Origin of the sequence: Litorisediminicola beolgyonensis, from assembly GCF_042679605.1 — a bacterium.
In the GTDB taxonomy this organism is placed as follows: domain Bacteria; phylum Pseudomonadota; class Alphaproteobacteria; order Rhodobacterales; family Rhodobacteraceae; genus Litorisediminicola; species Litorisediminicola beolgyonensis.
The window spans coordinates 30,001-145,343 of the sequence record NZ_JBHTMU010000002.1 but is presented as its reverse complement, the minus strand read 5'-3'; the positions used below and the strand labels follow the sequence as shown (position 1 = coordinate 145,343).

Annotated in this window: 79 protein-coding genes (1 of these 79 running past the window's edge); 61 read left to right on the top strand and 18 right to left on the bottom strand. The window is 65.8% G+C overall.

The features are described from left to right. The 3 genes in view from coaE to ACFQ4E_RS02080 are tightly spaced (each overlapping or abutting the next) and all read right to left on the bottom strand, a layout consistent with a single transcriptional unit that may run on beyond the window. Window positions 1-370 carry the 5' portion of a dephospho-CoA kinase gene (gene coaE / locus ACFQ4E_RS02090; RefSeq protein ID WP_386801259.1) on the bottom strand. It extends 218 nt beyond the left edge of the window, so only the first 370 of its 588 coding nucleotides appear in the window; the start codon lies at window positions 368-370; its stop codon lies beyond the left edge, outside the window. Further along, window positions 367-1,194 carry a shikimate dehydrogenase gene (locus ACFQ4E_RS02085; RefSeq protein WP_386801258.1) on the bottom strand — a complete coding sequence of 276 codons (828 nt, stop codon included), beginning with the start codon at window positions 1,192-1,194 and terminating at the stop codon, window positions 367-369. Before ACFQ4E_RS02085 ends, coaE begins: the two co-directional genes overlap by 4 nt. After that, window positions 1,191-1,790, bottom strand: coding sequence for a Maf family protein (locus ACFQ4E_RS02080; protein WP_386801257.1), 600 nt, complete (start codon window positions 1,788-1,790; stop codon window positions 1,191-1,193). Before ACFQ4E_RS02080 ends, ACFQ4E_RS02085 begins: the two co-directional genes overlap by 4 nt. A gap of 533 nt (window positions 1,791-2,323) precedes the next feature. Here ACFQ4E_RS02080 and rho point away from each other — a divergent pair. From rho to ACFQ4E_RS02050, 6 genes are read left to right on the top strand one after another with little or no spacing between them, the layout of a single operon-like run. Then, window positions 2,324-3,595 carry a transcription termination factor Rho gene (rho, locus tag ACFQ4E_RS02075; protein WP_386801256.1) on the top strand — a complete coding sequence of 424 codons (1,272 nt, stop codon included), beginning with the start codon at window positions 2,324-2,326 and terminating at the stop codon, window positions 3,593-3,595. Window positions 3,596-3,613: 18 nt separating this feature from the next. Further along, window positions 3,614-4,897, top strand: a complete 1,284-nt coding sequence (gene mnmE / locus ACFQ4E_RS02070) for a tRNA uridine-5-carboxymethylaminomethyl(34) synthesis GTPase MnmE (protein ID WP_386801255.1) — start codon at window positions 3,614-3,616, stop codon at window positions 4,895-4,897. Window positions 4,898-4,909: 12 nt separating this feature from the next. Beyond that, window positions 4,910-6,775 carry a tRNA uridine-5-carboxymethylaminomethyl(34) synthesis enzyme MnmG gene (gene mnmG, locus ACFQ4E_RS02065; protein ID WP_386801254.1) on the top strand — a complete coding sequence of 622 codons (1,866 nt, stop codon included), beginning with the start codon at window positions 4,910-4,912 and terminating at the stop codon, window positions 6,773-6,775. A gap of 22 nt (window positions 6,776-6,797) precedes the next feature. Continuing rightward, the gene (gene rsmG, locus ACFQ4E_RS02060; RefSeq protein ID WP_386801253.1) at window positions 6,798-7,391 is read left to right on the top strand and encodes a 16S rRNA (guanine(527)-N(7))-methyltransferase RsmG; all 594 of its coding nucleotides are present in this window, start codon (window positions 6,798-6,800) and stop codon (window positions 7,389-7,391) included. Beyond that, window positions 7,384-8,193, top strand: coding sequence for a ParA family protein (locus tag ACFQ4E_RS02055; protein ID WP_386801252.1), 810 nt, complete (start codon window positions 7,384-7,386; stop codon window positions 8,191-8,193). The genes rsmG and ACFQ4E_RS02055 overlap by 8 nt, the downstream gene beginning before the upstream one ends. A 40-nt stretch (window positions 8,194-8,233) precedes the next feature. Beyond that, window positions 8,234-9,142, top strand: coding sequence for a ParB/RepB/Spo0J family partition protein (locus ACFQ4E_RS02050; RefSeq protein WP_386801251.1), 909 nt, complete (start codon window positions 8,234-8,236; stop codon window positions 9,140-9,142). Between the two features lie 3 nt (window positions 9,143-9,145). Here the strand turns inward: ACFQ4E_RS02050 and hemW are convergent, their stop codons facing one another. The 3 genes from hemW to rph are packed head-to-tail and all read right to left on the bottom strand — an operon-like array spanning window position 9,146 to window position 11,614. Beyond that, window positions 9,146-10,300: a radical SAM family heme chaperone HemW gene (hemW, locus tag ACFQ4E_RS02045; protein ID WP_386801250.1), complete on the bottom strand. Its 1,155-nt coding sequence runs from the start codon at window positions 10,298-10,300 to the stop codon at window positions 9,146-9,148. Beyond that, complete coding sequence (gene rdgB, locus ACFQ4E_RS02040) at window positions 10,293-10,904, bottom strand: RdgB/HAM1 family non-canonical purine NTP pyrophosphatase (protein ID WP_386801249.1); 612 nt, start codon at window positions 10,902-10,904, stop codon at window positions 10,293-10,295. Before rdgB ends, hemW begins: the two co-directional genes overlap by 8 nt. Then, on the bottom strand, window positions 10,901-11,614 hold the full coding sequence (gene rph, locus ACFQ4E_RS02035; RefSeq protein WP_386801248.1) for a ribonuclease PH: 714 nt from the start codon (window positions 11,612-11,614) through the stop codon (window positions 10,901-10,903). Before rph ends, rdgB begins: the two co-directional genes overlap by 4 nt. Before the next feature lie 120 nt (window positions 11,615-11,734). On the opposite strand from rph, the gene hrcA reads away from it, so the two are divergent. Together hrcA and ACFQ4E_RS02025 are read left to right on the top strand one after the other, a co-directional pair. After that, entirely contained in the window at window positions 11,735-12,799 is a 1,065-nt protein-coding gene (gene hrcA / locus ACFQ4E_RS02030; protein WP_386801247.1) for a heat-inducible transcriptional repressor HrcA, read from the top strand. A 9-nt stretch (window positions 12,800-12,808) separates the two neighbouring features. Continuing rightward, complete coding sequence (locus ACFQ4E_RS02025) at window positions 12,809-13,372, top strand: nucleotide exchange factor GrpE (protein ID WP_386801246.1); 564 nt, start codon at window positions 12,809-12,811, stop codon at window positions 13,370-13,372. A gap of 72 nt (window positions 13,373-13,444) precedes the next feature. Here ACFQ4E_RS02025 and mutS read toward each other — a convergent pair whose 3' ends face one another. Further along, window positions 13,445-16,087: a DNA mismatch repair protein MutS gene (mutS, locus tag ACFQ4E_RS02020; RefSeq protein WP_449280313.1), complete on the bottom strand. Its 2,643-nt coding sequence runs from the start codon at window positions 16,085-16,087 to the stop codon at window positions 13,445-13,447. 95 nt (window positions 16,088-16,182) lie between these two features. Between mutS and ACFQ4E_RS02015 the strand changes: the two genes are divergently transcribed. The 3 genes from ACFQ4E_RS02015 (at window position 16,183) to ACFQ4E_RS02005 (ending at window position 20,448) form a co-directional block, all read left to right on the top strand. Next, window positions 16,183-17,172, top strand: a complete 990-nt coding sequence (locus ACFQ4E_RS02015) for a hypothetical protein (protein WP_386801245.1) — start codon at window positions 16,183-16,185, stop codon at window positions 17,170-17,172. Between the two features lie 85 nt (window positions 17,173-17,257). Then, entirely contained in the window at window positions 17,258-19,513 is a 2,256-nt protein-coding gene (locus tag ACFQ4E_RS02010) for an NADP-dependent malic enzyme (protein ID WP_386801244.1), read from the top strand. 62 nt (window positions 19,514-19,575) lie between these two features. Further along, on the top strand, window positions 19,576-20,448 hold the full coding sequence (locus ACFQ4E_RS02005; protein ID WP_386801243.1) for a ribokinase: 873 nt from the start codon (window positions 19,576-19,578) through the stop codon (window positions 20,446-20,448). On the opposite strand, the gene msrA is transcribed toward ACFQ4E_RS02005, so the two are convergent. Next, window positions 20,449-21,102, bottom strand: a complete 654-nt coding sequence (gene msrA / locus ACFQ4E_RS02000) for a peptide-methionine (S)-S-oxide reductase MsrA (RefSeq protein WP_386801242.1) — start codon at window positions 21,100-21,102, stop codon at window positions 20,449-20,451. Window positions 21,103-21,377: 275 nt separating this feature from the next. Here msrA and ACFQ4E_RS01995 point away from each other — a divergent pair, with 275 nt between their 5' ends. From ACFQ4E_RS01995 to ACFQ4E_RS01865, 27 genes are all read left to right on the top strand, one after another. Beyond that, window positions 21,378-21,899, top strand: coding sequence for a hypothetical protein (locus ACFQ4E_RS01995; RefSeq protein WP_386801241.1), 522 nt, complete (start codon window positions 21,378-21,380; stop codon window positions 21,897-21,899). A gap of 12 nt (window positions 21,900-21,911) precedes the next feature. Next, window positions 21,912-22,400, top strand: coding sequence for a prepilin peptidase (locus ACFQ4E_RS01990; RefSeq protein WP_386801240.1), 489 nt, complete (start codon window positions 21,912-21,914; stop codon window positions 22,398-22,400). Window positions 22,401-22,529: 129 nt separating this feature from the next. Then, a complete protein-coding gene (locus ACFQ4E_RS01985; protein ID WP_386801239.1) occupies window positions 22,530-24,329 on the top strand; it encodes a TadE/TadG family type IV pilus assembly protein in 1,800 nt (599 codons plus the stop codon). A gap of 358 nt (window positions 24,330-24,687) precedes the next feature. Further along, complete coding sequence (locus ACFQ4E_RS01980) at window positions 24,688-24,894, top strand: Flp family type IVb pilin (protein ID WP_386801238.1); 207 nt, start codon at window positions 24,688-24,690, stop codon at window positions 24,892-24,894. A 294-nt stretch (window positions 24,895-25,188) separates the two neighbouring features. After that, window positions 25,189-26,325, top strand: coding sequence for a Flp pilus assembly protein CpaB (cpaB, locus tag ACFQ4E_RS01975; RefSeq protein ID WP_386801237.1), 1,137 nt, complete (start codon window positions 25,189-25,191; stop codon window positions 26,323-26,325). Window positions 26,326-26,378: 53 nt separating this feature from the next. Continuing rightward, the gene (locus ACFQ4E_RS01970; protein ID WP_386801236.1) at window positions 26,379-27,827 is read left to right on the top strand and encodes a type II and III secretion system protein family protein; all 1,449 of its coding nucleotides are present in this window, start codon (window positions 26,379-26,381) and stop codon (window positions 27,825-27,827) included. Beyond that, complete coding sequence (locus ACFQ4E_RS01965; protein ID WP_386801235.1) at window positions 27,805-28,008, top strand: hypothetical protein; 204 nt, start codon at window positions 27,805-27,807, stop codon at window positions 28,006-28,008. The genes ACFQ4E_RS01970 and ACFQ4E_RS01965 overlap by 23 nt, the downstream gene beginning before the upstream one ends. Window positions 28,009-28,102: 94 nt before the next feature. After that, window positions 28,103-28,600 (top strand): TadE/TadG family type IV pilus assembly protein, encoded by a 498-nt coding sequence (locus tag ACFQ4E_RS01960; protein ID WP_386801234.1) that lies wholly within the window; start codon window positions 28,103-28,105, stop codon window positions 28,598-28,600. Between the two features lie 20 nt (window positions 28,601-28,620). After that, a complete protein-coding gene (locus ACFQ4E_RS01955; protein WP_386801233.1) occupies window positions 28,621-29,283 on the top strand; it encodes a TadE/TadG family type IV pilus assembly protein in 663 nt (220 codons plus the stop codon). Window positions 29,284-29,316: 33 nt separating this feature from the next. After that, on the top strand, window positions 29,317-30,459 hold the full coding sequence (locus ACFQ4E_RS01950; protein WP_386801232.1) for an AAA family ATPase: 1,143 nt from the start codon (window positions 29,317-29,319) through the stop codon (window positions 30,457-30,459). Then, window positions 30,456-31,016, top strand: coding sequence for a L,D-transpeptidase (locus tag ACFQ4E_RS01945; RefSeq protein ID WP_386801231.1), 561 nt, complete (start codon window positions 30,456-30,458; stop codon window positions 31,014-31,016). The genes ACFQ4E_RS01950 and ACFQ4E_RS01945 overlap by 4 nt, the downstream gene beginning before the upstream one ends. A gap of 17 nt (window positions 31,017-31,033) precedes the next feature. Continuing rightward, window positions 31,034-32,440: a CpaF family protein gene (locus ACFQ4E_RS01940; RefSeq protein WP_386801230.1), complete on the top strand. Its 1,407-nt coding sequence runs from the start codon at window positions 31,034-31,036 to the stop codon at window positions 32,438-32,440. Between the two features lie 3 nt (window positions 32,441-32,443). Next, window positions 32,444-33,403, top strand: a complete 960-nt coding sequence (locus ACFQ4E_RS01935; protein ID WP_386801229.1) for a type II secretion system F family protein — start codon at window positions 32,444-32,446, stop codon at window positions 33,401-33,403. 28 nt (window positions 33,404-33,431) lie between these two features. Continuing rightward, complete coding sequence (locus ACFQ4E_RS01930) at window positions 33,432-34,361, top strand: type II secretion system F family protein (protein ID WP_386801228.1); 930 nt, start codon at window positions 33,432-33,434, stop codon at window positions 34,359-34,361. A 10-nt stretch (window positions 34,362-34,371) separates the two neighbouring features. Continuing rightward, complete coding sequence (locus ACFQ4E_RS01925) at window positions 34,372-35,826, top strand: ATPase (RefSeq protein ID WP_386801227.1); 1,455 nt, start codon at window positions 34,372-34,374, stop codon at window positions 35,824-35,826. A gap of 111 nt (window positions 35,827-35,937) precedes the next feature. Continuing rightward, the gene (locus ACFQ4E_RS01920) at window positions 35,938-36,285 is read left to right on the top strand and encodes a helix-turn-helix transcriptional regulator (protein WP_386801226.1); all 348 of its coding nucleotides are present in this window, start codon (window positions 35,938-35,940) and stop codon (window positions 36,283-36,285) included. Between the two features lie 43 nt (window positions 36,286-36,328). After that, window positions 36,329-37,030 (top strand): LuxR family transcriptional regulator, encoded by a 702-nt coding sequence (locus tag ACFQ4E_RS01915; RefSeq protein ID WP_386801225.1) that lies wholly within the window; start codon window positions 36,329-36,331, stop codon window positions 37,028-37,030. A gap of 120 nt (window positions 37,031-37,150) precedes the next feature. Next, window positions 37,151-37,969 (top strand): acyl-homoserine-lactone synthase, encoded by an 819-nt coding sequence (locus tag ACFQ4E_RS01910; RefSeq protein WP_386801224.1) that lies wholly within the window; start codon window positions 37,151-37,153, stop codon window positions 37,967-37,969. Between the two features lie 81 nt (window positions 37,970-38,050). Next, window positions 38,051-38,509, top strand: a complete 459-nt coding sequence (locus tag ACFQ4E_RS01905; protein ID WP_386801223.1) for a GNAT family N-acetyltransferase — start codon at window positions 38,051-38,053, stop codon at window positions 38,507-38,509. Window positions 38,510-38,723: 214 nt separating this feature from the next. Beyond that, window positions 38,724-41,483, top strand: a complete 2,760-nt coding sequence (locus ACFQ4E_RS01900; protein WP_386801222.1) for a phosphoenolpyruvate carboxylase — start codon at window positions 38,724-38,726, stop codon at window positions 41,481-41,483. Between the two features lie 35 nt (window positions 41,484-41,518). Next, a complete protein-coding gene (glyA, locus tag ACFQ4E_RS01895) occupies window positions 41,519-42,814 on the top strand; it encodes a serine hydroxymethyltransferase (protein WP_386801298.1) in 1,296 nt (431 codons plus the stop codon). A gap of 177 nt (window positions 42,815-42,991) precedes the next feature. Beyond that, the gene (locus tag ACFQ4E_RS01890) at window positions 42,992-43,711 is read left to right on the top strand and encodes a SapC family protein (protein ID WP_386801221.1); all 720 of its coding nucleotides are present in this window, start codon (window positions 42,992-42,994) and stop codon (window positions 43,709-43,711) included. Between the two features lie 469 nt (window positions 43,712-44,180). After that, window positions 44,181-70,526, top strand: a complete 26,346-nt coding sequence (locus tag ACFQ4E_RS01885) for an LEPR-XLL domain-containing protein (protein WP_386801220.1) — start codon at window positions 44,181-44,183, stop codon at window positions 70,524-70,526. A gap of 22 nt (window positions 70,527-70,548) precedes the next feature. Continuing rightward, window positions 70,549-72,420: an HlyD family efflux transporter periplasmic adaptor subunit gene (locus ACFQ4E_RS01880; RefSeq protein ID WP_386801219.1), complete on the top strand. Its 1,872-nt coding sequence runs from the start codon at window positions 70,549-70,551 to the stop codon at window positions 72,418-72,420. Then, window positions 72,417-74,564 carry a peptidase M50 gene (locus ACFQ4E_RS01875; protein ID WP_386801218.1) on the top strand — a complete coding sequence of 716 codons (2,148 nt, stop codon included), beginning with the start codon at window positions 72,417-72,419 and terminating at the stop codon, window positions 74,562-74,564. The genes ACFQ4E_RS01880 and ACFQ4E_RS01875 overlap by 4 nt, the downstream gene beginning before the upstream one ends. Beyond that, the gene (locus tag ACFQ4E_RS01870; RefSeq protein WP_386801217.1) at window positions 74,557-76,545 is read left to right on the top strand and encodes a preprotein translocase subunit SecA; all 1,989 of its coding nucleotides are present in this window, start codon (window positions 74,557-74,559) and stop codon (window positions 76,543-76,545) included. The genes ACFQ4E_RS01875 and ACFQ4E_RS01870 overlap by 8 nt, the downstream gene beginning before the upstream one ends. Continuing rightward, complete coding sequence (locus ACFQ4E_RS01865) at window positions 76,542-77,402, top strand: efflux RND transporter periplasmic adaptor subunit (RefSeq protein WP_386801216.1); 861 nt, start codon at window positions 76,542-76,544, stop codon at window positions 77,400-77,402. Before ACFQ4E_RS01870 ends, ACFQ4E_RS01865 begins: the two co-directional genes overlap by 4 nt. Window positions 77,403-77,488: 86 nt before the next feature. Here ACFQ4E_RS01865 and folD read toward each other — a convergent pair whose 3' ends face one another. Together folD and ACFQ4E_RS01855 are read right to left on the bottom strand one after the other, a co-directional pair. Further along, a complete protein-coding gene (gene folD, locus ACFQ4E_RS01860) occupies window positions 77,489-78,388 on the bottom strand; it encodes a bifunctional methylenetetrahydrofolate dehydrogenase/methenyltetrahydrofolate cyclohydrolase FolD (protein ID WP_386801215.1) in 900 nt (299 codons plus the stop codon). 44 nt (window positions 78,389-78,432) lie between these two features. Continuing rightward, on the bottom strand, window positions 78,433-80,109 hold the full coding sequence (locus ACFQ4E_RS01855) for a formate--tetrahydrofolate ligase (RefSeq protein ID WP_386801214.1): 1,677 nt from the start codon (window positions 80,107-80,109) through the stop codon (window positions 78,433-78,435). A gap of 273 nt (window positions 80,110-80,382) precedes the next feature. Between ACFQ4E_RS01855 and ACFQ4E_RS01850 the strand changes: the two genes are divergently transcribed. From ACFQ4E_RS01850 to ACFQ4E_RS01825, 6 genes are all read left to right on the top strand, one after another. Continuing rightward, complete coding sequence (locus ACFQ4E_RS01850) at window positions 80,383-81,045, top strand: LuxR C-terminal-related transcriptional regulator (protein ID WP_386801213.1); 663 nt, start codon at window positions 80,383-80,385, stop codon at window positions 81,043-81,045. A 254-nt stretch (window positions 81,046-81,299) separates the two neighbouring features. After that, window positions 81,300-82,490, top strand: coding sequence for an aminotransferase class V-fold PLP-dependent enzyme (locus ACFQ4E_RS01845; RefSeq protein ID WP_386801212.1), 1,191 nt, complete (start codon window positions 81,300-81,302; stop codon window positions 82,488-82,490). A gap of 49 nt (window positions 82,491-82,539) precedes the next feature. Next, on the top strand, window positions 82,540-83,484 hold the full coding sequence (locus ACFQ4E_RS01840) for an HpcH/HpaI aldolase/citrate lyase family protein (protein WP_386801211.1): 945 nt from the start codon (window positions 82,540-82,542) through the stop codon (window positions 83,482-83,484). An 11-nt stretch (window positions 83,485-83,495) separates the two neighbouring features. Next, window positions 83,496-84,674, top strand: coding sequence for a malate--CoA ligase subunit beta (locus tag ACFQ4E_RS01835; protein ID WP_386801210.1), 1,179 nt, complete (start codon window positions 83,496-83,498; stop codon window positions 84,672-84,674). A 14-nt stretch (window positions 84,675-84,688) separates the two neighbouring features. After that, window positions 84,689-85,588, top strand: a complete 900-nt coding sequence (sucD, locus tag ACFQ4E_RS01830; protein WP_386801209.1) for a succinate--CoA ligase subunit alpha — start codon at window positions 84,689-84,691, stop codon at window positions 85,586-85,588. Between the two features lies 1 nt (window position 85,589). Then, a complete protein-coding gene (locus tag ACFQ4E_RS01825; RefSeq protein WP_386801208.1) occupies window positions 85,590-86,558 on the top strand; it encodes a 2-hydroxyacid dehydrogenase in 969 nt (322 codons plus the stop codon). Window positions 86,559-86,630: 72 nt separating this feature from the next. On the opposite strand, the gene ACFQ4E_RS01820 is transcribed toward ACFQ4E_RS01825, so the two are convergent. The 3 genes from ACFQ4E_RS01820 to ACFQ4E_RS01810 all read right to left on the bottom strand — a co-directional run bounded on the left by ACFQ4E_RS01820 (window position 86,631) and on the right by ACFQ4E_RS01810 (window position 88,900). Next, complete coding sequence (locus ACFQ4E_RS01820; protein ID WP_386801297.1) at window positions 86,631-87,410, bottom strand: class I SAM-dependent methyltransferase; 780 nt, start codon at window positions 87,408-87,410, stop codon at window positions 86,631-86,633. A 204-nt stretch (window positions 87,411-87,614) separates the two neighbouring features. After that, the gene (locus tag ACFQ4E_RS01815) at window positions 87,615-87,992 is read right to left on the bottom strand and encodes a rhodanese-like domain-containing protein (protein WP_386801207.1); all 378 of its coding nucleotides are present in this window, start codon (window positions 87,990-87,992) and stop codon (window positions 87,615-87,617) included. 11 nt (window positions 87,993-88,003) lie between these two features. Beyond that, window positions 88,004-88,900 carry an MBL fold metallo-hydrolase gene (locus ACFQ4E_RS01810; RefSeq protein WP_386801206.1) on the bottom strand — a complete coding sequence of 299 codons (897 nt, stop codon included), beginning with the start codon at window positions 88,898-88,900 and terminating at the stop codon, window positions 88,004-88,006. A gap of 147 nt (window positions 88,901-89,047) precedes the next feature. Here ACFQ4E_RS01810 and mutL point away from each other — a divergent pair, with 147 nt between their 5' ends. The 12 genes from mutL (at window position 89,048) to ACFQ4E_RS01750 (ending at window position 104,145) form a co-directional block, all read left to right on the top strand. Continuing rightward, window positions 89,048-90,898, top strand: a complete 1,851-nt coding sequence (mutL, locus tag ACFQ4E_RS01805; protein WP_386801205.1) for a DNA mismatch repair endonuclease MutL — start codon at window positions 89,048-89,050, stop codon at window positions 90,896-90,898. Then, window positions 90,895-92,295, top strand: coding sequence for a DNA recombination protein RmuC (gene rmuC / locus ACFQ4E_RS01800; RefSeq protein WP_386801204.1), 1,401 nt, complete (start codon window positions 90,895-90,897; stop codon window positions 92,293-92,295). The genes mutL and rmuC overlap by 4 nt, the downstream gene beginning before the upstream one ends. Before the next feature lie 365 nt (window positions 92,296-92,660). After that, entirely contained in the window at window positions 92,661-95,315 is a 2,655-nt protein-coding gene (aceE, locus tag ACFQ4E_RS01795; RefSeq protein ID WP_386801203.1) for a pyruvate dehydrogenase (acetyl-transferring), homodimeric type, read from the top strand. 26 nt (window positions 95,316-95,341) lie between these two features. After that, window positions 95,342-96,631 carry a dihydrolipoyllysine-residue acetyltransferase gene (gene aceF, locus ACFQ4E_RS01790; protein WP_386801202.1) on the top strand — a complete coding sequence of 430 codons (1,290 nt, stop codon included), beginning with the start codon at window positions 95,342-95,344 and terminating at the stop codon, window positions 96,629-96,631. 13 nt (window positions 96,632-96,644) lie between these two features. Next, a complete protein-coding gene (gene lpdA / locus ACFQ4E_RS01785) occupies window positions 96,645-98,390 on the top strand; it encodes a dihydrolipoyl dehydrogenase (protein WP_386801201.1) in 1,746 nt (581 codons plus the stop codon). A gap of 145 nt (window positions 98,391-98,535) precedes the next feature. Continuing rightward, entirely contained in the window at window positions 98,536-99,003 is a 468-nt protein-coding gene (locus tag ACFQ4E_RS01780; protein ID WP_386801200.1) for a pyridoxamine 5'-phosphate oxidase family protein, read from the top strand. Window positions 99,004-99,173: 170 nt separating this feature from the next. Beyond that, window positions 99,174-100,472 (top strand): NAD(P)/FAD-dependent oxidoreductase, encoded by a 1,299-nt coding sequence (locus ACFQ4E_RS01775; protein ID WP_386801199.1) that lies wholly within the window; start codon window positions 99,174-99,176, stop codon window positions 100,470-100,472. Then, on the top strand, window positions 100,469-101,221 hold the full coding sequence (locus tag ACFQ4E_RS01770) for a DUF1365 domain-containing protein (RefSeq protein ID WP_386801198.1): 753 nt from the start codon (window positions 100,469-100,471) through the stop codon (window positions 101,219-101,221). Before ACFQ4E_RS01775 ends, ACFQ4E_RS01770 begins: the two co-directional genes overlap by 4 nt. After that, window positions 101,218-102,447, top strand: a complete 1,230-nt coding sequence (locus ACFQ4E_RS01765; protein ID WP_386801197.1) for an MFS transporter — start codon at window positions 101,218-101,220, stop codon at window positions 102,445-102,447. Before ACFQ4E_RS01770 ends, ACFQ4E_RS01765 begins: the two co-directional genes overlap by 4 nt. A gap of 40 nt (window positions 102,448-102,487) precedes the next feature. Then, the gene (locus ACFQ4E_RS01760; protein WP_386801196.1) at window positions 102,488-103,012 is read left to right on the top strand and encodes a DUF3833 family protein; all 525 of its coding nucleotides are present in this window, start codon (window positions 102,488-102,490) and stop codon (window positions 103,010-103,012) included. After that, window positions 103,009-103,740, top strand: coding sequence for an SDR family NAD(P)-dependent oxidoreductase (locus ACFQ4E_RS01755; protein WP_386801195.1), 732 nt, complete (start codon window positions 103,009-103,011; stop codon window positions 103,738-103,740). Before ACFQ4E_RS01760 ends, ACFQ4E_RS01755 begins: the two co-directional genes overlap by 4 nt. Before the next feature lie 87 nt (window positions 103,741-103,827). Next, complete coding sequence (locus tag ACFQ4E_RS01750) at window positions 103,828-104,145, top strand: DUF3775 domain-containing protein (protein WP_386801194.1); 318 nt, start codon at window positions 103,828-103,830, stop codon at window positions 104,143-104,145. Here the strand turns inward: ACFQ4E_RS01750 and ACFQ4E_RS01745 are convergent, their stop codons facing one another. After that, the gene (locus tag ACFQ4E_RS01745; RefSeq protein WP_386801193.1) at window positions 104,146-105,399 is read right to left on the bottom strand and encodes a DNA polymerase IV; all 1,254 of its coding nucleotides are present in this window, start codon (window positions 105,397-105,399) and stop codon (window positions 104,146-104,148) included. It abuts the gene before it with no gap. Window positions 105,400-105,464: 65 nt separating this feature from the next. Between ACFQ4E_RS01745 and ACFQ4E_RS01740 the strand changes: the two genes are divergently transcribed. Beyond that, window positions 105,465-105,881, top strand: a complete 417-nt coding sequence (locus ACFQ4E_RS01740) for an NUDIX domain-containing protein (protein WP_386801192.1) — start codon at window positions 105,465-105,467, stop codon at window positions 105,879-105,881. A gap of 98 nt (window positions 105,882-105,979) precedes the next feature. Here ACFQ4E_RS01740 and ACFQ4E_RS01735 read toward each other — a convergent pair whose 3' ends face one another. Then, window positions 105,980-106,273, bottom strand: a complete 294-nt coding sequence (locus tag ACFQ4E_RS01735) for a hypothetical protein (RefSeq protein ID WP_386801191.1) — start codon at window positions 106,271-106,273, stop codon at window positions 105,980-105,982. Window positions 106,274-106,368: 95 nt separating this feature from the next. Continuing rightward, window positions 106,369-107,058 (bottom strand): orotidine-5'-phosphate decarboxylase, encoded by a 690-nt coding sequence (gene pyrF, locus ACFQ4E_RS01730; protein ID WP_386801190.1) that lies wholly within the window; start codon window positions 107,056-107,058, stop codon window positions 106,369-106,371. A gap of 143 nt (window positions 107,059-107,201) precedes the next feature. Here pyrF and ACFQ4E_RS01725 point away from each other — a divergent pair, with 143 nt between their 5' ends. The 3 genes from ACFQ4E_RS01725 to ACFQ4E_RS01715 all read left to right on the top strand — a co-directional run bounded on the left by ACFQ4E_RS01725 (window position 107,202) and on the right by ACFQ4E_RS01715 (window position 112,458). After that, window positions 107,202-109,085 carry a hypothetical protein gene (locus ACFQ4E_RS01725; RefSeq protein WP_386801189.1) on the top strand — a complete coding sequence of 628 codons (1,884 nt, stop codon included), beginning with the start codon at window positions 107,202-107,204 and terminating at the stop codon, window positions 109,083-109,085. A 174-nt stretch (window positions 109,086-109,259) separates the two neighbouring features. Further along, window positions 109,260-111,875, top strand: a complete 2,616-nt coding sequence (clpB, locus tag ACFQ4E_RS01720) for an ATP-dependent chaperone ClpB (protein WP_386801188.1) — start codon at window positions 109,260-109,262, stop codon at window positions 111,873-111,875. A 118-nt stretch (window positions 111,876-111,993) separates the two neighbouring features. Then, window positions 111,994-112,458 carry an MAPEG family protein gene (locus tag ACFQ4E_RS01715; protein ID WP_386801187.1) on the top strand — a complete coding sequence of 155 codons (465 nt, stop codon included), beginning with the start codon at window positions 111,994-111,996 and terminating at the stop codon, window positions 112,456-112,458. A 51-nt stretch (window positions 112,459-112,509) separates the two neighbouring features. Here ACFQ4E_RS01715 and ACFQ4E_RS01710 read toward each other — a convergent pair whose 3' ends face one another. Continuing rightward, entirely contained in the window at window positions 112,510-113,013 is a 504-nt protein-coding gene (locus ACFQ4E_RS01710) for a fasciclin domain-containing protein (RefSeq protein WP_386801186.1), read from the bottom strand. Between the two features lie 179 nt (window positions 113,014-113,192). Continuing rightward, window positions 113,193-113,657 carry a DUF302 domain-containing protein gene (locus ACFQ4E_RS01705; RefSeq protein WP_386801185.1) on the bottom strand — a complete coding sequence of 155 codons (465 nt, stop codon included), beginning with the start codon at window positions 113,655-113,657 and terminating at the stop codon, window positions 113,193-113,195. Between the two features lie 157 nt (window positions 113,658-113,814). On the opposite strand from ACFQ4E_RS01705, the gene ACFQ4E_RS01700 reads away from it, so the two are divergent. Beyond that, window positions 113,815-114,678: a hypothetical protein gene (locus ACFQ4E_RS01700; RefSeq protein ID WP_386801184.1), complete on the top strand. Its 864-nt coding sequence runs from the start codon at window positions 113,815-113,817 to the stop codon at window positions 114,676-114,678. Window positions 114,679-115,343 lie beyond the last annotated feature (665 nt).

Sequence of the window (115,343 nt, the reverse complement as noted above, 5' to 3'; positions counted from 1 at the left end):
CATCCATCTCATCCTCGGCGCCCGTCTCGAAAAGTAGCGGGATGTCGAAGACGGCGATCCGGGCCTCGGTCTCGCGCGCGAAACGGGCACGATCCTCGCGGACGAGCGGATGCACGACCCCTTCGATCCGGGCAAGGGCCTGGGGATCGGCGTCGATGATGCGCCGAAGGGCAGGGCGGGAGACCGCTCCGTCCTCGATCGCGTCGGGAAAAAGAGCGCGCAGAGGCTCCACGGCGGCCCCTCCGGCGGAATAGAGCCGATGCACGGCGGCATCCGCATCCCAGACAGCACATCCCGCATCCGCGAACATCGCCGCGCTGGTCGATTTGCCCATGCCGATGGAGCCAGTGAGACCGAGCCGGATCGTCACTTGAGAACCGCCTCGCGGAGCGCATCGTCAACCTCGGGCGTCAGGTTGAACCAGCGCGCGAAGCCGGGCACGGCCTGGTGCAGCAGCATCCCCAGACCATCGACCGTGCGCGCGCCTTTTTCAGCTGCGGCGACGAGAAGCGGTGTTTGCAGCGGATTGTAGACGATATCCGTCACCACGGTGTCCGGGCTCAGCCGATCCAGCGACAGATCGAGCGATGCCTGTCCGACCATGCCGAGCGCGGTGGTGTTGACCAAGGTCGCGGCACCCGAGATCGCGTCCTCCGCATCCGCCCAGTCGATGACCTCGACGGCCGGGAACAGACGGGCCAGCGCGTCGGCCTTTTCCCGCGTCCGGTTCGCCAACCGGATCGCCGGCGCGCCGTTCTGTGCCAGCGCATAGATCACCGCCCGCGCGGCGCCGCCCGCGCCCAGCACAAGCGCCGGTCCATCCGAAGCCGACCAGTAGGGCAAGGTCTGCCGCAGGTTCTCGTAGAACCCGAGCGCATCCGTATTGTCCGCCTCGAACCCGCCCTCGGGCAGGAAGGTCAGGGTATTGGCCGCACCGATCGCGGCGGCCCGATCCGTCACTCGCGTCGCCAGGGCCAGCGCCCGTTCCTTATGCGGAATCGTCACGTTCACACCCCGAAACCCCATTTTGGGCAGAGCGAAAAGCGCGGTGTCCAGATCGCCCGATGCCACGTGAAGCGGCACGTAATGTCCGCTGATCCCGTAGCGCGCCAGCCAGTGACCGTGGAGCTGCGGCGACCGGGAATGGGCGATCGGATCGCCGATCACACCGGCGAGGGGGATGTCGTGGCTCATGTGTCGAGATCTCCACGAAGAGTAAGGTAGTTGATCAGCTCAAGAAGCGGCAGGCCGAGAATGGTGAAATAGTCGCCCTCGACCCGGGTGAAGAGCCGGACGCCTTCTTCCTCGAGCTTGTAGCCGCCGACGGAGTGGCGAATGCTCTCCCAGTTTCGCGCGACGTAGGTTTCGATGAAACGGTCCGAGAGCGCGCGCATCGTCAGCCGCGCGACGCCGACATGGCGCCAGATCGGCTTTCCGCCTTCGCAGATCACCGCCGCGGAGAGAAGCTGGTGCCGCTGACCCGACAGGGCATGGAGGTGATCCTGCGCATCGGCTTCGGTCTCGGGCTTGCCGAAGACCCGGCGGTCGAGCGCCAGGACCTGATCGCAGCCGAGCAAAAGGGCGTCCGGGTTTCGCTCGGAGATCTTGCGCGCCTTCATCTCGGCCAGGGCGTCGGCGATGTCGCGGGGCGGAGCGGCCTCGGCCTCGAGCGCTGCACGGACCGACTCCTCGTCGAGCCGCGCGGGATCGATTCGATGCTTGAGCCCGGCCCGGGTCAGCAGATCCGAGCGGATCCGGGACTGGGAGGCGAGGACCAGCGCCGATTTCATGGGGATATCTCCGGTGACAAGCCTGAGGAATTGCGTGGGGGACGTTCTGGGGACAGTCGCGACGGGATGCAAGACGGGGAAAACCCCGGCTCTTTTTCCGCCGCTTTGGATCGGTTGCCCGACCGTGGAAGGGATAAGTTTCGGAAGCCGATCTCTCGTCCTGAGGACGGGTTATGCAGCGGTTTTCCACATGGCGGAATTGTGGTCGAAATGTGGCGAAACCGTGGCAGCACCGTCATTTATGGAGGTCGGCCCGATACCATCACGAGGCCATGCCCGGTTCCCTCCACAGACGGATCCCCTGTGGACGCCTGCGGTAGAAGCGTTGTAATCCCCAGATCGGGCGCTCCCAGATCTCAAAATCATCTCTTTTTTCTTTTCTTTCATTTCTGGGAAGAGAGGCCGGTTTAGCCTCGGATTGACTTGGGGCCGTGAGGGCGCGTAGAAGCATCGAGCACCCCGTTCGGGGAAAGCACTTCCCATGACTGACTGGATAGCGACGAAGCCACCGCTTCGTCCGGAAAATGTGTGCGATGAACCTTGAAAAGCTGAACCTCTCCGATCTCAAGGCCCAGAGCCCGAAGGACCTGCTAGCCCTCGCTGAGGAACTGGAGATCGAGAACGCCTCGACCATGCGCAAGGGTGAGATGATGTTCCAAATTCTCCGCGAGCGCGCGGATGAGGGCTGGGACATCTATGGCGACGGCGTCCTGGAGGTTCTGCAAGACGGGTTCGGCTTCCTGCGCTCGCCCGAGGCGAACTACCTACCGGGCCCCGACGACATCTATGTCAGCCCCGAGATGATCCGGAAATACTCGCTCCGGACCGGGGACACGATCGAAGGGCAGATCAAGGCGCCCGACAACGAGGAGCGCTACTTCGCCCTGATGGATGTCAGCCAGATCAACTTCGAGGACCCCGAGCGCGCGCGGCACAAGATCGCGTTCGACAACCTGACGCCGCTTTATCCCGACGAGCGTCTGAAGATGGAAATCGAGGATCCGACCATCAAGGATCGCTCGGCGCGGATCATCGATCTTGTGGCCCCGATCGGGAAGGGTCAGCGGTCGCTGATCGTGGCGCCGCCGCGGACCGGCAAGACGGTTCTGCTGCAGAACATCGCGACCTCGATCGAACGCAATCACCCGGAATGCTACCTGATCGTCCTTCTGATCGACGAGCGCCCGGAAGAGGTGACGGACATGCAGCGGTCGGTGAAGGGCGAGGTGATTTCCTCGACCTTCGACGAACCGGCGACCCGGCACGTTGCGGTGAGCGAGATGGTGATCGAGAAGGCCAAGCGTCTTGTCGAGCATAAGCGAGATGTTGTGATCCTTCTGGACTCGATCACAAGACTTGGCCGTGCCTTCAACACCGTGGTGCCGAGCTCGGGCAAGGTCCTGACCGGTGGTGTGGATGCCAACGCGCTCCAGCGGCCGAAGCGTTTCTTCGGTGCGGCGCGGAACATCGAAGAGGGTGGGTCGCTCACCATCATCGCGACCGCGCTGATCGACACCGGCAGCCGGATGGACGAGGTGATCTTCGAAGAGTTCAAGGGCACGGGTAACTCCGAGATCGTTCTGGATCGGAAGGTCGCGGATAAGCGCGTCTTCCCGGCGATGGACATCCTGAAATCCGGCACCCGGAAAGAGGACCTGCTGGTCGACAAGGGCGATCTGCAGAAGACCTTTGTTCTACGCCGCATCCTCAACCCGATGGGCACCACGGATGCGATCGAGTTCCTGATCTCGAAGCTGAAGCAGACGAAGAGCAACTCGGAATTCTTCGACTCGATGAACACCTGACCGGAACGGGCGCGGCTAATGGAGACGATCTTCGCGCTCGCCTCCGCGCCCGGAAAAGCCGGTGTCGCGGTGATGCGGATCTCGGGGCCCGATGCGTTCGCGTCGGGCAGAGCCCTCGCCGGACGTCTGCCCAAGCCGCGCCAGGCCGGGCTGCGGCGTCTGACCGATCCCGACGGACGACTTCTGGATGAAGCGCTGGTCCTCTGTTTCGAAGAAGGTGCCAGCTTTACCGGTGAACCGGTCGTCGAATTTCACCTCCACGGCAGCCAGGCGATCGTGCAGGAAATACATCGCGTGCTGGGCACGCAGCCTGGGTTGCGTTTGGCCGAACCCGGAGAGTTCACGCGTCGCGCGCTCGAGAACGGTCGGCTCGATCTGGCGCAGGTCGAAGGTCTCGCCGATCTGATCGACGCGGAGACCGAACGCCAGAGGCGGCAAGCCATTGAGGCGTATTCGGGGGCGCTCTCTGGCGCGGTCGAGATTTGGAGGCGTTCCCTGATCCGGGCGGCCTCGCTGCTGGAGGCGGTGATCGACTTCGCCGATGAAGAGGTGCCCGAGGATGTCAGCGACGACGTCTGCGCGCTTCTGGATCAGGTGATCGGGGAGCTCGACCGGGAGATCGCTGGCGTGGCGGCCGCGGAGCGTGTGCGGGACGGATTTACCGTCGCTATCGTCGGCGCGCCGAACGCGGGCAAGTCGACCTTGCTGAACGCTCTGGCCAGACGCGACGTGGCAATTACCTCCGAGATCGCGGGAACGACGCGTGACGTGATCGAGGTCCGGATGGATTTGCGCGGTCTTTCCGTGACGTTGCTGGATACGGCCGGGATCCGGGATACGGATGATCCGGTCGAGGCCTTGGGCGTGGAGCGGGCGCGGGCTCGTGCGCTCGATGCGGATATGCGCGTGTTCTTGGTGTTGCCCGGGCAATCACCGGCAATGGACGTTTTGGAGCATGACCTGGTCGTGCGGGCGAAAGGCGATCTGAATCCGGGGGAAGAGGGTGTTTCCGGGCTGACCGGCGACGGGGTGGATGCGCTTGTGTCGCGGATTACCGATAGGCTTGGCGGGATGTCGTCTGAAGCCGGGGTCGCCTCGCGCGAACGGCACAGGGATGCGATGCGCGCCGGTGCGGAGGCGCTGCGTGAGGCGCGAGGTCTGGTCCGGAGTGGTTCGGCATTCTATGATCTTGCGGCAGAAGAAATTCGCAGCGGGATTCGCCGTCTGGAGCGCCTTGTTGGGCGTATCGGGGTTGAAACGCTGCTGGACGAGATTTTCTCATCTTTCTGTCTTGGAAAGTAAGGAGTGTTTCACGTGAAACATGACCGGTTCGATGTCGTCGTAATTGGGGGTGGTCACGCGGGTTGCGAAGCCACGATGGCCGCGGCGCGCCTCGGCGTGCGAACGGCGCTGATCACCATGACGCGCGACGGTATCGGCGTGATGTCCTGCAACCCGGCAATTGGCGGCCTTGGGAAAGGACATCTTGTCCGTGAAATCGATGCCTTGGACGGTGTCATGGGCCGTGTGGCTGATCGCGCGGGCATCCAATTCCGTCTGCTAAACCGCCGGAAGGGCCCCGCTGTTCAAGGGCCGCGTGCGCAGGCGGACCGGAAGATTTACCGCACCGAGATGCTGGCGGAAATCGAAGCCATGCTGAATCTCGATGTTATTTGCGGAGAGGTGACCGACCTTCTGATGGAGGGGGATACCGTCTCCGGCGTTCAACTGGCGGACGGATCGACCATCCCGGCACGGCAGACCATTCTGACCACGGGGACGTTCCTCCGAGGCGTGATCCATATCGGTGACCGCTCGCATCGGGGCGGGCGGATGGGAGATCGGCCGTCTGACAAGCTTGCGCAGCGCCTCGATACGTTCGACCTCGCTCTCGGGCGGTTGAAGACAGGCACGCCTCCGCGCCTTGATGGGCGCACGATTAATTGGGACATCCTCGAGGAGCAGCCGGGCGATGACGATCCGGTAATGTTCTCGTTCCTCTCCAAGGCGCCGACAGCGCGCCAGATCGCGTGCGGGATCACGCATACGAACACGCGCACGCACGAGATCATCCGGAATAATCTCGATCGGTCCGCGATGTATGGCGGCCATATCGACGGGATTGGTCCGCGCTACTGCCCGTCGATCGAGGACAAGATCGTACGTTTCGCCGACAAATCCTCCCACCAGATTTTCCTCGAGCCCGAGGGGCTGGGCGATCACACGGTATATCCCAACGGGATTTCGACATCCTTGCCCGAGGACGTGCAGCAGGACTATGTCCGGTCGATTGAGGGTCTTGAGAACGCGGTGATCCTCCAGCCCGGATACGCGATCGAGTACGATTACGTCGATCCGCGTGCGCTTGATCTCCGGCTTTCCGTGAGGACTGTGCCGGGGCTGTTCCTGGCGGGTCAGATCAACGGCACGACCGGGTATGAGGAGGCCGCCGCTCAGGGCTTGGTTGCCGGCCTCAACGCGGCGCGCGCTGCCAAGGGCGAGGCGCCGGTCATTTTCAGTCGTTCGGAGAGCTATATCGGCGTTCTCATCGACGATCTGACGACGCGCGGCGTGACCGAACCCTACAGGATGTTCACATCGCGCGCCGAGTTCCGGCTGCACCTGCGCGCCGATAATGCGGACCAGCGCCTGACACCGTTGGGGCTCGATGTCGGTTGCGTCGGTGAGGGAAGGGCTCACGCGTTCCGCGAGAAGATGGATCGCCTGGACGCCGGCCGTTCCGTCCTTGACGCGATCAGCGCGACGCCTGCCGATCTGAAAACGATCGGAGTGGATATCGCGCAGGACGGGCGTCGCCGTTCCGGCATGGATATCTTGTCGCTTCAGGCGATCCCGGCAGGCGATCTTTCGAAGATTGCTCCTAGCGTTGGTGATATTAACGACGAGACGCTTGATCAGCTCCAGCGGGAAGCGATCTACATGAACTATCTGGAGCGCCAACGCCGCGATGTGGAGGCGCTCAAGAAGGATGAAGCCGAGGTTATTCCCTTCGGGTTCGACTTTGCCGCGTTGGAAGGTCTGTCTGGCGAATTGAAGTTCAAGCTGCAGACCGCGGCGCCAGAGAACCTCGCGCAGGCAGCGCGGATCGAAGGCATGACCCCCGCCGCTTTGACGCTTGTCCTCGCGGCGCTTCGGAAATCCGCGCGCCGGGCAGGGTAGGGCGGTCAGGAAGGCGCGCAGGATGAATGTTTCACGTGAAACACAGGAGCGGCTGGCGACCTACGCGCAGCTGCTTCGAAAGTGGAATCCAAAGGTCAATCTGGTCGCGCCCGGTACCATCAACGACCTCGAAACGCGCCACATTGCCGATAGCGCTCAGGTCCACGCCATCGCGCGACGGACGGACGATCACTGGGTGGATCTTGGAACCGGAGGCGGTTTCCCCGGTCTTGTCGCGTGCATTCTCTCCGCAGAAACCGCACCCGAGCTCCAGTTCACCTTCGTTGAATCCGACCAGCGCAAGGCCACATTCCTTCGCACGGTCCTTCGGGAAACCGGACTGAGTGCAACCGTGATCGCGAAACGGATCGAGAAAATCCCCCCGCTCTCCGCCGATATTCTCTCCGCGCGCGCATTGGCCCCCCTCGACACACTCCTCGACCTGGCGCTCCCACATGGCACCGCAGACACGCAGTTTCTCTTCCCGAAGGGCGCCAACTGGAAAAAAGAAGTGGATAACGCGCGCCGCCGATGGTCATTCGACCTCGAAATCCATAAAAGTGACCTCGACCCCCAATCTGTCATCCTAGAACTCGGAGACGTCCGGAATGTCTGACCCGACTCGCCCCCCCGGCCCAAAGATCATCGCGGTCGCGAACCAGAAAGGCGGGGTCGGAAAAACCACCACCACGATCAATCTCGGCGCCGCGCTCGCTGAAGAGGGCCATTCGGTCCTCGTTGTCGATCTCGATCCGCAGGGCAACGCGTCGACCGGGCTGGGCATCGAGCCCGACGAGCGGGAATACACGACCTACGAGCTTTTGCTCGACGATGTCGCCCTCTCCGACGTGATCCAGCAGACACAGACCGCCGGGCTGCACATGGTGCCCGCGACCACCGATCTGAGCTCTGCGGATATCGAGCTCATTTCCAACGAGAAGCGCAGCTTCCTCCTGCGCGACTCCCTGCGCCAGGTCGCGATGGACGCGTTCAACTTCGACTTCATCCTGATCGACTGCCCGCCCTCGCTGAACCTCCTGACGATCAACGCGATGGTCGCAGCGGATTCCGTGCTGGTGCCCCTGCAGTCAGAGTTCTTCGCGCTCGAAGGCCTGTCGCAGCTCATGCTGACGATCCGCCAGGTCCGCCAATCGGCCAACCCAGGCCTACGGATCGAAGGCGTCGTTCTCACCATGTACGATCGCCGCAACAACCTCTCGCAACTGGTCGAGGCCGATGCCCGCGCCAATCTCGGCGAGCTGGTCTTCGACACCCTGATCCCGCGCAATGTCCGCGTCAGCGAGGCGCCCTCCTACGCGATGCCGGTCCTCGCCTATGACAGCCTGTCCAAGGGCGCCGCCGCCTATCGCGACCTCGCGCGCGAACTTCTCCGCAAGAACGCGCGGCTTGCCGCCTGACCGCATAAACTCAACCAGACCCCGACAGAGGACGAGCAGAATGACGGAAAAAACATTGCCCCGCCGCGGCCTCGGGCGCGGATTGTCGGCGCTCATGGCGGATGTCGAACCTCGCCCGCAAGAGGGGCCGAGCCCGGATGCTCCGCGCCGTGCCGACCGAATGATCCCGATCGAGCGGATCGTCCCGAATCCCGATCAGCCGCGCCGGCACTTCACCGAAAGCCAGCTCGAGGAGCTGGCGGCGTCGATCCGCGTCAAGGGTGTGATCCAGCCGATCATCGTGCGTCAGAAACCGGGTGACGCAGATCTCTACGAAATCGTCGCCGGTGAGCGCCGCTGGCGCGCCTCGCAGATGGCGCAGCTGCACGAGATGCCGGTGCTCGTGCGTGAGTTCGACGACACCGAAGTCCTCGAAGTGGCGATCATCGAGAACATCCAGCGCGCCGATCTGAACGCCATCGAAGAGGCGGCGGGCTATCGGCAACTGATGTTCAAGTTCGGCCACACGCAAGAAAAGCTGGCCGAGGCGCTCGGCAAAAGCCGCTCGCATATCGCCAACCTCATGCGTCTCCTGAACCTCCCCGACGAGGTCCAGTCGCTTGTCAGCGAAGGCACGATCAGCGCCGGTCACGCCCGCGCGCTCATCACGGCGACCGATCCCGTCGCCCTGGCGCAGAAGGTCGTCGCCCGGAACCTGTCGGTGCGAGATACCGAGAAGCTGGCCAAGGAATCCTCAGGGGAAACCGCACCGCGCAAACCGCGGTCCGATCAGGGCGGAATCGACAAGGATGCCGATACCCGTGCGCTCGAAGCCGATCTCAGCGCGGCCTTGTCGATGACGGTCCGCGTCGACCACAAGCCGGGGGCCGAGGCAGGTCGCGTGACGATCTCCTACGAAACGCTCGAACAGCTCGACGCGCTATGCGGAATCCTGAGCCAGGGCCGCTAAGGATCAGACGGCCAGCGCCTCGATCACCGAATTCAACACCAGCCGCCCGGATTGCGTCACACCGATCCGGGCGTTGTCGCGCCAAACGAGACCGATCTCTTCAAGGCCGGTGATCGCCTCATCGGGCGCCTGCGCTGGATCGAGGTGTCTCAATCTCTCAAGATCAAGACCTTCCGTGATCCGAAGCCCCATCATCAGGTATTCATATGCTTGATCTTGAGGTTGCAGCGCGTTGTTCACTCGATCGCCGGACTTACGCTCCGCGTTCTCCAGCCAGGCTCCCGGATTGCGCCAGGCCTCGGTCGCAGAGCGAACCCCATTCAGCGTGACCCGACCATGCGCTCCGGGGCCGATGCCGACATAGTCTCCATACCGCCAATACACGAGGTTATGCCGCGACTCGGCGCCGGGGCGCGCGTGGTTCGAAACCTCGTAGGCGGGAAGACCCGCGGCGTCGCAAATCTCCGTCGTCCGCTCATAGAGATCGGCGGACAGGTCCTCGCCCGGCAAGCCGCTCAACCGGCCAGAGCGCGCCCGTTCCCAAAAGGCCGTGCCGCGCTCGATGGTCAGCTGGTAGAGCGACAGGTGATCGACCGCCATGGACAAGGCTTGGCGCAGCTCCGCCTCCCAGTCGGACAGGCTCTGATCCTGCCGCGCATAGATCAGATCGAAGCTGACCCGCTCGAACACGCCGCGCGCGGTGTCAAATGCGGTCTTCGCCTCCGCAACCGAGTGCAGTCGCCCGAGCCGCTTCAGGTCGGTGTCGTTCAGCGCCTGCAGCCCCATCGAGACGCGATTGACGCCCGCGGCCCCGAACTCCCGGAACCGCCCGGCCTCGACCGATCTCGGATTGGCCTCCAGCGTGATTTCCAGATCGTCGCCGACCTGCCAGTGGCGGCGCACCGCGGCAAGGATCGCATCCACCGTGTCCGGCGCCATAAGGCTCGGTGTGCCGCCGCCGAAGAACACCGACCGCAGATGCCGCCCGCCTGTCACTTTCGCGACGCGCTCAATCTCGGACAGGTAGGCCCGCCTCCAGCGCGCCTCGTCGATTTCGCGGGCGACATGGGAATTGAAATCGCAATAGGGGCACTTGGCCTCGCAGAAGGGCCAGTGGATATAAAGCCCGAACCCGCCCGCGTCCCAGTCGTCAGCCAAAGCAGGCGGTCACGAATTTGCGCATCGCATCGGCGCGATGGGACATCTCGTTCTTCGACCAGCGATCCATCTCGCCAAAAGTGACCTCGTGGCCGTCGGGGATGAAGATCGGATCGTAGCCGTGACCCTGATCGCCACGCATCGGCCAGGTGAGACGACCCGGCACATGCCCCGGGAAAACCTCGTCATGCCCATCCGGCCAGGCAAGGACCAGGGTGCAGCAGAACCGCGCGGTCCAGGGCTCCGGCGCGCCGGTCTCGGTGATCAGACGGTAGGTCTTCTCCATCGCCATCCCGAAATCCCGACCAAAGCCGGTTTCGGCCCAATCCGCCGTGTAGACCCCGGGCGCACCCTTGAGCGCATCGACCTCGAGACCGCTATCGTCAGACAGCGCCGGAAGCCCGGTGGCACGGGCCGCGGCGTGGGCCTTGATCCGGGCATTCTCGACGAAGGTGGTCCCGGTTTCCTCCGGTTCCGGCAGGTCCATCTCGGCCGCACCGGTGACGGTCACCCCCAGGGGCCCGAGGAGTGCCGCGATCTCCTCGAGCTTGCCCTGGTTATGGGTCGCGACCAGAAGCCGCCCTCCGTCGAGCTTGCGCGTCATGCCGTGGCGCCCGCTTGCGCCGCGACCAGCTCGGACACGCCCTTTTGCGCGAGGTCGAGCAGCTCGCCCATCTGGTCGCGCGAAAAGACCGTGCCCTCCGCCGACATTTGCACCTCGATCAACGACCCGTCGCCGCGCAGGACGAAGTTGCCATCGACCCCGGCTTCGCTGTCTTCGGGATAGTCGAGGTCCAGAACCGGCTGGCCCGCGTAGATGCCGCAGCTCACCGCCGCGACCGGAGAGATCAGCGGATCGCTGATCACGTCGCCCGCTTTCATCAGCTTGTTGACCGCCAGCCGAAGCGCCACCCAGCCGCCGGTGATCGACGCGCAGCGCGTGCCACCATCGGCCTGGATCACGTCGCAATCGATGGTGATCTGACGCTCGCCCAGGGCGACGCGGTCGACGCCGGCGCGCAGGGACCGTCCGATCAGGCGCTGGATTTCCACGGTGCGCCCGCCTTGCTTGCCGACCGCCGCCTCCCGGCGCATCCGCGAGGTGGTCGAGCGCGGCAGCATCCCGTATTCCGCCGTCACCCAGCCCAGGCCCGAGCCCTTGATGAAGGGCGGCACGCGATCTTCGAGCGTCGCGGTGCAGAGCACATGTGTATCGCCCATCCGGATCAGGCAGGAGCCCTCCGCATGCTTGGTCACGCCGGTTTCGATTGAAACCGCGCGCATCTCGCTTAACTCACGTCCCGACGGCCGCATGGGGCTCTCCCTTGTCGCTGTTGCGCCCCCGGGGATACAGAGGTCCGGACCCCGCCCGCAAGTCACATTGACCTTTCTGCCCCACGCTCTTTAATGCCCCTTCGCGGAGGTCCAAGGACGATGACCGAGACCGGACATATTCTCGAGCAGATGAACGACCGTTCGCGGGAAGTGTTCCGCCGCGTGGTCGAAGGCTACCTCGCGAGCGGCGAGCCCGTGGGCTCGCGCACCCTCACACGGACGCTCTCGGAAAATGTCTCGGCCGCGACCATCCGCAACGTGATGCAGGACCTCGAATATCTAGGCCTTCTCGACAGCCCCCATGTCAGCGCCGGACGCGTCCCGACGCAGATCGGCCTGCGGATGTTCGTCGACGGCCTGTTGGAAGTGCGCGAGCTCGACCGCGAAGACCGCGAGAAACTCGACGCCACGCTCTCGTCGAACAGCGACGAGGTCGCGAATATCCTCGACCGCGTCGGCTCGGCGCTCTCGGGCGTCACGCAAGGCGCATCGCTCGTCCTGACGCCCAAGCACGAAGCGCCGATGCGCCATATCGAATTCGTGTCCCTCGGGGCCGACCGCGCGCTCGTGGTCTTGGTCTTCGCCGATGGCCATGTCGAGAACCGGCTTTTTGCACCGCCCCCGGGTCAGACGCCGTCCTCGATGCGGGAGGCCGCGAATTTCCTCAATGCTCTGATCGAAGGCCGGACGCTCTCGGACCTCCGCCGTGTCATCGCGCAGGAGATCAAGAAGCGCCGTCAGGAGATCGACGGCCTCGCGCGCGATCTGGTGGAGCAGGGGCTCGCCGTCTGGGCCGATGAGGCGGACCGCTCCGAGCGACTGATCGTCCGGGGCCGGGCGAATCTCCTCGGCGACAGCAGCCAGGCGGACGAGCTCGACCGCATCCGCGTGCTCTTCGACGATCTCGAACGCAAGCGCGACATCGCCGAGTTCCTCGAATTGACCGAAGAGGGCGAGGGCGTCCGGATTTTCATCGGCTCCGAGAACAAACTTTTCTCGCTTTCGGGTTCCTCTCTGGTGGTGTCTCCATATATGAACGCGGACCGAAAGATCATCGGCGCGGTGGGCGTGATCGGCCCCACGCGCCTCAACTACGGACGGATCGTGCCGATCGTGGACTACACGGCACAGCTGGTCGGAAAACTGATCTCCGACCGCGGATAGAGGTGAAAGATGGCAGACCCGAGAGACGACGAGTTCCTCGACGATTTGGAAACCGCCGAGGCCGAGGCGCAGGCCTACGAGACCGACGAGATCGACGCTGACGCGGCCGAGCTGGACGCGCTCCGGGCCGAGCGCGACGAGCTGAAGGACCGCTGGATGCGCGCGCTGGCCGATGCCGAGAACGCCCGCAAGCGCGCCGACAAGGAACGCCGCGACGCCGAGAATTACGGCGGCACACGGCTCGCCCGCGACCTGCTGCCCGTCTACGACAACATGCAGCGCGCCCTTGCCGCCGCCAACGAAGAGCAAAAGCAGATCTCCGCGGCGCTTCTCGAAGGCGTCGAGCTGACGCTCCGCGAGCTGACGAACGTGTTCAAGAAGCACGGCATTCAGCCGATCACGCCGCAGGTGGGCGACAAGTTCGACCCGCAGCTGCACGAGGCCATGTTCGAAGCGCCGGTGCCCGGCACCAAGGCGGGCGAGATCATCCAGGTCTCGGCCGAGGGCTTCATGCTGCACGACCGTCTTCTCCGCCCCGCGCAGGTCGGTGTGAGCTCGATGCCGGCAAGCTGATCGCTCGGCCTTCGGGCCGGTGGCGACTTGACCAGAGATAAGGGCGCGTTTCCCGTGAAACCGGGCGCGTCCTTAATCTTTGAGGAGCGCCTTCAGATCGTAGAGGGCCTGCAGCGCCTCGCGCGGCGACATGTCGTCGGGCGCAAGTTCCGCCAGTTTCGTCTCTAACACGCCCTCTTTTGCCGCGGTTTTCGGGACCGGAGGCGCCGCCGCGACGGCAGAGAAAAGCGGCAGATCGTCGATCAGCGCCTTGGGCGAGGTCTTCTCGCGCTCGCCCTTCTCCAGCGCCTCGAGAACCGATTTCGCCCGGGTGATCACCGCCGGGGGTAGACCCGCCAGTTGCGCGACCTGCACGCCGTAGGACCGATCCGCCGCACCGGGGCGCACCTCGTGCAGGAAGATCACCTCGCCTTCCCATTCCTTGACCGCCACCGTGGCATTGCGCACGCCCGCAAGCTTTCCGGCCAGCACCGTCATCTCGTGGTAATGGGTCGCGAAGAGGCCGCGTACGCGGTTGACCTCGGCCAGGTGTTCAAGCGTCGCCCAGGCGATGGACAGACCGTCATAGGTCGCCGTCCCGCGCCCGATCTCGTCGAGGATCACCAGCGCGCGGCTGTCGGCCTGGTTCAGGATCGCGGCGGTCTCGACCATCTCGACCATGAAGGTCGAGCGCCCGCGCGCAAGATCGTCTGACGCGCCGACCCGGCTGAAAATCTGGCTGACGAGCCCGATATGGGCGCTGTCGGCGGGCACATAGGCGCCCATCTGCGCGAGAATGGCGATCAGCGCGTTCTGGCGCAGATAAGTGGATTTACCGGCCATGTTGGGTCCGGTCAGAAGCTCCAGCGCCGGGCCGTCTTCGTCGGGGGAAAGCGCGCAATCATTGGCGATGAACGGCGCACCGCCCTGGGCACGCAGGGCGCGTTCCACGACAGGATGCCTGCCACCCGTTATCTCGAAGGCGCGGCTTTCGTCGACGCGGGGGCGGCACCAATCCTCGGCGGCGGCCAGATCGGCCAGCGCGGTGGCAAGATCAAACTCGGCAAGCGCCAGAGCCACGTCCGACAGGGCAGGGGCCACGTCGAGAATAGCCGCTTTCAGGCTGTCATAGAGCCGCTTTTCAATCTCGAGCGCCTCGTTCCCGGCATTCAGGATCCGGGTCTCCAGCTCGCTCAATTCGACCGTCGTGAACCGCACCTGGTTCGCGGTGGTCTGGCGATGGATGAACCGCTCGGACAGGGCGTGCATCTTGTCAGCATGGGTCGCGGTCACCTCGATGAAGTATCCCAGCACGTTGTTGTGCTTGATCTTCATCGACGTGATCCCGGTCTCGGCGGCGTATTCGCCCTGCATCCGGGCGATCACGCTGCGACCCTCGTCCCGCAGCTCGCGGGCGGCGTCGAGATCGGTGTCGTAACCGGGCGCGATGAACCCACCATCGCGTGCAAGGAGCGGGGGTTCGGCCACCAGGGCGCGGTCCAAAAGATCGAGCAGAGCCTCCTGTCCCGACAGCGCCGCGCGCTCCTCTTCCAGATGATCGGGCAGGGCGGCATCCTTGAGCGTGTCGGCAATCACCTCGGCGCGCGACAGCGCGTTCCGTATCGCGGTCAGATCGCGCGGACCGCCGCGATCGAGCCCGAGGCGCGAGAGAGCACGGTCGATATCGGGCACCGTCCTCAGCGTTTCGCGCAAGGTTAGAGCCGCACCACGCGTCTCGAGCGCCCAGGTGACAGCCTCTTGCCGCGCGTGGATGGCCGAGGTCTCGCGGGAGGGCGCAGAGAGCCGACGCTCCAGAAGCCGCGCACCCCCTGCGGTCACGGTCCGGTCGATGACCGACAGAAGCGAGCCCGCGCGTCCGCCCTGCAGCGATTGGGTCAGTTCCAGGTTCCGGCGCGTCGCGGCGTCGATCTGCAACAACCGCGAGACCTGGTCCTGCCGGGGTGGGCGGAGAAGCGGCAGTTTTCCCTTCTGCGTGATGTCGAGATAATCGACAAGCGCGCCCATCGCGGACAGCTCGGGACGCGAGAATTGCCCGAACGGGTCGAGCGTCTGCACACCGAAGAGCGCGCAGAGCCGCGTCTCGGCGGCGGTCGAGTCGAAACTCGCGCGCCCCAAGACGGTCGCATCCAACCCCAGATCGTCGAGCACCGGGCGCAGCTTTTCGTCGGTGCTCTCCGACATCAGAAGCTCCGAGGGCGCCAGTCGCGCAAGCTCCGCGCCGATCCGCGCCTCGGCCAGGGGCATCACGTGGAACGCTCCGGTGGAGATATCGCACCAGCCGAGGGCGAAATCGTCTCTAACACGGCCCAAAGCCGCCAGGTAGTTGTGGCGCCGCGCTTCAAGGAGCGTCTCCTCGGTCAGCGTTCCGGGTGTGACCAGCCGCACCACCTCGCGCCGGACCACCGATTTCGCGCCGCGCTTCTTGGCCTCTGCGGGGCTCTCCATCTGCTCGCAGACCGCGACGCGGAAGCCCTTGCGGATGAGCGTCAGGAGATAGCCCTCGGCCGCATGGACCGGCACGCCGCACATCGGGATGTCCTCGCCCGCATGTTTGCCGCGCTTGGTCAGCGCGATGTCCAGCGCCTCGGCCGCGGCGGCGGCATCGTCGAAGAACAGCTCGTAGAAATCGCCCATCCGGTAGAACAGAAGCGCGTCGCGGTGCTGCGCCTTGATCTCCAGGTATTGCGCCATCATCGGCGTGACCGCGTCTGCCATGTCTCGTCTTGTGCCTCAGCGCTTCGGGGACGGGTTTGACTAGCTGAGATCGCGGCCGCGTGCAAAGCTCGGGCAGTCTTGCCGGGGAGGTTTCGATGGGCAGCTGGGGTGTGGGGCTTTACCAGAACGATACCGCGTCGGATCTGCGCGATCTCTTTCCCGACATCGCCCGCTTGCCGATTCCATTAGGTGAGGTGGAACAGAGACTGCTTTCGGCCGTCGAGGCGTCGGAGGATGCGTTCGATCCCGACAGCATCGACGCGCGGCTCGTTATCGCCGATCTCTTCCATAGGTATGGGCTGGACGCGCCGGATGCGCTCGATCTGGCACGAACGCTGATCCGCGACGGGCATGATCTCGCGGCCAAGCGCGATCTCGGGATGTCCGAGCGCGACCTCGTGAAACGCGAAACGGCGATGGCCGCGGTGCTGGAGACCTGGAGTGCGCCGCATCCGAAGCCGAAGATATTGAAACGGATGACCGGGCCCGAGCCCTTCCTCTTTGAGCCCGGCGATGTCTGGGAGTATCCGACCATGGCGGGCGCGGCGTTCCCGGTGTTCCAGCTCCGGTTTACCGCGGCGGAGCTGAAGGCCCGGTTCCAGCCCGATGGCTGGGCGAGTTTCCTGGTTGCCGACCGCTGGTATGAGGACGAATTTTTCGCGCGCTACCTTGTGGCGCTCGCGATGCCTGAGCCCGATGCGCCGCAAACCGTGCAAAGCGTTGCGGGCGCGCCGCTCATGCAGCTTGTCCGACCGAAATATTACAACGACGAAAATGATCGGCTGGCCTACGAGATGCGGCGCGAGGATCTGGTCTTTCGCGTTCTCGTCGACAAGGGACCGCGAGCCTTGAGCGCGTGGAAAGCCAAACGGATCGGGTCCCTCGACATCGCCACCGATACGCTTTCCGCGCTGGCCGACGCCCAGGCTGAAGAGAATCGCTATCGATTCGGGCATGGCGTGGGCTCGATGGAGCACATGCTGGCCGCGGGGTCATTCGTGAACCGGAGCACGCTGGTCTCCGACGCCGACCAGCCTCGGGTGGAGCCGTCGCCCGACAGGCGGATCGCGGATTTCCTGCGCTAGACCGCTTGCGCCCGCGCCGTGTTGAGCGGGGCGACCGCTTCGGCTAAGAGCGTCGGGCCGGAAAGAGTGGTTTGGGAGGACCGAGGTGGCGCGACAGAAATATACCCGCGAAGAAGCCCTTGCGTTCCACCTCGAGCCGCGCCCCGGCAAATGGGACGTCCAGGCCACCGTGCCGATGACGACCCAGCGCGATCTGAGCCTTGCCTACAGCCCCGGCGTCGCGGTTCCCTGTGAGGAAATCGCCGCCAATCCCGAACTGGCCTATGACTACACCAACAAGGGCAACCTCGTCGCCGTGATCTCGAACGGCACGGCGGTTCTGGGTCTCGGCAATCTCGGCGCGCTCGGCTCGAAGCCGGTGATGGAGGGCAAGTCGGTGCTCTTCAAGCGCTTCGCCGACGTCAATTCGATCGATCTCGAACTCGATACCGAGGATCCGGACGAGTTCATCAAGGCGGTCAAGCTGATGGGGCCGAGCTTCGGCGGCATCAACCTCGAGGACATCAAGGCGCCGGAATGCTTCATCATCGAGCAGACGCTCAAGGAGCAGATGGACATTCCCGTCTTCCATGACGACCAGCACGGCACCGCGGTGATCTGCGCGGCGGGTCTGCTCAACGCGCTGCATATTTCCGGCAAGCGGATCGAGGAGTGCCGGATCGTTCTCAACGGTGCGGGTGCTGCGGGGATCGCCTGCCTCGAGCTCATCAAGGCGATGGGCGCGCAGGCCAACAACTGCATCATGTGCGACACCAAGGGCGTGATCTACCAGGGCCGCACCGAGGGCATGAACCAGTGGAAATCGGCCCATGCGGCGGTGACCGAGGCGCGAACCCTCGAAGAGGCGATGGAAGGCGCGGATGTCTTCCTCGGGGTGTCGGTCAAGGGCGCGGTGACGCAGGAGATGGTCGCGTCGATGGCGGCGAACCCGGTGATCTTCGCGATGGCCAACCCCGACCCCGAGATCACCCCAGAAGAGGCGCATGAGGTGCGCGCAGACGCCATCGTGGCGACTGGGCGGTCGGATTATCCCAACCAGGTCAACAACGTCCTGGGCTTTCCCTATCTCTTCCGGGGCGCGCTCGACATCCATGCGCGCGCGATCAATGACGAGATGAAGATCGCCTGCGCCCAGGCGCTCGCGGCCTTGGCGCGCGAAGACGTGCCCGACGAGGTGGCCGTGGCCTATGGGCGGAGCCTCAAGTTCGGACGCGATTACATCATTCCGACGCCGTTCGATCCGCGCCTGATCCACCGCATCCCGCTCGCCGTGGCGCGCGCGGGCATGGATACCGGTGTCGCGCGGCGGCCGATCGTCGACATGGCGGCATACGAGGTGTCGCTCAAGACGCGGATGGATCCGACCGCGTCGATCCTGCAGGGCATCCATGCGCGGGCGCGCGCGGCGCAGGCGCGGATGATCTTTGCCGAGGGCGACGACCCGCGCGTGCTGCGCGCGGCGGTCACCTACCAGCGCTCGGGCCTTGGCCATGCGCTGGTCGTCGGCCGCGAGGCGGATGTGCGCGCCAAGCTCGAGGCCTCGGGTCTCGGCGATGCGGTGAGCGAGCTCGAGGTGGTGAACGCCGCGAACACGCCGCATCTGGAGATGTACAAGGAGTATCTCTACGCGCGGAACCAGCGGAAGGGGATCGACCGGACCGATGTGCACCGGCTTGCCGCGCGCGACCGGCATGTCTTCGGCGCGCTGATGCTGGCGCATGGCCATGGCGATGCGCTTGTGACCGGCGCGACGCGGAAATCGGCGCATGTCATGAGCCTACTCAACCACGTGTTCGATGCCGACAGCTCGACCGGTGCCGCGGGCGTCACCGCGATCCTGCACAAGGGCCGGATCGTCCTGATCTCGGACACGCTGGTCCATGAATGGCCGAACGAGCACGACCTCGCCAATATCGCCGAGCGCGCGGCCGGGGTGGCCCGGCATCTCGGGCTCGAGCCGCGGGTGGCCTTCGTCAGCTTCTCGACCTTCGGCTACCCGGTCTCGGAACGCGCCGAGAAAATGCACCTGGCGCCCGCGGTGCTCGATGCGCGCGGCGCGAGCTTCGAATATGAGGGCGAGATGACCGTCGACGTGGCGCTCAACGCCCGCGCGCAGGACGCCTATCCCTTCCAGCGGCTGAGCGGACCGGCGAACATCCTCGTCGTGCCCGCCCGGCATTCGGCCTCGATTTCGGTCAAGCTGATGCAGGAGATGGCGGGGGCCACGGTGATCGGGCCGATCCTGACCGGGGTGAACCAGTCGATCCAGCTCTGCTCGACCGGGGCTACGGCGAGCGACATTCTCAACATGGCGGTGCTGGCGGCCTGCAAGGTCGGATGACGCGCCCGGTGTCGGCGTCGCGTGCGTATTTGGAAAAAGAAGAAGCCTAAGGGGAGGCGCGCATGACCGTCTGGAATCTCGGGTCGATCAACGCCGATCTCGTCTACCGCGTGCCGCATCTTCCCTTGCCGGGCGAGACCCTGGCCGCGCGCGAGATGCAGAAGGGCCTGGGCGGCAAGGGCGCGAACATGTCCGTTGCCGCGGCGCGGGCGGCGGCGCGGGTGGTGCATCTGGGCGCCGTCGGGTCGGACGGTCGCTGGATGGTCGAGCGGCTCCTGGAATACGGTGTCGACACGCGCTCGATCCGCGAAGTGGGCGAGGCCTCGGGCCATGCGGTGATCGCGGTGGACGATAGCGGCGAGAACGCGATCCTGCTCTTTCCCGGCGCGAACCGCGCCATCGAGATCGATGCGCTGGAAATGGCGCTGGGCGCCGCGCGCGGCGGCGACTGGTTCCTGACCCAGAACGAGACGAACGCCCAGGCCGCGGCGATGCGGATCGCGCGCGACAAGGGATTGCGCTGTGCCTATGCGGCCGCGCCCTTCGACGCGGAGGCCGTCCAGGCGGTGTTGCCGATGCTTGACCTTCTGGTTCTGAACGCGGTCGAGGCCGAGCAGCTGGAAGCGGCGACGGGGCAGGGGGTCGAGACGCTGGGCGTGAGCGACGTGGTGGTGACGCTTGGTGGGGACGGCTGCCGCTGGTTTCACGGGTCTGACGCCACCGATATCCCCGCCATTCCCGTCACGCCCGTCGACACCACCGGGGCCGGCGACACCTTTACCGGCTACCTGATCGCCGGGCTCGATCGCGGCCTGCCGATGCGGCAGGCGCTGGGTCTTGCGATGCAGGCCGGAGCGCTGATGGTGACGCGCTCCGGCACGGCCGATGTCATTCCCGACCTCAAGGATATCGAGGACGCGCGGCTCGGCGGCTGATCAGTTCACGAAGGGCGCGTCGTCGCCCCAGACCTGCTTGACGCGCATGTCCCGGCGGCAACCGTCGCGGTATTTCTCGTAGGCATCGGCGCGGTGGACATAGCCGAAGCGAGTCAGGGTCTTCTCGTCGCTCTTGTAGTAATCCTGGTGGTAATCCTCGGCCTCGTAGAACGGACCGGCATCGAGGATCGGGGTCACGATCTTGCGGCCGAGCTCCTGTTCTGCGGCGGCAATGGCGGCCTCGGCATCGGCGCGCGCCTCGGCGCTGTCGACGAAGATCGCAGTCCGGTAGGAGTTGCCGCGGTCGCAGAACTGGCCGCCATCGTCGAACACGTCGACCGAGCGCAGAAAGAGATCGTAGAGCTGGCGGCGGCTGACCCGCGCGGGGTCGTAGACGATCTGGGCCGCCTCGTAATGGCCGGTACCGCCCTGGACCACCTGCTTGTAGGTCGGGTTCGCGACCGAGCCGCCGGTATAGCCCGAGATCGCCTCGGACACGCCGCCGACCTTTTCGAAATCCGCCTCGACGCACCAGAAGCAGCCTCCGGCGACGATGATCTCGGCCGCCGAGGCCGCGACGGGCGCAAGGGCGGCGACGCCCGCGATGACGAGCGCGCGTAGGGCGCGGGTGAAGCGGGGGACAGTACGGACCATGACGAAACTCCTCTTCTCTGTTGGCCGGAAGGTGCGCCGCGCCTGCCCATCCGCCAAGGAAAAACCGCGTCTTTCACGCAGGCCTGAAGTGCCGTGAGGGCGCGTGCGGGGCGGGCGCGGCATCGCGGGATTGTGTATTCAGTGCAACGCCCGGGCGCCGGGCATCGCGGCCCTGTTGCCAGATTCCGCGTTTTCACGGACCTTGCGGACAACAAAAGAGAAGCGGCGGTCCGTCCATTCACCGCTTTGTGGTGATTTTATAGAGGCAGATTCTCATGAGACTGGCAGTTCTATTTGCAGCGGTCATGGCGCTCGCGTCCTGCGAAAACGGGATGCCTGGCGCATTCGCGGCGTTCAGCGACACGATGCGGTCGACCAAGGATACCGCGAACCGCGAATACTATCCCGATGACGAACTGCTCGTGGCCGCCCGCATCCAGTTCGAAGAGCGCAATTTCGGCCGCTCCTACACGATGTTCAAGAAAGCGCTCGACGTCTATCCCGAGGATCCCGCGGCCTGGCTGGGCTTCGCGGCCTCCGCCGACATGCTGCGCCGGTTCGACCAGTCGGACTATGCCTATCGCAAGCTCCAGCCGGTGATCGGCAACCGCATCGAGTTCCTGAACAATTTCGGCTATTCGCAGCTTCTGCGGGGCAACCTTCGGTCGGCGCGGACCTATTTCGTTCGGGCCTACGAGCTTGATCCCTCGAACGAAACCGCGGCCAACAATCTCGAATTGCTGCGCAACTCGGTCACCTATCCCAAGCGCGCGCCCGGCGATCTGCGCGGGATCTGATCCGGGTCGGTCATGCTCTTCGCGGCGCATCTTGCGGTCACGGTCCTCGTGGCCGCATTGCTTGTCTGGACGGCCTGCTACGACTGGCGGCACCTGAAGATCCGCAACACGACGGTGATGGTGTTCGTGGGGCTTGCGGTCCTGTTGATGGCGCTGCGCGGTTTCGCGACCTGGCAGAGCGATCTGGCCGCGGGCGCGCTTTTGTTCGTGATCGGCTTCGGGGCGTGGATGCTGCGGGCGATGGGCGGGGGCGATGCCAAGCTCTTCCTGCCCCTGGGCCTCTTGCTCGGCATGACCGCGCTGAGCCCGTTTTCGATGTTCTTCCTCTTGTCGTCGGTCCTGATGCTCGTGGCGATCCGCTGGGCAGGACGGAGGCGCCGGTCGAACCCGGTGGCGCGACGGTTGCGGATGATGGCATTGACCCGGCAGGTGCCTTACGCCGTGCCCATGGCGGCGGCCACGATCCCGGCGCTGTTTCTGAGGGCGTTCGGCCTCGCTTGATTGGTCAGAGGGCTTGTGGCAGGCTTTTCCCTGCATTTTCCATAGGTCCCGAACGCAGGTTTCGGGTTCGGGGCCTCGTGTTTTGGCATCCGGCGGCGTGGCCGTCGCAGGATGGAGAAAGGTTAAGAGATGAAACGGTTCCAGCGCGACGAAAACGGCTTCGTCATGATACTCTCCCTGCTGATGATCCCGGTCTTCCTGGCATTCGGCCTGCTGATCGTGGATCTCGGACGCTCGTATAATGTTCATGGTGATCTTCAAGCCGCGACGGATGCGATGGCTCTGGCCGGTGCGCGCGAGCTCGACGGTGGCACCGATTCCGTGGATCGGGCGCGGGCGGCGATGGCCAACGTGGTCAACAGCGCAACCATGGTCGACGCGACTCCGCGTGAGCTGAACTACGATGTCAGTAACACCGAACTGATCGTGCACTTCCTCGATGAAATTCCGCTGCAGGACACAACGCCAATCGATAGTGCCTGGATTGCCGCGCACGAAGTCCCGCGCAGTGGCGTGGCGCAAAACGCTGCGCGATACGCTTATGTTGCTGCCGTTCCGACAACGCTCACGACAATTTTTCCTTTATACTCCACACTCACTCGAAGCTCCGTGACCGTTGCTGCGGTGTCGGTCGCCAAGACCGTGTTCGCCGCTTGCGAGATCACACCTCTGTATATCTGCAATCCGTTCGAGGGCGACGTTTCTGGCTCCCCGAGACTTGTCGATCGGTTCTACGACGGCGACTTGCACGGCAGGATTTTTCGCCTGCACCCACGGGGCAACAGCACGCACGGTCCCGGAAGTTTCGGCTTCCTTGCGCTTGGGAGCGGTGCAGCTGATCTTAACGACATTTTTGCGGGTATGAGGAACGAGTCTTGCTACGGATCCGAGTCTGTCGATGTCGAGGTCAAACCAGGCGCCAACACATCACTGAGGCAAGGCATCAACGCAAAGTTCGATATGTATGATGCGGAGTACAGCGACGGTATTGGGAGCAACAAAGGGACGAACTTCAATGTGCGCGTCGCTGAGAACACCAGGAAGGGCATTATCCCAGACGCTTCCGTGAACGGAAACAACGTCAACTTCGATGATTGTTCTTCTTCGAGCGGCAACGCATCGAGAATCTCAGACGACCATATCTGGGTTGACCGCGGTGTTGGCGCTGCCAACCGCTTCGTCTTCGACGCGAACGGTCTTGGTTACGATGGGGTCGCCGATCGAGCTTATGGGTTCCCCGATAATTCGACGATGCGCCCTCCGGCGGACGCGGGTTCGGTTCTGGCGACGCAGGGTGCAGCGCTAGGAAGTGGCGCCTGGTCTCTCGAGACATACCTCCGAAGGAACTACGAATACCCAAGCTTTCCGCTGACGATTTCCAGCTCTGCGGACGGTCGAACGGTTACTACAAACATTCAGCGCCCGAACGGCGCAGGAATGGCGTCTGTTCTGCAGAGTTCGTTTCCCAATCCGTCAGGCGCCGCATCATACTCTGGGCCGGGCGATACTGGCCCATCGCGATACGATGTTTACTTATGGGAGTTGGCCAACGACCTCCATGAGCTACGAGCACCGTCGTGGGACGAGGTGGTGGGGAACGGTGGAAACACCCAAACCGTAACTATGCTCAACGAAAGTGGCGCAAACGCCTGTGGTCAGTCGCAAACCCCGTCCATACCCGCGACCGCCGATCCTGATCCGAGGATCATCACGGCCGCGATCGTCGACTGCGGTGCGAATCCTGCGAACGGTTCGTCTCAGACGCTACCCGTCCAAGTCTATGTCTCCCTGTTCATGGCGCGTCCGTTCATCAGTTACGCGAGTTCGGTCGACTCGACCATTGATGTCGAAATCGTGGACATCGAAGGGTTCTCCGGATCGACGCTTCTCGACTACTACATCCGCGAAGAAGCCATCCTCGTCCGGTAAAGCGCGAATCAAGCTACCTCTGTGGCTGAAATATGGCGAAGCGGGGCCGTGAGGGCCCCGCTTCTGCGTTGCAGGGGGCCTTTCGCGGATAGATTTGACCAGCCGATTCTCCCGCTGTACGCGTCAGAACGTGCTGTTAAACCGGTTTTTCGTGATCAATTTCGGCGAGATGGCGCGTTTGTTGCCGCCAAACCCGGGAAAAATGCTTGAATCGCGGAAATCTTACTGATCAGTTGAAATGTGTCTGAAATTTGGCGTAATTTCGTTCTTGCCGAAAGGTACGGAGTTTTAAGGAATCATTCCAAGGCCCGTATAACTTGTAACTTGACGATTTCCGTCAGTGTAATGGAGTAAATTCATGACCAACATTCTCGCCTACATGTCCTCGCTCGCCGTTCGCTTCCGCAAGGATGAAGAAGGCCTGGCCCTGACCGAATACCTGGTCCTGCTCGCGCTTCTTGTTGCTGGCATTATTGGCGCGGTCACCCTGTATGGCGAAGCGCTCGAAGGAGCGTGGACCAATTGGTCGTCCTGGGCAACCGCAGTACTCGGCCAGACACCTTGATATCTCGGGGTCCGGACGAGACTGCCCGGACCCCATCCTCAGGCTGCCCCCAGTGGCTTGGAGCCACGCCAGAGACAAGATGGTGACCCCGGCCCGCGTCAGGGTCACCTTCAACTTTTAAGTCCACCGAATTCTATCCTGCGCCCCGTTGCGTTAAGTTGCTCCCCAAGCAACAGATCGTTTCGAATTTGTTGACATTCTGTCGGCAGCATTGCCGGAACGGCGCTCCCGTAGGAGAATTCACCGATCCCCCGTGCTCATTTTCGGCACGACTGCTGACCGGAGTCCGAATCCATGCGCTTCTCCACTATTCTGAGTTTTCTTGTCGCCTTGCTGCTCGCTGGCGTCGCTGTCTTTGGGGCGCGTTCGTGGTTGGCGACCCAGCAGGCTGCGCTGCAGAACGGAGCATTGAACGGGAACGTGGCCGAGGTTGAGCCGGAGGCGAAGCAGACGATCGTCGTCGCCGCCGAGCAGATCGCCTTCGGCGAGCGTCTCACAGAACTCAAACTGCGCGAGATCGACTGGTCGAGCGACATCACCCCCGAAGGGTCGTTCCCGAAGATCGCGGATCTCATCAAAGGTGAAGAGGACGACGTTGCCCGCTTCGCCCTTGCCCCGATGACCGTCGGTGAGCCTGTCCTCACGTCGAAAGTGACGGCCCCGGGTCAGCGCGCGAAGCTCTCGACCGCCCTGACCAAGGGCAAGAAAGCCATGTCGATCCGCGTGAATGACGTCGCGGGCGTGGCAGGTTTCGTTCTTCCGGGCGACCGCGTCGATGTTCTTCTCACCCGGTCGAGCAACCAGGGCACCTTCGTGGACGTTCTTCTTCAGGGCGTGAAGGTTCTCGCGATCGACCAGATTGCCGACGAGCTGAAGGATCAGCCTTCGGTCGTTCGCACGATCACCTTCGAGGTCGATACGCAGGAAGCCCAAAAGCTGGTTCTCGCTTCGAGCGTCGGCACACTGTCTCTGGCCCTGCGGAACGTCGCATCGAGCGATATCGAGCAGATCGACCGCGTGACCCTCAGCGATCTCAACGATCCCGACGTCGCTCGCGATCTGGCCGAGGCCCGCGCCGCGGAGCTTCTGAAGAATGCCAAGGAAGGCGACAGCAGCGATCCGTCGCTCCAGCGCCTCGTGTCGCTCGAAAAGATGCTTCAGGACCTGTCCGACGGCATCAATCAGCGCCTCGATGGGCCGACAGAGCCGGTTGTGATCGAAAAAGTGGTCGAACGGCTACAGCCTGCGCCCAAAAGGAGTACCGTCGGGGTGATCCGGAATGGCCAGCGCGCCGAATACAAGGTACTTCTTAACGAAGAAGGCGAGCCCGTCGGAACTGTCCAGGTCGATCCGAATGGAGACCAGGTCGTGACTTACGTTCCCGGTGGTCTTGAAGCGGAGCAGGAGTCGGAAGCGGCGGCGGGACAATAACGACAAAACTCCCCGCGAATGCGTTTCGATTGTTTCAGGGACGGATTTGAAAGATGAGCAGTATATCGAGACGTAACCTGGCGTCGACCTTGGGGTCGACGCTCACCAGGCTCGCGGCCGCGGCGATAATCGCGGGTGCCGGTCTTGCCGCTCCCGGGATGGCGCTTGCCCAGACCCGCAGCATCGTGATCGACGATGGTATCGTCACGAAGCTTGAGCTGACACCGGGCTACACGCTGACGCTCGAGACCTCGGACAGTTTCGCCGACATCCTGATCGGTAACACCGATGTGGTCGATGTGTTCCCGCTGACGGACAATTCCTTGTACCTCCAGGCGAAGACCAACGGCTACACGAACGTCACGCTCTACTCGGTGGACAAGCAGCTGCTCGAGGTGATCGACGTTCGGGTCCGTACCGATTTCGACGAGCTTCGCCGGTCCATCCAGCGCGCTGTACCGTCGGCCAAGGTCGACATCCTCAACGTCAACAACCGCATCCGGGTGTCCGGACAGGTGAAGAACGAGGTCGATCGCAAGCGCGTTCTGGAGATCGCGCAGCAATATTCGGAAGACCCGGTCGTCAACGCGGTGCGCGTCACCAACGCACAGCAGGTCGAGCTGGACGTCCGCATTCTCGAGGTCGAGCGCAACTCCGGCCGCGAGCTCGGCGTGAGCCTCACCGCGATCGAGAAGGACACCGGCAACGTCACTGGTCGGACCAGCGGTAACCTTCCGCTCGGTCTCGGGACGCCTTTCGGCACCGCCATCGGCGAGCTTCTGGAAATCTCGGGCTTCGAGATCGACTTCGTGATCAACGCGCTCGAGGCCAAGGGTCTTGCCCGGCGTCTCGCCAATCCCAAGCTGGTCACTACCAGCGGCGTCGAGGCCAATTTCGTCGTCGGCGGCGAGGTTCCGATAAGCCAGGCGGTGATCTCCGAGGCGGGCATTCCGGTCTCCGAGACCGGTTACCGCGAATACGGTGTGCGCCTGAACTTCGTGCCGAACGTGCTCGACGACGGCGTGATCTCGCTTCGGATCACTCCGGAAGTCTCCGACATCGACCCGTCGATCAGCGTCAACGGCCAGCCGGGTTTCATCACCCGCAAGGCCGAGACCACTGTGTCGCTGCGCGACGGGCAGAGCTTTGCTATCGCCGGTCTTCTCCAGGCCAACAACGCCCGCTCGGTCGAGCAGGTGCCGTGGCTCGGTCAGCTGCCGATCCTCGGCGCGCTGTTCCGCTCCAGTGGCTTCCAGAAGCGCGAAACCGATCTCGTGATCCTGGTGACGCCGCGCCTCGTGCGCCCCGCAACGCCGAACGAACCGCTGGTCAGCCCGCTTGCCACCACGCGCTCGTCCAACGATGTCGAGCTGTTCCTCCTGGGCATGCTCGAGGTCGACAAGCAACTGCTGCGGCGCTTCGCCGAGGGCGACGGTGTCGTCGGTCCTTATGGTCACATCATCGATCTGGATTTTGAAGATGGCATTCTGGTCAAGAAGTAAGCGGCTGGGTGCCGCCGCAGCGCTCCTCCTGCTGAACGCAGGCTGTGCCGCTGAATATTGGAACAACTGGGACACGGTCTCGGCCCGCGCGGGCAACGCGCCCGAAGCGAACACGGCGATCCAGACGATCCAGCCGTGGCCGCCGGGGGCCTACGACACCGACATCGACGTGTCGCAGTGATATGATCTCCGCACCTGGCCCGAGGGCCGGGTGCGACCTGTTTTGAAAGAGGGGCCTCACGGCCTCGTGTTTTGGTGATTGTCGAAATTTCGGCATGGATTGGTACGCGATGAGGTTCACGGGGATCGGAAAGTTCAGGGGGGACGAACAGGGCGTCATTTTGATCGAGACGCTTCTGGTTCTTCCTGTGTTGCTGCTCACCTGTTTTGGCATCCTCGAATTCGGCAATATCATGTGGCAGCGGGAGCAGCTGCAGATCGGCGTGCGTGACGCAGCTCGATATTGGTCGCGATGTACCGCAGATCTGCCGACCGGCGGCTATACCGCGACGTGTAACGAGATCACGGCCCGGAATATCGCTCTTTACGGAAATCCGGCTGGGACAGGACGGCTTCGCGTTCCAGGCTGGGATGCTGCATCAGAAATTGTATTTACGCCGGCACATGAAGATTTGCCGACGACACCGACCGCAGGCGATCTCGTCACGGTCTCCGGCGCTGCTCCCTATACCGGGACACCGGTGACCGCGTTCGTTTTTAGCAACCTGATTACACTGCGGTCCACGCATTCCGAAAGGTATATCGGATGGTAAGGATCCGTAGCCCGAAGGCCATGCTCAGCGACCGTTCGGGCGTCACGTTCGTCGAGGCGCTTCTGGTGATGCCGATCCTTATCCTGATGATGGCCGGGATGATCGAGCTCGGCGTGCTGATGGCCCAGTTCAACCAGACCGTTAAGGCGATGCATATTGGCGCCCGCTATCTCGCCGTATCCTATCCGGTCCTCGATGACTCTCTCCTGGATTCGAGTGGAGGGGGAATTTTGCCATCAATTTCTGCCATGCGGTCATCGAACGCGGCTGGACAGCCGTCGCCAAATGACGGACTGGCAATAAGTTGTACGACAGGCTCGACACCTGCTTGTAATTCGACCCGCCTCAACGCCATCCTGACCGGCGGTGACGGCGTTTGCGGGCGCCCAGCAACGTACTCCCGGCCCGGTATCTGCGATGTTGCGCCTGCCGTGACGGCCAACAATCTCCGCGTGACTTACTTCCGGACCGGCCTCGGCTATGCGGGTCGGCCCTACGGACCTGTCGCCACCATCCGGCTCGAGCTGATCAATTTCCGCTTCGACTTCATGGGTCTCGCCGGGGTACTCGCTCTCTTCGGAGCCAATACCGCGAGCGGTTTTGTCTTCCAGCCGCAGCCCGTCACCATCACCAGCGAGGATATGTGGAGCGTCCGGTGCGATCCGCCGGCAACCAGCTGCTGACCCAACGATAAATCGAGCACCGAAAGCCCTTACATGAATATTGCCTCCCCATCGCGCATTCTCCTCGCCGCCATCAGCGGCAAGAGCGTGCGCGATATCGAAGTCCTGATCGAAAAGGCCGGCCGCGCGCGCTACAGGACGGTCGGGGCCGAAGAGCTGGAAACCGCCCTGAACGAGGAACAGCCCGATGTGGTGGTTCTCGAGATCGAGACGCTGGGCGAGCGTGAGACCGCGGTCCTGAACGAGATCCGCGCCATCGCGCCGGACACCGCGCTGATCGTGACCTCCGAGGCGCTGAGCCCGTCGGACATGCGCGCGCTTCTTCGCTTCAACCTGCATGACTGGCTGGCCAATCCGCTCGAGGATGACGAGTTCATCGGGAGCCTCCAGCGCGCGGTCCGCGCCGGGAAGACCAACCGCAACCGGGTGCACGCGGTGATCTCGGCCGTGGGCGGGGCGGGTGCCACCACGGTGGCGATCTCGATGGCCGACATCGCGGTGCAGGGCTTTTTCAAGCGCAAGCAGGATGTCGCTCTCTTCGATCTCGATTTCTCGCTCGGCAACTGCGCGCACATGCTGAATATGGTCAGCTCGTTCAACATGGGCCATGTCGCGGCCAATCCGAGCCGGATCGATTCCGAGTTCATCTCGGTGATCCGCCGCGAGCATGACAACGGCTTTTCGCTCTATTCCTTCAAGCTGCCGACCCTCAACACCGAGATGAACGGCTACGAGATGGTCCTGCGTCTCCTCGACGCGGTCAGCATGGAGCACGACCACACCATTCTCGACATTCCATACTACGAGACCGAGTGGAAGGATGACGTGATCGCCGCGGTCAACACCGTGACCATCGTCACCGAGCTGAACCTCGCCTCGATCAAGCACGCCATCGACCTGGTCGAGCGGGTCCGCGACGTGCGGGGCAAAACCTTCCCGATCAACGTGATCATCAACAAGACCGAGGGCAGCCTCTTCGGGCCGCGGATCGGCAAGAAGCGTCTCGAGGAGCTTTTCGAGAAGGTGCCCTTCACCTTCCTTCCCGCCGATAACAGCCTCTTCGGCGAAGCGGTCGACCGCGGGGTCGCGCCCTCGGAAGTGTCCAAGCGGGCGAAGTTCCTGAAGGATCTGCGCAAATACATGCGCGATCTCGAGATGGAGGAGAAACCGGCATGAACGGAAACACCTTCTCGAGACGCCAGGCGCTCACGCTGATCGGGGCTGCGATGCTCGTCCCGACCTCCGCGACCGCGCAGGTCAAGAAAGTGCCGCGCAACCACGGCCAGCGCACCATGCGCGTTGTGCCCTATCAGAGCAACGAACGGCCCGGCACGATCATCATCTCCAATGCCGACCGGACGCTGCACCGCGTGCTTCCCGGCGGCAAGGCCGAGCTCTACCAGATCTCCGTGGGGCGCGAGGGCTTCGCCTGGACCGGCACCACGGTCGTCGGCGCCAAGCGCGAATGGCCGGAATGGCGCCCGCCCGCGGCAATGCGCCAGCGCGATCCGTCGCTGCCGGACATGGTGCCCTCGGGCCCCTACAATCCGCTCGGCGCCCGCGCGCTTTACCTCTACAGCAATGGCCGGGACACGCTCTACCGCATTCATGGCACCAACAGTGCCGGAACCATTGGCGGGTACGAGACCTCCGGCTGCTTCCGTCTGACCAATGCCGACGTTCTGGATCTCTTCGCGAAGGTCCCGACCGGCACCAAGGTCATCGTATATTGAGACAGGGATAAATCATCATGGTAGGCCGCTTCTTCCGCTCCTCCCCGCAAGACGAGACCAAGAGCCCCAGCGGGCCCCTGGTCCTCGACGAGCCCGTGAAGAACGGCAAGGCCAATGGTGCGTCCATGGTGCCTGCCACCGCATCCGAGCCGATGGATTTCGTCAACGAGCGGGTGCAGATGCACCGCTATCTGCTCGACAAGATCAACCTCTCGATCCTCGACACGATGGAGGAAGAGGAAATCCACAACGAGTTGCGCCCGATGGTGCGCGACTACACCAAGCAGCAGAACATGCCGCTTTCGGCCGCCGAGCTCGACCAGCTCGTGTCGTCGATCGGCGACGAGATGCTGGGGCTCGGTCCCATCGAGCCGCTTCTGGACGACGAGACGATCTCGGACATCCTGATCGTCGGCTCGGGCACGGTCTTCATCGAACGGTTCGGCAAGCTCGAACAGACCAAGGTGCGCTTCAAGGACGAAGACCACCTTCTGCGGATCATCAACAAGATCGTCGCCTCGGTCGGCCGACGCGTCGATGAAAGCTCGCCCTTGGTGGACGCGCGTCTTGCGGATGGCTCTCGTGTGAACGTGGCAATCCGGCCGGTCGCCGTCGACGGACCGCAGGTCTCGATCCGGAAATTCTCGAAAAAGCCGTATTCGCTTGAGAAACTCGTCGCCAGCAACGCGCTTGCCCGCGGTATGGCCGACCTCCTGTCGGCCGCGGTCGAGGGCAAGGTTTCCTTGGTGGTGTCGGGCGGCACCGGTTCGGGTAAGACGACGATGCTCAATGCGCTTTCGGCCTATATTCCGCATAACGAGCGCCTCGTGACGATCGAGGACGCGGCGGAACTCCAGCTGCAACAGCCGCATGTCGTGCGCCTTGAAACGCGCCCGCCGACGGTCGATGGCCGCAACGAGATCATGCAGCGCGACCTGGTGAAGAACGCGCTCCGGATGCGTCCCGACCGCGTCATCATCGGCGAGGTGCGCGGCGGCGAAGCCTTCGACATGCTTCAGGCCATGAACACCGGCCATGAGGGGTCGATGTCGACGATCCACGCCAACAACCCGAGGGACGCTCTGGCGCGGATGGAGCAGATGGTCGGCATGGCAGGCCTGCCGATGAACCAGATGTCGATCCGTAGCCAGATCACCTCGGCCGTGCACCTGATCCTTCAGCTCCAGCGCCTGCGCGACGGCACCCGCCGCGTGACCTCGATCGCCGAGATCACCGGCATGGAGGGCGAGGTCGTCCAGCTTCAGGAGCTCATGCAGTTCCGCAGGCTCCGCACCGAGGATGACGGCACCATCGTGGGCGAGTTCCGCGCCACCGGCATCCGCCCCCGCTTCCTCGACGATCTGAAGTCGATGGGGCTGCGGGTGAGCGATTCCTACTTTGACCCCTCGAGCCCGTTGACGTGACCCATGCTTGAAAACCCCTTTATCTTCTACGGCCTGTTCTTCGCCGCTGCGCTGCTGATTGCGGATACGCTCTTGCGGCTTCTCACCGCGCGGCGGCGGTCCGAGCAGCAGGTCAAGAACCGCATGCAGGCGCTCAAGGCCAAGAAGGGCGAGACCGCGGCCCTGAGCGAGCTTCTGTCGCGCCGCCGCGTTCCGGGCGACGGCCGCATGGACATCTTCGCGATGTTCACCCGGACGATGGCCCAGACCGGCCTCGAGATCAGCACACCGAGGCGCCTGCTTTATCTCTTCGGTCTTTTCGCCATCGGGATCATCATCTCGACGCTGTTCCTGGGATTGACCGGTTTCGTCCGCCTGGGGTTCGGTATCGTCTTCGCCCTAGCCGTGGCCTGGTTCGCGATCGTCATCATGCGTCGGCGTCGGATCAACACATTCACCACGCAGCTCGCGCCAGCGATCGAGATCATTGTCCGCAGTCTGAACGCCGGGCACCCGCTCAACTCGGCTATCGCGCTTGTCGCCCGCGAGATGCCCGATCCCATCGGCTCCGAGTTCGGCATCCTGTCGAGCCAGCTGACCTTCGGCTCGGACCTGCATCAGGGCTTTCTCAACATGATCCAGCGCGTCGGCGCGCCGGAACTCAACCTTCTCGCGGTGACGGTCAGCGTCCAGCGCGGCACCGGCGGAAACCTGTCTGAGATCCTGGAAAATCTGGCGAAGATGATCCGGGACCGCTTGATGCTCAAGGCGAAGATCCGCGCGATCTCGGCCGAGGGCCGTATGACATCTTGGATCATGCTCGGCTTCCCGTTCTTCTTGTTCTTCATGATCAAAGTCATGGTGCCGGATTATTACGACGAGCTCTGGGAGAGTGGCTACGGCACGCATGTTGTGGTGACCTGCCTCATCCTCATGTTCTTCGGCATGATCATCATCCGTAAATTGGTGAATTTCGACTTCTGAGACTCCGTCTCAAAGGGGAGACCCGCTTGTGAACGAAACACTTTTCCTGATCGGCATCTTCTTTGCGGTGTTGCTGTTCGTCTTAACGCTCAGCCGCATCGTGTCCAATCGTCGGGAAGTGTCGCGCAACGTGGCCGCCGCCCGCCGGGGTCGCCGCAAGACCAACGAAGACATCGAGCGTCTTCTCGGCACCGGCAACGAACAGATCCGCTACTATCTGGACACGGTTCAGAACGCTCCGCTCAACTCGCTCAGGATGCGCCTGGTTCAGGCGGGATATTTCGACAAGAGCGCACTCTTCTGGTTTAACGTGATCCGGCTCGTCGCCACTGCCGGTCTTTTCCTTGCCGTACAGTTCGGCTTGCCGCAGATCTCGCCGTCGACCTCGACCCCGGCCGCGCTTCTCTTTGCGACCGTTGCAGCGGCGGCGGGCTTTATCGGCTGCTCGTGGTTCCTGGAACGTCAGGGAAAGAAGCGCATGATCGAATTTCGCAAGATTTTCCCGGATTTCATGGACCTTCTGCTGGTTTGCGTGGATGCAGGCTTGTCCATTGACGCATCGATAGACCGAGTGACGCGCGAGTTTCTCAAAACGGTCGAGGATTTCGGCGTCCAACTGTCCATCGTCAGCCTCGAAGTCCGTGCGGGTCGTCCCATGCACGAAGCCTTGCATAACCTCTCTGAACGAATCCGGGTAGAAGAAGCGCGCATGCTCGCCGTGCTCTTCCGGCAGTCTGAAGAGCTCGGCGCGTCGGTCAGCCAAACCCTCAGAACGTTCGCCGCTGAAATGCGCCAGCTTCGCCTGATCCGCGCCGAAGAGAAGGCAAATACCCTGCCGCTCAAGATGCTCTTCCCGATGGCGCTCTTCATGTTCCCGGTCAATCTGATCATCGTTCTGGTACCGGTGATGCTATCGCTTTTGAAGATGTTCCTCGCACTTGCTCCCGGTGCGACCTAGGAGGTCCGAGATGTTCAAACTGTCCTCGACCAAGCGCAAGACGCCCGAAGCCGCAGAGACGGCGCCCGCAGCCGAGCCAACACCTGACGTCGCCGTGCCCGAGAGCGCTCCGACGCCGACCCCGTCCGCGCCGCTCGCGGCGGCAGAGCCGACGCCGGTTGATCCCGCGGACGAGCGTGTCGTCACCACCGGCCAGTTCCCCTATTTCAAGCCGCCCCGCACGATCGAGGAGACCGGGCTCAGCGAGTCGTTCCTGATCGGACTGACGGCCAAGGTGCTCTACGACGGCGGCACCATGACGCCCGCGGATATCGGCGAGGTCACCAAGCTTCCCAAGATCGTCTGCCGGTCCCTGATCAAGGAAATGACTCACCTGCAATATGTCGAGGCGCTGGGCCTCGAGACGCAGGACATCAAGTCCGACATCCGCTACCAGCTCACCGACGCCGGCCGGAAAGCTGCGCTCGAGGCCCTTCAGGCGTCGAGCTATATCGGCCCGGCCCCGGTCTCGCTTTTCGAGTTCGAAGCGCAGATCGGACGCCAGTCGATCACCCATGAGCAGCTCCAGCATCACGAGCTCGAAAAGGCGTTCTCGCATCTCGTGATCGCCGATGGCATGATCGAACAGCTCGGGCCGGCGGCGAACTCCGGTCGTTCGATGCTCTTCTACGGCGAGCCTGGCAACGGGAAGACCTCGCTGGCCGAGGCCATAGGCATGGCGTTCAAGGACACGATCTACTTCCCTCACGCGATCCTCGTCGGCAGCCAGATCATCCGCTTCTACGATGACACGCTGCATGTCGAAGGCGAGATGCCGGAAGACCCGATCGACCAGCGCTGGGTGCCGTGCAAACGCCCGGTGGTGATCGCGGGCGGCGAACTGACGCTCGCCATGCTCGACCTCATGTTCGAACCGGGCTCGCGCTTCTACGAGGCGCCGATGCATCTCAAGGCGCTGGGCGGGGTCTTCGTGCTGGACGATTTCGGCCGTCAGACCGCAGCGCCGCAGGCGTTCCTCAACCGCTGGATCGTGCCGCTCGAGAAGGGCTTCGACATCCTGTCGCTGCACACCGGCAAGAAGTTCACCGTGCCCTTCGACCAGCTGGTCGTGTTCTCGTCGAACATGATGCCGGAAGAGCTGGGCGACGGCGCGGCCCTTCGCCGGATCTACTTCAAGATCTTCGTGCCCTCGCCGACCAAGGAAGACTACCTCGAGATCTTCCGCGACGCGGCCGCGTCCTACGAGCTCGAGTGGAAAGAGGACATCGTCTCGAAATTCTATGACGACAAATACGTCGCCCAGGGTCTCGTGACCTCGGGTGCGCATCCGGGCTTCCTGATCCGCCACATTCTTGCCGCCGCGCGCTATCTCGACCGAAAGGCCGAGCTCAGCCGCGAGCTTCTAGACCTCGCGTGGCGGAATGTGGCCGCAGCCAAGAAGAGCCATACGCACGCCCCGACCTGACCTCGAAACAGACTGTTTCCGACCCTCTCGAGGGCGGCGGAGAACTGCCTCGTGACAGTTCCCGCGTGAGTTGATATACCGTCGCTAAGCACTTTCCTGAGTGGTAAGCGAATGATTGACGTTCTGGTCGGTCGCTCATTGCGCAATCTCCGTTTGAAACGGGGTCTCTCCACGCGGCAGGTCGCTTATCTTCTCTGTATCGACCCGGTCGAGCTGACCGAGTTCGAAGCGGGACGCGCGCGCCCCAGTGCAGTCCAACTGCATGAATTCGCTCTCTTGTTCGGCATTCCGATCGAACGGATCTTCATGAACGAGATGCCCGAGGCATCGCCGTCGGGGGTGGGTGGACCAGCGCCTCGCGACGACCAGGTTCAAGAGATCGCCCGGGACTACGGGCAGCGTGACCCGATCGAACGGATTTTGACCTTCGGCATCCTAACCGCGACCGCCGAACCCTGACACGCTGACGCCACCGCCATGTGGGAGCGACGAGCCTTTGCCCATGGACGTCATAGATCTCAGCGCGCTCGAGACCCCCGAAGAGAATTATCGGGACTATCTCGCGCGTCTCTGCGACCGGCTCGGTCTCGATTACGCGGCCTATGCGGGCAGCAATTCGCTCGAGCACACGATCCACGGCGTGGTCACCTATCCCGACGAATGGCAACGGCGGTACGTGGCCGAGGGCTTGCAGAACATCGACCCGACGCTGCAGGCCGCCGCGCGCTCCATCGCGCCGGTCGATTGGTCTCGCCTGCGCGGGGGAGAGGCCTTCGACGTCCTCTTCAGCAAGGCCGGCGATCACGGAATTGGCTGGCAGGGCCTGACGATCCCGATCCGCGGACCCTATGGCGATGTCGGCATGTTCAGCGTCACGCGCGATGTCAACGATACCGAGTGGGGTCGCCTCAAACGCCGGATCCTGCCCGAATTGCAGGCGGCCGCCGTCCATCTGCATGACAGCATCATGACCTCGGGCACCCTGGCCAAGGCGCTCAACCGGCCGCGGCTGTCGGCGCGCGAGACCGAGATCCTGCAATGGACCGCCGCCGGGAAATCGCAGCAGGACGTGGCCGACATCCTCGGGATTTCGCACCGGACGGTCGAGGTTCACCTGCGCTCCGCGCGCGAAAAGCTCGGCGCGCTCAGCTCCGCCCAGGCGGTCGGCCGGGCGATCGGGCTTGGACTGATCTACCCGTTCTGACCCGCCCCGACCCGTTCACCTATCCGAGAGGACAGGCGGGTATACGGGATTCCCCCAATAGTTTTGTCACACGCTAGAGGCGATTCTCTCAGAACGGGACACAACGTTTTGGGGGTTACTATGATTATCGTTATCGATGGACTGAACAAGGACCGTTACACGGGTCTGCTGGACCAGATGTATCAGCTTCGGGCGCGCGTCTTTGCCGACCGGCTGGGCTGGGATGTCACCGTGCGCGACGGCAAGGAGATCGATCAGTTCGACGCCTTGGATCCCGCTTACGTGCTGGGCGTGAACGATGACGGCCGGGTCGTCGCCTGCGTCCGGGCGTTGCAGACCACCGGGCCGCACATGCTGGCCGACGTCTTCTCGGACATCCTGCGGGGCGAGCCGCCCTTGCGCAGCGCGACCTTGTGGGAATCCACGCGGTTCTGCGTCGACACACAGGTGCTCGAACGCGGCAAGTCGCGCAACTCGGTCAGCTACGCCACCTGCGCGCTCATGGCCGGATCGCTCGAATACGCGAAAAACAGCGGCATCAGCGATATCGTCACGGTCATCGACCCGGTGATGAACCGCGTGCTGCAACGCTCCGATTGCGCGCCCTACGGCTATGTCGGTGAGACGACGCCGATGGGCAAGGTGCCCGCGATGGCGGCGCTTCTGGATTGCACCGACGAGCGGATTGCGAAGATCCGCGCCTTTGCCGGGATCGAAGGGGACATCTTCCTCGACCCGGCCCGGTGCGAGGCGCTGGCCGATCCGGTCGAACAGGCGCCGATGGACGTGGTGGACGACTCGCTCGAGTTCTACTGCCGTGAGCAGGTCGCGCAGGCCACGACCGAGGAAGAGCGTGTCGCGGCCTGGGCATTGATGTCGCGCCTGCGCGACGTGGGAATGATCGCGGGCCGGGAACGGCTCGTGGGCGGTTACCGCTGACCGCCGAGCAGGAGCACCGGTATTTGAACCGGTGCCCCGAATCTGTCACAGGCAGGCCTTTACGTTTCCGGAGGCCCGCCTGTGACAGAGCTGACCCTGCAGAAAAACGTCTTTCGCGATCTCGAGCCGCTGGGCCGGCTCCTGCAAGACGACCGTGACCTCGCGCTGGTCAATCCCAACGCGCAAGCGCCGTTCGACCCGGTCGAATGGCACGAGAAATGGCTCAACGAACCCGATGACGCGTCCTTCTACCTCCTCGATGCCGAGGGCCGCGAGGTCGGCTTCTTCGCGCTCCGCGTCGGTGTCGGTCCGGAGGTGCGTCACCTGACCTATGTCTTCGTGGCCGAGGAGGCGCGCGGCGGCGCGGGCGAGGTTCTGGCGGGCTTCGTGGAGCAGGCGGCGCGCGATCTCGACGCCCTGACGATCACGCTCAAGGTCGAGCTCGACAATGAACCCGCGCTCAGCGCCTACCGGTCCGCGGGCTACGAGGAGCTCTCGCAGCGCGGCGGCATGGCGACCATGCGGCTCGATCTCGGGTAGGGGCACCCCACCCGGACGACCCATGCGACGCCGATGGTGCGGCCCGCATCCAAGCCCCTGACTGTCCTGGAAAATCCGACAGAAACCTCCGCCCTGAAACAAGTCGGGCGACGACCCTCCCGCCCGAACGGGTAACGCTTTTCTCCGCGAACGGGGGCGGGATTCTATACGTCCGGTTCTGGCGGAGACGCAGTGCGGAGATCATCTTCGTGCCATGCTCAGTTCAGACATCGCCACTCCCGACCATCCCATGGGGTTCGCCGACAGCCCGTCCCGGCGCACGCGCCGCACGGGCCTCGACGCGACCAATGTCCGCGACATCCTGCTCGACTGTCTCGTGAGCACGGTCGGCGACAAGGTCAGCGATCTCGCCCGCATCCTGGCCGGGCGCCGGGCGATCGACACGATCCCGACCGAGCAGCGCTTCCTCGCGCTCCAGGCGATGGGCGCCTGGCACCAGCTTCTCGCCATCGCGCGCGAGTTCGAAGCGGTTCACGCCCGCCGCGCGCTCGAACGCTCGGGCGGACCCGCCGACATTCCGGGCAGTTTCGCCAATGTCATCGACACCGCCGTCGCGCGCGGCACCTCGCCCGAGGCGATGGCCAAGGCGCTGGAGCGGCTCGATGTCGCGCCGACGATGACCGCGCATCCGACCGAGACGAAGCGCGTCACCGTCCTTGAGATCCACCGCCGGATCTATCGCCGCCTGACCGAGCTCCTGTCCCGCGCCTGGGCCCCGAGCGAGGAGACGGCCTATTACGACGCGCTCTGCGCCGAGGTCGAGCTCTTGTGGCTCACCGGCGAATTGCGGCTGGAAAAGCCCTCGGTCAGCCAAGAGGTCGCCTGGGGCATCTATTTCTTCCGCGAGGTGCTCTTCAACGCGGTGCCCGCGCTTTTTGACTCGCTCGGCCACGCCCTGTCGAGCGCCTATTCCGACCAGCCCGCGCCGCGCTTCCTGCGCTTTTCCTCGTGGATCGGCGGCGACCGGGACGGCAACCCGCATGTCACCGCCGACATCACCGGCGCCGCGCTGGCCGAGTACCGGCTCGCGGCGGTCTCCTCGTTCCTGCCCGATCTCCGCGCGCTCTGCCGCGACCTGTCGCTGTCGCTTTCGGTCGCCGAGGTGCCCGAGACATTCCGCAGCGCCGTCGACGCGCAGCTCGCGCTGTGCGGCGAGGCTGCCGACCATATCCGCGTCCACAACAGTGCCGAGCCGTTCCGCCAGTTTGCCTCCGCTCTGCTGATGCGGCTCGAAGCGACGCTGCAGTCTGATCCCGCGCCTGGCGCCGTCCGACCCTTTGCCAATGCGCGCGAGTTCCAGGATCTTCTTCAGATCCTCGACGCCGCGCTTCTGGCCGCCAAGGCCCCCGCCAACGCCCGACGCCGCACGCGGCCGCTTGTCCAGCGCGCCGAGGTCTTCGGCTTCCACGGGGTCAGCCTCGACATCCGCCAGAACGCCACGGTCATCAATCGCACCGTCGCGGCGGTCCTTGAGGCGCGCGGCCTCAGCCCATGCCCCGCGCCCAACACGCCCGAATGGTCCGACGCGCTCCGGGACGCGCTCGCCACCGACGGCCCGCTCGAGACCGCGCAGCTGATCGACCTTACGGAAGAGGCGCAGGAGACGCTCGCCCTCTTCCGCCTGATCTCCGAACAGCGCGCGCGGGAGCGTGCCTCGATCGGCGCGTTCATCTTGTCGATGACCACGAGTGCAGAAGATATTCTTGCGGTATACTTAATTGCTCGGTGGTGCACCCCAAGGGACGGATCGGTCGCCGCGACGACGCCTCCGAACGTGGTGCCGCTTCTCGAGACCATCGACGATCTGCGCGCCGCGACCGAAATCCTCGACACGCTCTTCAAGAACCGCACCGTCCGGCGCGCCATCCGCGAGAATGGCGACGTGCAGGAGGTCATGCTCGGCTATTCCGACAGCAACAAGGATGGCGGTTTCCTGACCTCGAACTGGGAGCTCTCCAAGGCGCAGACCGCGCTGCAGCGCGTGGCCGAACGCCACCGCGTGCAGATCGGGTTCTTCCACGGCCGCGGCGGCTCGGTCAGCCGCGGCGGCGCGCCCGCGGGCCGCGCCATCGCCGCGCAGCCCGACGGCACCGTGAACGGGCGGCTCCGCGTCACGGAGCAGGGCGAGATCGTTTCGGCCAAGTTCGCCAATCGTGGCACGGCGCTCGCCAATCTCGAATATCTCTCGGCGGCGGTGCTGGGCCATTCCCTGCGCGCCGCTCATGGCCGGTCCGACGCGCCCGAGTTCAACGAGGCGCTCGAAGCGCTTTCGGGTCTGAGCCAGGTGCGTTATCTCGATCTCGTCCGCACCGACGGGTTCATCGACTATTTCCACGAGGCCAGCCCGGTCGAGGAGCTGGCGCTTCTCAAGATCGGCTCCCGCCCCGCCAAGCGCTTCTCCAAGGGCAAGCGCGACCTGGGCGACCTGCGCGCGATCCCCTGGGTCTTCGCCTGGAGCCAGAACCGCCACATGATCACCGGCTGGTACGGGATCGGCTCGGCGCTGTCTTCCTTTACCCGGGTGCGCGGCGAGGACGGTCTCGATCTTCTGCGGCGCATGTTCGAACGCTCAAAGCTCTTCCGGCTGGTCATCGACGAGGCCGAGAAGCTGATCACCCAGGCCGATATGGAGATCGCCCGCGATTATGCAGCGCTGGTGGTCGACCCCGACGCCCGCGACCGCGTCTTCGCCAAGATCGAGGCCGAACACGCACTCACCCGCAACATGATCCTCGCCGTCACCGGCGAAACCGACCTGGCGCTGCGCTTCCCGCTCTTCCGCGAAGAGACCGAGCGGATGCGGGCGCAGATGACCGGCCTGCACCGGATGCAGGCGCAGCTCCTGGGGCGTGTGCGCGACGCGGGCGGGCCCGACGCGGCCCGGCGCGACGATGTCGATGCGCTCCTGATGTCCATTCACGTCATCTCCAGCGGGCTTGGCTGGACCGGGTGACGGTCCCGGAAAACAAGAGAGGATTCCCCATGAACATGCATGATACCGGAACACGCACCGGCTTTTTCACCCAGTCGCTCGCCGAGCGCGATCCGGAGATCGCGGAGGCGGTCTCGAAGGAGCTCGGGCGGCAGCGCGACGAGATCGAGCTGATCGCCTCGGAGAACATCGTCTCCGCCGCCGTGATGGAGGCGCAGGGCTCGGTGATGACCAACAAATACGCCGAGGGCTATCCCGGCCGCCGCTACTATGGCGGCTGCCAGTTCGTCGACATCGCCGAAGAGCTCGCCATCGAGCGCGCGACCAAGCTCTTCTCCTGCGGCTTCGCCAACGTCCAGCCGAACTCGGGCAGCCAAGCCAACCAGGGCGTCTTCACCGCGCTTCTGCAGCCCGGCGACACGATCCTCGGCATGAGCCTCGACGCCGGCGGCCACCTGACCCACGGCGCCAAGCCCAACCAGTCCGGCAAATGGTTCAACGCGGTGCAATACGGCGTCCGCCAGCAGGACAGCGAGATCGATTACGACCAGATCGCCGCGCTCACCGCCGAGCACCAGCCGAAGATGCTGATCGCCGGCGGCTCGGCCATCCCGCGGGTGATCGACTTCGCCAAGATGCGCGAGATCGCCGACACGGTCGGGGCCTATCTCCTTGTGGACATGGCGCATTTCGCGGGTCTGGTGGGGACCGGCGCCTATCCCTCGCCCTTCCCGCACGCCCATGTCGCGACCACCACGACTCACAAGACCCTGCGCGGACCGCGCGGCGGCATGATCCTCACCGATGACGAGGCGATCGCCAAGAAGGTCAACTCGGCGATCTTCCCGGGCATCCAGGGCGGCCCGCTGATGCATGTGATCGCGGCCAAGGCGGTGGCCTTCGGCGAGGCGCTCCGGCCCGAGTTCAAGAGCTATATCGAGCAGGTGGTGGTGAACGCGCAGGCGCTCTCGGACCAGCTGATCAAGGGCGGGCTCGACACGGTGACCCACGGCACCGACACGCACCTGGTGCTCGTGGACCTGCGGCCCAAGGGCGTGAAGGGCAACGCCACCGAAAAGGCGCTCGGGCGCGCGCATATCACCTGCAACAAGAACGGCGTGCCGTTTGACCCCGAGAAGCCGACAGTGACCTCGGGCATCCGCCTCGGCAGCCCCGCGGGCACGACGCGCGGCTTCGGCGAGGCGGAGTTCCGCCAGATCGCGGACTGGATCATCGAGGTGGTCGACGGGCTCGCGGAGCATGGCGAAGAAGGCAACTCGGCCGCTGAGGACAAGGTCCGCGCCGAGGTCGCCGAGCTCTGCGCCCGCTTCCCGCTCTACCCCAACCTCTGAGACCCTCCCGGGCGCTTTCCGAACCGGAAAGCGCCCGAAATCCGATCCGGATTTCGGCGGATTTTTCCTACAAAAATCCGCGCCCGGGCCGGACCTGGGCTCCACGCCAATAAGACTCGCCTCAGTTGCGGTCGTCCTGTACCGCTTGGTCCTCGGAACCATCGAGGAGCGTCCAGAATGTCTGAGAGCAGCGCGGCACCCGGCCTCTACACCCAGGTCGAACCCCTGACACAGGCGCGGCATCAGCGCTTGGGTTTCGTCGGCGACGGAAGCTACGCCTTCGCGCGCTCGCTCGTGAGTGTTCCCGCGAGTCTCAGCGAGATGGTTCTTCTCCAGCGTCACATGCCGCTGGTCTTCGCCGGAGAGGACAGGCCGGTGCCGATCGCGGTGATGGGGCTCGAGGCCGCGCAGGGCGGGCTCTTCATCGACGCCGCCGGGCGCTGGATGCCCGGCATCTCGGTCCCCGCCTTCCTGCGCCGCTACCCGTTCATCGCGATCCCGAAGCCCAACGGCAAGGAGCTGGTCCTGGCCGTGGACTTGGCGTCGGATCTCGTCGCCGACGATGCGCCGCATCCGCTCTTCGAGCGGGGCCAGCCCTCGGACCGGGCGCAGGCGGCCTTTGCGCTGGCCACGCGGCTCCACCATGATTTCGACGCGGCCCGCGAGGTCGGTGCCGCGCTTGCCGAGGCCGATCTCCTGGTCCCGCAAAGCGCCGAGTTGACGTTGGCCGACGGACGCAAGATCGGGCTCAGGAACTTCCGTGTCGTCGACGAGGAACGGCTCGCCGCGCTTCCCGATGCGGTCTTCCTGGAGTGGCGCCGTCGCGGATGGCTCCCTGCGATTCATGCGCATCTCATGTCGCAGGCGGCGTGGACAGAGCTTGCACGCCTGGCGTGATTCCCTCTGGAAGTGAGTCACTTTAACCAAGAAAACTGAAACATTCGGATCAAGTCGCGTCGCGCGGCACGCATTTTTTCTTTGCGCCTCAGGGTTTTCTGACTAGCGTGAAAAATGTTCCCAGTGCTCACGAAAATGTTTGATATCCGATCGGCTTAACGACTATCCTTTCGGATATATCCGCGGCTGCCTTTCGCTCACGGTCGCGGTGCACCATCAATTCAGTTCTGTACTCCGAGACCCCGGTCTCGGGCCGAGTATCTTTTTAAAAATGCGCTGATTTTGCGCTCGATACGTGATGTCGCGCGCCATTTTTTTTGGAGCTGCTGCCATGGCCCATCCCTTCGGAGATCCGTCCCATCGCGTCGATTGGACCAGCGAGTCTGAACAGTCGTTCGGAACCCTGCCGCGGCTGAAAGCTCTGAAACGAAAACCAGCTACGGCACAGGCGGAGGGGCGCCCCGCCAAGTTGAGCTTCGAGCCGCTGGAGCCGCGCCTGCTTCTGGCGGCTGACCTGTCCTTCGGGGCCGCAACCGATCTGACGCTCGAATACAACGCCACCAACGAGATATTTTCGCTGACCGACGGCTCCGGCGCCGTCTCGACACGGCTGCTCTCGGAGCTGGTGAATTCGCAGCTCTGGATCGAAGGCACCGCCGGGTCCGATACGCTGCGTCTCTCGGCGGCGTCGGGCGGCAACGCGGCGGTGCCGGATGGCATCGAGATCATCTTCGACGGCGCCGGGGGCAGCGACACCCTGGCCCTGACCAGCGTGTTGAGCATTTTCTCGGGCGGCGGCGGCACCATCAGCGCCGATCTTGGCCCGAACGGAGAAGTGACCGCGAGCGAGAACACTGACATGTCGCTCAACGACAATACGCTGGTCGTCGGCAGCGCGACCCAGACCAGCGACGACGGCGATGTCGTGGTCCGGTTCGACGAGGACCTAAGCATCGACGGCTCCGACACCCGCCAGCGCGCCTTTACGACCAACACGATCGCCAACGCGGTCCTGACCGGTGGCAACAGTGCCAACACGATCGACGCCTCCGACTACACCGGCGAGGCCACGCTTTCGGGGGGCGGGCAGGCGGACACGCTGATCGTCGGGCTGACCGGCACAACGCAGGTCGACGGCGGCAACGGCACCGACACGCTGATCGTCGAGGGCACCTCCGGAGCCGACATCATCGACGCCTCCGATCTGCCCGATACCGTCACCGGGATTGAGGCCATCACGCTCAAGGGTCTCGGTGGCGGCGACGAGTTTACTATCGCGAGCAGCCTCTTTGGCGTCGATCTGCGGGTCGAGGGCAATGGCGGGACCGACAGCGTTCTGATCGACGCGGAAGGCACCGATGACAGCCAGACCCTGTCGGGGACCGACCTGGTCGTGTCGCTCGGCACCAATCCCACGGTCACCGTCGATACCGCGACCACCGAAAGCGTCGAGATCTTCAATGACTCGGCCATCACTGACGACCGCGATGCGGTCGTTGCCGCGCTTGAGGACCTGGCGCTCCGCGAGTCGTCCTTCTACGCGCAGGAGGGCTACGATGAGCGGGTGCCGCTCAGCACGCTCAGCCTTGCCGATTGGGCCCGCCCCGGGTCGGTCATCTCCTTCGACACCGAGCTGGCCGATCTCGGGATTTCCGGCGATCTGACGGTCACCGTCGGCGGGGCCTCTGCCACGCTCGAGACCTCGACCAGCATCAATGTCGCCGGCCTTATCGCGCGCGCGGCCGAGGCCTTCGCCGATCTCGGCACGTCCGGCGTCACGCTCGAACTGACGGCCGATCGCTCGGGCTTCCTCTTGCGCGACGCCGCGGGCGACAGCATCGGTGTCTCCGGCACGGGTGTGGAGCCGCTCGGATTCTTGGGCAGCACCAGCAGCGGCGGCATTCTGACCGGCGGTCGCGTCGCCAAGGGCGGTCTCTTCAGTCATCTGGCCGAGGTCGACCTGGACGCGACCAACGGCAATACGCTCGACAAGATCGAGGCCGAGATCGAGGCGATGGCCAGCAGCTGGTTCGCGACCGGCTATGCCGATGCCGGGGTCAGCGCGGGCAACGTGACGCGGGTCTCCTCCTCGGCGGTCGTGACGGTCGCGCTCAGCCGCGTGCGCGATGCCGCGGGCGATCTGTCGCTCGTCATGGAGCTGACCGTCGATGCCGAGCAGAGCTCGGACGTTTCCCTGAGCGGCTCGCCGGAACTGGTCGAGCAGGACGTGAAGGCGGCCGACAACGCCACGGTGCGGATGAAGGCCGAGACCGATATCGCGCTCAGCTACGATATCGGCGCGTCCACGGTCGAGATCACCCAGATGGACACGCGCCTGACCACCGTGTCGAACGCGCTCTCGGGCAAGACGGTCACCGTCGGCCTTCTGGGCGGCACATTCGGGACCGGCAACTCCGTCAATGTGGGACTGACCGCGACCTCGACCGATGGCACCACATCGACGTTCGCCCAGCAGGGCACCAGCGCGTCTCTGAACTTCGTCGCCGATACGAGCGTCTTCGAAACCGCCGCCACCGGCACCACGCCTTATGCCGGGCTGAGTGACACGATCACGCTCGATCTCGCGCCGGGCGTGTCGTCGATCTTCACCACCGAGCGTCTGCTCGACCTGTCGATCCCGACCGAGCTGGAGCGTTTCACCCATCTCTCCGCCGACGACGCCTTTACCCTGATCGCCGAGTTCGCCGCCGCGCTGGGCAATATCGAGAGCAGCGATGCGCTCGGCCAGTCGTTGCCCTATCTCGAGGGCGCGCGTCCGGTGAACGAGGTGCAGGAGGTGACCGTCACCAAGGGCACTGGCAGCACCTTCAGCCTGTCCTTCGGCGGGCAGACCACCACTGCCATCACCTACGGGACCGACGGCGCGGGTGCCGACGCGGTCCGCGACGCGCTCGTCGCGCTGGCGGGCTACGTCGCGGGCGATTTCGACGTGACCAAGAGCTCGGGCAGCGCGACCGAGGCGGTCTATCGCATCGGCTTCACCGGCACGCTTGCGGGCCGGGCGCAGAGCGCGATCACCGGCACCTATGGCGGCGGCAGCGTCACTTCGGCCGAGGTCCAGGCCGCCGGTCTCGAAACCGATGGCGGCTCGGTCTCGCTATCCGATGTCGCCAGCCTCTCGGCGCGGCTCGACGCCATGCTGGACGAGCTGCAGAACGAGATCCAGGAGGTGACCGTCACCCCCGGCGCCGCGACCGGCATCACGCTGACCTTCGATGGCGCCACCACGGGGACGATCTCGCTCGGGAGTGGCGGACCTTCGGCCGCGGTCATCCGCGATGCGCTGGGCAATCTCTCCACCAGCGCGACGACCTACACAGCCGACGATTTCCTCGTGGCGCGTCTCGCCGACAGCGGCGGCAAATATGTCTACCGCATCCAGTTCATCGGCCAGCTGACGGGCGAGGATCAGGGCGCGATCACCGGCGCCGCGGTGGGCGGCAGCGGCGGCGCGGTCTCGGTCACCGAGGTCGAGAAGGGTGGTCTCTTCACCAGCCTCAAGGAGCTCTCCGGAGACATCCAGCGCGCGCTGGGCATGGCGAGTGGCCCGGTCTTCGGCTACGACGCCGCGACGGGCACGCTCAGGATGCCGATCTCGACCTCGGAGAGCGGCACGCTCGAAGCCTTCGTCGACACCGAAAGCGAAGGCCAGATCGGCGATCTGACCGATATCGTCGAGACCAAGAGCGGCGCGCCCGCCACCGTGACGCTCGACGCGACCAGCGTGCTCGACATCGTGGTGGGCTTCGACCTGACCGCCGATCTCGACGCGACCGTCGGCGTCCCGACGATCACCGACGACATCAAGGATCTTCTGAACACCGCCGGTGGCGTCAACCTGCCCGAGGATGGTGTGCTTTCGGGCGACGCGATCTTCCAGCTGGTGGTCGATGGGGTCGTGGGCACCGGCAGCGTGACCGCCACCGGCACCGACACGATCACGGTCAGCGGTCTCGGCGACCAGGCCGCGGCCTATATCGGCCAGTCCGTGCGGATCGGTACCGGCACCGCGCTCCATGCGATCACCAATGCCGCCGCCTCCGGCAGCACCATCGTCCTGACCCTCGACCAGACGCTCAGCCCCTCGGCCAGCGTCGGCGACGCGATCGCGGTGATCGGCAACATGGCCGTCGAGGTCATGCTCGAGGATGCGCCCGCGACCTCGCGCGCGACGGTCGAAAAGACCGTCTCCGCCAACGACGCGACGTCCGAGCAATTCGAGGTTACCGGCACCATCGCCGCCACGCCCGACGGCGTGCAGTCGGCCGATTCCGCCTTCGATATCGTTCTCGGTCTCGACAACGGCGACAAGGTCCGCTGGTCCTTCCTGCTCGAAGCCGGGCTGACCGATGGCACCGCCGCCGACACGAGCTTCCAGGATCTCGGCGCGGGCGACGCGATCGTCTGGGACAGCGGCTTCGCCGACGGCCAGTCCGCGCAAAGCACGACCGAGGCCGTGCTCCGGTCCGAGAACATCCTCCTGAGTGCAGGCCGCGGCTGGAACGTGACCCTGTCGCTGAACGAGGGCGACGTCCTCGGCACGCCGACCAAGGACTACGTCCTCAACATCGACGCGCCGACCGGAACCACCCAAAGCGCGCTCCTTGCGAGCTTTATCACCAAGATTCAGTCCGAACTGACCGGTCTCGAACTCGGCTCGAAAGTCTCCGTCGCGGCGGTCGGCGGCGAGCTCGAGTTCAGGACCAAGGTAGCCCCGAGCGCGGGCAAGAGCGTTTCGATGGCGCTGAGCGATGCCTCCGCGAATTTCGCCAATACCAGCATCGACGACCTGATCGACAACCTGAACGCGCAGCTCGCCAGCGCGGGCCAGCCCGTCGATCCGACCGACGACACCGTCACCTATTCCGCCGCGACCGCGCTCGACACGCTTCTGGTCTTCGGAAAGACCACGATCGACGGCGAAGAGCGTCTGACGCTGCGCGTCAAGAATACCGCGATCAGCCTGACCGAGACCGGCCAGAGCGCCGCGACCGGCAAGGTCACCTCGCTCGGCTTCGAGAGCGCGCCGGGCGACCCCGCGGGCTACGAGATGGGCTTCGTCGGCGGTCAGAAATTCACCGAGACCGGGTCGATCAGCTCGTCGTCGATGAGCGGCGAGTCGGTCACCCTCACCGTCAGTATCAACGAGTCCATCGGCACCAGCGGCGGCGAGCTTGTCGGCCGCGTGATCGAGATCCTCGACGGCGATCTCGCCGGTCTGCGCGCGCTGGTCCTGGCCGACACCGTTTCAGGCACGAGCCGCGTGCTCGAAGTGTCGGGCGCCTCGATCGAAGCGGCGATCCGCGACGGCAATACCGCCCTGAACGCGGCCAATATCGACCTCATCGACCCCGATACGCTGATCCTCGAAAGCTCGCTCTACCGCTCCGTCGCCAGCGTGTTGCAGGACGAGTTGCAGACCGCGCTCGACGACGCCCTCGGGGAGGGCATCGCGGTGGCCGAGCGGCTCGACAACCGACTGGTGATCCAAGGCGCGAGCGCCGAGCAACTGGGCCTGCGCGTGCTGGCCGCCGAGGGCCATGACGACCGCAACATCGCGGGCGTTCTGACCAATTCCGCCTTCAGCGAGATCGGTCTCGCCGAGAACGCGCTGGGCCTTCAGGGGGCCTCCAGCCTCTTCCTCGACCGCTCGACCACCGGCGGGATGGAGATCGGCTACGGCGTCAGCCTCTCCGCCGCGAGCTTCGACGTGGTGGCGAATTACGGTCTTCTCGGGATCACCGCGACGGGCAGCCTCGGTCTCTCCGGCGGGCTCGAGTTCAACCTCAGATCCAACGGCACGCTTCTGGCGACGGTCACCGACAACCTCGCCAGCGCGGCGATCTCCGACCCGTTCAACATCCGCGTCGGCGACGGCGACCTGGTGACCTTAGGCGGCACCGCGACCAGTTCGCTGAGCTTCAATTCCATCGCCGCGCAGGGCGGCTTCATCACGCTCGGAACCACCGCGCCGTCGCTTTCGGTCGGACTGCCGAATTGGCTGACAAGCCCCACGGTGCCCACGCGGATCAGCGCGAACGCCATGGCGACGACCACGGGCACGCTGGACGGGGAGGCGAATTTCCGTATCTCGATCAACGGCTCGCGCGGCTTCCTCGTGTCGCTCAAGGCGGGCAGTTACGGCAGCCTGACCGGCATCGCGAGTGAATTGAACGCGGCGCTCGCGAAGGCGCGCGATCCGGAAACCGGAGCGGAGGAGGATCTCAGCCTCTGGATCACCGCCGAGGTCGCGAACAACAAGATCCGCTTCACCTCGACCGTCGGCAATCCCGACACCTATGTCTCGGTCCTGGTCATCGACCCGCAGATCAGCGGCGATGACATCGTCGATGGCGCCAAGGAGCTGGGCTTCACAAAGCGGCAGCAGACGCCCAGCCGCGCCCTGACGGTCTCGAAGACCAATGCCGCGGTGCTCGACACCTTCACCCGGATCACCGCCCAGGACATTAACGCCCAGCTCGAAAAGCTGGTGACCGATGTGCTTGCCAAGCTCGACGACGCCAACAAGACGAAAAAGCTGCTCGACACCGATCTGCCGCTCCTGAAGGAATCCGTGCTCGATCTGCTCGACATCTCGGACGCTTTCGCCGATGCGCTGCGCGACTTCGATCCCGACCAGGTTATCAACGTCCAGGCGCTACGCGATCAGCTGGCGGCCGCCGGTCTCGGCACCATTTCCGTCTCCGCCACGCATGGCAGCGGCGTGTCCCACCTGACCGTCGGGATCGACGATTTCATCGTCTCGATCCAGGACGGCGCGGCCAAGCTGCGTCTCGATCTCGAGGCGCTCGCGGCGGCGAACTCGGACACCAATTTCGGCGGCACGCTTGCCGATTACGGCATCGTCGCCACCGATTCCGAGCTGCTGATCCTGAATGCCGAGGCGCTTCTCGATCTCGACCTGCGGATCAATTTCGGCGGCTCCTCCGTCACCAGCGACGTCCTCGAAGACAGCGAGATCAGCTTCGAGGTGGAGACGAGCCTTGCCGGCTCGCCCGCCGGAGACACGATCCAGGTCGGCCCGGCCACGCTGAAGGCCGTCGGCGCCAGCGCCGAGCTTTCCGGCAACAATACCTCCGCGCAGTTCAGCGTCACCTTCGATAAGGACCTCCGCCTGAACGGCACCGGCTTCAACGCCGCCGTCACCGCGACCGCCACCGGCTTCGCCGACGCGCTCCTGCCGCTCTTCCTCGCCAATGGCCGCGACCCGCTCCAGGGCGACATCGGCAGCGCGACCGGCGCGTCGTATGATTCCACAACGATGCGCACCACGATCACTGCGGTCGGGGTCAACCAGTCGAATTACGCCGGACATATCCTGCGAGTAAACTCCGGCGCGCTTGCGGGAAACTCGTTCGAGCTCAAGAAAAACAACGCGGTCTCCTACGATGCTACGACCGGCGTCACCACGATCGTGGTCCTTGGCGACGCCAGGACGATTGCCTCGGGCGACAGCCTGACGCTGGTCAATCCGATCCGACTCGAGATCGACGACCTGGCGAACTACCTGACCGCCGCGTCCAACGGCAGCACGACGAATTTCACTCTCAATCTGCCCAAGTCCGATGCGATTGACGGGCTCCTCGGGCCCATCGACCAGATCGCCAATCCCGATGCGGTGATCGCCGGGATCGACGAGTTCTTCTTCCTCCTCGAAGGCGCGCTCGACGATGTGGTCTTCACCCGCGGATCGCTGCCGATCATGGGCGAGGCGATGGACGGCCTCGGAGGCCTGATTTCGACCACCCTGCGCGCGCAGCTTCTGCTCAGCTACATCCGCGAATATCTCGGCGTCGCCGCGCGGCTGGACATCACCTCGCCGGCCGAGATGACCGCCGCCCAGACCGTCGACCTGATGCAGCGCGCGCTCTACGAGGCCTTCGGGACCGGCAAATTCGGTCTTGGCCTCACCAGCGCCGGGAAGGCCAGCGACGTGGTCGCGACGGTCACCTCCGGCACGACGACGAAGACGTCCAAGCAGACCACCGGCTACAACAACCTCCTTTCCGACCCCGAGGCGATCGACGACATCTCCTTCGATCTCGACTTCAGCCAGTCGAAGATGGACGTCAACGCGCTGATCGACCGCTGGATTTCGATCACCGACGGGACCCAGAACGGCGAGAAAACGCTCTTTTCCGAGCTCGCCGCGGCGCTCCGCGCGCTGCCGGAGTTCGAGACCTATTTCGACATCGGCGACACGCTCCGGGCGGTGAACCTGACGATCGACGCGGGCGTCGAGCTTCTGATGGGCTTCAACTTCGATTTCAACTTCGGCTTCAGCCGCACGCTCGGATTCTATTCCGACGTGTCCGGCGCGGACGAGCTGGTCATCGACATCGAGGCGCGGATCATCAACGAGGCCGGGACCGACCTCGAAAAGCACGAGGGCTCGCTGTCCTTCTTCTCGGCCGATGTGCTCGACTTCACCGATCTCTTGAGCGGCAGCGGGGCGAACGTCACCGGCGACAAGCTGACGCTGACCGCGACCGGAAGCGGTATCACCATCGGCAATGGCAGGATCGCCGAGGCCAACATCGCCGAGTTCCTGCTCGCGCTCGGTACCCCGCAAAGCGCCACGAAGATCGCGGTTGCCTCCGGGGATGTGGAGGTTGCCAGCGGTCAGCAGAGACTCAACATTTCTTACACCTCCAACGCCAATATCCTGCCGATCCTGAACAAGCCGGGGCTGGGTTACAAAGTCAGCTTCACCAATGCCAGCGGCGCCGAGGTCGCCACCGGCAAGGCGATCTTCGAAGCGAACGAGACTCTGAACAATCGGCTGAAATTTACCCTCAGCGACGTGACCGGATCGGGCACCATCGACGACGCGACGTTGAGCGGCTACTCGGTGACCTTCACCCTGCTCGACGATCATTACGAGAACTACCTCGGCGCGCTCGACACCGCGCGGGGCTACCGGATCGCGCTCCGCACCGGAGAGCCCACCGACACGGATGCCGGCTTCGAGATGTACACGATCACCGATATCGACCTGTCCGGCACCAACCCGGTCCTGACGCTCGACCGGACGATCACCGCTCCGACCGGCGCGGCGCTCTCGGGCGGCAAGATCGTCTGGCTCGTCGGCACGCCGCAATCGAGCTTCAAGGCGACCTACAAGATCGACATCGTCGATCCCGACCGCGAGGCCGGGGCCGACGGCATGGCGTCGATCTCGGAGCTGCTGAACACCACCGATTTCTCCTCGATCATCGACGCGCGGCTGAGCGCGATCACCGACATCAATCTCGAGGTTACGACCGAGCGGTTCGACCAGTTCCTCTCGGCGCCGCAGCTTCGGACCGATGCCAGCATCTACTGGCAAGTCATCGAACGCGCGCTGATCGACGCCGACGGCGCCGATCTCGAAGCGCAGCTTCAGGGCCGCGCGGCGCGCTATTTCGGCGATTCCGCGTTCCTGGACTCGGTCAAGCTGCTGGAGCTTCAGGACAGCAACCAGGTCATCAACGTCTCGACGCCGATGGTCGCCGTGCATGACGGCACGCGCAACTTCACCGATGGCGGTATCATCCGCATCGAGAACGCCACCGGCTCCTCGCCCGACCAGCCCGCGCCGATCCGGATCAAGGTCAACGACGTCTTCTCGATCTCCAAGACCTTGCCCGATCTCGCCTTCTCGAACCTCTCGAACGAGAACGAGGATGATTACAACGGGGCGGGCGAGCAGGGCGCGTTCCTCCTCAACCTGACAACCGGCGAGGACGCCGCCAAGGGCTCCGGCGTTCCCGGATATCGCGACAGCAAATACACTGCAAATACCGGCGATATATTCATCCTGCCCGAAATCTCGGATGTCCGCATCGACTCGGCCGGCGAGATCATCTTCGAGATCGAGATCGACGAGGTGCAGGGCCTCGCCAACGGCGTCCAGATCGTCCTTTGGGACACCTGGGCCGCGGGCCGGAACGGCGTCTTCCTGATCGACACCCTGGGCGCCGGAAGCACGACAAACGGTCTGACGACCTATACGTTCAAGCTCGTCGACATCAACGGCACCAAGCTGTCTATCCAGAGCCTCGGCTTCGATCCGACGGCCAGCTTCGGCGCGGTCACGGGCGAGTTCGACTCGGGCTATATCGATAACGTCAACGCGCCGACGGTGAACTTCGTCAACACGCAGATGAACCTCAACTCGGTTCTCGGCGATTTCGTCGCCAAGCTCTTGAACATCTTCAACGAATTCCTCGAACCCTTCGACTGGCTGATCAGCCCGACCGAGGGCATCCTGTTCAAGAAGGACCCGATCTTCACCTTCCTGAAGGGCCGCAACTATCGCTGGATCGACACGCTCGAGGAGCTTGCCGGGCTTGCGGGCAACAAGTCCGCCGCGGGCGGCGCCGCGGCCTTCGCGGCCCTCGAGTTCCTCGAGGCGCTGGGCACCATCCGCGGTCTCGGCGAACGGGTGGCGGAGCTGCAGGATTCGCTTGGAAACGACGGCGACATCTGGCTCGATGTCGGCGGCATGGTGGTGCCGGACGTGCGTGGCGCGTCCGACCTCGGCCAGTTCTTCGATCCCCAGACCACTCCGCAACCCGGCGGTATCTCGGTCGCCAGCGGCTCGTCCGCGACCTCGGAGAGCAAGTCCGGCTCGGGCACGTTCGACGGCAACACGATCAACTCGAAGACCACCACCCGCTCGCGCTCCATGAGCATCATCAACGGCGACATCTCGCTGTCCCGACAGGTCTCGAAAAAGACCGAGACGCTCGACCCGAACACCGGAAAGACCACGAAGACGAGCGAGCTGACCAAGGGCGGAAGCGCCGGGTTCTCGGGCGGATTCTCGCTGAGTTTCCCGATCCTCAACAAGCCGGAACAGACCCTGCGCATGCTGGTCGGCGCGGATGTCGATCTGTTCCAGCTCGGCCTGCCGACCTTCTCGATCGCGTTCGACGTCAGTGCCAAGAACACGGTCATGGCGGGCCCGGTGCCGGTCACCATCGGCGTCAGCTTCTCCATCGGGATCGAGATCGCGCTGAAACTCGGCATGGACACCGCGGGCTACCGCGATTTCGCGCGCACCGGCAATGTCGCCGATATCGGCAACGGCTTCTTCTTCCTCGACGTGGACGAGTTCACCGAGGGCGACGCAACCTCGCTCACGCCCGACCGCACGGGCCTGTCTCTAAACGATCCGGTCGAGCTGACCCTCAGCGCGACCGTTACCTTCTCGGCCGGACTCGGGATCAGCGGCTTCGCCGAGATCGGCATCCGCGCAGGCATCACCGGCTCGCTCTTCTTCAACTGGCACGATCCGGACTATGACGGGCGCATCCGCCTCGACGAGATCGCGGCCTCGACCTATCTCGCCGACGGATCGCAGAACGTCTTTGCGGTGTTCGACATCTCCGGCTCCGTGAGCTGGTTCTTCGAGTTCTACGTCGAGGTTTTCGGTGCCGAGGTCTTCTCGATCGACCCGTTCGCGCAGGCCGGGATCGACCAGACGATCTTCGCCTTCTCGATCACCATCGACCGCCCGCCCTTCATGTTCGCCGAGGTCGGTCGCGACATCCGCATCAACATGGGCGAGTTCGCCGACAAGCGGATCAACAAGAACACCACCGATGGCGACGAGGTCTTCACGCTGAGCCTGACCGGCACGACGCTGGTCATCACCGGCACCGTCGATGGCGTGAACCTGACACCGGGCGGTCTGGCCACGGGCGTGCCCATCATCAACGAGGTCGATGTCCGCGGCTTTGACCGCATTGTGATCTTCGCGGGCGAGGGCAACGACTCGATCACCCTCGCGGGCGACTGGTCCGGCTTCGCGGGCTCGATCCTGTTCTTCGGCGGCGCGGGCAATGACAGCTTCTCGGCGCAGGGCATGGCCGTGGCCGTGCGTGCCGTGGGCGAAGAGGGCGACGACACGCTCACCGGCGGCACCCAGGAAGACACGCTCGAAGGCGGTCTGGGCGACGACAGGCTGACGGGCAACGCCGCTGCCGACTGGCTCGAAGGTGGCGATGGGGACGATTCCCTCGTCGGCAATTTTGGGGCGGACAGCCTGCTCGGCGGCCTTGGCAACGACACGATGGAAGGCGGCGCCGACAGCGACACCTACATCATCGAGCAGCTCTGGGGCACCGATGTGATCCAGGGCGAGGCCGACAGCGACGCGGGCGCGGTCGACATCCTCGATTTCACCAAGGCGCGCGCCCGGATCAATCTCGAGATCCGTGCGGCTGGCATCACCGCAACCGACGATTTCGGCTTCACCGCTCCGGGTCTCGAAAACACCCTCACCGTCAGCAATGTCGCCATCGAAGAGTTCATCGGCGGGCGCCGCGACGACCGCTTCCTGATCGCGGCGGCCTCGAGCGACGGCATCCGCGTCGACGGGCGCGACGGCGGCGACGCCTATATCGTGCAGATGCGCGACGACGTCTCGAACGAGGATCTGCGGGGCGTCGTGACGATCAACGACACCGGCTTCAGCTTCTACACCGACACGCTCGAGATCGTCGGCACCGCCGATGCGGATGCCATCGCCATCACCGACGAGCAGATCCAGCTCGGCCAGGCCATGCGCGCCGTCGTCGTGCTCGAGGATGCCGGGATCGAGACGCTCTTCGTCAATGCCGGCGGCGGCGACGACACGATCTGGCTGCACGCGACGCTTGAGACCATGTCGGTCGAGATCAGCGGCCAGGGCGGCGACGACGACATCATCCTGGGCTCCGGCGCGACCGTCACCTCGGCGACCCGCCTCACCGCGCTCGGCAATAATGGCGACAGCACCGATACCGTCGCCGAGGTCCTGGGCTTCCCGCTCAACGCCTCGGACGAGGTCGATACGTCCCAGAGCCAGTTCGAGATCGTTCTCGTCGACAGCACCGGTGCCGAAACCGTCCAGGCCGTCAACCTGGCCGCCGCGACGGGCAGCGTTGCCGCGCTGACCGACAGCGCGACCATCGCCGACCTGATCTCGCTCCTGAACGCCTATCTCACCGACCTCACCGCGCGCTTCGTCACCGACGGCACCAATGGCCGGATCGAGATCAGCGCCGATGCGACCGGCGCGCATCTGGGCAAGGAGATCTTCGTCCGCGCGCTGCTCGACGCGGATAACGCACCGATCGCGACCGCGCTGGTGCTGGGCCTCGTGCGCCCCGCGACCCGCAGCGGCGACAAGACCACCGGCTACCGCCTGCACGCCCAGCTTTCGGCGGCGCAGGTCAACGCGCTCGACGCCGTCGGCGGCACCATCGACACCATCAAGCAATCCGCCGTGGCGGGTGCGCTCTTCGTGGCCGGTGGCGCGGGCGAAGGCGACCGGCTCATCGTGGATGACAGCGGCGACACCACCTCGGATGACGGGGCGGAGACCGGCATTCTGGTCGAGACCTTCCTGTCGGGCCTCGGCCTCGCCGAGGGCGTCGACTATCGCGAGTTCCAGAGCCTCTCGATCCGTCTCGGCCAGGGGGCTGACGTGTTCTTCATCGAGGGCACCCATCTGGGCGACACCACGCTGTCGGGCGGCGCGGGCGCCGACACGCTGGAGGTCGAGCGCATCTCTGGCACCACCTTCGTCGACGGCAATGGCGGCGACGACACGCTGACCGTGAACCGCCGCCTGACCTTCCCGCAGGTCGTGGTCGAAGAGCTGACCGTCGAAGGCGGGGACGGCACCATCGAGCAAGGCGCGAGCGGTGCGGATGGCGACATCTATCTCGACCTGTCGCTCTTCCCGGGGCTCGCTGATGTCAGCGACTTCTCGGCGCTCTCCGAGGACGAGCAGGCGGCGCTCGACCGCCTGATCCTGGCGCTGGGCGAAGTGGCCCTGTCGCTCGATGGCGCCGGCGCTCTGGAGGTCAACGACATCGCCCTCGACCGGCTGGACGAGGGGCTGATCGGCTTCGACCTGGTGCTGTCGCCCGCGGTCACCGACGCCACCACCTGGTCGCTCACCTTCGCGAACCCCGATTTCGACCCGTCCCAGCACATCGCGCCCGGGGTCAACCCGATCGGCGCGGAGCTGTCTCTGGACGGCCAGGGCGGCAGCGATCTCTTCAACATCGCGTTCGCCGGTGTCGGCAACGCGGTCATCAACGTGAGCGACAGCGACGGCTCGGGCGATCTGCTGAACGTTCAGGGCACCGCGCTCGACGATTACCTGCTCCTGCGCGCCAATTCCGCGCGCGGCTTCATCGCGTCCTTCAGCCAGAGCGACACCCATCAGGGCTTCGACCCCTCCGCGGGGATCGAGCGGATCAACTATGACGGCCGCATCGACGCGGGCATGATCATCAGCCTCCTGTCGGGCGACGACCAGATGGTGATCGACGACACGCTGATCGTCGCGCAGATCTCCGGCGGCATCGGCGACGACCGCTTCCAGGTCGGCCAGATCTTCGAGACCCGCCGCGACGGCCCGCAGACCACCGCGATCGGCGACGTGAACACCGATACCGGCCTCAGCGACGAGGACGCCTACGCCACCATCGCGACCACCAAGGGCTATCTCTCGAACGGGATCAGCGCCTCGATGCTGATCGACGGCGGCTCGGGCAACGATTATTTCGAGGTTCTGCATAACCTCGCGCCGCTCTCGCTGCGCGGCAATGACGGCGACGATGTGTTCCTGCTCCGGAGCTTCGCGCTTGAGGGCAGCCAGGACGACAAGCGCGAGGTCACGGACATCTCCGGCGGCGGCGGTGCGGACCTTGTCCAGTATGCGGTCAACGCGCCCGTCACCATCAATGGCGGCGACGGTTTCGACAGCGTCATCATCATCGGCACCGAGTTCGCGGACGATATCGTCATCACCCAGGAGGGCGTCTTCGGCGCCGGGCGCGACGTGCAGTTCTCCGAGGTCGAGAGCCTCACCGTGGACGGGGCCGAGGGCGACGACCGCTTCTTCATCCTCGGCACGCAAGAGGGCGTCCGCACCGAGATCGTCGGCGGTCTCGGCACCGACACCTTCGTCACCGGCGGCGACAGCCCGCCCGTGGTCGCCAACGACCTCAAGGGCCATTCCGGCCTGATCGCGCACAGCGTCGAGTCGACCATCAACGGCGGCACGACCCCGGGCATCTTCGACGGCGTCAATATCGAGGGCGTCTCGGCCAATGTGGTGGACGATGACGAGCCCGCCATCGCCTTCTTCGCCGACGGCCCGCTCGGCGATCTGCGCGTGGTCGAGGGATCGACCAGCTACGCCCGCTACAACGTCATCCTTACCCGCCGCCCCGAGCGCGAGGTCTCGATCACGCTCAGCGCGGTCCTGCCGGTCGCGGACGACCTGGCGAAGGGCTATTCCAACGTCCTTCTGTCGGCGAGCAGCGACTTCACCGGCGCCACCACCAGCCTGACCCTGACCTTCACGCCCGAGGATTGGGACAACGGCATCCTCTCGGCCTGGGTCTATGTCCAGGCGCCCGAGGATGCGGGCGAGGAGGGCGCGCATTACGCCGAGATCCAGCACAGCGTCATCAGCGCCGACACCTACGAGGGCGGCCTCGAGAGTGCCGCGTCGGTCGGCACGACGGTCTATCTCGATGCGGAGATCTTCGAGGATCTGGACCTGTCGGATGTCGACACCACCTCCGCCGATAACGACGCGAAACTGCGCGCCCTGATCGGTGCCGAGTTCGAGGTCACCAACGGGCCGGGCAAGGGCAGCTTCGCCTATGTCACCGATGCGACCTGGGTCTTCGACGCGAATTACGACACCGCGTCCTCGATCCTGGTCTCGGGCCAGAAATACCTGGTCGCGCTGACCCTCAGCACCGAGTTCGAGACCTATCCCACCGCGGAGAGCGAGTGGCTTCTGACGGTGACGGATTCGATCATCGGCACCGGCGTCGAGACCCGCACAGACACCTTCGAGGACCGCAACACCAATTTCGGCGTCCAGGGCGATGTCGAGACCGCGCCCTTCCTCGAAGGCAAGGTCTTCGCGGTGACGCATGGCACCACGACCGAATACGGGATCATTGCGTCCTCCACCAAGACGACGATCACGCTCGCAGCGCCGTTCACCACGTTCACCGGCGATGTGGCGGGCCTGTCCTACACGATCTACGACACCAGCGACGTCGCGGTGGCCCAGTCGGCTGGTGCCACGGTCCTGACCATCGAGGGCCACGTGTTCACCGGTCTCCTGACCGGCTCGGCCCAGCGTTCGGTCACCGATCCCGATGCGACGCTGACCGCCGGCGCGCTTGTCGGCGCGAAGATCGAGATCATCGCCGGTGCGGGTGCGGGCCAGACCGCGACCATCACCGCCAACGGCACCGACTGGTTCACCGTCGACCGCCCGTGGGATGTCGATCTGACCGACAGCTCGATCTACGCGATCCAGCGCTATCACGACCTCAAGGTCCCCAACATGGTGGCCAATATCGTCGACAACGACGCCACCGGCGTGGCCGTTCTGCGCTCGCAAGCGCAAATGGACGCCATCGAGGGCCAGACCGGCGACACCTACGACGTCTTCCTGACCCGCCAGCCCGACGGTCCCGTCTCGATCACGCTCAAGCCGCTCGCCGACGATTTCGGCGTTGCCCAGGTGACGCTCAGCGGCGCGCGCGGCACGCAAGATCCCGACGGCTCGCTCACGATCATCTTTAGTGCGTCGAACTGGAACCAGAAGGTCACCGTCACCGTGACGGCGATCGACGACACGACCGTGGAAGGCGCGCGGTTCACCGTGATCACGCACACGGCCATGAGCGCGCTGGACAAGGACAAGATCGTCGCGGAATCCGATGCGTTCCTACTGTCGGATGACCGCGACGCGACCGCAGTTGTCGAAGGGGTGACCATCACCTCGACCGGCACCGCGCAATCCTCGATCACGCTCAGCAGCGATGTGCAGATCACCGGCGGCACCGTGACGCTGGATGCCACCGACATCGAAAACCAGATCATCGCGCTGCCGAGCAACACGGTCGGCGGCACGTTCTTCCTGACCTATCAGGGCGAGCGCACCGCGAACCTCTCCTTCGACATCGGCGCGGACGCGCTGAAAGCCGCGCTCGAGGCCCTGCAGACGCTCGGTGAGAACTCGGTCGGCGTCAAGAAGACCGCAACCGGCTGGGAGATCGAGATCAACGCGCAAGGGCCCGTTGCGCTGCAGGCCAATGGCGACGGGCTCGTCGTCCTCGATGTCGACAACCCGGTCATCACGGTCGAGATCGACGGCGTCGCGCTCGCCATCGGCCGCTTCACCGTCTTCGGCAATGTCGTGACCTTCACCGATGCCAATGGCGCGCCCGAGTTCCAGTCGGGTCTCGTGACCGTCGACTACAAGCGCCAGCGCGACGGGTTCGACGGGCTTGTGGCCGACAGCCTGACCGTCCAGACCGGCGACAACGACGCGCCGGGCGTGGTGGTCGAGGAAAGCGGCGGCTCCACCAATGTCATCGAGGGCAAGACCGCGGGGCAGGCCGGCTATTCCGACACCTATACCGTGCGCCTGACCAAGGCTCCGCCCGAGGGCGAGACCGTCACCATCCGCATCCGGCCCGAGGACACCCGTACCTCGACCGGTCCCATCGCCTATTTCGAGCCGCAGGTGGCGTTCCTCGATGGCGGGGCCAACCAGGAGCTTCTGGCCGACGGCACGCTGCTGCTGACCTTCACCGCGGACAACTGGCAGGCCGGGATCACCGTCACCGTCATCGCCGTTCAGGACAGCGTGATCGACGGGCAGGACAGCATGTCCTTCCCCGACATGCCGAACGTCCTGAACCGCATCCGCGGTCCGCTGATCATCGACGGCAGCGGCGGCAACGGTTCGCTCGCGGGTCTCGGCAACGCGGTCCTGATGCCGGGCGAGATCGACGCGCGGCCCGCCGACGACCAGATCGCCGAGATCTCGGACGACCGCTTGACCATCACCCTCTCGCTCGCGGCGATGCCCGATTACATCAAGATCGGCACGCCCGAGGAGAACCTCCTCAACAAGACCCTGACCATCTCCGACAAGGACAACCCCGAGAACGGCGTCTTCCGCCTGATCACCGCGGTCACCGTGTCCGGCGATGTCGTCACGCTGACCATCAACGAGGCCTTCGGCCTTTTGGTCATCGTCGGGACGCCGGTCGCGATCACCGAGAACTCGCTCAACTACTTCGTCAACGAGGCCGACCAGGTCGACACGTTGACAGCTGTCAACTCCGACTCGATCCGCGACGAGATCGGCGAGCTGACCGCCACCCGGATCACCGGCTTCGGCATGGTGCCCAACATCGCCATCGCCGGGAATCTGCAGCCGGGCGGGATCACCTATGGCAATCTCGAGCATGTCGAGCTGCGGCTCTCGGGCGGCGTCGACACGCTCACCGTGCGCAGCACCCATACCGGGACGACCCTGATCGACACCGCGGGCGGCGACGACGTGGTCGCGATCTACTCGACGGCCGGTCACACGACGCTCAATACCGGCGTCGGCTCGGACGTGGTCACCATCGGCAACCAGGAGCGCACGCTCGGCGCCGAGCGTGTCGTCGACGACATTCGCGGTCTCCTGACGATCAACGGCGATCCGCTGATCGCCGATGTCTGGACCTTCACAAATGGCAGCACCGCCGAGCAGACCAACGAGGTCCAGTATCTCACGCTCAACGCGGCGGGCGGCAGCTTCACCCTGACCGTCACCGTCGGCACCGTCACCCGGACGACAGCCAGCATCTCTCATACCGACGGCGCCCAGCCCAGCGCCGACGCCGTCAAGGCGGCGCTCGCGGCGCTGTCCAATGTCCGCACCGGTAATGTCGACGTCGTGCGCGACGGCGCCTCCTACCGGATCGAGTTCCTCGGCGCGCTCAAGGAGGTCGAGGTGGCCGAGCTCATCGTGGCGACCGGCGCTCTCGTGGCGCGGGACGAGACCGACAGCGTCACGCTTCTGGACGATCTCGACACCGCGGCGAACCGTCTTCTCCTGACGCAGGACTCGATCACCGGGCTCGGCATGAGCGGCGTGAACGAGACGCAGGTGGTCGAGGTCCAGGCCTCGGGCGGCAAGTTCACCCTCAGCTTCGATGGCGTCAGCACCATCGCGCTCGATCACGACGCCGAGGCCTCGGTCGTTCAGGCGGCGCTCGAGGCGCTCTCCTCCATCGGGCTCGGCAATGTCACCGTGACCCGCATGTCGCTCGGCTCGGATCTCGACAATGCCGGGACCGGCGGCAATGACGGCTCGATCTACGTCATCCGCTTCCAGGGCGAGCTTGCGGGCATGAACGTCTCCGAGCTTGTCGGGACGAGCGACGCGACCGATCCCCTGACCGCGCCGATCCTGGGCTCTGGCGGCACGGCGGCGGCGGATGCGGTGGCCAGCATCACCGTCACCACCCGCGACCAGGGCACCAATGTCGCCCCGGCGGACGAGGTGCAGGTTCTCGAGCTCTCGGGCACCAGCGGCCAGACCTTCCTTCTGGATTTCGACGGCGAAATCACCTCGGCCATCGAGATCAGCGACACCGACGGCCAGACGCTCGCCAATATCGTGGCCGCGCTCAACGCGCTCACCGCCTTCACGGCCGTGGCCGATGGCGGCACGATCACCGCGGACACCAACCTCGTGGTCGAGGAGCTGAGCAAGAACGGCGGCTACGCGCTGCGCTTCATCGGCGATCTCGGCGGCACGGATGTGGTGACCATGATCGCCCGCGGCGACGCGCCCGCGATCGTCTCGACCCTGCGCGAAGGCGGCGAGGCGGCGGTCACCAACCAGCGCCAGATCGTCACCGTCTCGGGCACCTCCGGCACCTTCCGGCTGGGTCTCGACTTCACCAATACCGAGGGCGACAGCTACGAGAACAAGCTCAGCGCCGACTGGGTCGATATCCGTGTCGGCGCGACGGCCTTCGAGGTCGAGAACGCGCTCCAGCGCATGTTCCTCGGCAGCCGCTTCGCCACCGACATCACCGTGGTCAAGACGCGCGGCGTCGATGGCGACGTCTACATCATCAATTTCGACGGCCTTCTGCGCACCGATGGCGCGGGCGACGGTCTCGTCGGCCTGCTGGAGGTTCTGCAGGTCAGCGCAGGTGTCTCGGTCTCGGTCGAGAGCCGCACCGACGGGATCAACTATTACGGCCTCGAGCAGCTGGTGCTGAATCTCGGCTCCGGCGACCAGGTGGTGAGCGTCCAGGGCACCACCGCCGAGACGGTCATCAACATGCAGGGCGGCAGCGACGCGATCTATGTCGCCTCGGATGCCGATCTCGATCACGCGATCTCGGCCCCGTCCTTCGACTATCTCTCCGGCGATCTCGACCGCATCTGGGGCGGGCTCACGCTCAATGCCGAGGGCGGCCGCAACCGCCTGATGATCTCGGACGAGGGCACTGGCACAGGTGACAGCGATATCCGCATCGGCACCGGGGCCGCGGGCGAGGTCGTGGTCACGGGTCTGGCGCCCGCCGCCATCGCCTATTCCGCCAGCGACAGCGGCGATTTCGGGCGCGGCGTCACCTACTGGACCAGCCAGTTCGCCGATACCGTGACGGTCACCGAGACCCATGCCCGCGACGGCGTGCTGACCGTGACCCAGCTCAATACCGGGGCCGGGGCCGACCGCGTCTATGTCTCACTCGACAGAAGCGACGGCTTCTTCGCGGTCAACACCCAGCAGGGCCACGACCTTGTCGATGCCGATGGCGTGGCATCGGGCACCACGGGCGTCCCGGTCGACGGCCTCGCCCGCACGAGCCGCGACATCGTGGTCTTCGGCGGCTTGGGCAACGACACGATCTACACCGGCTCGGCCAATGACATCGTCTTCGGCGATCAGGGCCGTGCGGTCTGGACCTCCGACGGCGAACAGATGCGCCTCGGCGGCGGCGGACGCGGAGACCGCATCTCGGCCGAAGCGGACATCCCGCTCGACATCCTCTTCAACTTCGACCCGACGCTTGTCGGCAATGACGGCATGGATGTCGGAACCTCCGGCAATGACGTCATCGCGACGCATCAGGGCACCGACCGCATCCTCGCCGGTGCGGGCAGCGACAATGTCGATGCCGGGACCGGCGACGATCTGGTGATCGGCGATCACGGTGTCGCCGACTACGTCGCGGGCGTCGTGCTGCGCCTTCAGACCACCGACGAAGAGACCGTCTCGGGCGGGAATGACACGATTTCCGGCCAGGCCGGGTCCGACACGATTCTCGGCGGCATCGGCAGCGACCGTCTTTATGGCGAGCGCATGGACAGCCTGCGCTCCGCGTCGAGCGCGGCGGCGGATGGCGACGACTGGATCCTCGGCGACAACGGCCAGATCGTCTTCTCCGGCGGCATCGTCACCCTGATCGAAAGCTTCGAGGACACGCTCGGCGCGGCCGATACCATCACCGGCTCTGCCGGGTCGGACATCGTCCTCGGCGGCTATGGAAGCGACAGCATCGACGGCAACGCGTCGGACAATCGCTTCTTCGAGCTCGATGGCGATGACATCCTTGTCGGTGACAACGGGCGACTGACTTTCACGGGTGGCGATCTGGTCGAGCTGCGCACGCTCGATGTGAACGAGAGTTTCGCCTCGAACGACACCATCCGCGGCAGCGCGGGCGACGATTCTATCCTGGGCGGCATCGGTGCCGACCTGATCTTCGGCGACCACACCAACGCGCTGCGCAGCGTGGAGAGTGCGCCCACCGATGGCGACGACTGGATCATCGGGGACAACGGCCGGATGGTCTTCGTCGCTACGCAGGTGTCTCTGATAGAGAGCTTCGACGACCAGGTCGGAGACGGCGACACCATCGCGGGCAATGCCGGTGCGGACATCATCCTCGGCGGCTATGGCAGTGACATCCTCGACGGCAACGCGTCGGACAACGCCCATGCGGCGATCGACGGGGACGATATCGTCATCGGCGATAACGGGCGGCTGACCTTCATCGGGGGCCAACTGGCGACGCTGCGCACGCTCGACGCGACCAATGACTTCCCGTCCGCCGACACGGTGCGCGGCAGCTCGGGCTCCGACATCCTGCTCGGCGGCATCGGTGCGGACGTGATCCACGGCGATCATGAGGGCGATCTGGAGACAGACAACGACGCTGCGGACATCATCCTTGGCGACAACGGCCAGCTGATCTGGGACGAGATCGCCGCGGACGGGATCGCCACCGAACTGGTGGCAGCCGGTGCGCTGGGCGCGCGTGACCTGAGGACCCTCGACGTGATCCGGACGCTCAATGCCGGGCAGGGCGCGGGCGACACGATCACCGCGCATCTGGGCGACGACCTGATCTTCGGCGGCGCCGGTGGCGACGAGATCCATGCCGGTCAGCAGAACGACATCGCGCTGGGCGATTTCGGCAAGATGGAGCTTCTCTCCAACATCGTGCGCCATGTCGATGTCACCGACAACGCCATGGGCGGCGGCGACGTGATCTATGGCGACGAGCACGAGGATGTGCTCATCGGCGGGGCCGGCTCGGACAAGATCGACGGGGACAATATCAGTGGCACCAACGACGAAAACGCGGTCAATTCCGGGCGCGACCTGATCTTCGGCGACAATGTCACGCTGGATCGGATCGGGACCGCGGGCGCGAATGAATATGGCGACCACGCGAATGTGCGCTTCCGCCTGGTCGATCCGGTGACAGGCCAGCTCTATGGCTCGGCGCTGAATGTCGGGCCGGACGGCGCGGCGCTGTATGACGGCTATGCGGGCGGCGACCAGTGGAGCTTCGCGCGGGTGGATCCGGACGGGCCCAGTGCCTGGTCGGATTTCCAGATCACGCTCCGGGATCACGACATCACCGTCGCGGCGGACAGCAACGTCTTCGGCGACGATGTCATCGCGGGCGGCGGCAAGGACGACCAGATCTTCGGCCAGCTCGGCAATGACACGATCCAGGGCGATGGCGGCCTGAGCGTCGGCGCCACCGCGTCCCGCGACGGGCAGACCGCGGACGGGACCTATGGTCTTCTGACCATCACGCCGAGCTTCGAGGCGGCGACCGATGGCGACGATTATATCGAGGGAAATGGCGGCAATGACGTCATCTTCGGCGGTCTCGGCCAGGACGACATCATCGGCGACAACTCCGATCTCTTCGGCCTTGGCACCTATGACAAGCGCGCGCCCTCGGGCAGCGACCTGATCTTCGGCGGCTCCGGTATCCGCATCGGGCGGAACGAATATGTCGAGACCCCGAGCGCGGGCGACACGGTCGACATCGCCATCGAGGATCGCCATTCGCGCGACGGCGACATGATCCTCGGCGACAATGGCCGCATCCTGCGCATGGTCACCGATGTCGACCAGAACGACGAGCCGCTGGACGGCACGGCCTACCTGGCCTTCGTCTATGACGTGATGCCCGACACCACGACCCAAGGCGAGCATTACAACCCGACCAACTTCGAAGGCTACGACGGTTCGCGCGGCAGCGAACGCATCGTGGTGCGGGTGGCGGATCTCCTCGACTACACGCCGGGCGGCGCGGATGTCGATCCGGAGAGCGCCCAGTTCGATCTCGGCGGCTGGGACGAGATCCACGGCGAGAGCGGCGACGACTCGATCTACGGCATGACCGGCAGCGATATCCTCTATGGCGACAGCGACGATGACGACATCATCGGCGGTTGGGGCCATGAGTGGATCTCGGGCGGCACAGGCCAGGATGGCGTCATCGGCGGCGACGGGCGGATCTTCACCTCGCGCAATATCGACCTGCGCGACCGGGCCGATCTGTCCGAGCCGCTCTACGGGATCGAGAAAGTCGATACCGGGCTCTTCATCTACACGCCGGGCAAGATCCAGCAATCGACCATCCATCTCGCGGGCGAGCTGAAGAAGACCGTCGATCTCACGCCCTTCTTCCCGGTGGATGCCGGAGAGGCGGGCACCTCGGATCCCTTCGCCAAGGTCGATGACGGCTCTCAGAACGACAACGACATCATCTTCGGCGGTCTCGGATCGGACTCGCTGCATGGCGGCTTCGGATCGGATGCGATCTCGGGCGCCGAGGCGATGGCCGCCCAAGTCACCGTGCCCGCGGGCGTCGGCGGCGCGGAGGGCCAGCTTGTCTTCACCAACCTGCCTTACAGCTTCTCGAACCCCGGCAACCCGGGCGACGTCCTGAACTTCGGCGGCGGCACCACCGCCGACGGCACCCTGCGCGCCAACGAGTTCGCGGCCTATGACGAGTTCAACCCGCGCCCCTACATCTTCTACGATCCGGGCAACGGCTTTGTCTTCGCCAGCTCTGACACCGCGGGCGCGGTGCCGTTCCTCTTGATGTTCGACTCCCAGGACGCCGCAGCGACCAACGATTATTCGCCGCAGAGCGATGGCGACGCGGTCCTGACCTACAAGCCGTCGGACGGCAATGACGTGATCTTCGGCGATCTCGGCCATGACTGGCTGGTCGGCGGCACGGGTCGCGACCGGATGTATGGCGGCTTCGGCGACGACATGCTCGATGCCGACGACGTGCGGGACGATCCGAACGATCCGATGAGCCAGGCGCCCGATACCTCGAACAGCTATGCCGACATCGCCTATGGCGGCGCCGGACGCGACGTGCTGATCGGCAATACCGGGGCCGACCGCCTGATCGACTGGGTGGGCGAGTTCAACTCCTACATCGTGCCCTTCGCGCCCTTCGGCGCCTTCCACATCAGCCGCTCGGTGCAGCCGCAGCTCTACGACTATCTCTATGCGCTGAGTGCCGCGGACGGGGCCGACCCGACCCGGTTCGTCGATACCGGCGGCGACGTGAGCCGCAACGGCGAGCCCTATGGCGAGATCGGCGCGGTCAACCAGCAGGATCCGTTCTGGCAGGACCAGACCGGCGCGCCGGACGATCCGCAGGCGGGCAACATCCCCGGCGGTGCGCGCGACGTCTTCGCGGCCGAGGATTTCAACTCGACCGATCCGGGCAACGGCAACGGCGGCGGCGGACAGACCACCGAGACGCAGACCCTGCACGGCTTCGCCGCCGACAGCGGCAGCTGGTCGGTGGAGCGCGGCGCGCTCGCGGTCGCGCCTGCGGCGCCCGGCGAGGACGCGGTGTCGGTCTATCACCTGCAGAACCCGCTTCCCGGCTATTTCGAGATCGCGGCGCTTCTGTCGGCCGACCACCCGACCGGTGGCTACGAGTCGAACGGCTTCATCATCTTCGACTACCAGGGCCCCCAGGACTTCAAGTTCGCCGGGATCAACCAGAAGCTCGACAAGATCCAGATCGGCCATCGCGATGCCTCGGGCTGGCATGTCGACGTGCAGGACAACATGCGGCTGAAGGGCGGGACCTTCTACAACCTGCTGGTCGCGGTGAACGGCACCACCGTCACCGTCCGCGTCGACAACCAGGTCTTCCTGTCCCACACCTTCGAGGCGCGGATCGCCTATGGCGTGCCGCAGGGGCTCAACATGGGCCTGATCGGGATCGGGGCCGACAACTCGATCACCCGTCTCGACAACTTCGCGGTGCAGGTCCTGCCGCCGAACCTCAGCTATGAGCGGGTCGAGAGCTTCGAGGCCGATGCAGGCGTCTTCGCGGCCGAGAGCGGCGACTGGAGCGTCGCGGACGGCTCCTACGGGACAGCGACGGACGGGGCGGTCAGCCTCTTCGATCTCTCCGCCGAGGCGGGTCTGCCCGCGGGCACGCTGGTCTTCGGGGCAAACTCCAAGCTCAAGCTCGGGGCCGAGATCGAGACGGCGGGCATCGCCGGTCTGGTCTTCGATTTCCTCTCGACCGACCGCTACAAGTTCGCCGCGCTCGACGTGGCGGGCGACCGGGTGCTGATCGGCCATGTCGAGGCGGGCCGAGGTGTCGTCATCGACGCCGAGATCGGCTTTGCCCTGGCCGACGGCGAGACCCACGAGATCTCGGTCCTTCTGAGCGGCAGCACCGTGTCGGTCGTGGTCAACGGCATCGCCGCCCTGAGCCACGCCTTCAGCGCGCTCACCGTCGATGGCCGCGCCGGTCTGGTGGCGCTCGACGGCGGCGTCCAGGTCCTGTCGGCGACCATCGCGACCGACGATCCCGCCATCGCGGTCGAGGAGGTCCTCGAAGAGGCCGCGCTCCGTGCCGCGACGCTCGGCTCGGGCCATGACGGCACCGAGCCCACCGAGGAGGAGCTCGCCGCATTGACCGCCGAGGCGATCCGTCGTCTCGGGGCCTTCCTCGGGCTCTCGGACGAGGTGGTGGCGACGCTGACCGCGCTCCAGCCGCAGCTTGCGGATCTGCAGGGCGATCTTCTCGGCAAGATCGACGGCGCGCGCATCCTGATCGACCGCGACGCGGCCGGACACGGCTGGTTCGTCGACCCGACGCCGGGCGACGACCGCGAGTTCGCCGGTCCGCTCCTGACGGCGAAGGGCGCGTCGGCGGCTGCCGAGCATATCGACCTTCTGTCGGTCCTGATGCACGAGTTCGGGCACCTGGTCGATCTGGCGCATGGCGACAACCACCTGATGTCCGAGACGATCTCGGTCGGCGAGCGGACCCTTGGCGTCGGCGTGCCCGAGCGCATCACCCCGAGCCTCGACACTCCGGCGCCCTCGGCCTGGGTCTTCGACGAGGATGGCGGCCTGATCGATCCGGGCGAGGCGCGTCTCCTGCGCGGGCTCGGCACAGATCTCGCGGCGCTTCTGGCCGAAACCGGCGCCTCGGAGGTTGCCCAAGGCGCGGCTCCGGCCATGCTGCCGATCCCCGAGAGCGACGCGCCGGAGGCCGAGGCCGAGGCGCAGCGCGCCGAGCTCGAGGGGGCGCTCGGGAGCGGTCTGGTGAACTGGTCCGAGCGTTTCGGGACACGAGGCAGTTTGTAACTATGCGTTCGGGAGGACAGGCGTGACGCTATCCAACGATCCCCGGCCGCCCTCGGCGGCGGCGCGGGTCTCGTTTCTCGAGCAGGCGCTCTGGAAGGCGCTCGGCTCCGAGAGCTCGGTTGTCGAGTTCGCCAAGGGCTGGCTGGGGCTGCAATGCCGCTTCCTGCCCGGCGCCGACGGTGGCGCGGTGGTTCTGGCCGAGACGCCGGACCGGGGTCCGTTCAGCCCCGCCGCGCTCTGGCCCGACGAGCGCGCTCTGGGTCCGGGTCTCTCGGCGGCGGTCGAGCTGGCGCTGACCGAACGCCGCCCGGCGCTCAAGGAACAGCCCTCGGCCAGCGGCCCGGCCATGGCGGTCGCGGCGCATCCCATCGTGATCGACGGGAAACTGCGCGGCGCTGCGGCGATCCGCTTCGATCCGGCGCGGGCGCCCGCGGGCGCGGACGTTCTGGCGCATCTGCGCTGGGGTGTCGGCTGGCTCGAGGCGCGTCTGCGCCGGGCCGATGGCGAGGAGACGCGCGGCACGATGGCGCGCATCACCGCCGGCTACGAGGTCATGGCCGGCGCGCTGGAACAGGACCGCTTCAAGCCCGCCTGCACCGCGCTCGTGACCGATCTCGCGCTGCGGCTCGATTGCGAGCAGGTTGCGGTGGGCTTTCGCGGGCGGGGCCGCGCCACCAAGGTCGCCGCGATCTCGCATTCGGCGCAGTTCGGCAAGCGCATGGATCTCGTGCGCCGCATCGGCTTCGCGATGGACGAGGCGCTCGACCAGGAGGCGGCCGTCCTGCACCCGGTGGGCGAGGATTGGGAATACCGGATCACCCACGCCCATGCCGATCTGTCGGACAGCCTCGGTGGCGGCACGCTTCTGACCGTGCCGCTCCATCGCAACGGCCGGATGCTGGGCGCGATCACGCTGCAACGGCGCGCCGGGGCGCCCTTCGACGACGACACGATCCAGCTTGTCGACACGGTCGCGAGCCTTATCGGCCCGGTGCTTGAGGAGAAGCGGCAGAACGACCGGCTGGTGATCTCGAAGCTCGGCAGCGCGCTGATGACCCAGACCAAGCGCCTGCTCGGTCCCGGCTATTTCGGCCGCAAGCTCGCCACGCTCCTGATGCTGGCCGTGGTCGTCTTTTTCTCGGTCGTCACCGCGCCCTATCGCGTCGCGACCCCGGCGACGCTCGAAGGCCAGGTGCAGCGCGCGCTCGTCGCACCCTTCGACGGGTTCGTGGCCAGCCAGTCGGTCAAGGCGGGCGACGTGGTCGAGGCCGGTCAGATCCTCGCGACGCTCGACGACCGCGACATGGTGCTCGAACGTCTCCAGCGCGGCGCGGAGCTGCGCGAGCACATGGCCGAATACGACCGCGCCCTGAACGAGAACGAGCGGGTCGAAGCACGGGTGATGCGCGCGCGGATCGACGAGACGCAGGCGCAGATCGCGCTTCTCGACGCGCGGCTGGCGCGCACCGAACTGATCGCCCCTTTCGACGGGCTGGTGATCGAGGGCGATCTCAGCCAGGCGGTGGGCTCCGGCGTGCGGCGTGGCGACCCGCTCTTCACCATCGCGCCGCTCGAGGGCTACCGCGTCGTGATGGAGGTGGACGAGGGTGACCTGCGCGAGGTCGCGCCGGGGCAGGAGGGCATGCTGGTCCTCTCGGCCATTCCCGATCTCGGCCTGCCCTACGTGGTCGAGCGCGTGACCCCCATCGCCACCGCCGCCGAAGGGCGCAACTACTTTCGCGCCGAAGCAAGGCTGACCGGGCGCGACGGCAGGCTCCGCCCCGGCATGGATGGCGTCGCCAAGACCGCGGTCGACGAGCGTCTCCTGATCGCGATCTGGTCCCGCGAGCTGGTCGACTGGGTCCGCCTGACCGCCTGGAAATGGCTGCCATGAGCGGGCAGAGCTTCTATTCCCAAGACTGGCACCGGGTCGCCGGGCTGAAGCTCCGGCTGCGCTCGAACGCCGGTGTGTCGCGGCAGAGCTTCCGGGGCGATCTCTGGTACGTTCTGCAGGATCGCGGCTCGGGCAAGTTTCACCGCTTCTCGCCCGAGGCCTGGCTGGTGATCAGCCTTCTCGACGGCTCGCGCACCGTGGCCGAGGCTTGGGAGATCGCCTGCGAGCGGCTGGGCGACGACGTGCTCACCCAGTCCGAGACCATCCGGCTTCTCTCCCAGCTTCACGGCGCCGACGTGTTGCGCGGCGATGTCATGCCCGATGTCGCCGAGATGCTCGACAAGGCCGCCAAGCAGAACCGCAAGAAGCTGGCGATGACGCTGATCAATCCGCTCGCGTTGCGCCTGCCGGTTTTCGATCCGAACGAGTTCCTGAACGCGACCTTCCCGCTGGTCCGTCCGCTCATCAGCTGGGTCGGCGCCGTGCTCTTTGCCGGTCTCGTGGCCTATGCGCTGGTGCTCTTCGGCATCCACTGGGAGGCGCTGACCGGCAACCTGACCGACCGTCTTCTGGCGGCGGAGAGCCTCATTCTCCTCGCCGTCACCTATCCTTTCGTGAAATCGCTGCACGAGCTCGGCCACGGCTACGCGGTCAAGCGCTGGGGCGGCGAGGTGCACGAGATGGGGGTGATGTTCCTCGTCTTCATGCCGGTCCCCTATGTCGACGCCTCCGCCGCCTCGCAGTTTCCCTCGAAGCACCAGCGCGCGCTGGTCGGCGCGGCGGGCATCCTGGTCGAGCTGACGCTGGCGGCGCTCGCGATGATCGTCTGGGTGCATGCCGAAGAGGGGCTGGTGCGCGCCTTCGCCTTCAACGTCATGCTGATCGGCGGCATCTCCACGCTGGTCTTCAACGGCAACCCGCTTTTGCGCTTCGACGGCTATTACGTCATGGCGGACCTGATCGAGATCCCCAATCTCGGGCCGCGCGCGAACAAGTTCATCGGCTACCTGATCCAGAAACACGCCTTCGGAGTCGAGACCGCGCAAAGCCCGGTCACGGCGCGCGGCGAGGCGAAGTGGCTCTTCTTCTACGCCATCGGGTCGTTCGTCTACCGGCTCTTCATCATCGGCGCGATCGTGCTTTTCGTGGCGACGGCCTTCCCGCTGATCGGGGCGATGCTGGCGATCTGGTCGGTCTTCATGATGTTCGGCGTGCCGCTCGGCAAGCATGGCTGGTTCCTGCTGACCGCGCCCGCGCTTCGGCGCAAGCGCGGGCGGGCCTTCGCGGTCACCGGGGCGACGGTCGCGGCGCTGGTAGCGGCGGTGACGCTGATCCCGCTGCCCTACGCCACGCTCGCCGACGGGGTGGTCTGGCCCGCGCGCGAGGCGGCGGTCCATGCCGGGGCGTCGGGCCATGTTGTGCGGGTCTCGGCAGAGCCCAACGCGCGGGTCGCGCCCGACACCGTGCTCCTGGCGCTTGAGGACCCGATGCTCGACGCCAGCCTCGCCAGCGCCGAGGCCGCCGCGCGTCGGCTGAGCTACCGTCTCGATGCCGTCGCCATCGAGGACCCGGTCGAGGCGCGGGTCCTGCGCGAACGAGTGGTGCGCGCCGAGGACGACCTCGCCCATGTCCGGGGCATCCAGGAGCGGCTCGAGATCCGCAGCCCCGGCGCGGGCACCTTCATCCTGCCCGAGGGCGAGGATCTGGTCGGTCGCTATTTCAACCAGGGCGATCTCGTCGGCTATGTCGCGGATTTCTCCGATCCGGTCCTGATCGTCGCGGTGCCCGAGGCCGCCGCCGATCTGGTGCGGAGCGACGCCGCCTCGGTCGAGTTCCGCTTCGCCGATGACACCGGCACGGTCTGGCCCGCCCGCATCCGGCGCGAGGTGCCGCAGATCACCGACCGGCTGCCCGCCGCGGCGCTCTCCACGCTCGGCGGCGGCGCCTTCGTCACCGATCCCGGGTCCGAGGGGCTGACGAGCCTCGGCAAGCTCCTGCAACTCGAGCTCGAGTTCGACGCCCCCGCCGAGGTGCGCGGCTTCGGCGCGCGGGTGCATGTGCTCTTCCGTCATCGCGACACGGCCATCGCCCAGCGGGCCTGGCGCAGCCTGCGGCAGCTCTTCCTGAAGGAATTCGATGTCTGAGGCGGGCTCTCTCCGGCGGCTCCTGCCCGCACCCGTGCCGATGGCGGCGCGGTCCGAGCGCAAGCCGAACTGGCTCGACCGGGTCGAACACGTGGTGACCGCTCTCCCGGCGCGCCTGGCCACCCGGATCACCCGGCAGCGGCTGACGCGGCAGGCGCATGACATCGTCGCGCGCTCGGCCCCGCTGGCCGATCTCGACAGGGCGGCGCTCGACGCCCGGATCGCCTCGGCGCGCGACCGGCTGCGGCGGGCGGGTCTCGACGATGCCGAGGCTCTAGCCGACGCGCTGGCGGCGATCCGCGAGCTCTCGGGCCGGACGCTCGGGCTCAGGCATTATCCGTGCCAGGTGCTGGGCGGGCTGACGCTTCTCTCGGGCCGGATCGCCGAGATGGATACCGGCGAGGGCAAGACCCTGACCGCCACGCTCGCGGCGGGGGCCGCCGGGCTTGCGGGCGTGCCCACCCATGTCGTGACCGTCAACGACTACCTGGCCGAGCGCGACGCCGATCTCATGCGCCCGCTCTATGCCGCGCTCGGGCTGACCGTCGGGGTCATCACCGCGGGGCTGACGCCCGAGGAGCGGCGCGCGGCCTATGCCGCCGACATCACCTACTGCTCCAATTCCGAGCTTGCCTTCGACTACCTGCGCGACCGCGTCGCGCTCGGTCGCGACGGCGGCGCGCTCAGGATGAAGGTCGACGCGCTTTGCGGTGCGGGATGGGCGGGGCGCGGCGTGGTGATGCGCGGCCTGCATTTCGCCGTGGTGGACGAGGCCGACAGCATCCTGATCGACGAGGCCCGGACGCCCCTAATCATCGCGCAGGAGACCGAGGCCGAGGACGAGTGGCGCTGGGCCGAGGCGGCCTATGCGCTGGCGGATCGCCTGGACGAGGGTCGCCACTTCCGCGTCGAGCATGATCGCCGCGCGGTCGAGCTGCTGGAGGCCGGGCGCGCGCGGCTCGCCGATCTCGGCGCCGAACGCGGCGGTCTCTGGGCGGGCCGTGTCCGGCGCGAGGAAAGCGTCCGCCAGGCCCTGACCGCGCGGCATCTCTTTCACCGGGGCGATCATTACCTGGTGCGCGACGGCGAGGTTCAGATCGTCGACGAATATACCGGGCGGGTTCTCGCGGGGCGCAGCTGGAACGACGGCTTGCACCAGCTCATCGAGCTCAAGGAGGGGGTCGAGGTCACCGGTCGCAAGACCACGCTGGCCAAGACCTCGTTCCAGCGCTTCTTCCGGCGTTACAAGCGGCTCGGCGGCATGACCGGCACCGCGCGCGAGGTGAAGGACGAGCTGCGCGCGGTCTACCGGCTCGACGTGCTGCGCGTGCCGCCCCATCGCCGTTCCCGCCGGGTGTTCCTGCCGGGGCGGGTGCTCCCGGGGCTCGAGGCGAAGCGCGAGGCGATTGCCGACGCCGCCGCGGCGCTGGCCGATGCGGGGCGCCCGGTGCTGATCGGGACGCGCTCGGTTGCGGCGTCCGCGGCGCTGTCGGACGTCCTGACCGCACGCGGTCTGTCGCATCAGGTTCTGAACGCCGAGGCCGAGGCCGAAGAGGCCGAGATCATCGCGCGCGCCGGTGAGGCCGGGCGGATCACCATCGCCACCAACATGGCCGGTCGCGGCGTCGATATCGCGCTCGGTCCCGGTGTGCTCGACGCGGGCGGGCTGCATGTGATCCTCTCCGAGCGCCACGATGCCGGGCGGATCGACCGCCAGCTTTTCGGGCGCTGCGCCCGGCAGGGCGATGCGGGCAGCGTCGAGACGCTCCTGTCGCGCGAGGATCCGCTCCTCGACATCTTGAGGCGGCGCGGACGCAGCGCGTCGCCGATGCTCGCGACGGCGCTGAGGCTCGCGCCGGGATGGGTGTTCAACCGCGCCCAGCGCCGCGCCGAGCGCTTGCATTCGCGGATTCGAAAGGATCTCCTGCGCGCCGACGAGCAGACCGCCGCCAATCTCGCCTTTGCCGGAGACGCCGAATGACCCGACCCTGCCTCGCCTTCTGTCTTGCCGCCTGCCTTGCTCTGGCTCTGCCGCCCGCGGTGGCCCGGGCGCAGGCCCAGTCGCAGGAAGACCTCTTTCCCGAGCGCGCCGCCGATTGCGTGATCCGGCCCCGCGACATGATCGAGCTGACCAGTCTGGAAGAGGGCGTGCTGACCGAGATCCTGGTGGATCGCGGCGACATGGTCGAGGCCGGGCAGGTGGTCGCGCGGCTCGAATCCGACCTGCAAACCAGCGCGCTCCGGCTCGCGCGGCTGCGGGCCGAGAACACCGCGGCCGTCTCGGCGGCCGAGGCGCGGGTCGCGTTCCGCACCGAGGAGGTGGAGCGCCGTCGCGCGCTGGCGCAGCGCAGCGTCGCCTCCAAGGCCGATCTCGCCCAGGCCGAGGTCGAGCTGACGCTCGCCGAGCTGGAGCTCGTGAGCGCCAAGGCCGAGCTTGGCCTCGCGCAGGCGAGCTTTGACGAGGCCGAGCTGCGGCTGGCGCGGCGCGATATCCGCGCACCGGTCTCGGGGCTGGTGGTCCGGGTGTCCGGGGCGCTGGGCGAGTTCGCGCATGAACAGGCCGAGGTGCTGAGCCTCGCGGTGCTCGACCCGTTGCGGGTCGAGGCCTGGCTGCCGGTCGATCTCTATCCGCGGCTGGCGCTGGAGCAGGAGGCGGAGGTGACGATCGGCCATCCGCTCGACACCAAGCGCGAGGCACGGGTCAGCGCCATAGACCGTGTCTTCGATGCGGGCAGCGGCACGTTCGGCGTGCGGCTCGATCTGCCGAACGGCGACGGGTCCCTGCCGAGCGGGCTCAAATGCGGGCTGCGCTTCCACCCGGTGCCCGCGAGCCAGTGATACCCAAAGCGCCCGGCTCGGGGCCGGGCGCCACCCGAAATCCGAACCGGATTTCGCGCGGTTTCCGGTTCGGAAACCGCCACCGCTCAGGCGGTGAGACCTTCGGGTTCCTCGAGGCCATGCGCCCGGCAGCACGCGGTCAGCGTGTTGGCCAGAAGGCAGGCGATGGTCATCGGACCGACGCCACCCGGCACCGGCGTGATCGCGCCCGCGACCTCGCTGGCGCTGTCGAAATCGACATCGCCCACCAGGCGGGTCTTGCCCGGCTTCTCGGGATGCTCGGTCCGGGTGATTCCCACGTCGATCACCGCGGCGCCGGGCTTCACCCAGTCGCCCTTGACCATTTCCGCCCGTCCGACCGCCGCGACGAGGATATCCGCGCCCCGGCAGATCCCCGGCAGGTCCTGGCTGCGCGAATGCGCGATGGTGACCGTGCAGTTCTGCTGCAGGAGAAGCTGCGCCATCGGCTTGCCGAAGAGGTTCGAGCGCCCGATCACCACCGCGTTCAGCCCCGACAGAGTGTCCAGCTGATCTCGCAGCAGCATCAGGCAGCCGAGCGGCGTGCAGCTGACCAGCGCCTTCCCGCCCGTCGCCAGGAGGCCCGCATTGGTCACGCTCAGCCCGTCCACGTCCTTGGCCGGGTCGATCCGAGCCACCGTGCGTCGCTCGTCCAGGTGATCGGGCACCGGGAACTGGCAGAGGATGCCATGCACCGCGGGATCGGCGTTCAGCTGGTCGATCAACGCGAAGAGCTCCTCTTCGGGCGTGTCGGTGGGCAGCTTGTGCTCGAACGAGGCCATGCCGACCTCGACCGTCGCCTTGTGCTTGTGCGCGACATAGACCTCGCTCGCCGGGTCCTCGCCCACGAGCACGACCGCGAGGCCCGGGGTGATGCCGTGATCGGCCTTGAGGCGGTCGACATGCTCGGCCACCTGTGCGCGTACCTTGGCGGCAAACGCCTTTCCGTCGATCACCTGGGCAGTCATGGGCAAGTCTCCTTGATGTCGGTCTGTTGAGGGCCGGGGGGGGCTCAGAAGAGCCCCTCGATCAGCCCTTCGTCATTGAGCCGGATGGTCTCGGCCGCGGGCTGGCGCGGCAGGCCCGGCATGGTCATGATCTCGCCGCAGATCGCGACGATGAACCCGGCCCCGGCCGAGAGCCGCACTTCGCGCACCGGGATGGTGAACCCGGTGGGCGCGCCGCGCTGGGCTGGATCGGTCGAGAACGAATACTGGGTCTTGGCCATGCAGATTGGCAGGTTGCCGTAGCCCTGATCTTCCCACTCTTTCAGCTGCGCGCGGATCTTGCCGTCGATCACGGCGCTGTCGGCGCGGTAGATCCGGGTGGCAATGGTCTCGATCTTTTCAGCGAGGCCCATCTCGTCGGGATAGAGCGTGCCGAACTCGGCGCTGCCGCCATCGGCGATCTCGGCGATGCGGGTGGCCATCTCGGTCATGCCGGCCGAGCCGTCGGCCCAGTGCTTGCAGAGGATCGCCTCGGAGCCCTGCTCGGCCACGAAGGCCTTGACCGCCTCGATCTCGGCCTCGGTGTCGCCGGCGAAATGGTTGATCCCGACCACGACCGGAACGCCGAAGCCCTTGAGGTTCTCGATATGGCGGCCGAGATTCGCGCAGCCCGCCTTGACCGCCTCGACATTCTCGGCGCCGAGATCGGCCTTGGCGACACCGCCGTTCATCTTCATCGCGCGCACGGTCGCGACGAGGACGACGGCGGCGGGCGTCAGCCCGGCCTTGCGGCACTTGATGTCGAAGAACTTCTCGGCGCCCAGGTCGGCGCCGAAGCCCGCTTCGGTCACGACGTAATCGGCGAGCTTCAGCGCGGTGGTCGTGGCGATCACCGAGTTGCAGCCATGGGCGATGTTGGCGAAGGGGCCGCCATGGACGAAGGCGGGGTTGTTCTCGAGCGTCTGCACGAGGTTCGGCTGCATCGCGTCCTTCAGGAGCACGGTCATCGCGCCCTCGGCCTTGATGTCGCGGCAATAGACCGGCGAGCGGTCGCGGCGATAGGCGACGATCATGTCGCCGAGCCGCTGTTCGAGATCCTTGAGGTTCTTCGCGAGGCAGAGGATCGCCATGACCTCGGAGGCCACGGTGATGTCGAAGCCGGTCTCGCGCGGAAAGCCGTTGGCGACGCCGCCGAGCGAGGTCGTGATCTGGCGCAGCGCGCGGTCGTTCATGTCGACGACCCGGCGCCAGGAGACGCGGCGCAGGTCGATCTCCTGCTCGTTGCCCCAGTAGATGTGGTTGTCGATCATCGCCGACAGGAGCGAATGGGCGCTGGTGATGGCGTGGAAATCGCCGGTGAAATGGAGGTTCATGTCCTCCATCGGCACGACCTGCGCGTGGCCGCCGCCCGCGGCGCCGCCCTTCATGCCGAAGTTCGGCCCGAGCGAGGCTTCGCGGATGCAGATCGCGGCCTTCTTGCCGATGGCGTTCAGACCGTCTCCGAGGCCCACGGTGGTGGTGGTCTTGCCCTCGCCCGCGGGCGTCGGGTTGATCGCGGTGACGAGGATCAGCTTGCCGTCGGCGCGGTCCTGCACGCTGTCGATGAAGCTCTGGCTGACCTTGGCCTTGTCATGGCCGTAGGGCAGCAGGTGCTCGGCCGGGATGCCCAGGGTGTCGCCGATCTCTTGGATCGGTTTCTTCTTCGCGTCGCGCGCGATCTCGATATCGGTCTTGAAGGCCATGGCCCATCCCTCCGGCGTGCTGGTTTCGGCTGCATAAGGCATGAAGAGGGGGCATCCGACAACAATCGCAAGCGGCGTTTGCGCCATCGGAAACGACTTTCCATCCGGTCGGTGGGGACAACCTACCCGTTCCGGCGGGCCTCGGCGCTCTGCCGGTATGCGACGGTGTCCCGTCATGGGGGTGCGACACGCGCGTCACACCCCAATGGCTATGTGGACAGGTGGGCCGATAATCAGGAGATTACAGGTCCGACATGCGCAGGGAGGAGCGCCATGAGTGCCGGCATCGCGGAGCCGGGATCGGCGCCGGCCGCGGGCTCGGCTGCATCCGATCCGGTCCGAATCTATCTTGTCGAACCGAACCCGCTGGTGGTCTCGGCGCTGGGGATGTGCTTCCGCGGCGATCCGCGCTTCGAGTTGGTGGGATCGACCGAGAGCGGCCTGGCGCTTCTGGACCTGCCCGCGGGGACCTTCGACATCGCGGTCTTGGCCTGGAAGACCGCCGACGCCGCGGCGACCGATGTCCTGCGCGACTGGCGCGGGCGGGGCCGGACCGAGGCGGTGACGATCTTCGCCAATAGCCGTGACTTGGGTCATGTGCGGCAGGCGGTGCGGCTCGGGGCGCAGGGCTATTGCTACCAGTTCGACGACCCCTCGGTGCTCTTCGATACGCTGCACGCGGTGGCCAACGGGCGCATCTGCGTGCCCTTCATCGACGTCACCTCGATCAACGATACGCCGCTGGCGCAGCTGACCGTGCGCGAGCGCGAGCTTCTGTCGGTGCTGGCGCGGGGCTGGACCAACCAGCAGATCGCCAACCGGACGGGCATCTCGGAGAACACGGTGAAATATCACCTGAAGAACCTCTACGAGAAGCTCGGCGTGAAGAACCGCGCCATGGCGGTGGCGATCTATTCCCGCGAAACCGACGGCTGAGCGGATCGCTGGCGAAATCCGAACCGGATTTCGCGCGGTTTCCGGTTCGGAAACCGGTCCCCGGCCCGGGCCGCGCGGTACACGGTGGCACACGATTTTCCCTGTCCCCGGCCGCGTCGGACCGATGGCTCCGAACGGGTAGGACGCGCCCACCCCCCGGGGCCGAGATCCTATCCGCCAAGGTGTTCTGCGACGTGCCCGGCTTCTGCATGCTCGGCGCCAAGTCACAAGACACACCCGGAGGAGACCCGACAATGCCCGGCTACAATCACCTGTTCATTCCCGGCCCGACCAACGTCCCCGAGAAGGTCCGCATGGCCATGAACGTGTCCATGCAGGACATGCGCGCCCCGGACTTTCCAGAGCTCACCAAGCCGCTCTTCGAGAAGGTCGCCAAGGTCTTCCGCAACACCACCGGCCGCGTCTTCCTCTATCCCTCCTCCGGCACGGGTGCCTGGGAATCGGCGATCCAGAACACGCTGAAGCCCGGCGACAAGGTGCTGATGAGCCGCTTCGGCCAGTTCTCGCATCTCTGGGCCGACATGGCGGCGCGGCTGGGCCTCGATGTCGATCTCATCGAGTGCGAATGGGGCGAGGGCGTCCCGGTCGAGAAATATGCCGAGAAGCTCAAGGCCGACACCGGCCACGAGTACAAGGCCGTCTTTGCCACCCATAACGAGACCGCGACCGGCGTCACCTCGGACATCAAGGGCGTGCGCGACGCGCTCGACGCCGCCGGTCACCCGGCGCTCCTGATGGTCGACGGCGTGTCCTCGATCGGCTCGATCGCCTTCGACCAGGACGCCTGGGGCGTCGACTGCGCGGTCTCCGGGTCGCAGAAGGGCTTCATGCTGCCCGCGGGTCTCGGCATCCTGTCGGTGTCGGGCAAGGCGCTGGAGGCCAACAAGGACGCGGGCTTCGGCCGCTGCTTCTTCGCCTGGGCGGACCAGATCGCCAATAACGATAACGGCTATTTCCCCTACACCCCGGCGACCCAGCTCCTGCGGGGGCTCGACGTGAGCTGCGACATGCTTCTGGAGGAAGGGCTCGAGAACATCTGGGCGCGGCACAACCGCCTGGCCACCGGCGTGCGCAAGGCGGTCGAGGCCTGGGGTCTTCGGGTCTGCGCGGCCGATCCGAAATGGTATTCCGACACCGTCAGCGCCATCGTCGTTCCCGAGGAGCACGACGCCCGCCACGTGATCGCGCGGGCCTACGAGCAATACAACACCTCGCTCGGCACCGGTCTCGCCAAGGTCATGGGCAAGGTCTTCCGGATCGGCCACCTGGGCTGGATGAACGAGGGCATGGTCACCACCGCGGTCTCGGTCGCCGAGATGTCGATGATCGATGTCGGCTTCAAGATCGAGCCCGGCACCGGGATCGGCGCCACCATCCGCCATTTCACCGACACCGCCAGCCAGAGCGCCGCGAAGGCGGCCTGAGCCGCCCCTCGCCCTCGACACATCCTGACAAGACGGAAAGACTTCCCTTATGAGCCACATGGTTTACGGCACCCGCAAGAGCCGCCTTCAGCGCTCGACGCTCGCGGTCCCGGCGTCCAACCCCGAGATGGTCGAAAAGGCCTGCAAGTCCGAGGCGGATGTCGTCTTCCTCGATCTCGAGGACGCGGTCGCGCCGAATGACAAGGAACAGGCCCGCAAGAACGCGATCCAGCTTCTGAACGATCTCGACTGGGCGGGCCACAACAAGGTCACGAGCGTCCGGATCAACGGGCTCGACACCCATTACATGTATCGCGACGTGGTCGACGTGGTCGAACAGGCAGGCGACAAGCTCGACATCGTGCTGATCCCCAAGGTGGGCACGCCCTCGGATGTCTACATGGTCGAGGCGATGCTCAACCAGATCGAGATGGCCAAGGGCTTCTCCCGCAAGATCGGCATCGAGGCGCTGATCGAGACGCCGCTCGGCATGGCCAATGTCGAGGCGATCGCCGCCATGCCTTCGCGGCTCGAGGCGATGCATTTCGGCGTCGCCGACTACGCCGCCTTCCACAAGGCGCGCACGGTCAATATCGGCGGTCTCAACCCGAACTACCCGGGCGACCAGTGGCATGCCGCGCTCAGCCGCATGACCACCGCCTGCCGCGCCTACGGCATCCGTCCGATCGACGGGCCGTTCGGCGATTTCTCCGATCCCGACGGTTTCCGCGACGCCTGCAAGCGCGGCGCGGCGCTGGGCATCGAGGGCAAATGGGCGATCCACCCGAGCCAGATCGCGCTCGCCAACGAGGAATACTCGCCCACCGAGGCCGAGGTCACCCGCGCCGAGCGTATCCTCGAGGCGCTGAAAGAGGCCGCCGCGCAGGGCAAGGGCGCGGCCAGCCTCGACGGCAAGATGATCGACGCGGCCTCCGAGAAGATGGCCAAGAACGTGCTGGCCGTTCAGGACGAACTCAAGAAGCGCGCGGCGTAAGGGAGGAACCGATGGATATCCATGAATACCAGGCCAAGGAGCTCTTGGCGACGCAGGGCATCCGCATGCCGCGGGGCGGGCTGGCCTACAGCCCTGAGCAGGCGGCCTACCGCGCCGCGGAGATCGGCGGAGAGGCGTGGGTCGTGAAGGCCCAGATCCATTCCGGCGCCCGCGGCAAGGCCGGGGGCATCATCCTCTGCCGGAGCGAGAAGGAGGTCGAGGAGGCCGCCGAGAAGCTTCTGGGCCGCAAGCTCGTCACCCACCAGACCGGCCCGTCCGGCAAGCTGGTGAACCGGCTCTATATCGAGGAGACCGTCGATATCGAGCGCGAAATCTACCTGGGCTTCGTGCTCGACCGCAAGTTCGAGCGGATCATGATCGTCGCCTCCAGCCAGGGCGGCATGGAGATCGAGGAGATCGCCGAGAAGGAGCCCGACAGCCTCGTGCGCTGCGTGGTCGATCCCGGCGTCGGCATGCTCGAGTTCCAGGCCCGCGAGATCGCCTTCGGTCTGGGGCTCGAGGGCAAGCTGATCGGCAAGGCGGTGCAGACCATCCTCGGCTGCTACCGGGTGTTCCGCGACTACGATGCGGGCATGCTCGAGATCAATCCGCTGGTGGTGGCGCGCGACGACATCTTCGCGCTCGACTGCAAGATGAGCTTCGACGAGAACGCCATCTTTCGCCGCCCTGAAATCAGCGAACTCCGCGACAAGAGCCAGGAAGACCCGCGCGAGACCTTCGCCTCCGATCGCGGCCTGTCCTATGTCGGGCTCGACGGAAATATCGGCTGCATCATCAACGGCGCAGGTCTTGCCATGGCGACGATGGACATGATCAAGATCGCCGGCGGAGACCCTGCGAACTTCCTCGATATCGGCGGCGGCGCCAGCCCCGAGCGGGTCGCCAAGAGCTTCCGCGCCGTTCTCCAGGACGAGAAGGTCGAGGTCATCCTCGTGAACATCTTCGCGGGCATCAACCGCTGCGACTGGGTCGCCGAGGGCGTCGTCAAGGCGCTCCAGGAGGTCGGCGTGAACGTGCCCCTGGTGGTGCGGCTCTCCGGAACCAAGGTCGAGGAAGGCAAGGCGATCCTCGCCCAGAAAGCCCCCGACGTCATCGTCGCCGACACGCTCAAAGAGGCCGCCGAACACGCGGTCGCCGAGTGGAAGAAATCCGGCAAGGCCGCGGCCTGAGAGGAGGAGGACCCATGTCCATTCTGTTGAACAAGGATACCAAGGTGCTCGTGCAGGGCTTCACCGGCAAGATCGGCACCTTCCACGCCCAGGAAATGATCGAGTACGGCACCAACGTCGTCGGCGGCGTCACCCCCGGCAAGGGCGGCGGCACGCATCTCGAAAAGCCCGTCTTCAATACCGTGAAAGGCGCCGTGAAAGAGACCGGGGCCGAGGCCTCCATCGTCTTCGTCCCGCCGCCCTTCGCCGCGGATTCGATCATGGAAGCGGCCGATGCGGGCATCAAGTATTGCGTCTGCATCACCGACGGCATTCCCGCCCAGGACATGATGCGCGTGAAGCGCTACATGCGCCGCTACAAGAAAGAGGACCGGATGATCCTCACCGGTCCGAACTGCGCCGGGACGATCACCCCGGGCGAGGCGATGATGGGGATCATGCCGGGCTCGATCTACATGCCCGGCCGCGTCGGCATCGTCGGGCGTTCGGGCACGCTCGGCTACGAGGCGGCGAGCCAGATGAAGTCGCGCGGCATCGGGGTCTCGACCTCGATCGGCATCGGCGGCGACCCGATCAACGGGTTCTCCTTCCGCGACGTGCTCGAGCTTTTCAACGACGATCCCGACACCGACGCCGTCGTGATGATCGGCGAGATCGGCGGCCCGCAGGAGGCCGAGGCCGCGCATTGGGCGCGCGAGCACATGAAGAAGCCGCTCATGGCCTATGTCGCCGGTCTCTCGGCGCCCAAGGGCAAGCGCATGGGCCATGCGGGCGCTATCGTGTCGGCTTTCGGCGAAAGCGCGCAGGAAAAGGTCGAGATCATTCGCGAAGCCGGGCATACCATCGTTCCGAACCCGGCTGCCTTTGGCGAAACCGTCGAGGCGGTCATGACTGGCAAGAAGGTGGCTGCCTGATATGGCGAAGAAGACAATCCTGATCACGCGGAAATGGCCCGAGGCGGTCGAGAAGCGTCTGTCCGAGACCTATGACGCGACGCTCAACGAAACCGACACGCCGATGACGACCGAAGAGATCGGCGCGGCGCTGAACGAATACGACGCGGTCTGCCCGACCGTGTCCGACAAGCTTCCGGCGTCGATCTTCAGCGGCAATCACCGGGCGCAGATCCTCGGAAATTTCGGTGTCGGTTTCAATCATATCGACATCGAGGCGGCCAAGGCCGCGGGGCTGACGGTGACCAACACCCCGCATGTGCTGACGGACTGCACCGCGGACACCGCGATCACGCTGATGCTCATGCTGGCCCGCCGCGCGGGCGAGGGCGAACGCGAGCTGCGCTCGGGCAACTGGACCGGCTGGCGGCCCACCCACATGATGGGCACCCGTCTGCGCGACAAGACGCTCGGGATCGTCGGCATGGGTCGGATCGGCATAGCCACCGCGAAGCGGGCGCAGGCGGCCTTCGGGATGAAGGTTGTGTATTACAATCTCGTTGACGTGCCGGACGCTGCGTTGGAGGGGATCGAGGCCACCCGTCTCGACACCATCGAGGCGGTTCTCGAGGCGGCGGACGTGGTGTCCCTGCATGTGCCCGGCGGCGGCGACAACACCCATCTGATGAATGCCGAGCGGCTGGCGCTGATCGGTCCCCGCGGCATGCTGATCAACACCGCCCGGGGCGACGTGATCGACCAGGAGGCCCTGATCGCGGCGCTTCAGTCGGGCAAGATCGCGGGCGCCGGTCTCGACGTGTTCGAGGGCGAGCCCAAGGTGCCTCAGGCCTTGATCGAGATGGAGAATGTCGTGCTCCTGCCGCATCTGGGCTCGGCCACGACCGAGACGCGCGAGGACATGGGCAAGATGGTCGCCGACAATCTCGACGCGTTCTTTGCCGGACAGGATGTTCCGAACCCGGTGACCTGACACCGGGTTTCGCGAACGGCGACGCGCCGCCGGGTCCCTCCCACCCGGCGGCGCTATATTTTTGGGATGGGCTCAGGCCTGGGTCGGCACCTCCACAAGCCCGATCCCGTAAGCGCCCTGATCCGGGTCCTGCACGATCCGGCGGGTCTTGAGGCGCGCGTCCGCTTCGAGCTTGTCCCAGAAGGGCGCGACATCGATCGAGGGGTCGTCCTCGTTCGGAAGGATGTCATGGAGCCCCGCGATCCCGCCGGGACGCAGGAGCGGCGTGTAGAGTTCGTAATCGGTCTTCACCCCGGCATAGGAGTGGTCCGCGTCGATGAAGATCAGATCCGCCGGTCCACCGAGCGCATCGCGGACCCGGTCGCGGGTGTCGGGATCATGCGAATTGCCGCGCAGGAGATGCAGCGTCTGCCCGGGAAGCGCGAAATCCTGGTAGAACGGCATCTTCCACTTGGGATAGCCGCCGCCGTTGCGGCCATAGGGCAGGTCGACACTGACGATGGTCGCGTCGGGCGCGGCGAAGCGGCAGAGCAGCATCAGCGTGCCGCCCCGAGCCGTGCCGATCTCGACCAGCCGCTTGGGGCGGGTCTCGGCGACGACCTCGATCAGACCGGCCAACTCGTCGAGAAGCTGCATCGGGCGAATGGCCCGGCCGATCGAGCCCTCCAGCACGGCCTCTGCCGCATCGCGCGGATCGGACGGCAGCTCGCCCGCTGCCAGCGCGTCCTGGGTCGCGGTCATGTAGTAGCGATCCTGTGCGTTGTGGGCGGTCAGCCAAGCGGTGGTCGCGGCCTTGGTCACTGTCGGATACCGGCGATCCCGTTCCCAGGTGCGGACTTGTTGCTTCATCATATGCAGCACGGCGCGTCTCCCACTTTTGTCTTGGGGAGCGTCCACTGGAAGAAGGGCCAAAAATGGAAGCGATCATGGTCGTTTTGGGGCGGAGCCGCCAATCGAACTGCGCGCTGTGGGGGAAGAGCCAGTACGAGGCAGGGTCACCAGTTGACAGCTGTCAACCCTGAGATGAGTGCCGCCGCTTGGGCGGCACTCGTGCGGTCATTCGGAGACGATCTTCGGCGCGCCCGTCGCCATGTCGGTGGCCCTGTAGGTCTTCTTGGCCTCCTTCCAGGCGCCGAAGCCGCCGTCGAGATCGGCGATCACGTCGAACCCGGCCTCGAGCGCGAGCTTGGCCATCTTCTCGGACCGGAGCCCGCCGGCGCAGTGCAGGACGATGCGCTTGCCGTCCTGGGTGGGCAGCTTCTTCGGGTCGAAGAAGGCCAGCGGCATGTTAAGCGCGCCGGGGATCGCCTCGAACCCGTATTCAAGCGGCATCCGCACGTCGATCAGCACGATCTCGTTGGCCTCGAGCGCGCTGGCGACCTCGTCGACGCTCCAGCGTTCGAAGGTCTTTCCGTTCACATCCACGGTTTTCATGACTGAGCCTTTCAGAACCGGTTGGCAGGTATCTTGAAATAAGCGCGCCCGTCGCTCTCGGGTTCCGGAAGCCGTCCGCCCCTGAGGTTGACCTGCAGCGCGTGCAGCATCCGGTCGGGCAGGTCGAGCGTGGCGTCGCGCTCGTCGCGGATCTTGCGGAACGCCTCTTTCGAGGTACCGCCGCCGAGATGCTTGTTGTGGGCCTTGTGCTCGGCCACGGTCGCTTCCCAGGCCGGATCGGTGCGCTCGCCCACGGGCGGATAATCGTGGCCAACGAAGAGCCGCGTCTCCTCGGGCAGGTCGAGGATCGCCATCAGGCTGTCGTAGAGCTCGGCCGAGGAGCCGCCGGGGAAGTCGGCGCGGGAGGTGCCGCTGTCCACATGCATGAAGGTATCGTGTACGAAGGCCGCGTCGCCCGCGACATAGGTGATCGAGCCCAGCGTGTGACCCGGAGAGAGCATCACCCGGACATCGATCTCGCCGACCTTGAAGGTCTCGCCCTCGGCGAAGAGCCGGTCGAAATTCTTGTCGGCATCGAAAGCGTCGGGAAGGTTGTAGATCTCGCGCCAGAGCACGGCGATGTCGCGCACCTTCTCGCCGATGGCGTTGGGCGCGCCGGTCTGCTCTTTCAGCCAGGCCGAGGCCATCATGTGATCGGCATGGGGATGGGTGTCGAGGACCCATGTGACGCTCAGGCCCTGGTCGCGCACGAAGTCGAGGACCTCCTGGGCGCTGTCGGTGCGGGTCCGGCCATGCGCCGGGTCGAAATCGAGGACGATGTCGATCAGCGCGGCCTCCTTGGTCGCCGGATCGGCGAGCACATACATGATCGAGCCGCTGGCCTCGTCGTAGAACCCGGTCACTTCGGGGCTGCCGGGGCCGGTGGAGGGGCTGGTCTTGGTAAACATCGGGACGCTCCGTGGTTCGGAATTTTGTATTCAAATAATGGAATATGATGGCGCGTCAAGGGCTCGGGTGAAAGAGCGAAAAGACACCGGCTGGACGGTGAGGATTTCACTTGGACGACTCGCGCCGTGCCTGCTAGGTCTTGTGGCATGACCACACACAGCCGCAATATCGGGGCCGAAGGCCGACCCGTGATCCGCCAGCTCGACGAGGCGGCGATCAATCGTATCGCCGCGGGCGAGGTGGTCGAGCGGCCTGCCTCGGCGGTCAAGGAACTGGTCGAGAACGCTATCGACGCGGGCGCGCGCCGTGTCACGGTCGAGATCGCGCATGGCGGCAAGACGCTGATCCGGGTCATCGATGACGGCTGCGGTATGGCGCCCGAGGACCTGCCTCTGGCGCTGTCGCGGCACGCCACCTCGAAGATCGACGGCAGCGATCTTCTGAACATCCACAGCTTCGGTTTCCGGGGCGAGGCGCTGCCGTCCCTGGGGGCCGTCGGGCGCCTGACGATCCAGAGCCGGGCGGCCGGGTTCGACGGGGTCGAGATCGCCGTCGCGGGCGGGCGCATGAGCGAGGTGAAGCCCGCCGCGCTGCGCCCCGGCACCATCGTCACGCTGCGCGATCTCTTCTTCGCCACGCCCGCGCGGCTCAAGTTCATGCGCTCGGACCGGGCCGAGACCCAGGCCGTGGGCGAGGTGATCCGGCGGCTGGCGATGGCGGAGCCGTCGGTGGGGTTCACGCTGCGCGATGTCTCGGGGGGCGGCGAGGGGCGCGTGACCTTCCGCGCCGATGCGGTGAGCGGCGATCTCTTCGATGCGCTGCGCGCGCGGCTGGCGCAGGTGCTGGGCGCCGAGTTTACCGAGAACGCCTGCCGGATCGACGCCGAGCGCGAGGGCGTGCGGCTGACCGGCTACGCGGCGCTGCCGACCTATTCGCGCGGCTCGAGCGTGGCGCAGCATCTCTTCGTCAAAGGACGTCCGGTGCGCGACAAGCTCTTTCTCGGGGCGCTGCGGGGAGCCTACCAGGATTTCCTCAGCCGCGACCGGCACCCGGCGGTGGCGCTGTTTCTCGACTGTGATCCCGAGCGGGTCGATGTGAACGTGCATCCGGCGAAAAGCGAGGTGCGGTTCCGCGATGCGGGTGCGGTGCGCGGGCTCATCGTCACGGCGCTGCGCCACGCGCTGGCCGAGGCCGGGCACCGCGCGTCGAGCACCGTGTCGCAGGCGGCGCTGGGCGCGATGCGGCCCGAGCCGTCGGGGCCACCGCGCGTCTACCAGATGGACCGGCCGTCGCCGGGCGCGCGGGCGGCGTCCTATGCCGCGCAGGCCCCGGGCTTTGCCGAGATGGCGCCGACCTGGTCGGGGCGCGTGGTCGAGGATGTCGCCGAGGCCGAGGAACCCGGTCCGCAGCCCGAGGCGCTGCCGCTTGGTGCGGCGCGGGGGCAGGTGCATGAGAACTACATCATCGCACAGACGGCGGACGGGATCGTCATCGTAGACCAGCACGCGGCGCATGAGCGGCTGGTCTACGAGAAGCTGAAGGCGCAGATGGCCGAGCGTGGCGTTCCGGCGCAGGCGCTGTTGATCCCGGAAATCGTCGAACTCTCGGCGGATGATCTGGGCCGCGTGCTCGAGGCGTCCGACGACCTGGCGCGGATGGGGCTGGTGATCGAGCCCTTCGGCGGCAGCGCGGTCGCGGTGCGCGAGACGCCCGCGATCCTGGGCGAGGTCAATGCCGAGCGGCTCCTGCGCGACGTGCTGGACGAGCTGTCGGAGGGCGAGAGCTCGGGGCTCGTGCAGGAGAAGATCGAGGCGATCCTGAGCCGCGTCGCCTGTCACGGCTCGATCCGCTCGGGGCGCCGGATGCGCGGCGAGGAGATGAACGCGCTTCTGCGCGAGATGGAGGCGGTGCCGCATTCTGGGCAGTGCAACCACGGGCGGCCCACTTACGTGGAGTTGAAGCTGTCGGATATCGAGCGGCTGTTCGGGCGGACATGATCGAGATCGGCTCACTGACACTGGATCTGTCGGATCCGTTGACGCAGGCCGCGCTGGCGGCGCTGGGCGTCGTTCTGCTGATCGTGATCCTCTTGATCGCGAGCCTCCGGGCCGCGGCGCGGGGGGCGCGGACCACGGCGCTTCTGGAGGATTACCTCGCGCGACTTGGTGCGGATGTGCAGGGGCTTGGGCAGGGGCAGACGCAGCTTGCGGGCTCGCTCCAGACCGTGTCGGAGACGAGCGCGCATGCGCAGATGCAGATCCTCCAGACCGTCGAGACCCGCATGGCCGAGACGCAGCGCCAGATGGCGGAGCGGCTGGCGGTCGGCCAGACCCAGATGACCGAGCATCTCGGCGTGGTTCAGGGGCAGGTTGCGGACCGGCTTGGACTGGTGCAGGGGCAGATGGCCGACCGGCTGGCGCAGGTGCAGCGGCAGATGGAAGAGCGCCTGACCGAGGTGCAGAAGCAGATGTCCGAGCGGCTGTCGGACGGGCAGCTGAAGCAGGCCCGCTCGATCACCGATCTGCAGGAGCAGGTGAAGGAGGTGCTTTCGGGGCACTCGCAGAAGACCGCGACCTCGCTCACGCAGCTCGAGGAGCGGCTCGCGGTGATCGACAAGGCGCAGGACAATATCACCAAGCTTTCGGGCGACGTGCTGTCGCTGCAGGACATCCTGTCGAACAAGCAGCGGCGGGGGATGTTCGGAGAGATCCAGCTGACCGATATCGTGTCGAAGGCGCTGCCCTCGGACAGCTACGCGCTGCAATACACACTGTCGAACGGCAAGCGCGCGGACTGCCTGATCCACCTTCCCAACCCGCCGGGACCGATCGTGATCGACGCGAAATTCCCGCTCGAGGCCTACGAGGCGCTGGCCGCGGCCGAGACCGAGGCCGACCGGGCGCGGGCGCTGCGGGACCTCGCCACGGCGGTCCGCGGGCATTTCCGGGCGATCTCGGAGAAATACATCATCGAGGGCGAGACCGCGGATTCGGCGCTGATGTTCCTGCCCTCCGAGGCGGTCTATGCCGAGCTGCACGCGCGGCTTCCGCAAGTGGTGCGCGAGGGCTTCGCCTCGCGGGTCTGGATCGTGTCGCCGACGACCTGCATGGCGACGCTGAACACGATGCGGGCGATCCTCAAGGATGCGCGGATGCGCGAGCAGGCCGGGGCGATCCGCAAGGCGCTGAAGCAGCTCCATCGAGACGTGCAGATCGTCTCCGAGCGGGCGGGCAAGCTCGAAACCCATCTCAGGCAGGCCGGAGAGGATGTCTCGGGCATCCTGACGGCGGCCGGACGTGCCGAAAAGCGGGCCGACAGGCTCGACAATTTCGATTTCGAGGAACTTGCCGCGGACCCGCCGCAGGCGGTGCCCGAGGTCTCGGTCGCCGAATAACTCCTTTCCGTCATTGCATGAAAGCGGGCAGGCTTCGGGCTTGCCACATCGGATGCGCGCGCCAGATACTGGAGTGTGACACAAAAACCGCCCCGCAGGGGAGAGCGGCGGGGGTTGAGACGGAGGAGACGTGCCATGCCGGGATACATGGAGTTCCCGGAAAACTCATTCAGCGCTGAACGAGTTTTCCGCCCAGGCTTGCACAAAACGCATAACATCTTTGCGTTGCGTTGACTTCTGCGCAACGGAACGGCGTGATATCCGCAGGTCGCGGTGCGCCCGGCCAATCGCTTGGTATTGGTCGTTTAACGCTAAACTAAAACGGTGCGCGTGACGCGCCGCGGACGAGGGAGAGGTCACATAAAATGAAAGACCAAAACGACATCGATCCTGTCGAATCGAAGGAATGGCAGGAGGCGATCGAGGACGTGATCATGCGCGACGGTCCGAACCGCGCGCATTTTCTGCTCGACAAGGCGGTGCAGCAGGCCCGCGCCGCGGGCGCGATGCTGCCCTTCTCGGCGACGACGCCCTACCAGAACACGATCTCTCCCGACGATGAGGTCGATCTGCCCGGCGACACCGAGATGGAATGGCGCATTCGCACCATCAACCGCTGGAACGCGATGGCGACCGTCGTGCGCGCGAACAAGGCCACCGACGGGATCGGCGGCCATATCGCGTCCTTCGCGTCGTCGGCCGCGCTCTACGATGTCGGTCTGAACCATTTCTGGCGCTCGCGCTCGACCATGCATGGCGGTGACCTGGTGTTCTTCCAGGGCCATGTCGTCCCGGGCATCTACGCGCGCTCCTTCATGGAGGGCCGCCTGAGCGCCGACGAGCTGACCGCGTTCCGCCACGAGGTCGAGGGCAAAGGCCTGTCCTCCTATCCGCACCCCTGGCTGATGCCGGATTACTGGCAGTTCCCGACCGTCTCGATGGGTCTCGGACCGATGTTCGCGATCTACCAGGCGCGGTTCATGAAATACCTGCACAACCGCGGGATCATCGACGCGGGCGACCGCAAGGTGTGGGCCTTCCTCGGCGATGGCGAGATGGACGAGCCCGAAAGCCTCGGCGCGATCTCCCTTGCGGCACGCGAGGGGCTCGACAACCTGATCTTCGTGGTGAACTGCAACCTGCAGCGTCTCGACGGTCCGGTGCGCGGCAACTCGAAGATCGTGCAGGAGCTCGAAGGCGCGTTCCGCGGCACCGGCTGGGACGTGATCAAGCTGCTCTGGGGCCGGGGCTGGGACGATCTGCTCGAGCGCGACGTCTCGGGCAAGCTGCGCCAGCTGATGGACGAGACCATCGACGGCGACTACCAGACCTTCAAGTCGAAGAACGGCGCCTATATCCGCGAGCATTTCTTCGGGAAATACCCCGAGACCGCGGATCTGGTGAAGGACTGGACCGACGACGAGATCTGGGCGCTGCGCCGCGGCGGCCACGATCCGAAGAAGGTCTACAACGCCTTCCTGCGCGCCTCGAAGGCCGATGGCCAGCCGACCTGTATCCTCGTCAAGACGGTGAAGGGTTACGGCATGGGCTCGGCGGGCGAGGGTCTCAACATCGCCCACCAGTCGAAGAAGATGCAGGTCGACCAGCTCAAGCAGATGCGCGACCGCTTCCGCATCCCGATCGAGGACAAGGATCTCGAGAAGGAAGTGCCGCTCGTCACGCTGAACAATGCCCAGAAGGCGTATCTCAGCGAGCGCCGCAAGGAGCTGGGCGGATCGTTCCCGGTGCGTCACCACAAGGTCGACAAGCTCGAGATTCCCGCGCTCGACAAATTCAAGAAGGAGCTCGAGAGCTCGGGCGACCGCGAGTTCTCGTCGACCATGGCCTTCGTGCGCATCCTCACCACGCTCCTGCGCGACAAGCAGATCGGCAAGCGCGTCGTTCCGATCGTCCCGGACGAGAGCCGGACCTTCGGCATGGAGGGCCTGTTCCGGTCGGTGGGTATCTACAACCCGCTCGGGCAGAACTACACGCCCGAGGACAAAGAACAGATGATGTTCTACAAGGAGTCCAAGGACGGCCAGGTGCTTCAGGAAGGCATCAACGAGGCCGGGTCGATGGCCGACTGGCTTGCTGCCGCGACGGCCTACTCGACCCACGGCGAGCCGATGATCCCGTTCTACATCTTCTACTCGATGTTCGGGTTCCAGCGGATCGGCGACATGGCCTGGGCGGCGGGCGACAGCCGGGCGCGGGGCTTCCTTCTGGGCGGCACCGCCGGACGGACCACGCTGAACGGCGAGGGTCTCCAGCACGAGGACGGGCACAGCCACATCATCTCGTCGACCGTGCCGAACTGCATCAGCTACGACCCGACCTTCAGCTACGAGGTGGCGGTGATCGTGCAGAACGGCCTGCAGCGGATGTTCGTCGATCAGGAGGATGTCTACTACTACATCACCCTGATGAACGAGAACTACCAGCACCCGGCGATGCCCACGGGCGCCGAGGAGGGGATCATCAAGGGTCTCTACCGGATGCAGAAGACCTCGAAGCCGGGCAAGAAGCACGTCAACCTGATGGGATCGGGCACGATCCTGATGCAGGCGATCAAGGCGGCCGAGATGCTGAAGGAAGATTTCGGCGTCACCTCGGACATCTGGTCGGCCACGAGCTTTACCGAACTGGCCCGCGACGGTCAGGACGCGCTCCGGCACAACCGCCTGAACCCGATGGGCGAGGAGCGGGTTCCTTACGTCACCGAGGTGATGCAGGGGGCCAAGGGTCCGGTGATCGCGGCGACGGACTACATGAAGACCTTCGCCGAACAGATCCGGGCCTTCGTTCCGAACCGCTACACCGTGCTCGGCACCGACGGGTTCGGACGCTCCGACAGCCGCGAGAACCTGCGGCGCTTCTTCGAAGTGGATGCCAACCACATCGCCGCCGCGGCGGTCGTGGACCTCTGGAAAGAGGGTGTGCTGACCGAGAAGGACGTCGAGAAGGCGCTCAAGAAATACGAGATTGACGGCGGCAAGCCGAACCCGCGCGTGAGCTGAAGACGGGACACGAGGAGACAGAAGAGATGACTACCGAAGTTAAAGTTCCCGATATCGGCGATTTCAGCGATGTGCCGGTGATCTCCGTGCTCGTCAGCGTCGGCGACACCATCGCCGAGGAAGATCCGCTGATCGAGCTGGAAAGCGACAAGGCGACGATGGAAGTTCCGTCGAGCCATGCGGGCACCGTCAAGGAGATCAAGGTCTCCGAAGGCGACAGCGTGTCCGAGGGCGACGTGATCCTGATCATCGAGGCCGATGGCGCCGGCGGCGGCTCGGACGAGGCGCCGAAGGAGGAGAAGAAGGAAGAGCCCAAGGCGGAAGAGCCGAAGGAAGAGCCCAAGTCCCAGCCCGCGCAAAGCTCGGGCGGAGGATCGGGCGCGGTCACGGACGCGGGCTTCTCGAAGGTCCATGCGAGCCCGTCGGTGCGTGCCTTCGCCCGCCGGGTCGAGGTCGACCTCGCCACAGTGAACGGATCGGGCCGCAAGGGCCGCATCCTGCGCGAGGACGTCGAGAAAGCGCTCAAGGGCCAGGCCGCTCCGGCTGGCGCGGGCGGTGGTGCCGCGGCGCAGGGTGGCATGGGCATTCCGCCGATCCCGCCGCAGGACTTCTCCAAGTTCGGTCCGGTCGAGGACGTGGACATGCCGCGGATCAAGAAGATCTCCGGCCCCGCGCTGCACCGGTCCTGGCTCAACATCCCGCATGTGACCAACCACGAGGATGCGGACATCACCGAGCTCGACAAGTACCGCAAGGAGCTCGACACCCAGGCCAAGGAAGAGGGCTACCGCGTCACGCTCCTGTCCTTCGTGATCAAGGCCTGCGTCGGTGCGCTGAAGAAGCACTGGGAGTTCAACTCGTCGATCCATCCCGATGGCGACAAGCTGATCAAGAAGAGCTTCTACAATATCGGCTTCGCCGCCGACACGCCGAACGGCCTGATGGTTCCGGTGATCAAGGATTGCGACCGCAAGGGCATCGTCGAGATCTCCAAGGACCTGATGGAGCTCTCTGCCGCCGCGCGCGATGGCAAGCTCAAGGGCGACGACATGAAGGGCGCGACCTTCACCATCTCGTCGCTCGGCGGGATCGGGGGCACCAGCTTCACGCCCATCGTGAACGCGCCCGAAGTGGCGATCCTCGGCCTGTCGCGGTCGTCGATGAAGCCGGTGTGGAACGGCTCGGAATTCGAGCCGCGCAACATCCTGCCGATGTCGCTCTCCTACGATCACCGGGCGATCGACGGCGCGCTTGCCGCGCGGTTCAACGCTCACCTGAAATACCTGCTGGCCGATGCGCGCCGGCTGATGCTGTAAAGGAGACCGAGACATGGATGTCAAAGTCCCCGATATCGGCGATTTCTCGGACGTGCCCGTCATCTCGGTGCTCGTCTCGGTCGGCGACACCATCGCCGAGGAAGATCCGCTGATCGAACTGGAAAGCGACAAGGCCACGATGGAGGTGCCGTCCTCTGCCGCGGGCAAGGTCACCGAGATCAAGGTCAAGGAAGGCGATACCGTCTCGGAAGGCGACGTGATCCTGGTGATCGAGGCCGCGGACGATGCGGGCGAGGCCAAGGATGACGCGCCCAAGGAAGAAGCCAAGAAAGACGACACCCCGGCGCCCAAAGCGGCGGAAGGGTCGAAGGCGGGCTCGGGCGATTACCATGGCGAGGTCGTGGTCCTGGGCTCCGGTCCGGGCGGTTACACCGCCGCCTTCCGCGCCGCCGATCTCGGCAAGAAGGTGATCCTGATCGAGAAATATTCGACGCTGGGTGGGGTCTGCCTGAACGTCGGATGTATCCCGTCGAAAGCGCTCCTGCACGCGTCCAAGGTCATCACCGAGACCGAGGAGATGAGCGAGCACGGCATCAGCTTCGGCAAGCCCAAGGTCGATGCCGACGGTCTGCGCGAGTGGAAGAACTCGGTCGTCGGCAAGCTGACCGGCGGCCTCGCTGGCATGGCCAAGCAGCGCAAGGTCACGGTGGTCGAGGGCTATGGCCGCTTCACCGGCGCCAACTCGATCGAGGTCGAGACCGGCGACGGCACCAAGACCGTGACCTTCGATCAGTGCATCATCGCGGTGGGCTCGGTTCCGGTGGAATTGCCCTTCGTGCCGCATGACGACGACCGGGTGGTGGATTCCACCGGCGCGCTCGAACTGAACCCGATCCCCAAGAAGATGTGCGTCTTGGGCGGCGGGATCATCGGCTTCGAGATGGCGACGGTCTACGATGCGCTCGGCGCCGAGGTGACGGTCATCGAGATGATGGACCAGATCCTGCCCGGGGCGGACAAGGACATCGTCAAGCCGCTGCAGAAGCGGATGGAGGGGCGTCTGACCATCCATCTGAAATCCAAGGTGACCGAGGTGAAGGCCCAGAAGAACGGGCTCAAGGTCACCTGGGAGGACGACAAGGGCGAAAGCCAGAGCCAGGTCTTCGACAAGATGCTCGTGTCGGTCGGGCGCACGCCCAACGGCAAGAAGATCGACGCCGACAAGGCCGGGGTGAAGGTGACCGATCGCGGCTTCATCGAGGTCGACGAGTTCCAGAAGACTAACGTGCCGCATATCTTCGCCATCGGCGACGTGGTGGGTCAGCCGATGCTGGCGCACAAGGCGGTGCACGAGGGCAAGGTCGCGGCGGAAGTGGCCGCGGGCGAGAAGCGCGCCTTCGATGCGCGGGTGATCCCCTCGGTCGCCTATACCGATCCCGAGGTCGCGTGGTGCGGTGTCACCGAGGCGCAGGCCAGGGAGAAGGGTCTGAAGATCGAGAAGGGGGTGTTCCCCTGGGCCGCATCCGGCCGGGCGCTGTCGAACGGGCGCTCGGAAGGGATGACCAAGCTGATCTTCGATCCCGAGGACGACCGGGTGATCGGCGGGGCCATCGTCGGCACCAATGCGGGCGACCTGATCTCGGAAGTGGCGCTGGCCATCGAGATGGGGGCGGATGCGGTCGATCTCGGCCACACGATTCACCCGCATCCGACATTGTCTGAGACGGTGAACTTCGCCGCCGAGATGTTCGAGGGCACGATCACCGATCTCGTGCCGCCGAAGAAGAAAAAGAAGTGATCGCGGAACCGGGGCGTCTACGGAGCGCCCCGGTTTCCGAACCGGAAACCGCGCGAAATCCGGTTCGGATTTCGTGCGGATTTTCATTTGAAAATCCGCCTGCGCCGCGCTTTCGCGACGGCTCCGGGCGTGGCAAGCTCGCCGGATGGGCCGCCCCTTCGATCCGCACCTTCTGCTGACTGCGCCGCTGATGGCCGTGCTCTCGACCGTCTCCGAGACGGGCGCGCCGCGGAACGCGCCGGTCTGGTATGCCTGGGAGGAGGACGCGCTCTGGATGCTCAGCCATGACGGCGCAAGCTCGCTCCGCCGGATCGCGGCCAACGCAGAGGTCTCTGTCGAGATCCTCGACTATGACAACGGCGCGGGCCGGTTGCGTCACTTGGGCCTGCGCGGCCAAGCCGAGATCCATCCCATGGACCCCCCGTTCTTCCGTCGTCTCCTCGCCCGGTATCTCGGGCCCGAGCCGACCTGGAACCGCTGGTTCATCGAGACCGTGGCCCGGATCGACGACCCGGACGGGCGGCTGATCCGGCTCGTGCCGTCGAGCGTCTTCACCAATGACGTGTCCCATTTCCGGACGGGCCCGGCCTTTGCCACCGGCGAAGACGGGTAGTGGGCTGTCCTTTTGCCGCGTTGCTCGACCGCCCCCGCGCTTTAACTCTCTGGGCGGACAGGGCTCATCGGATGTTACAAACTGCTCACGAGGTCGTTTGAGACTTTTGACTGTCGCGCTCCGTGTCTGCCCCATATCAGCGCTTGTCACATACCCGGAGACCGCACCACATGCCTTTCGAGCCCCTCACGTCTGGACCCCGCAGCATTGCCGTCGTGGGAGGCGGTATTTCGGGTCTGGGCGCTGCGCATTACCTGGCCGACGATCACCGCGTGACACTCTTCGAGGCCGAGCCGCGTCTCGGTGGCCATGCCCGGACGGTGATGGCCGGGAAGACCGGCGATCAGCCGGTGGATACCGGCTTCATCGTGTTCAACTACGCCAACTACCCGCAGCTCGCGAAGATGTTCGCGCGGCTCGACGTGCCGGTGGTGCCCTCGGACATGAGCTTCTCCGCGAGCCTGCGCGGGGGCGAGATGGAATACGGGCTGAAGACGCTCGGCGCGCTCTTCGCGCAGAAGCGCAACATGCTCAATCCGCGGTTCCTGGGCATGGTGCGGGACATCTTCAAGTTCAACGCCAAGGCCGTCGACCAGGCGCGCGACCGCACCCAGTCCTTGGGCGATTTCCTGACCGCGATGCGGATGGGCGACTGGTTCCGCGACTATTACCTTCTGCCGCTCTCGGGCGCGATCTGGTCCACGCCGGTCGAGAAGATCCTCGATTTTCCCGCCTGGGCGCTGATCCAGTTCTTCGAGAACCACGCGCTTCTGCACCATTCCGGGCAGCACCAGTGGCACACGGTCAAGGGCGGCTCGGTGCAGTATGTCGAGCGGCTCGTGGCCGATCTCGCGCGGCGGGGCGCGGTGCTGCACACCCATGCGCCGGTCGATGCGATCCGTCGACTGCCCGAGGGCGGGGTCGAACTGAAGCGGCGCGGCGGATGCTGGGAGCGGTTCGACGACGTGATCCTCGCCACCCATTCCGATGACAGCCTTGCGCTCCTTGCCGATCCCTCGCCGCAGGAGGCGCGGAGCCTGAGCGGGGTGCGATACCAGCCCAACCGCATCGTCCTGCATGCCGACGAGCGGATGATGCCGCGCCGCCGGGTCTGCTGGTCGTCGTGGAACTACACCGAGGACCGGGTGCGGGCGATGAACTCCATCGATCTGACCTACTGGATGAACTGCCTCCAGCCGATCCCCGAGGACGATCCGATGTTCGTGACGCTGAACTCCACCCGTCCGATCCGCGAGGAGCTGATCTATGACGAGGTCACGCTGCGCCATCCGGTCTACGATCTCGAGGCGCTGACCGCGCAGGAGGAGATGCGGGCGCTGAACGGCGCGCGCAACACCTGGTATTGCGGCGCCTGGATGAAGAACGGCTTCCACGAGGACGGGCTGTCGAGCGCGCTCGACGTGGCCGAGGCCATCGCGTCGCGGGACCGGGTGGTCGCGGCTGCATGAGCGGCGTCGAGCATATCGAGGGCTGGACCTGGCACGGGCGGAAGGGCGCGATCCGGAACACGTTCCGCTACCGGGTCGACTACCTCCTGCTCGATCCCGAGAGCGACGCGGGCGCTCCGCTGTTCGCGCGGAACCGGCGCGGCATCCTGAGCCTGCAGGACCGCGATCACGGCGGCCCGCCGGGGCAGGGGCGCGGGGCGGCCTGGGCGCGCGAGGTGCTCGCCGCGCATCAGCTGCGCGCCGACGGGGCGCTTCTGCTTCTGGCGCAGCCGCGGGTCTGGGGCCATGTCTTCAACCCGGTCAGCTTCTGGCTCGCCCATGATGGCGACGGCGCCCTGGTCGCGGTCATCGCCGAGGTCACCAACACCTTCGGCGACCGCCATTCCTACCTCGCCGCGCGCGCCGACGGCGCGCCGATCACGCCCGAGGATCGTCTCGGCGCGCAGAAGATCTTCCATGTCTCGCCGTTCCAGCCGGTGGCGGGCGATTACGGCTTCAATTTCGACATCCGCCCGGACCGGATCTCGATCCGGATCGATTTCGGAGCGGGCGAGGACGGGGTGGTGGCGACGCTGACGGGGCCTCGGCGGCCCTTGTCGATGGGCTCGGCGCTCCGCGCGCTGGCGCGGCGGCCCTTCGGGTCGCGGCGGGTGCTGGCGCTGATCCACTGGCAGGCGCTGAAGCTCTGGTGGAAAGGCGCGCAATACCGCATCCGACCCGAGCCCCCGGCGCACGACGTCTCGCGATGAGCGCGCGCCCGGCGCATCTCGGCGGATACGCGGCCTTCGCCGCCGTGCTCTCTGCCGCCGGGCTGCCCATTTATATCCACGCACCGAAATTCTACGCCGACAGCTACGGTGTCGGACTGGCGGCACTGGGATCGGTGCTGTTCGGGCTGAGGCTTCTCGATCTCGTGCAGGATCCGGCTTTCGGCTGGCTGACGGAGCGGCTTCGCGCGGTGCGGGGGATCGCGGTCGGCGTCGCGGTCGCGGTCATGGCGCTCGGCATGATCGGGCTGTTCGCGGTCACACCGCCCGTGGCGCCGATCCTGTGGTTCGCGCTGACGCTGACGGCGGTGTTCTCGGCCTTCTCCTTTCTGACGATCACCTTCTATGCGCGCGGCGTTGCCAAGGCCGAGACGCTGGGAGAAGCCGGGCATCTCAAGCTGGCGCGCTGGCGCGAGACGGGGGGGCTTCTGGGGGTCTGCGTCGCGGCGGTGCTGCCAACGGCCTTTGCCGCGCTGGCGCTGCCCGAGTTCGCGGGCTTCGCGCTGGTCTTCGCGCTGGCCTGCGTCACGGCCTGGGCGCTGATGCGCCGGGAATGGGCGGGGGATGTGAGCCTCGGGCGGGCGGGCTTCAAGGTGGTCCTGTCGGACCGAATCACGCGGCGGTTGCTTCTGGTCGCTCTGGCCAATGCCGCACCGGTCGCGGTGACCTCGACGCTCTTTCTGTTCTTCGTCGACGCGCGGCTCGATGCGCCGGGATGGGAGGGGCCGTTCCTGCTCCTGTTCTTCCTCGCCGCCGCCGCCGCAGCGCCGGGATGGGGGCACCTGGCCGAGCGGGTGGGGCCGAAACGGGCGCTCCTGATGGGCATGGTGCTGTCGATCGCGGCCTTTTCCGGAGCCTTGGCGCTGGGTTCGGGCGATGTCTGGTGGTTCGCGCTGGTCTGCGTCGCCTCGGGTGCGGCGCTCGGGGCGGACATGACGCTGTTGCCTGCGATCTTCGCGGAGCGGATGGAGAAGATCGCGCCGTCGGGGTCCGAGGGATTTTCCCTTTGGTCATTCGCCCAGAAGTTTACGCTGGCTTTTGCTGCGGTTGCACTACTTCCCCTGTTGGAAGCGGCGGGCTTCCGCACGGCTGGTGAGAATTCGGCGCGAGCGCTCTGGGCGTTGTCCCTGCTCTACGCGTTGGTCCCTTGTTTTCTCAAGCTGGCGGCTCTGGCCCTGTTGGCGCGCACGGAGCTGGAAGGGTCTTGAGATGAGCATGCAGGTCGCTCTCGCATTCGGAGCTTTGCTCATGCTTGCGCTGTTCCGGCTCTTCGAGCGGGTGAACGGCTTCCGCGCGCAGCGGCCCTCGGATTACACCGACACGCAGCCTGCCTTCGAGCTGAAGCAGCATCTGAACGGCCCGATGATCTGCGAGGGCGCGATCTACGGCCCGCGCGGGCGGGTGACGTCGCGCTTCGTGGGGCATTTCCAGATCGACTGGGACGGCGACGCCGGCGTGATGCGCGAGCGGTTCGAGTACGATTCCGGCGAGGTGCAGCACCGGGCGTGGAACCTGACGCTGAAGCCCGGCGGGCAGATCGAAGCGCGGGCCGACGATGTGAAAGGCGTGGGGCGCGGGCAGGTGCGCGGGGCGACGGCGTTTTTGCGCTACCGGCTGCGGCTTCCGGCCGAGGCGGGGGGGTATGTCCTGTCGGCGGAAGATTGGATGTATCTCGCGCCGAATGGAACCATCGTGAATCGCAGCCAGTTTCGAAAATACGGACTTTTGGTCGCCGAACTGGTCGCGACGATGCGGCCCAAGGAGGATGCGTGAAACAGTGGAACGGCAAACGGTACTGGCTCGTCGGGGCAAGTGCGGGTCTCGGGGCGGCTCTGGCGGAGGTGATGAGCCGCTCGGGCGTGCAGCTTGTGCTTTCGGCGCGGGACGAGGACGCGCTGCGCGAGCTGGCCGGCAAGCTTCCAGGCCGGGCCGATGTGCTGCCGCTCGATGTGACGGATGCCGAGGCCTGCGCCGCTGCGGTCGAGCAGGCGGGCGACGTGGACGGGATCGTGTTCCTGGCGGGGGTCTACTGGCCCTTCGGTGCCGATGAGTGGGATGCGGAGAAGGCCAACATGATGGCCGACGTGAATTTCACCGGGGCGATGCGGATGATGGGCGCGATCGTGCCCAAGTTCGTCGACCGCGACCGCGGGCATATCGTGCTGACGGGCTCGCTCTCGGGGTATCGCGGGTTGCCGGGGTCGGTGGCCTACTCGTCCTCCAAGGCGGGAGTGATGGCGCTGGCAGAGTGCATGCATTGCGACCTGCGCAAGACCGGCGTGCAGGTGCAGCTGGTGAACCCGGGCTTCGTGAAGACACGGCTCACCGACAAGAACGATTTCAAGATGCCCGCGATCATGGAGCCGGAAGCGGCGGCGCGGATCATCTTCGAGCATATGGGCAGCGACGCGTTTTCGCGCGCCTTCCCGTTCTGGTTCTCGCTTGTCTTCCGGCTGGGGCAGTTCCTGCCGAGCGGGCTCTATTACCGGCTCTTTTTCTGACGTCCTCCGCGCCCGATTGAGGCAGGTCAAGGCGCGGATGGGCCGCTCCGGCGCAAGGTCGCTTCAGACCTATTCGGAGACGGCAGGATGGACGAGATCAACATCACCCAGGTGGCGCAGGTCATCCTGATGGCGCATGAGCTGGGCCGCGCGGAGCCGGAACTGCGCGGCTTCATCGAGGGGATGAGCCAGGACGATCAGGCCGCGCTCGTCGCGATCATGTGGATCGGGCGCGGCAGTTTCGATGCCGAGGATTGGGACGAGGCGCTCGCCACCGCGCGCGAAGAGGCGACGACGCCGACCGCCGACTACCTGATCGGCACGCCGCATGTGGCCGATCACCTCGAGGCCGGGGCCGAGGCGCTGGGCTTGCCGATTGCCGATGCCGAAGAGGATATCCTCTGATCAGCGCAGCGCGCGCCCCTTGAGGATCGCGTCGGGACCGAAGCGCTCGCGGATCGCATCCGTCGCGCGCTCGGCCTCGCCGCGCCTCGCCGCGCCAGGGTCCAGGAGGTCCGGCGCGCGGTCGGCCATGCCCTCGGGACAGAGATCCGAGAGGCCCACGCCCAGAAGGCGGTAGGGTCCGAGATCGCCGACCTGGTCGAAAAGCCCGCGCGCGGTGCGATAGAGCTGGTCGGCCAGAAGCGTCGGATCGCGCAGCGCAATGCGGCGGGTCACCAGCGCGAAATTGGCGCGCTTGAGCTTCAGCGTCACCACCCGGCCCGCGAGACCCTTGGCCTTGGCGCGGTCCGAGACCTTTTCGGCCATGCGCCAGAGATGCCCGTCGAGGATGTCGGCGTCGGCGGTGTCCTCGTGGAAGGTGGTCTCGTTCGAGATCGATTTCATCGGCGTATGGGCCGAGACGCGGCGGCGGTCCTCGCCGCGCGCAAGATGCCAGAGGCGGTGGCCCATCGACCCGAAGCGGGCCTTGAGATCGCGCAGCTCCCAGCGCAGGAGATCGTCGAAGGTGCGGATCCCGGCGCGGTCGAGACTGTCCTGCGCCGCGGCGCCGACGCCCCAGATCAGCCGCACGGGCTTGGGGCGCAGAAAGCTTTGCGTCTCGGCCGCGCCGATCACGGAAAATCCGTGCGGCTTGTCGAGATCGGACGCAATCTTGGCCAGGAACTTGTTGTGGCTGAGCCCGATGGAGCCGGTGACGCCCAGCTCGTCCTTCATGCGCTTCACCAGCCCCGCGAGCATCACCGCGGGCGGCGCGCCATGCAGGCGACGGGTGCCGGTCAGGTCGAGAAACGCCTCGTCCAGCGACAGGGGTTCGATCGAGGGGGTCAGCTCTTCCATCATCGACCGGATGATCCGCGAGACCTCGGCGTACAGCGCCATGCGCGGCTTGATGATCACCGCGTCCGGGCAGAGCTTCAGCGCCTGAAACATCGGCATGGCCGAGCGCACGCCCCGGATGCGGGCGATGTAGCAGGCGGTCGAGACCACGCCCCTCCGCCCGCCGCCGATGATCACCGGCTTGTCGGCCAGCTCGGGCCGGTCGCGCTTTTCGACGCTGGCGTAGAAGGCGTCGCAATCCATATGCGCGATCGACAGGTCCCAGAGCTCGTCATGCCGGGTGACGCGCGGGCTTCGGCAGGCCGGGCAGCGGTCGCCGGCGTCGAATTGCGTCAGGCAGGAGCGGCAGAGGGCGGGCATGGAGATCGCGGATCGGGGCTGGTATGCGCCATCATAGGATGTCGCCGAGCCGGAGGGAACAGAGCGTGATCGAGGGGCCGTTTCGCGGCGTGAAGCTGATCCTGTTTCTCGGCGGCGCGCTTCTGGTCCTGCGGCGCGACCCCAACCCTAGGATCCCCTGGCCCGGGCGGCTCGATTTTCCGGGCGGCCTGATCGACCCGGGCGAGACGCCGCTTGAGGCTGTATTGCGCGAGACCCGCGAGGAGACCGGGTTGGTTCTGGCGCCCGAAAGCCTGCGGGTGATCTGCCGCCACGCCGCCGCCGCGGGTCCCGATGTCTTCTACGCCGCGCATGAGCCCCTGGCGCGGATACGCGCGCTGCGGATGGGGGATGAGGGGACGGGCTGGGCGATCATGCGCCCCGAGACCTACGCGACCGGGCCGAACACGATCCCGCATTTTGCCGAGGTTCTGCGCGTCTATCTGGAGCTTGGTCCTGAATAAGAGCCGGGGCCCGTCGGCTAGTGACGGGCCCCGGCAAAGAGGTCTCTACAGGGACAGGGACAAGACCTCTCGGGGAAGTGTCATCGCTTGAACGCGGCTCAGGCCGCGCGGTTCCCAAAGAATCCGAAAAAAATATCAATTAGTCCGTTTCGCCGTTCGGGCGGCTCGGCCGGCGCCGCGGCGATGCGGGATTTCATCGCTCCGGGCCGGTCGAGCGCGGCGCGTCCTTCGGCGATCAGACCGGCTTCGACCATGTCGGTGGGTAGATCGACGGGTGCCTTGAGCCGGGTCGGCACGCGGACGCGGCCCATGTCGGTGTCGAATGTCAGGATGGCCTCGAAGGCCTCTTCGGCGGCGTTGTAGAGCGCGGGGCTCAGGGTCTGGGACTGCATCGGTGCCTCATCAGTGAGATCGGTTCTTGTCTCACTAACGCCGCATCCTGTGGATAAGTTTCATTCGATGCTTGACCGTCGGCGGATCTTGCGCCTCAGGGCAGCTCGTCCAGCACCGCGCGCGCCGCGTCACGGGGGCTCGGCGCCTGCCAGATCGGACGGCCGACCACGATGTGATCGGCACCGGCCCGAAGCGCGTCTCCGGGCGTCGCGATCCGCTTCTGATCGCCCTTGGCCGCGCCCGCGGGCCGCACGCCCGGTGTGACGATCAGCTTGCCCTGGGCTTCGGGCAGGGCGCGGATCGCCGCGGCTTCCTGCGGCGAGGCGATGACGCCGTCGGCCCCGGCGGCCAGCGCGCGCTGGGCGCGCTCGGTCACCAGATCGGCGACATCTCCGGCCCGCATCATCCCGTCATCCAGATCGCCCCGGTCGAGCGAGGTCAGGATGGTGACGGCGAGTATCCTGGTGTCGCGGCCCGCCGCGCCTTCGCGCGCAGCGCGGACCACGTGCGGATCGCCATGCACGGTCAGGAAGTCGATGTCGAACTGGCAGAGCCCGCGCACTGCCGCTTCGACCGTGGCGCCGATGTCGAAGAGCTTCATGTCGAGGAAAATGCGCTTGCCGTGCTCCTGCTTCAGCTCGTTGGCCAGCGCCAGCCCGCCTCCGGTCAGCATGCCGAGGCCGATCTTGTAGAAGGACACGGCGTCGCCCAGCGTCTCGGCCAGTTTCAGCCCGGTCAGGGCGTCGGGAACGTCGAGCGCGACGATAAGACGGTCATCGGCCATGGGGTCTCCTTGGGTCTGCGGCGCGGTTGCGGGCGTCGTGACAGCCGCCTACGCGAAATCGGGAACGCTTTCCAGTGATGGGAGGTTGTCTCTCAGACCCACGGCTCGGCCTCGGCCAGGCGAAGGCAATCGCGGAGATTCACATGGCAGACGACACCCCCGAAACCGGCACCACCAATGGCCGTCCCAGCGAACCGCGCCCGAAGGGCAAATCGGCGCGCAGTCCGGGGAGTGTCTTCCCGCTGATCCTGGGGTCGGGCGTCGCGACGGTCGCCCTGATTTCGGCGGTGATCGCGCTTTCGGGCGGCGACGGGCATAGCGGCGAGGACGAGGCCGAAACCGAGACCACGGCAATGGCCGAGAGCGAGTCGTCGGGCGACGGCCAAAGCGCCGAGGCGGAAGAGAGCGCCGATAGCGGCGAGGCATCTGACGCGGAGAGCGGCGGCGAGGGTGAGGCGTCTGCCAAGACTTCGGACTCCGAGGGCGACGGTGGGGAGGCTTCGGCCGAAAACTCGGAGTCCGAGGACGATGGCGGCGACGCGGCCGCCGAAGGCGACAGTGCCGAGGGCACTGGCGAAGGCGAGGCCTCGGGCGAGGCGAGCGCCGAGGACAGCGGCAGCGAGACCGACGGCGACGCTGCCGAAGGTGGCGCAGAGACCGAGGGCGAGAGCGCGGTGTCCGGCGAAGCGGAAGCGTCCGATGCGGCCAGCGCAGACGCCAACAGTGAGAGTTCGGAGAGCGATGCTGCCGAAGGTGGCGAGGCCGCTGAAGGCGACGCGGCGTCGGGCGACGGCTCCGAGACCGAGGGCGCCGCTGCGGATAGTTCCGAGGGTAGCTCCGAGACCGGCGGTGATGCCGAGGGGTCGGATACGAGCGAGGGTGGCTCGGATGGGGCGTCCTCTGACGAGGCGTCTGGCGATCAGGCGTCCGCCGAGGCGGAAAGCGACTCCTCCGAGGCAGAGGGCAACAGCGAGACCAGCGAGGCGTCTGCGGAATCGGACAGCGGCAGCGCGGAAGGTAGTGAGAGCTCCGAGAGTGCCGAGGGTTCGGAGAGCGAAGAACAGCAGGCCGCGTCGTCTGAGACCGAAGGGTCGGCAGATGCCGGGGCCACGTCCGACAGCGCGTCCGAAGGTGGTGAGAGTGAAGCCGCCTCTGCAGAGAGCGACGGATCAGACAGCGCCGAGGCGGAGTCCGATAGCTCTGACGCCGAGGCGCAAGAGAGCGCGTCCTCCGAAGGTGAAAGCTCGGGCGAGACCGAGAGTGCCTCTGACGGGTCGTCCGAGAGCGCTGAAGGCGAGACCGAATCCGCGGAGAGCGAGAGCGCGGACGCATCCTCTTCCGAGGGCGAGACGTCTTCCGAGAGCGATACGGAAAGCGCTGATGCAGCGAGCGGCGAGACCGGCTCGACCGACAGCGGCGAGACGGCTGAAGCCGAGACTTCGGCGGACGGCGAGGCGGAGGCTAGCGCATCGTCGAGCGAGGGCGACGCGGCTTCGAGCGAAAGCGCTGACAGCGCCGAAGCCGATGCCGAGGCCTCGAGCGACGGCGAAGCACAGACCGACACGGCCGAGGGCGAAAGCGCGTCCGAGAGTGACGGCGCGACCGAGACTGCCGAAGGCGAAAGCGCTGCGGCCAGCGACGAAGCGAGTGCATCGGCTGACGGTAGCTCGGAGGGGTCTGACAGCTCCGAGACCGAAAGCGCTGACGCGGCCGGTGGCGGCGAGGCCGAGAGCGATCCGACCGACGAGGCGCTGAGCCAAGCGCAGGCCGATGCCGAAGCGGCCGCGGAGCGTGCTGCTGCCGCCGAGGCGGAGGCTCAGGACGCGGTCAAGGCGGCGCAGGCGGCTGAAGAGGCGGCCCTGGCGGCGGAAGCGGAGCGTCAGCAGGCGCTCTCCGACGCCGCGAGCGCTGCGCTCGAAGCGACGCAGGAGGCCGCCGAGCAGGCGCGGGCCGCTGCGGAGGCCGCGCGGGCTGCGGCCGAGGCGGCTGCCGAGATCGCCGAACGGCTCAAGGCCAGCGGCAACTGAGACGTCGCACCGACCTGAAACACGGCGCGCTCCCGACCCGGGGGCGCGCCTTTTTCATGGGTCCTGCGCTTGCATCACGGGCGCGTGATCCCCATTTCCAAGCCGAGGCTTCGCAAGAGATGTGCTGCAGGATGCGGGCATCCGGGACGGAGCGCTTGCTATAAGGAGAACCCCATGAACTTGGAGAAGTTCACGGAGCGGTCGCGCGGCTTCATTCAGGCCGCACAGACCATCGCGATGCGCGAGAGCCATCAGCGCCTGTCGCCCGAACACCTGCTCAAGGCGCTTCTCGATGACGACCAGGGCCTTGCGTCGAATCTGATCACCCGCGCCGGTGGCGCGCCCGAGCGCGTGCGCCAGGCGCTCGACATGCGCATGGCGAAGATCCCCAAAGTGTCCGGCGATGCCGGGCAGGTCTATCTCGATCAGGGGACGGGCAAGATCCTCGACGAGGCCGAGACGATCGCCAAGAAGGCAGGCGACAGTTTCGTGCCGGTCGAACGCATCCTCATGGCGCTGGCCATGGTCAAATCCGGGGCCCGCGAGGCGCTGGAGGCCGGGGCGGTGACCGCGCAGGGTCTGAACGCCGCGATCAACGACATCCGCAAGGGCCGGACCGCCGACAGCGCGTCGGCGGAAGAGGGCTATGACGCGCTGAAGAAATACGCGCTCGACCTGACCGAGCGGGCCGAGGAGGGCAAGATCGACCCGATCATCGGGCGCGACGACGAGATCCGCCGCGCGATGCAGGTGCTGTCGCGCCGGACCAAGAACAACCCGGTGCTGATCGGTGAGCCCGGCGTCGGCAAGACCGCCATCGCCGAGGGGCTCGCGCTCAGGATCGTCAATGGCGACGTGCCCGAGAGCCTGCGCAACAAGCGGCTCCTGGCGCTCGACATGGGCGCGCTGATCGCGGGCGCGAAGTATCGCGGCGAGTTCGAGGAGCGCCTGAAGGCCATCCTGAAGGAGGTCGAGGCCGCTGCGGGCGAGATCATCCTCTTCATCGACGAGATGCACACGCTTGTCGGCGCGGGCAAGGCGGACGGGGCGATGGATGCCTCGAACCTCCTGAAACCGGCGCTGGCGCGGGGCGAGCTGCACTGCGTGGGCGCGACGACGCTCGACGAGTATCGCAAGCATGTCGAGAAGGACGCGGCGCTCGCGCGGCGGTTCCAGCCGGTCATGGTGCAGGAGCCGACCGAGGAGGACACGATCTCGATCCTGCGGGGCATCAAGGAGAAATACGAGCTGCACCATGGCGTGCGGATCTCGGACAGCGCCCTTGTCGCCGCGGCCCAGCTCAGCCACCGCTACATCACCGACCGCTTTCTGCCGGACAAGGCCATCGACCTGATGGACGAGGCGGCGTCGCGGCTGAGGATGGAAGTGGACAGCAAGCCCGAGGAGCTCGATCAGCTCGACCGCCAGATCCTGCAGCTGCAGATCGAGGCGGAGGCGCTGAAGAAAGAGGATGATGCGGCGTCCAAGGACCGGCTCGAGAAGCTCGAGAAGGAACTGGCCGACCTGCAGGAGGAAAGCCAGCAGCTGACCGCCAAGTGGCAGTCGGAGCGCGACCGCCTCGCGTCCTCGCGCGATCTGAAGGAGCAACTCGACAAGGCGCGGGCCGATCTGGAAATCGCCAAGCGGCATGGCGACCTCGCCCGTGCCGGTGAGCTGAGCTACGGGATCATCCCCGATCTGGAGAAGAAGCTCGAAGCGGCGGATGGCGATGACGGCGACGTCATGGTCGAAGAGGCCGTGCGTCCCGAGCAGATCGCCCAGGTCGTCGAGCGCTGGACTGGGATCCCCACGTCCAAGATGCTCGAGGGCGAGCGCGAGAAGCTCCTTCGGATGGAGGACGGTCTGCATAAGCGCGTGATCGGTCAGGATCAGGCGGTGCGTGCGGTCGCCAATGCGGTCCGCCGGGCGCGTGCGGGTCTGAACGACGAGAACCGGCCCCTGGGCTCGTTCCTCTTCCTCGGGCCGACGGGCGTCGGGAAGACCGAGCTGACCAAGGCGGTGGCCGAGTTCCTCTTCGACGATGACAACGCGATGGTGCGTATCGACATGTCGGAGTTCATGGAGAAGCACGCGGTGGCCCGCCTGATCGGCGCGCCTCCGGGCTATGTCGGCTATGACGAGGGCGGCGTCCTGACCGAGGCGGTGCGGCGCAGGCCTTACCAGGTCGTGCTCTTCGACGAGGTCGAGAAGGCGCATCCGGACGTGTTCAATGTCCTTCTGCAGGTGCTCGATGACGGTGTTCTGACCGACGGTCAGGGCCGGACGGTCGACTTCAAGCAGACGCTGATCGTGCTGACCTCGAACCTCGGCAGCCAGGCGCTGAGCCAGTTGCCGGAGGGCGCCGACAGCGCTCAGGCCAAGCGCGACGTGATGGACGCGGTCCGGGCGCATTTCCGGCCGGAGTTCCTGAACCGTCTCGACGAGACCATCATCTTCGACCGTCTCAAGCGGGAGAACATGGACGGGATCGTGGAGATCCAGCTGGCGCGGCTGCTCAAGCGGCTCGCGGCGCGCAAAATCCGGCTCGAGCTGGACGATGCCGCCAAGGCCTGGCTGGCCGAGGAAGGCTACGATCCGGTCTTCGGGGCGCGTCCGCTCAAGCGGGTGATCCAGCGAAGTCTGCAGGATCCGCTGGCCGAGATGCTGCTTGCGGGCGACGTGATGGACGGTGCCACGGTGCCGGTCAGCGCCGGGTCCGACGGGCTCATCATCGGCGACCGGGTTGCGGCGTCGAACCGGCCCCGGCCCGACGACGCGGTTGTGCATTAAGCCCCGACCGTGCCTTGCATGAGAGCAACGCCCGCCGCTGCGAAGCGGCGGGCGGTTTCGTCTCTGCGCCCGAGGCCGCTAGTCTGACCGGCGAAGGACAGATCCGCGGGGCAGAGAGATGGAGCTTTATTCGCCGGAGAACCCGGTCTTCTGGCATTACGCTGTCACGGCGCTTCTGGGCGTTCTCAAGGTCATGGGGCAGGGTTGGCTGACGGTCCGGGCCTTGATGTCCGAAAAGGCCGGCTTCGCGAGCCCCGAGGATCTGCGGAAAACGGCGCTCAATCCCGATCCCGATCCGACGCAGCTCGATCCGAACCCGCGTGTCGAGCGGTCGCGGCGGATGCATCACAACGATCTCGAGAACATTCCCGGGTTCTGGGTGGCCGGGGCGCTCTTCGTTCTGGCCGAGCCGCCGCTCTGGGCGGCGCTGATCTTCTACTGGGGGTTCGTGCTGGCGCGGGCGGGCCATTTCTGGGCCTACGCGACCGCCCAGATCCACGACATCCGCGCGACCTTCTACACTGTCGGCTCCATCCTCGTGATCGGGATGGCGATCTGGACGCTGGTCGTTCTTCTGGTCTGAGCATGGCTCGGGGGTCGGGGCCCGCCGCGACGGGCCCCGAGAGAGCGGGTCTTACATGCCCTCGGGCATGATCACCTGGTCGATCACGTGGATCACACCGTTCGACGCCTCGATATCGGCGGTGACGACATTGGCGCCGCCGACGGTCACGCCGCCTTCGGTCATGATGGTCACGGTCGAGCCCTCGACGGTCTCGGCCTCCATCCCGTCGGTCAGGTCGGTGGACATCACCTTACCCGGCACGACGTGATAGGTTAGGATCGCGGTGAGCTGGTCCTTGTTCTCTTCCATCAGGAGCGTGTCGAGCGTGCCCTCGGGCAGCGCCGCGAAGGCCTCGTCGGTCGGAGCGAACACGGTGAAGGGACCTTCGCCCTGAAGCGTCTCGACAAGGCCCGCGGCCTCGACCGCGGTGACGAGGGTCTCGAAGCCGTCCGCCTCCATGGCGGTGGCGACGATGTCCTTGCCCATCATTTCTTCCGAGCTGTGGCTGCCTGCGAAGGCCGGACCGGCCAGGAGCGTTGCGGCGGTGAGGGCGAGCGTGGTTCTGCGTAGCATGAAGTCTCTCCATCTTGAGGTCGGATGCCCCCCAGATGGGCGCGCCCCGGACGCGGACAATGCTCGCGCCCGAACCAAATCGCCGTGTGTCCGGATTGATGTGATCGCGCTCTGCGCTAAGCCGCGGGCGCGCCGTTCGGCCAGTGACATCGGTGTGAGCAGATGTCAGCGCCCGGGGCTCATTCCTTGCCGATGGCGTTCCGCACGATCGTGTCGAGCAGCGCCTCGACCTCTTTCATCTGGCCTTCGGGAAAGCTGCGATAGCCGATGGTCGTGACCCCGGGCGCATCGGCTCGGACCGAGACGAAGATGTTGTAGGGGCAGAAGGCGACGTTCATCGGGTCGGCCTCCATCACCTTGCGCGACAGCGCGGCCGAGCAGAAGGAGTAGACCTCGGCATGGTCGAAGATCACCACGGTCGAGCCGACATCCTCGCGCGTGCGGTCGAGCATCTCTCCGACATGGTGGATCGTGTCGACGACGAGCCCCTGGCCGAGGATCGCGTTTTCCAACCCGAAGATCACGTCGTCGAAGCTTTGGGAGCTGTCATAGCTCACGATGACAGGGGCGGCAGAGGCCGTATCCGTGGCCCCGGCCGGAGCGGCCAAAAGTGTGACCGCCACCAGGGCTAAAATGCGAGTCATGAGGCCCTCCCAAGCCCATGCCGGGTCTTTCACCGCGGATGATAGGCCGGAGCCTGTCACATAAGCAATGACTTGTCGCATGCGCGCGGCCACACCCGGCTTGACAGGAGAGGGGGTCGGACCGCAGCGTCCGGGCAAAGAATACGGGGTAGGGCAGATGGCCAAGCGCGTCGCCGTCGTCACCATGGTGTCGGACGATTACTTCTTCCTGGAGCGCTGGCTCTCCTATTACGGGGGGCTCTTCGGGCGGACCTCTCTCTATGTCGTCAATCTGGGCCGCGACGCGCGGGTGTCCAAGATGGCCGAGGGCTGCAACGTGATCGGGCTCGATTACGAGTTCGACAAGCGGTTCGACATGCTGCGCTGGCGCTTCCTCAATCACCTGGTGAACGGGCTGCGCTCTTATGTGGACATGGTGATCGTCGGCGATGTCGACGAGCTGCTGATCGTGGACCCCGATACCGGCCTCGATCTCGCCGGGTTCCTCGCCAAGCGCAGCGGCAAGCAGGTGCTGACGCCGATCGGGCTGGAGCTGGTCCACAAGGAGGATGAAGAGACCGATCCCATCGGGGACACGATCCTCGGGCCGCGTCGGCACGTGCGCTACTCGAGCTGGTTCTGCAAACCCTGCGTGGTGAGCACGACCGTCCATATCGCGCGCGGCGGCCATTACGCGGATCAGCCCGAGCTCAAGCTCTTCCGGAAGCTCTACCTCCTGCATCTAAAATACGCCGACCGCCAGGAATACGACGCGACGCGGGCGCGGCGGCATGCGCGGGTGTCGGGTCTTGCCGAGGGCGAGGACGTGAAGGCGACGATGCTCAGCGCCGATTGGTACCGCTCGGGCGACGAGCTCGGACGGCTCAATGCGCTGCCGGTGACCGAGTTCGACACGGCGCCGCTGGTCGAGCACATGGAAAAGACCTGGGAGAAGCGGGGCGATCACGGGCTCTACCACTTCCAAAGGCGCGTGGACGAGGTGCTGATGCGCCTTCCGGATCGGTTCGACGGCCTCGTTTGAGCGTCTGACCCCCGACTCGCGACCATCGAGTCGCCCTGCGCGCACCGATTTTGCCTCTCTCCCAGGCAGGGGCGCGGTAATCTCCCGGATCCCCCATCGGCCTAGCGATAATTTCTTGCGTGTTGAGCGGGGCTCAACGCAAGATATGGGGCGCGTGACGCGTCCGACGTTTTCGGTCGCGAAAATTTCGCGTTTTTTGGCATTTTCGGGTATTTTCCCTCTTGCGGGTGTTAGTTGGTATCCGTAGATAGCCCCTCACCGGCGGCGCTGAGGCGCGGACGGGACGCCAGACGGGGCGGTGACGAGGCGGGAAGCTGAGGCGCTGCAGACGAGGCGGATAACATCTGAGAGGTTTTACCGGGCGGGCGCGCCGAAGAAGTTAGGGCGCACTCGGTTGGTTTTGTCTCTCGCGCTCTTTGACATCGCGAGTATCTGAAGAGATATGCGGGCGGTTTGGTTCGATCGATGGATCAAATCTTCTGTATATCGCGCCGGTAGGGGCAACCCGATGACCGGTGTCAGCTTCACTGTCTTGTTCGGCTTTGCGTTACTTCGGTAACCTGAAGCACAACAGACAGATGACTCTTTGTTTGGGTCCTTCCTTAGCCGGGTGGATCATGCTGCGGAGTTGCGCGGGCCTAGTGCTCAAGCAGCGAAGCGGTAGC

Excerpts from the sequence above, each read along its gene's own strand:
- ACFQ4E_RS02085 (WP_386801258.1), bottom strand. The coding sequence starts at position 1,194 with ATGAGCCACGACATCCCCCTCGCCGGTGTGATCGGCGATCCGATCGCC.
- ACFQ4E_RS02080 (WP_386801257.1), bottom strand. The coding sequence starts at position 1,790 with ATGAAATCGGCGCTGGTCCTCGCCTCCCAGTCCCGGATCCGCTCGGAT.
- rho (WP_386801256.1), top strand. The coding sequence starts at position 2,324 with ATGAACCTTGAAAAGCTGAACCTCTCCGATCTCAAGGCCCAGAGCCCG.
- mnmE (WP_386801255.1), top strand. The coding sequence starts at position 3,614 with ATGGAGACGATCTTCGCGCTCGCCTCCGCGCCCGGAAAAGCCGGTGTC.
- rsmG (WP_386801253.1), top strand. The coding sequence starts at position 6,798 with ATGAATGTTTCACGTGAAACACAGGAGCGGCTGGCGACCTACGCGCAG.
- ACFQ4E_RS02055 (WP_386801252.1), top strand. The coding sequence starts at position 7,384 with ATGTCTGACCCGACTCGCCCCCCCGGCCCAAAGATCATCGCGGTCGCG.
- ACFQ4E_RS02050 (WP_386801251.1), top strand. The coding sequence starts at position 8,234 with ATGACGGAAAAAACATTGCCCCGCCGCGGCCTCGGGCGCGGATTGTCG.
- rdgB (WP_386801249.1), bottom strand. The coding sequence starts at position 10,904 with ATGACGCGCAAGCTCGACGGAGGGCGGCTTCTGGTCGCGACCCATAAC.
- rph (WP_386801248.1), bottom strand. The coding sequence starts at position 11,614 with ATGCGGCCGTCGGGACGTGAGTTAAGCGAGATGCGCGCGGTTTCAATC.
- hrcA (WP_386801247.1), top strand. The coding sequence starts at position 11,735 with ATGACCGAGACCGGACATATTCTCGAGCAGATGAACGACCGTTCGCGG.
- ACFQ4E_RS02025 (WP_386801246.1), top strand. The coding sequence starts at position 12,809 with ATGGCAGACCCGAGAGACGACGAGTTCCTCGACGATTTGGAAACCGCC.
- mutS (WP_449280313.1), bottom strand. The coding sequence starts at position 16,087 with ATGGCAGACGCGGTCACGCCGATGATGGCGCAATACCTGGAGATCAAG.
- ACFQ4E_RS02015 (WP_386801245.1), top strand. The coding sequence starts at position 16,183 with ATGGGCAGCTGGGGTGTGGGGCTTTACCAGAACGATACCGCGTCGGAT.
- ACFQ4E_RS02005 (WP_386801243.1), top strand. The coding sequence starts at position 19,576 with ATGACCGTCTGGAATCTCGGGTCGATCAACGCCGATCTCGTCTACCGC.
- msrA (WP_386801242.1), bottom strand. The coding sequence starts at position 21,102 with ATGGTCCGTACTGTCCCCCGCTTCACCCGCGCCCTACGCGCGCTCGTC.
- ACFQ4E_RS01995 (WP_386801241.1), top strand. The coding sequence starts at position 21,378 with ATGAGACTGGCAGTTCTATTTGCAGCGGTCATGGCGCTCGCGTCCTGC.
- ACFQ4E_RS01990 (WP_386801240.1), top strand. The coding sequence starts at position 21,912 with ATGCTCTTCGCGGCGCATCTTGCGGTCACGGTCCTCGTGGCCGCATTG.
- ACFQ4E_RS01985 (WP_386801239.1), top strand. The coding sequence starts at position 22,530 with ATGAAACGGTTCCAGCGCGACGAAAACGGCTTCGTCATGATACTCTCC.
- ACFQ4E_RS01980 (WP_386801238.1), top strand. The coding sequence starts at position 24,688 with ATGACCAACATTCTCGCCTACATGTCCTCGCTCGCCGTTCGCTTCCGC.
- cpaB (WP_386801237.1), top strand. The coding sequence starts at position 25,189 with ATGCGCTTCTCCACTATTCTGAGTTTTCTTGTCGCCTTGCTGCTCGCT.
- ACFQ4E_RS01970 (WP_386801236.1), top strand. The coding sequence starts at position 26,379 with ATGAGCAGTATATCGAGACGTAACCTGGCGTCGACCTTGGGGTCGACG.
- ACFQ4E_RS01965 (WP_386801235.1), top strand. The coding sequence starts at position 27,805 with ATGGCATTCTGGTCAAGAAGTAAGCGGCTGGGTGCCGCCGCAGCGCTC.
- ACFQ4E_RS01960 (WP_386801234.1), top strand. The coding sequence starts at position 28,103 with ATGGATTGGTACGCGATGAGGTTCACGGGGATCGGAAAGTTCAGGGGG.
- ACFQ4E_RS01955 (WP_386801233.1), top strand. The coding sequence starts at position 28,621 with ATGCTCAGCGACCGTTCGGGCGTCACGTTCGTCGAGGCGCTTCTGGTG.
- ACFQ4E_RS01950 (WP_386801232.1), top strand. The coding sequence starts at position 29,317 with ATGAATATTGCCTCCCCATCGCGCATTCTCCTCGCCGCCATCAGCGGC.
- ACFQ4E_RS01945 (WP_386801231.1), top strand. The coding sequence starts at position 30,456 with ATGAACGGAAACACCTTCTCGAGACGCCAGGCGCTCACGCTGATCGGG.
- ACFQ4E_RS01940 (WP_386801230.1), top strand. The coding sequence starts at position 31,034 with ATGGTAGGCCGCTTCTTCCGCTCCTCCCCGCAAGACGAGACCAAGAGC.
- ACFQ4E_RS01935 (WP_386801229.1), top strand. The coding sequence starts at position 32,444 with ATGCTTGAAAACCCCTTTATCTTCTACGGCCTGTTCTTCGCCGCTGCG.
- ACFQ4E_RS01925 (WP_386801227.1), top strand. The coding sequence starts at position 34,372 with ATGTTCAAACTGTCCTCGACCAAGCGCAAGACGCCCGAAGCCGCAGAG.
- ACFQ4E_RS01920 (WP_386801226.1), top strand. The coding sequence starts at position 35,938 with ATGATTGACGTTCTGGTCGGTCGCTCATTGCGCAATCTCCGTTTGAAA.
- ACFQ4E_RS01915 (WP_386801225.1), top strand. The coding sequence starts at position 36,329 with ATGGACGTCATAGATCTCAGCGCGCTCGAGACCCCCGAAGAGAATTAT.
- ACFQ4E_RS01910 (WP_386801224.1), top strand. The coding sequence starts at position 37,151 with ATGATTATCGTTATCGATGGACTGAACAAGGACCGTTACACGGGTCTG.
- ACFQ4E_RS01900 (WP_386801222.1), top strand. The coding sequence starts at position 38,724 with ATGCTCAGTTCAGACATCGCCACTCCCGACCATCCCATGGGGTTCGCC.
- glyA (WP_386801298.1), top strand. The coding sequence starts at position 41,519 with ATGCATGATACCGGAACACGCACCGGCTTTTTCACCCAGTCGCTCGCC.
- ACFQ4E_RS01890 (WP_386801221.1), top strand. The coding sequence starts at position 42,992 with ATGTCTGAGAGCAGCGCGGCACCCGGCCTCTACACCCAGGTCGAACCC.
- ACFQ4E_RS01875 (WP_386801218.1), top strand. The coding sequence starts at position 72,417 with ATGAGCGGGCAGAGCTTCTATTCCCAAGACTGGCACCGGGTCGCCGGG.
- ACFQ4E_RS01870 (WP_386801217.1), top strand. The coding sequence starts at position 74,557 with ATGTCTGAGGCGGGCTCTCTCCGGCGGCTCCTGCCCGCACCCGTGCCG.
- ACFQ4E_RS01865 (WP_386801216.1), top strand. The coding sequence starts at position 76,542 with ATGACCCGACCCTGCCTCGCCTTCTGTCTTGCCGCCTGCCTTGCTCTG.
- folD (WP_386801215.1), bottom strand. The coding sequence starts at position 78,388 with ATGACTGCCCAGGTGATCGACGGAAAGGCGTTTGCCGCCAAGGTACGC.
- ACFQ4E_RS01855 (WP_386801214.1), bottom strand. The coding sequence starts at position 80,109 with ATGGCCTTCAAGACCGATATCGAGATCGCGCGCGACGCGAAGAAGAAA.
- ACFQ4E_RS01850 (WP_386801213.1), top strand. The coding sequence starts at position 80,383 with ATGAGTGCCGGCATCGCGGAGCCGGGATCGGCGCCGGCCGCGGGCTCG.
- ACFQ4E_RS01845 (WP_386801212.1), top strand. The coding sequence starts at position 81,300 with ATGCCCGGCTACAATCACCTGTTCATTCCCGGCCCGACCAACGTCCCC.
- ACFQ4E_RS01840 (WP_386801211.1), top strand. The coding sequence starts at position 82,540 with ATGAGCCACATGGTTTACGGCACCCGCAAGAGCCGCCTTCAGCGCTCG.
- ACFQ4E_RS01835 (WP_386801210.1), top strand. The coding sequence starts at position 83,496 with ATGGATATCCATGAATACCAGGCCAAGGAGCTCTTGGCGACGCAGGGC.
- sucD (WP_386801209.1), top strand. The coding sequence starts at position 84,689 with ATGTCCATTCTGTTGAACAAGGATACCAAGGTGCTCGTGCAGGGCTTC.
- ACFQ4E_RS01825 (WP_386801208.1), top strand. The coding sequence starts at position 85,590 with ATGGCGAAGAAGACAATCCTGATCACGCGGAAATGGCCCGAGGCGGTC.
- ACFQ4E_RS01820 (WP_386801297.1), bottom strand. The coding sequence starts at position 87,410 with ATGATGAAGCAACAAGTCCGCACCTGGGAACGGGATCGCCGGTATCCG.
- ACFQ4E_RS01815 (WP_386801207.1), bottom strand. The coding sequence starts at position 87,992 with ATGAAAACCGTGGATGTGAACGGAAAGACCTTCGAACGCTGGAGCGTC.
- ACFQ4E_RS01810 (WP_386801206.1), bottom strand. The coding sequence starts at position 88,900 with ATGTTTACCAAGACCAGCCCCTCCACCGGCCCCGGCAGCCCCGAAGTG.
- mutL (WP_386801205.1), top strand. The coding sequence starts at position 89,048 with ATGACCACACACAGCCGCAATATCGGGGCCGAAGGCCGACCCGTGATC.
- rmuC (WP_386801204.1), top strand. The coding sequence starts at position 90,895 with ATGATCGAGATCGGCTCACTGACACTGGATCTGTCGGATCCGTTGACG.
- aceE (WP_386801203.1), top strand. The coding sequence starts at position 92,661 with ATGAAAGACCAAAACGACATCGATCCTGTCGAATCGAAGGAATGGCAG.
- aceF (WP_386801202.1), top strand. The coding sequence starts at position 95,342 with ATGACTACCGAAGTTAAAGTTCCCGATATCGGCGATTTCAGCGATGTG.
- lpdA (WP_386801201.1), top strand. The coding sequence starts at position 96,645 with ATGGATGTCAAAGTCCCCGATATCGGCGATTTCTCGGACGTGCCCGTC.
- ACFQ4E_RS01780 (WP_386801200.1), top strand. The coding sequence starts at position 98,536 with ATGGGCCGCCCCTTCGATCCGCACCTTCTGCTGACTGCGCCGCTGATG.
- ACFQ4E_RS01775 (WP_386801199.1), top strand. The coding sequence starts at position 99,174 with ATGCCTTTCGAGCCCCTCACGTCTGGACCCCGCAGCATTGCCGTCGTG.
- ACFQ4E_RS01770 (WP_386801198.1), top strand. The coding sequence starts at position 100,469 with ATGAGCGGCGTCGAGCATATCGAGGGCTGGACCTGGCACGGGCGGAAG.
- ACFQ4E_RS01765 (WP_386801197.1), top strand. The coding sequence starts at position 101,218 with ATGAGCGCGCGCCCGGCGCATCTCGGCGGATACGCGGCCTTCGCCGCC.
- ACFQ4E_RS01760 (WP_386801196.1), top strand. The coding sequence starts at position 102,488 with ATGCTTGCGCTGTTCCGGCTCTTCGAGCGGGTGAACGGCTTCCGCGCG.
- ACFQ4E_RS01750 (WP_386801194.1), top strand. The coding sequence starts at position 103,828 with ATGGACGAGATCAACATCACCCAGGTGGCGCAGGTCATCCTGATGGCG.
- ACFQ4E_RS01745 (WP_386801193.1), bottom strand. The coding sequence starts at position 105,399 with ATGCCCGCCCTCTGCCGCTCCTGCCTGACGCAATTCGACGCCGGCGAC.
- ACFQ4E_RS01735 (WP_386801191.1), bottom strand. The coding sequence starts at position 106,273 with ATGCAGTCCCAGACCCTGAGCCCCGCGCTCTACAACGCCGCCGAAGAG.
- pyrF (WP_386801190.1), bottom strand. The coding sequence starts at position 107,058 with ATGGCCGATGACCGTCTTATCGTCGCGCTCGACGTTCCCGACGCCCTG.
- ACFQ4E_RS01725 (WP_386801189.1), top strand. The coding sequence starts at position 107,202 with ATGGCAGACGACACCCCCGAAACCGGCACCACCAATGGCCGTCCCAGC.
- clpB (WP_386801188.1), top strand. The coding sequence starts at position 109,260 with ATGAACTTGGAGAAGTTCACGGAGCGGTCGCGCGGCTTCATTCAGGCC.
- ACFQ4E_RS01715 (WP_386801187.1), top strand. The coding sequence starts at position 111,994 with ATGGAGCTTTATTCGCCGGAGAACCCGGTCTTCTGGCATTACGCTGTC.
- ACFQ4E_RS01710 (WP_386801186.1), bottom strand. The coding sequence starts at position 113,013 with ATGCTACGCAGAACCACGCTCGCCCTCACCGCCGCAACGCTCCTGGCC.
- ACFQ4E_RS01705 (WP_386801185.1), bottom strand. The coding sequence starts at position 113,657 with ATGACTCGCATTTTAGCCCTGGTGGCGGTCACACTTTTGGCCGCTCCG.
- ACFQ4E_RS01700 (WP_386801184.1), top strand. The coding sequence starts at position 113,815 with ATGGCCAAGCGCGTCGCCGTCGTCACCATGGTGTCGGACGATTACTTC.